Source organism: Aeromonas sp. S41-2 (assembly GCF_027705845.1).
Lineage (GTDB): Bacteria > Pseudomonadota > Gammaproteobacteria > Enterobacterales > Aeromonadaceae > Aeromonas > Aeromonas hydrophila.
The window spans coordinates 1-110,700 of sequence record NZ_JAPDCG010000004.1; the positions used below are offsets into that span (position 1 = coordinate 1).

109 protein-coding genes and 1 pseudogene are annotated in these 110,700 nt (G+C 62.0%); 30 read left to right on the top strand and 80 right to left on the bottom strand.

The genetic code is table 11. The annotated features are described in order from the left end of the window. Positions 1-479: 479 nt before the first annotated feature. The 3 genes from OKC44_RS10675 to OKC44_RS10685 form a co-directional block, all read right to left on the bottom strand. On the bottom strand, positions 480-1,541 hold the full coding sequence (locus OKC44_RS10675) for an NAD(P)H-dependent flavin oxidoreductase (RefSeq protein WP_270812756.1): 1,062 nt from the start codon (positions 1,539-1,541) through the stop codon (positions 480-482). After that, complete coding sequence (locus tag OKC44_RS10680) at positions 1,538-1,822, bottom strand: hypothetical protein (RefSeq protein WP_010635070.1); 285 nt, start codon at positions 1,820-1,822, stop codon at positions 1,538-1,540. The genes OKC44_RS10675 and OKC44_RS10680 overlap by 4 nt, the downstream gene beginning before the upstream one ends. 68 nt (positions 1,823-1,890) lie before the next feature. After that, the gene (locus tag OKC44_RS10685) at positions 1,891-2,538 is read right to left on the bottom strand and encodes a ribonuclease T2 family protein (protein WP_270812761.1); all 648 of its coding nucleotides are present in this window, start codon (positions 2,536-2,538) and stop codon (positions 1,891-1,893) included. 230 nt (positions 2,539-2,768) lie between these two features. Here OKC44_RS10685 and OKC44_RS10690 point away from each other — a divergent pair, with 230 nt between their 5' ends. Continuing rightward, positions 2,769-3,329 (top strand): carbonic anhydrase, encoded by a 561-nt coding sequence (locus OKC44_RS10690; protein ID WP_005309014.1) that lies wholly within the window; start codon positions 2,769-2,771, stop codon positions 3,327-3,329. Between the two features lie 145 nt (positions 3,330-3,474). Next, a complete protein-coding gene (locus OKC44_RS10695) occupies positions 3,475-3,768 on the top strand; it encodes a hypothetical protein (protein WP_270812763.1) in 294 nt (97 codons plus the stop codon). Between the two features lie 68 nt (positions 3,769-3,836). Here the strand turns inward: OKC44_RS10695 and OKC44_RS10700 are convergent, their stop codons facing one another. Both OKC44_RS10700 and OKC44_RS10705 read right to left on the bottom strand, forming a co-directional pair. Continuing rightward, positions 3,837-6,887 carry a cytochrome c peroxidase gene (locus OKC44_RS10700; protein WP_270812765.1) on the bottom strand — a complete coding sequence of 1,017 codons (3,051 nt, stop codon included), beginning with the start codon at positions 6,885-6,887 and terminating at the stop codon, positions 3,837-3,839. Positions 6,888-7,081: 194 nt separating this feature from the next. Beyond that, positions 7,082-7,990 (bottom strand): SAM hydrolase/SAM-dependent halogenase family protein, encoded by a 909-nt coding sequence (locus OKC44_RS10705; protein ID WP_039216060.1) that lies wholly within the window; start codon positions 7,988-7,990, stop codon positions 7,082-7,084. A 169-nt stretch (positions 7,991-8,159) separates the two neighbouring features. On the opposite strand from OKC44_RS10705, the gene OKC44_RS10710 reads away from it, so the two are divergent. Further along, the gene (locus OKC44_RS10710; RefSeq protein ID WP_043172097.1) at positions 8,160-8,615 is read left to right on the top strand and encodes a hypothetical protein; all 456 of its coding nucleotides are present in this window, start codon (positions 8,160-8,162) and stop codon (positions 8,613-8,615) included. A 58-nt stretch (positions 8,616-8,673) separates the two neighbouring features. Further along, positions 8,674-8,823 carry a hypothetical protein gene (locus OKC44_RS10715; RefSeq protein WP_270812767.1) on the top strand — a complete coding sequence of 50 codons (150 nt, stop codon included), beginning with the start codon at positions 8,674-8,676 and terminating at the stop codon, positions 8,821-8,823. A gap of 6 nt (positions 8,824-8,829) precedes the next feature. Here OKC44_RS10715 and OKC44_RS10720 read toward each other — a convergent pair whose 3' ends face one another. Beyond that, positions 8,830-10,062: an MFS transporter gene (locus OKC44_RS10720; RefSeq protein WP_270812769.1), complete on the bottom strand. Its 1,233-nt coding sequence runs from the start codon at positions 10,060-10,062 to the stop codon at positions 8,830-8,832. 219 nt (positions 10,063-10,281) lie between these two features. Here OKC44_RS10720 and OKC44_RS10725 point away from each other — a divergent pair, with 219 nt between their 5' ends. The 3 genes from OKC44_RS10725 (at position 10,282) to OKC44_RS10735 (ending at position 13,149) form a co-directional block, all read left to right on the top strand. Continuing rightward, entirely contained in the window at positions 10,282-11,151 is an 870-nt protein-coding gene (locus OKC44_RS10725; RefSeq protein ID WP_017764057.1) for a LysR family transcriptional regulator, read from the top strand. 102 nt (positions 11,152-11,253) lie between these two features. Beyond that, a complete protein-coding gene (locus OKC44_RS10730) occupies positions 11,254-12,504 on the top strand; it encodes a DEAD/DEAH box helicase (RefSeq protein ID WP_270812774.1) in 1,251 nt (416 codons plus the stop codon). A 27-nt stretch (positions 12,505-12,531) separates the two neighbouring features. After that, on the top strand, positions 12,532-13,149 hold the full coding sequence (locus tag OKC44_RS10735) for a uracil-DNA glycosylase (RefSeq protein ID WP_139706635.1): 618 nt from the start codon (positions 12,532-12,534) through the stop codon (positions 13,147-13,149). Between the two features lie 51 nt (positions 13,150-13,200). Here the strand turns inward: OKC44_RS10735 and OKC44_RS10740 are convergent, their stop codons facing one another. From OKC44_RS10740 to cphA (OKC44_RS10755), 4 genes and pseudogenes are all read right to left on the bottom strand, one after another. Continuing rightward, the gene (locus OKC44_RS10740) at positions 13,201-14,493 is read right to left on the bottom strand and encodes a lipopolysaccharide biosynthesis protein (RefSeq protein ID WP_270812776.1); all 1,293 of its coding nucleotides are present in this window, start codon (positions 14,491-14,493) and stop codon (positions 13,201-13,203) included. 162 nt (positions 14,494-14,655) lie between these two features. Continuing rightward, positions 14,656-15,420, bottom strand: a complete 765-nt coding sequence (gene cphA, locus OKC44_RS10745; protein WP_442865719.1) for a CphA family subclass B2 metallo-beta-lactamase — start codon at positions 15,418-15,420, stop codon at positions 14,656-14,658. A gap of 596 nt (positions 15,421-16,016) precedes the next feature. Beyond that, a pseudogene (locus OKC44_RS10750) lies at positions 16,017-16,241 on the bottom strand (hypothetical protein); the annotation flags it as partial. A 164-nt stretch (positions 16,242-16,405) separates the two neighbouring features. Then, complete coding sequence (gene cphA, locus OKC44_RS10755; protein ID WP_270812779.1) at positions 16,406-17,170, bottom strand: CphA family subclass B2 metallo-beta-lactamase; 765 nt, start codon at positions 17,168-17,170, stop codon at positions 16,406-16,408. Between the two features lie 438 nt (positions 17,171-17,608). Here cphA (OKC44_RS10755) and OKC44_RS10760 point away from each other — a divergent pair, with 438 nt between their 5' ends. Then, complete coding sequence (locus OKC44_RS10760) at positions 17,609-18,184, top strand: hypothetical protein (protein ID WP_240036352.1); 576 nt, start codon at positions 17,609-17,611, stop codon at positions 18,182-18,184. Positions 18,185-18,306: 122 nt separating this feature from the next. On the opposite strand, the gene OKC44_RS10765 is transcribed toward OKC44_RS10760, so the two are convergent. Together OKC44_RS10765 and aguA are read right to left on the bottom strand one after the other, a co-directional pair. Continuing rightward, positions 18,307-20,010 carry an amidase gene (locus tag OKC44_RS10765; RefSeq protein WP_270812784.1) on the bottom strand — a complete coding sequence of 568 codons (1,704 nt, stop codon included), beginning with the start codon at positions 20,008-20,010 and terminating at the stop codon, positions 18,307-18,309. A gap of 163 nt (positions 20,011-20,173) precedes the next feature. Beyond that, positions 20,174-21,271 carry an agmatine deiminase gene (gene aguA, locus OKC44_RS10770; protein ID WP_270812786.1) on the bottom strand — a complete coding sequence of 366 codons (1,098 nt, stop codon included), beginning with the start codon at positions 21,269-21,271 and terminating at the stop codon, positions 20,174-20,176. A gap of 153 nt (positions 21,272-21,424) precedes the next feature. On the opposite strand from aguA, the gene OKC44_RS10775 reads away from it, so the two are divergent. Further along, on the top strand, positions 21,425-22,378 hold the full coding sequence (locus tag OKC44_RS10775; RefSeq protein WP_270813195.1) for a LysR family transcriptional regulator: 954 nt from the start codon (positions 21,425-21,427) through the stop codon (positions 22,376-22,378). A 139-nt stretch (positions 22,379-22,517) separates the two neighbouring features. On the opposite strand, the gene OKC44_RS10780 is transcribed toward OKC44_RS10775, so the two are convergent. Beyond that, the gene (locus tag OKC44_RS10780) at positions 22,518-23,084 is read right to left on the bottom strand and encodes a TetR/AcrR family transcriptional regulator (RefSeq protein WP_270812788.1); all 567 of its coding nucleotides are present in this window, start codon (positions 23,082-23,084) and stop codon (positions 22,518-22,520) included. 188 nt (positions 23,085-23,272) lie between these two features. Between OKC44_RS10780 and OKC44_RS10785 the strand changes: the two genes are divergently transcribed. Beyond that, positions 23,273-24,310, top strand: a complete 1,038-nt coding sequence (locus OKC44_RS10785; RefSeq protein WP_043161532.1) for an alkene reductase — start codon at positions 23,273-23,275, stop codon at positions 24,308-24,310. 204 nt (positions 24,311-24,514) lie between these two features. After that, a complete protein-coding gene (locus tag OKC44_RS10790; RefSeq protein ID WP_202003088.1) occupies positions 24,515-25,453 on the top strand; it encodes a bifunctional helix-turn-helix transcriptional regulator/GNAT family N-acetyltransferase in 939 nt (312 codons plus the stop codon). 57 nt (positions 25,454-25,510) lie between these two features. Here the strand turns inward: OKC44_RS10790 and OKC44_RS10795 are convergent, their stop codons facing one another. Beyond that, positions 25,511-25,969, bottom strand: coding sequence for a carboxymuconolactone decarboxylase family protein (locus tag OKC44_RS10795; RefSeq protein WP_011704690.1), 459 nt, complete (start codon positions 25,967-25,969; stop codon positions 25,511-25,513). A 62-nt stretch (positions 25,970-26,031) separates the two neighbouring features. Between OKC44_RS10795 and OKC44_RS10800 the strand changes: the two genes are divergently transcribed. After that, a complete protein-coding gene (locus OKC44_RS10800) occupies positions 26,032-26,526 on the top strand; it encodes a MarR family winged helix-turn-helix transcriptional regulator (protein ID WP_270812791.1) in 495 nt (164 codons plus the stop codon). A gap of 53 nt (positions 26,527-26,579) precedes the next feature. Here the strand turns inward: OKC44_RS10800 and OKC44_RS10805 are convergent, their stop codons facing one another. The 3 genes from OKC44_RS10805 to OKC44_RS10815 all read right to left on the bottom strand — a co-directional run bounded on the left by OKC44_RS10805 (position 26,580) and on the right by OKC44_RS10815 (position 30,793). Beyond that, complete coding sequence (locus OKC44_RS10805; RefSeq protein WP_039214220.1) at positions 26,580-26,918, bottom strand: nuclear transport factor 2 family protein; 339 nt, start codon at positions 26,916-26,918, stop codon at positions 26,580-26,582. A gap of 168 nt (positions 26,919-27,086) precedes the next feature. Continuing rightward, positions 27,087-28,676 carry a peptide chain release factor 3 gene (gene prfC, locus OKC44_RS10810; protein ID WP_152691949.1) on the bottom strand — a complete coding sequence of 530 codons (1,590 nt, stop codon included), beginning with the start codon at positions 28,674-28,676 and terminating at the stop codon, positions 27,087-27,089. Between the two features lie 254 nt (positions 28,677-28,930). After that, positions 28,931-30,793 (bottom strand): diguanylate cyclase, encoded by a 1,863-nt coding sequence (locus OKC44_RS10815; RefSeq protein WP_333563250.1) that lies wholly within the window; start codon positions 30,791-30,793, stop codon positions 28,931-28,933. Between the two features lie 223 nt (positions 30,794-31,016). On the opposite strand from OKC44_RS10815, the gene OKC44_RS10820 reads away from it, so the two are divergent. After that, on the top strand, positions 31,017-32,021 hold the full coding sequence (locus OKC44_RS10820) for a sensor domain-containing diguanylate cyclase (RefSeq protein ID WP_043127922.1): 1,005 nt from the start codon (positions 31,017-31,019) through the stop codon (positions 32,019-32,021). Positions 32,022-32,030: 9 nt separating this feature from the next. On the opposite strand, the gene viaA is transcribed toward OKC44_RS10820, so the two are convergent. Together viaA and OKC44_RS10830 are read right to left on the bottom strand one after the other, a co-directional pair. Then, positions 32,031-33,485 (bottom strand): ATPase RavA stimulator ViaA, encoded by a 1,455-nt coding sequence (gene viaA / locus OKC44_RS10825; protein ID WP_171280135.1) that lies wholly within the window; start codon positions 33,483-33,485, stop codon positions 32,031-32,033. Between the two features lie 52 nt (positions 33,486-33,537). Continuing rightward, the gene (locus tag OKC44_RS10830) at positions 33,538-35,145 is read right to left on the bottom strand and encodes an ATPase RavA domain-containing protein (RefSeq protein WP_049048004.1); all 1,608 of its coding nucleotides are present in this window, start codon (positions 35,143-35,145) and stop codon (positions 33,538-33,540) included. A 238-nt stretch (positions 35,146-35,383) separates the two neighbouring features. On the opposite strand from OKC44_RS10830, the gene OKC44_RS10835 reads away from it, so the two are divergent. Together OKC44_RS10835 and rimI are read left to right on the top strand one after the other, a co-directional pair. Then, entirely contained in the window at positions 35,384-35,863 is a 480-nt protein-coding gene (locus tag OKC44_RS10835) for a DNA polymerase III subunit psi (protein ID WP_270812798.1), read from the top strand. A 50-nt stretch (positions 35,864-35,913) separates the two neighbouring features. Further along, positions 35,914-36,363 (top strand): ribosomal protein S18-alanine N-acetyltransferase, encoded by a 450-nt coding sequence (gene rimI / locus OKC44_RS10840; protein WP_219281110.1) that lies wholly within the window; start codon positions 35,914-35,916, stop codon positions 36,361-36,363. A 23-nt stretch (positions 36,364-36,386) separates the two neighbouring features. Here the strand turns inward: rimI and OKC44_RS10845 are convergent, their stop codons facing one another. Further along, the gene (locus tag OKC44_RS10845; RefSeq protein WP_270812802.1) at positions 36,387-36,932 is read right to left on the bottom strand and encodes a hypothetical protein; all 546 of its coding nucleotides are present in this window, start codon (positions 36,930-36,932) and stop codon (positions 36,387-36,389) included. Between the two features lie 186 nt (positions 36,933-37,118). On the opposite strand from OKC44_RS10845, the gene OKC44_RS10850 reads away from it, so the two are divergent. Next, complete coding sequence (locus OKC44_RS10850) at positions 37,119-38,909, top strand: AMP-dependent synthetase/ligase (protein ID WP_270812804.1); 1,791 nt, start codon at positions 37,119-37,121, stop codon at positions 38,907-38,909. An 82-nt stretch (positions 38,910-38,991) separates the two neighbouring features. Here the strand turns inward: OKC44_RS10850 and OKC44_RS10855 are convergent, their stop codons facing one another. The 5 genes from OKC44_RS10855 to OKC44_RS10875 all read right to left on the bottom strand — a co-directional run bounded on the left by OKC44_RS10855 (position 38,992) and on the right by OKC44_RS10875 (position 46,352). Then, entirely contained in the window at positions 38,992-40,206 is a 1,215-nt protein-coding gene (locus OKC44_RS10855; protein WP_270812805.1) for an aldose 1-epimerase family protein, read from the bottom strand. A gap of 254 nt (positions 40,207-40,460) precedes the next feature. Further along, positions 40,461-42,059, bottom strand: a complete 1,599-nt coding sequence (gshA, locus tag OKC44_RS10860) for a glutamate--cysteine ligase (RefSeq protein ID WP_029301984.1) — start codon at positions 42,057-42,059, stop codon at positions 40,461-40,463. 60 nt (positions 42,060-42,119) lie between these two features. Further along, entirely contained in the window at positions 42,120-44,933 is a 2,814-nt protein-coding gene (locus OKC44_RS10865) for a M16 family metallopeptidase (protein ID WP_270812808.1), read from the bottom strand. 19 nt (positions 44,934-44,952) lie between these two features. Continuing rightward, positions 44,953-45,390 (bottom strand): YqaA family protein, encoded by a 438-nt coding sequence (locus OKC44_RS10870; RefSeq protein WP_029304641.1) that lies wholly within the window; start codon positions 45,388-45,390, stop codon positions 44,953-44,955. Then, the gene (locus OKC44_RS10875) at positions 45,387-46,352 is read right to left on the bottom strand and encodes an NADP-dependent oxidoreductase (protein WP_270812811.1); all 966 of its coding nucleotides are present in this window, start codon (positions 46,350-46,352) and stop codon (positions 45,387-45,389) included. Before OKC44_RS10875 ends, OKC44_RS10870 begins: the two co-directional genes overlap by 4 nt. A gap of 56 nt (positions 46,353-46,408) precedes the next feature. Between OKC44_RS10875 and OKC44_RS10880 the strand changes: the two genes are divergently transcribed. Next, entirely contained in the window at positions 46,409-46,576 is a 168-nt protein-coding gene (locus tag OKC44_RS10880; protein WP_005308905.1) for a hypothetical protein, read from the top strand. A 49-nt stretch (positions 46,577-46,625) separates the two neighbouring features. Here the strand turns inward: OKC44_RS10880 and OKC44_RS10885 are convergent, their stop codons facing one another. Then, the gene (locus tag OKC44_RS10885; protein ID WP_270812814.1) at positions 46,626-47,624 is read right to left on the bottom strand and encodes a Preprotein translocase subunit SecY; all 999 of its coding nucleotides are present in this window, start codon (positions 47,622-47,624) and stop codon (positions 46,626-46,628) included. A 302-nt stretch (positions 47,625-47,926) separates the two neighbouring features. On the opposite strand from OKC44_RS10885, the gene OKC44_RS10890 reads away from it, so the two are divergent. Continuing rightward, complete coding sequence (locus OKC44_RS10890) at positions 47,927-48,238, top strand: hypothetical protein (protein WP_201906148.1); 312 nt, start codon at positions 47,927-47,929, stop codon at positions 48,236-48,238. A 52-nt stretch (positions 48,239-48,290) separates the two neighbouring features. Here OKC44_RS10890 and OKC44_RS10895 read toward each other — a convergent pair whose 3' ends face one another. The 4 genes from OKC44_RS10895 to rpsF all read right to left on the bottom strand — a co-directional run bounded on the left by OKC44_RS10895 (position 48,291) and on the right by rpsF (position 50,278). Further along, complete coding sequence (locus OKC44_RS10895) at positions 48,291-49,031, bottom strand: ferredoxin--NADP reductase (RefSeq protein ID WP_039214232.1); 741 nt, start codon at positions 49,029-49,031, stop codon at positions 48,291-48,293. 100 nt (positions 49,032-49,131) lie between these two features. Beyond that, entirely contained in the window at positions 49,132-49,578 is a 447-nt protein-coding gene (gene rplI, locus OKC44_RS10900; RefSeq protein WP_011704669.1) for a 50S ribosomal protein L9, read from the bottom strand. Between the two features lie 52 nt (positions 49,579-49,630). Next, complete coding sequence (gene rpsR, locus OKC44_RS10905) at positions 49,631-49,861, bottom strand: 30S ribosomal protein S18 (protein ID WP_005308890.1); 231 nt, start codon at positions 49,859-49,861, stop codon at positions 49,631-49,633. Between the two features lie 30 nt (positions 49,862-49,891). Beyond that, positions 49,892-50,278, bottom strand: coding sequence for a 30S ribosomal protein S6 (rpsF, locus tag OKC44_RS10910; RefSeq protein ID WP_005308887.1), 387 nt, complete (start codon positions 50,276-50,278; stop codon positions 49,892-49,894). Positions 50,279-50,515: 237 nt separating this feature from the next. Here rpsF and OKC44_RS10915 point away from each other — a divergent pair, with 237 nt between their 5' ends. Together OKC44_RS10915 and OKC44_RS10920 are read left to right on the top strand one after the other, a co-directional pair. Next, a complete protein-coding gene (locus tag OKC44_RS10915; RefSeq protein WP_016349448.1) occupies positions 50,516-51,739 on the top strand; it encodes an Nramp family divalent metal transporter in 1,224 nt (407 codons plus the stop codon). 65 nt (positions 51,740-51,804) lie between these two features. After that, positions 51,805-52,695, top strand: coding sequence for a hypothetical protein (locus OKC44_RS10920; protein ID WP_270812816.1), 891 nt, complete (start codon positions 51,805-51,807; stop codon positions 52,693-52,695). Positions 52,696-52,728: 33 nt separating this feature from the next. On the opposite strand, the gene OKC44_RS10925 is transcribed toward OKC44_RS10920, so the two are convergent. The 6 genes from OKC44_RS10925 to rnr form a co-directional block, all read right to left on the bottom strand. Further along, on the bottom strand, positions 52,729-53,565 hold the full coding sequence (locus OKC44_RS10925) for a DMT family transporter (protein ID WP_270812818.1): 837 nt from the start codon (positions 53,563-53,565) through the stop codon (positions 52,729-52,731). Positions 53,566-53,685: 120 nt separating this feature from the next. Then, positions 53,686-54,546 (bottom strand): DMT family transporter, encoded by an 861-nt coding sequence (locus OKC44_RS10930; RefSeq protein ID WP_029301975.1) that lies wholly within the window; start codon positions 54,544-54,546, stop codon positions 53,686-53,688. 218 nt (positions 54,547-54,764) lie between these two features. Further along, a complete protein-coding gene (locus tag OKC44_RS10935; RefSeq protein ID WP_044799163.1) occupies positions 54,765-55,214 on the bottom strand; it encodes a GNAT family N-acetyltransferase in 450 nt (149 codons plus the stop codon). A 57-nt stretch (positions 55,215-55,271) separates the two neighbouring features. After that, positions 55,272-55,838, bottom strand: a complete 567-nt coding sequence (locus OKC44_RS10940; protein ID WP_270812820.1) for a Crp/Fnr family transcriptional regulator — start codon at positions 55,836-55,838, stop codon at positions 55,272-55,274. Between the two features lie 10 nt (positions 55,839-55,848). Next, positions 55,849-56,598, bottom strand: coding sequence for a 23S rRNA (guanosine(2251)-2'-O)-methyltransferase RlmB (gene rlmB / locus OKC44_RS10945; RefSeq protein WP_060390398.1), 750 nt, complete (start codon positions 56,596-56,598; stop codon positions 55,849-55,851). Further along, positions 56,595-58,994, bottom strand: coding sequence for a ribonuclease R (rnr, locus tag OKC44_RS10950; protein ID WP_024944558.1), 2,400 nt, complete (start codon positions 58,992-58,994; stop codon positions 56,595-56,597). The genes rlmB and rnr overlap by 4 nt, the downstream gene beginning before the upstream one ends. 134 nt (positions 58,995-59,128) lie before the next feature. On the opposite strand from rnr, the gene OKC44_RS10955 reads away from it, so the two are divergent. Beyond that, positions 59,129-60,151 (top strand): GGDEF domain-containing protein, encoded by a 1,023-nt coding sequence (locus tag OKC44_RS10955; RefSeq protein WP_029304632.1) that lies wholly within the window; start codon positions 59,129-59,131, stop codon positions 60,149-60,151. 62 nt (positions 60,152-60,213) lie between these two features. Here OKC44_RS10955 and luxS read toward each other — a convergent pair whose 3' ends face one another. From luxS to OKC44_RS10995, 8 genes are all read right to left on the bottom strand, one after another. Then, positions 60,214-60,723 (bottom strand): S-ribosylhomocysteine lyase, encoded by a 510-nt coding sequence (gene luxS, locus OKC44_RS10960; protein ID WP_011704660.1) that lies wholly within the window; start codon positions 60,721-60,723, stop codon positions 60,214-60,216. Positions 60,724-60,741: 18 nt separating this feature from the next. Next, positions 60,742-61,335: a transglycosylase SLT domain-containing protein gene (locus OKC44_RS10965; protein ID WP_274382240.1), complete on the bottom strand. Its 594-nt coding sequence runs from the start codon at positions 61,333-61,335 to the stop codon at positions 60,742-60,744. Between the two features lie 61 nt (positions 61,336-61,396). Beyond that, positions 61,397-61,735 carry a nitrogen regulatory protein P-II gene (gene glnB, locus OKC44_RS10970; RefSeq protein WP_005308848.1) on the bottom strand — a complete coding sequence of 113 codons (339 nt, stop codon included), beginning with the start codon at positions 61,733-61,735 and terminating at the stop codon, positions 61,397-61,399. 9 nt (positions 61,736-61,744) lie between these two features. Beyond that, positions 61,745-63,367 (bottom strand): NAD+ synthase, encoded by a 1,623-nt coding sequence (locus OKC44_RS10975; RefSeq protein WP_270812824.1) that lies wholly within the window; start codon positions 63,365-63,367, stop codon positions 61,745-61,747. 73 nt (positions 63,368-63,440) lie between these two features. Further along, positions 63,441-65,540, bottom strand: coding sequence for a type IV pilus modification PilV family protein (locus OKC44_RS10980; protein WP_211067106.1), 2,100 nt, complete (start codon positions 65,538-65,540; stop codon positions 63,441-63,443). Between the two features lie 12 nt (positions 65,541-65,552). Further along, a complete protein-coding gene (locus OKC44_RS10985) occupies positions 65,553-66,650 on the bottom strand; it encodes a PilX N-terminal domain-containing pilus assembly protein (RefSeq protein WP_270812830.1) in 1,098 nt (365 codons plus the stop codon). A 1-nt stretch (position 66,651) separates the two neighbouring features. Beyond that, positions 66,652-67,275 (bottom strand): PilW family protein, encoded by a 624-nt coding sequence (locus OKC44_RS10990; protein WP_270812831.1) that lies wholly within the window; start codon positions 67,273-67,275, stop codon positions 66,652-66,654. Then, positions 67,266-67,802, bottom strand: coding sequence for a GspH/FimT family pseudopilin (locus OKC44_RS10995; protein ID WP_045529158.1), 537 nt, complete (start codon positions 67,800-67,802; stop codon positions 67,266-67,268). The genes OKC44_RS10990 and OKC44_RS10995 overlap by 10 nt, the downstream gene beginning before the upstream one ends. A 94-nt stretch (positions 67,803-67,896) precedes the next feature. On the opposite strand from OKC44_RS10995, the gene OKC44_RS11000 reads away from it, so the two are divergent. After that, a complete protein-coding gene (locus OKC44_RS11000; protein ID WP_016349434.1) occupies positions 67,897-68,283 on the top strand; it encodes a type IV pilin protein in 387 nt (128 codons plus the stop codon). A gap of 4 nt (positions 68,284-68,287) precedes the next feature. On the opposite strand, the gene tppA is transcribed toward OKC44_RS11000, so the two are convergent. The 11 genes from tppA to ribF form a co-directional block, all read right to left on the bottom strand. Further along, complete coding sequence (tppA, locus tag OKC44_RS11005; RefSeq protein ID WP_270812833.1) at positions 68,288-68,689, bottom strand: type IVa pilus pseudopilin TppA; 402 nt, start codon at positions 68,687-68,689, stop codon at positions 68,288-68,290. Positions 68,690-68,697: 8 nt separating this feature from the next. Next, positions 68,698-72,051: a pilus assembly protein gene (locus OKC44_RS11010; RefSeq protein ID WP_270812835.1), complete on the bottom strand. Its 3,354-nt coding sequence runs from the start codon at positions 72,049-72,051 to the stop codon at positions 68,698-68,700. An 11-nt stretch (positions 72,052-72,062) separates the two neighbouring features. After that, the gene (locus tag OKC44_RS11015) at positions 72,063-72,539 is read right to left on the bottom strand and encodes a pilus assembly PilX family protein (RefSeq protein ID WP_118881925.1); all 477 of its coding nucleotides are present in this window, start codon (positions 72,537-72,539) and stop codon (positions 72,063-72,065) included. A 10-nt stretch (positions 72,540-72,549) separates the two neighbouring features. Beyond that, entirely contained in the window at positions 72,550-73,644 is a 1,095-nt protein-coding gene (locus OKC44_RS11020; protein ID WP_118881926.1) for a PilW family protein, read from the bottom strand. Further along, complete coding sequence (gene tppB, locus OKC44_RS11025; protein WP_016349429.1) at positions 73,641-74,054, bottom strand: type IVa pilus pseudopilin TppB; 414 nt, start codon at positions 74,052-74,054, stop codon at positions 73,641-73,643. Before tppB ends, OKC44_RS11020 begins: the two co-directional genes overlap by 4 nt. Further along, positions 74,051-74,554 carry a type IVa pilus pseudopilin TppE gene (gene tppE / locus OKC44_RS11030; RefSeq protein WP_011704647.1) on the bottom strand — a complete coding sequence of 168 codons (504 nt, stop codon included), beginning with the start codon at positions 74,552-74,554 and terminating at the stop codon, positions 74,051-74,053. Before tppE ends, tppB begins: the two co-directional genes overlap by 4 nt. A 261-nt stretch (positions 74,555-74,815) precedes the next feature. Continuing rightward, the gene (ispH, locus tag OKC44_RS11035) at positions 74,816-75,751 is read right to left on the bottom strand and encodes a 4-hydroxy-3-methylbut-2-enyl diphosphate reductase (protein ID WP_101614745.1); all 936 of its coding nucleotides are present in this window, start codon (positions 75,749-75,751) and stop codon (positions 74,816-74,818) included. Further along, positions 75,751-76,203, bottom strand: coding sequence for an FKBP-type peptidyl-prolyl cis-trans isomerase (gene fkpB / locus OKC44_RS11040; RefSeq protein ID WP_219312834.1), 453 nt, complete (start codon positions 76,201-76,203; stop codon positions 75,751-75,753). The genes ispH and fkpB overlap by 1 nt, the downstream gene beginning before the upstream one ends. After that, positions 76,200-76,703, bottom strand: coding sequence for a signal peptidase II (gene lspA / locus OKC44_RS11045; RefSeq protein ID WP_011704644.1), 504 nt, complete (start codon positions 76,701-76,703; stop codon positions 76,200-76,202). The genes fkpB and lspA overlap by 4 nt, the downstream gene beginning before the upstream one ends. Next, entirely contained in the window at positions 76,703-79,564 is a 2,862-nt protein-coding gene (ileS, locus tag OKC44_RS11050) for an isoleucine--tRNA ligase (protein WP_044799149.1), read from the bottom strand. The genes lspA and ileS overlap by 1 nt, the downstream gene beginning before the upstream one ends. Further along, on the bottom strand, positions 79,564-80,538 hold the full coding sequence (gene ribF, locus OKC44_RS11055; RefSeq protein WP_017409028.1) for a bifunctional riboflavin kinase/FAD synthetase: 975 nt from the start codon (positions 80,536-80,538) through the stop codon (positions 79,564-79,566). The genes ileS and ribF overlap by 1 nt, the downstream gene beginning before the upstream one ends. On the opposite strand from ribF, the gene OKC44_RS11060 reads away from it, so the two are divergent. Then, entirely contained in the window at positions 80,443-80,640 is a 198-nt protein-coding gene (locus tag OKC44_RS11060; RefSeq protein WP_162183721.1) for a hypothetical protein, read from the top strand. The two genes, ribF and OKC44_RS11060, sit on opposite strands and share 96 nt — an antisense overlap. 42 nt (positions 80,641-80,682) lie before the next feature. On the opposite strand, the gene murJ is transcribed toward OKC44_RS11060, so the two are convergent. Further along, positions 80,683-82,248: a murein biosynthesis integral membrane protein MurJ gene (gene murJ / locus OKC44_RS11065; protein ID WP_270812840.1), complete on the bottom strand. Its 1,566-nt coding sequence runs from the start codon at positions 82,246-82,248 to the stop codon at positions 80,683-80,685. 191 nt (positions 82,249-82,439) lie between these two features. Between murJ and rpsT the strand changes: the two genes are divergently transcribed. Then, positions 82,440-82,703, top strand: a complete 264-nt coding sequence (rpsT, locus tag OKC44_RS11070; RefSeq protein WP_005308808.1) for a 30S ribosomal protein S20 — start codon at positions 82,440-82,442, stop codon at positions 82,701-82,703. Positions 82,704-82,753: 50 nt separating this feature from the next. On the opposite strand, the gene OKC44_RS11075 is transcribed toward rpsT, so the two are convergent. The 8 genes from OKC44_RS11075 to rppH form a co-directional block, all read right to left on the bottom strand. Continuing rightward, positions 82,754-83,056, bottom strand: a complete 303-nt coding sequence (locus tag OKC44_RS11075; RefSeq protein ID WP_270812844.1) for an ArsR/SmtB family transcription factor — start codon at positions 83,054-83,056, stop codon at positions 82,754-82,756. A 49-nt stretch (positions 83,057-83,105) separates the two neighbouring features. Then, the gene (gene nhaR, locus OKC44_RS11080; protein WP_017409027.1) at positions 83,106-84,038 is read right to left on the bottom strand and encodes a transcriptional activator NhaR; all 933 of its coding nucleotides are present in this window, start codon (positions 84,036-84,038) and stop codon (positions 83,106-83,108) included. Further along, positions 84,025-84,432: a hypothetical protein gene (locus tag OKC44_RS11085; protein ID WP_270812846.1), complete on the bottom strand. Its 408-nt coding sequence runs from the start codon at positions 84,430-84,432 to the stop codon at positions 84,025-84,027. Before OKC44_RS11085 ends, nhaR begins: the two co-directional genes overlap by 14 nt. After that, on the bottom strand, positions 84,429-85,619 hold the full coding sequence (gene nhaA / locus OKC44_RS11090) for a Na+/H+ antiporter NhaA (RefSeq protein ID WP_270812849.1): 1,191 nt from the start codon (positions 85,617-85,619) through the stop codon (positions 84,429-84,431). Before nhaA ends, OKC44_RS11085 begins: the two co-directional genes overlap by 4 nt. A 226-nt stretch (positions 85,620-85,845) precedes the next feature. Then, positions 85,846-86,640: a thymidylate synthase gene (thyA, locus tag OKC44_RS11095; RefSeq protein WP_270812851.1), complete on the bottom strand. Its 795-nt coding sequence runs from the start codon at positions 86,638-86,640 to the stop codon at positions 85,846-85,848. Next, positions 86,640-87,464 (bottom strand): prolipoprotein diacylglyceryl transferase, encoded by an 825-nt coding sequence (lgt, locus tag OKC44_RS11100; RefSeq protein ID WP_045529140.1) that lies wholly within the window; start codon positions 87,462-87,464, stop codon positions 86,640-86,642. The genes thyA and lgt overlap by 1 nt, the downstream gene beginning before the upstream one ends. A gap of 67 nt (positions 87,465-87,531) precedes the next feature. Beyond that, on the bottom strand, positions 87,532-89,811 hold the full coding sequence (gene ptsP / locus OKC44_RS11105; RefSeq protein WP_024944576.1) for a phosphoenolpyruvate--protein phosphotransferase: 2,280 nt from the start codon (positions 89,809-89,811) through the stop codon (positions 87,532-87,534). Positions 89,812-89,825: 14 nt separating this feature from the next. Beyond that, positions 89,826-90,353 (bottom strand): RNA pyrophosphohydrolase, encoded by a 528-nt coding sequence (rppH, locus tag OKC44_RS11110; RefSeq protein ID WP_024944577.1) that lies wholly within the window; start codon positions 90,351-90,353, stop codon positions 89,826-89,828. A gap of 733 nt (positions 90,354-91,086) precedes the next feature. Between rppH and mutH the strand changes: the two genes are divergently transcribed. Together mutH and OKC44_RS11120 are read left to right on the top strand one after the other, a co-directional pair. Continuing rightward, positions 91,087-91,761, top strand: coding sequence for a DNA mismatch repair endonuclease MutH (gene mutH, locus OKC44_RS11115; RefSeq protein WP_016349416.1), 675 nt, complete (start codon positions 91,087-91,089; stop codon positions 91,759-91,761). 82 nt (positions 91,762-91,843) lie between these two features. After that, a complete protein-coding gene (locus OKC44_RS11120; protein WP_270812853.1) occupies positions 91,844-92,173 on the top strand; it encodes an isoamylase early set domain-containing protein in 330 nt (109 codons plus the stop codon). A 103-nt stretch (positions 92,174-92,276) separates the two neighbouring features. Here OKC44_RS11120 and rplS read toward each other — a convergent pair whose 3' ends face one another. The 5 genes from rplS to ffh all read right to left on the bottom strand — a co-directional run bounded on the left by rplS (position 92,277) and on the right by ffh (position 95,796). Next, positions 92,277-92,624, bottom strand: a complete 348-nt coding sequence (rplS, locus tag OKC44_RS11125; RefSeq protein ID WP_005313505.1) for a 50S ribosomal protein L19 — start codon at positions 92,622-92,624, stop codon at positions 92,277-92,279. A 32-nt stretch (positions 92,625-92,656) separates the two neighbouring features. After that, complete coding sequence (gene trmD / locus OKC44_RS11130) at positions 92,657-93,406, bottom strand: tRNA (guanosine(37)-N1)-methyltransferase TrmD (protein WP_011704631.1); 750 nt, start codon at positions 93,404-93,406, stop codon at positions 92,657-92,659. Between the two features lie 34 nt (positions 93,407-93,440). Next, a complete protein-coding gene (gene rimM / locus OKC44_RS11135) occupies positions 93,441-93,962 on the bottom strand; it encodes a ribosome maturation factor RimM (RefSeq protein ID WP_011704630.1) in 522 nt (173 codons plus the stop codon). A 24-nt stretch (positions 93,963-93,986) separates the two neighbouring features. After that, positions 93,987-94,235, bottom strand: coding sequence for a 30S ribosomal protein S16 (gene rpsP / locus OKC44_RS11140; RefSeq protein WP_005341383.1), 249 nt, complete (start codon positions 94,233-94,235; stop codon positions 93,987-93,989). Between the two features lie 184 nt (positions 94,236-94,419). Beyond that, on the bottom strand, positions 94,420-95,796 hold the full coding sequence (gene ffh, locus OKC44_RS11145) for a signal recognition particle protein (RefSeq protein WP_011704629.1): 1,377 nt from the start codon (positions 95,794-95,796) through the stop codon (positions 94,420-94,422). 285 nt (positions 95,797-96,081) lie between these two features. On the opposite strand from ffh, the gene OKC44_RS11150 reads away from it, so the two are divergent. Both OKC44_RS11150 and OKC44_RS11155 read left to right on the top strand, forming a co-directional pair. Further along, on the top strand, positions 96,082-96,873 hold the full coding sequence (locus OKC44_RS11150; protein WP_011704628.1) for a cytochrome C assembly family protein: 792 nt from the start codon (positions 96,082-96,084) through the stop codon (positions 96,871-96,873). 40 nt (positions 96,874-96,913) lie between these two features. Beyond that, positions 96,914-98,194, top strand: a complete 1,281-nt coding sequence (locus OKC44_RS11155; RefSeq protein ID WP_011704627.1) for an HlyC/CorC family transporter — start codon at positions 96,914-96,916, stop codon at positions 98,192-98,194. Positions 98,195-98,227: 33 nt separating this feature from the next. Here the strand turns inward: OKC44_RS11155 and OKC44_RS11160 are convergent, their stop codons facing one another. Then, positions 98,228-98,695: an Rrf2 family transcriptional regulator gene (locus OKC44_RS11160; RefSeq protein WP_270812855.1), complete on the bottom strand. Its 468-nt coding sequence runs from the start codon at positions 98,693-98,695 to the stop codon at positions 98,228-98,230. Between the two features lie 110 nt (positions 98,696-98,805). Between OKC44_RS11160 and hmpA the strand changes: the two genes are divergently transcribed. Beyond that, positions 98,806-99,999: an NO-inducible flavohemoprotein gene (gene hmpA, locus OKC44_RS11165; RefSeq protein ID WP_270812857.1), complete on the top strand. Its 1,194-nt coding sequence runs from the start codon at positions 98,806-98,808 to the stop codon at positions 99,997-99,999. A 102-nt stretch (positions 100,000-100,101) separates the two neighbouring features. Here hmpA and OKC44_RS11170 read toward each other — a convergent pair whose 3' ends face one another. From OKC44_RS11170 to OKC44_RS11195, 6 genes are all read right to left on the bottom strand, one after another. Further along, positions 100,102-100,701, bottom strand: coding sequence for a tetratricopeptide repeat protein (locus OKC44_RS11170; protein WP_029304580.1), 600 nt, complete (start codon positions 100,699-100,701; stop codon positions 100,102-100,104). Between the two features lie 436 nt (positions 100,702-101,137). After that, a complete protein-coding gene (mdh, locus tag OKC44_RS11175; protein WP_005308680.1) occupies positions 101,138-102,073 on the bottom strand; it encodes a malate dehydrogenase in 936 nt (311 codons plus the stop codon). Between the two features lie 221 nt (positions 102,074-102,294). Further along, positions 102,295-102,957, bottom strand: coding sequence for an arginine ABC transporter permease ArtM (artM, locus tag OKC44_RS11180; protein ID WP_270812860.1), 663 nt, complete (start codon positions 102,955-102,957; stop codon positions 102,295-102,297). A gap of 2 nt (positions 102,958-102,959) precedes the next feature. Further along, positions 102,960-103,610 carry an arginine ABC transporter permease ArtQ gene (artQ, locus tag OKC44_RS11185; RefSeq protein WP_011704621.1) on the bottom strand — a complete coding sequence of 217 codons (651 nt, stop codon included), beginning with the start codon at positions 103,608-103,610 and terminating at the stop codon, positions 102,960-102,962. A 3-nt stretch (positions 103,611-103,613) separates the two neighbouring features. Continuing rightward, complete coding sequence (locus tag OKC44_RS11190; RefSeq protein ID WP_011704620.1) at positions 103,614-104,351, bottom strand: transporter substrate-binding domain-containing protein; 738 nt, start codon at positions 104,349-104,351, stop codon at positions 103,614-103,616. Between the two features lie 25 nt (positions 104,352-104,376). After that, positions 104,377-105,117 carry an ATP-binding cassette domain-containing protein gene (locus OKC44_RS11195; protein WP_270812861.1) on the bottom strand — a complete coding sequence of 247 codons (741 nt, stop codon included), beginning with the start codon at positions 105,115-105,117 and terminating at the stop codon, positions 104,377-104,379. 201 nt (positions 105,118-105,318) lie between these two features. On the opposite strand from OKC44_RS11195, the gene argR reads away from it, so the two are divergent. Continuing rightward, a complete protein-coding gene (argR, locus tag OKC44_RS11200; RefSeq protein WP_005308670.1) occupies positions 105,319-105,789 on the top strand; it encodes a transcriptional regulator ArgR in 471 nt (156 codons plus the stop codon). Between the two features lie 86 nt (positions 105,790-105,875). Here argR and OKC44_RS11205 read toward each other — a convergent pair whose 3' ends face one another. The 4 genes from OKC44_RS11205 to OKC44_RS11220 form a co-directional block, all read right to left on the bottom strand. Continuing rightward, positions 105,876-106,781 (bottom strand): Dyp-type peroxidase, encoded by a 906-nt coding sequence (locus tag OKC44_RS11205; protein ID WP_049047978.1) that lies wholly within the window; start codon positions 106,779-106,781, stop codon positions 105,876-105,878. A 103-nt stretch (positions 106,782-106,884) separates the two neighbouring features. Further along, positions 106,885-107,919, bottom strand: a complete 1,035-nt coding sequence (locus OKC44_RS11210) for an ABC transporter ATP-binding protein (protein WP_270812865.1) — start codon at positions 107,917-107,919, stop codon at positions 106,885-106,887. Between the two features lie 84 nt (positions 107,920-108,003). Then, positions 108,004-109,629, bottom strand: coding sequence for an ABC transporter permease (locus OKC44_RS11215; RefSeq protein WP_270812866.1), 1,626 nt, complete (start codon positions 109,627-109,629; stop codon positions 108,004-108,006). 39 nt (positions 109,630-109,668) lie between these two features. Further along, positions 109,669-110,676, bottom strand: a complete 1,008-nt coding sequence (locus OKC44_RS11220) for a Fe(3+) ABC transporter substrate-binding protein (protein ID WP_270812868.1) — start codon at positions 110,674-110,676, stop codon at positions 109,669-109,671. Positions 110,677-110,700 lie beyond the last annotated feature (24 nt).

Below are 110,700 nucleotides of genomic sequence, written 5' to 3' on the forward strand. Positions count from 1 at the left end.
CTGTTAAGGCGGCTCAATGAATTGCTGAATTAACTGCTGCAACTAAAAGTTGCTTTGGTCACTTCATCAGACATTGATATCAAAAATTGTTTTTGATGCTCGATGCTGTGAGTGCCCACACAGATTGCTTGATTCAAATTGTTAAAGAGCGACGCAGCTTTTGGCTGCTGCGGGAGTGGCATTCTACTCAACCGCCTTCTCGAGTCAAGCCTTATTTGCAAAGGCTTTTCGAGGCGACCGACCCGGCTGTTTGCGTTGCCGCTTGCCGTGTCGATGGGGCGCATTATAGAGAGATTGATCACGCTGGCAAGGGGGAAAATGCAATAAAATTGCAAAAAACTGCTCTTTTTTAGTTATTCATATCCAAGCACAGCTTTTATACAAGCTTATCCACAGATAACGAGCAAAACAGGGAGATCCGAGTCTGCTTTTACTCCATTTTCCATCCCCCCGCTTGAGCCAGCGCCCGCGTTGACTTCCTATATAGGCATAACTGCAACCAACCCGGCTTCTTTTACCCAGCGCGAGATCAGCTCGGCAGCCGGCCAGTCACGGCAACCAGAGACATTCTGGCCGGCCCAGAGCGGCGAACACCCAGCATCTCCCCGCTGTTCGGCCGCACTGCGCAGTGCGGCCAGCGCGCCACTGGCATAAGGAAATGCAGGCACATCTTCAGACAGCGGGCCCAGCTCTCGCATCAGGCGATTGACGATGCCGCGAGCCGGGCGACCACTGAACAGGTTGGTCAGCGCCGTGTGTTGCCCTGCCGGCGAGTGCAGTGCCGCCCGGTGCAGGGCCGAAGTCGTGGCCTCATGGCAACAGAGAAAGGCGGTGCCCATCTGTACGGCGCTGGCGCCCAACGCCAGTGCGGCGCGGATACCTGCACCATCGACAATGCCGCCGGCGACGATGACCGGCAGCCTCACCGCCTCTACTATCTGTGGCAACAGGCTAAAGGTGCCCTGCTGCAGGCTGAGATCGTCCTCGAGGAAATGGCCGCGATGGCCACCGGCCTCCAGCCCCTGGGCGATGATGGCATCGGCACCATGGTCGGCGAGCCAGCGGGCTTCAGCGACCGTGGTGGCGCTGGCCAATACCTTGGCCCCGCTGGCCTTCACCCTGGCCAGCAACTCGGGCTCGGGCAGTCCGAAATGAAAACTGACCACGGCCGGTTTGAACTCGGCCACCATGGCGGCATGCTCGGCATTGAACGGTGCCCGGCTGGGAGCCGCCTCGCCGGCCGTGTCGCGCACGCCGTATTCGTCATAGTAGGGCGCCAGCCGCTGCAACCAGCGGGCCTGGGCGGCGGGATCCGGCGCCTCCTGCCGATGGCAGAAGAAGTTGATGTTGAATGGCCCCTCCCCGCTCGCCGCCAGCCGGGTCAGCTCTTCGCGCAAGGTGGCGAGGCTCAGCATGGCCGCAGGCAATGAGCCCAGCGCGCCGGCCCGAGTCACGGCCAGTGCCAGCGCGCTGTCCTGCACACCGGCCATGGGGGCCTGAATGATGGGGTAGCGCAGCCCCAGTTCGGCAAACAGCGTCATGATGTCGCCTCTTGCCGCTCGGGAGTGACGCCACCGACCTGGCTGCGCGCCAGCGCGATGGCCCCATCAATGGCCGCCCGGGCCTGCGGGCTGTTCTGCCAGCAGGTCGAGCCCAGCATGCTGGCCACCAGTTGCACGATATGGCCGGTGTCGGCCGCGGCCAATTGCGCCAGATTGTGGTAGCCAAGCTGTTCAAGCCGCCCGATGACGGTGGGCCCCACCCCTTTCACGCCGAGCAGCAGCGCCCGCTCCTCGCCCGAAAATCCTTGCTTGCTCTTCATTGATCAGACTCCTTTCCCATACCCTCATTGCACATCAGGCCCGCGAGGGGCCTGATGAAGATAAGTGGTCAACGTACGCTGCGCAGCAGGAAGTCCGGCTGACCGCAGGAGCGCAACTCGCGCTTTTGCATCTCGTCGGAACAGGTGACGGCTGCCGTCCCCTCCTTGTTGAGGCAGATATAGACCTCCCGCAGGAAGCGGCCACCGTCGGCGCAGGCCACCGTGATGTTGTCCGGAGCCAGCCAGTCGTTGGCACTGGCCAGATCCGCCTTGAGCTGGAAACGGCTCTTGCGCAGCGGCTCGGCGGGAGACTGATAGGCGGCCGGGATCTTCACTTTCTGGCGCAGGTCGCTGGCCAGCTGATGAAAGCCGCGCTGGCTCAAGCCGGAGCAAGTGCCGTGCTTCTCCCACTCATGGCGATAGAGAAAACGGCTGGGATAGAGGCCGGCAAACTGCTGCTCCATCGCCGGATCCAGCCGCTCGCGGCTACAGCTGCTCGGGTAACCGCGCTGATACTGGGGCCAGAGCCCGTGCAGCACGAATCCCAGCTGGCGGGAACATTGGTCCCGATCGGCCGGCTTGATGGCGCAATGCTCCGGTGACCAGGAGAGCGCCATGGCGTAATAGTCAAATTCACCAGCCTCCCCTTTGGCCTGAACGGCGGAGGAGAACCAGGGGACCAGCAGCATGCCGAGCAGCACAACAATCTTCTTCATCTTGGGTATCCAGGGTTATGCACATAATGTCGAGTAAGCCGTTTCGCCCTCGAGAACGGCCATGCTCCCATATTTTGCCCAGCGGGAACACCCTGCCGGGGCGCCGGCCCATGTCGGGGTCAGACCAGTAAAGGGTTTCCCCTCCCGGCACCGAGGCGTAAGCTGACTCTCCGGCGGGCCCGCACGTCCGGCCTGCTTCCCGTCCGCTTTCCTCTTCAACAGGATGTAACATGATCCGCAAGAATCCCTCCGGCCATCTGCCGGTCATCGACGAGTCAGCCTATATCGACAAGACAGCCATCATCTGTGGCAAGGTGATCATCAAGGAGAACGTGTTTGTCGGCCCCTATGCGGTGATCCGCGCCGACGAGGTGGATGCCAGCGGCGACATGGAGCCCATCGTCATCGGCGCCAACTCCAACATTCAGGACGGGGTCGTCATCCACTCCAAGTCCGGCGCTGCGGTCACCATCGGCGAGTACACCTCCATCGCCCACCGCAGCATAGTCCACGGGCCGTGCGAAGTGGGCAACCGGGTGTTCATCGGCTTCAACAGCGTGCTGTTCAACTGCCACATCGGTGACGGCGCCGTGGTGCGCCACAACTCGGTGGTGGATGGCTGCGATCTGCCGCCGGAGTTCTACGTTCCCTCCACCACCCGCATCAACCAGCAGAGCGATCTGGACCACATCCCGCGGGTGTCGGTGGATGCCGCCGAGTTCTCCGAGGACGTGGCCCACACCAACATCGATCTGGTCAAGGGGTACAAGGCGCTCTCCAACGAGTTCTGAGTCCCGCGGTTGCCAGGATCCACAACGGGCGCCCAGGCGCCCGTTGTCATGACTGTAAAGAGGGTGAAAAGGGAGCGTAAAAGCCGTTGAGCTAGCGGTCCGCCTGGCGTTTGATGGGCCATCTTCCCTGGATGGAGTCATCCCCATGTCACGTTACCCCCTCACGCTCACCCTGCTGCTTGCCAGCCTGTCGACCCTGGCCTGCGAACTGCCAGCCCCGCCAGCCGGTCGTCCCGACGCCCGCCCGCCGGCATTGCCCACCCCCCTCTATCACGCCAGCAAACTGGGCCAGGATCCCCAGGCCACGGCCCAGGCGCTGTTCAAGAACATTCCGCCGGCCGAAGCCGACAAGCGCTATGAGGTGGTGGTAAGCGTCCGCGAGCTGCCGCCCCAGCCCATCCGGCTCCAACCTGCCGCAGCCCCACTCAAGGGGCAGTAAAACCCACAGCAGGACCAGCAACAACAAGGGCGCCGCAGCGCCCTTGTCGAGATCATGACTCGAGTCCCTTAACGTGCCCGCACGCAGGCGACGCCGTGAGCCTCTTGTGGCAGATCCGTGATGAGCTCGCCGCTGCCCGGATCGAGCAGGGGGGCCTCCCCGTCGTCGTTGGGGGCATCGCTGCTCCAGAGCCGGCTGTAGAGCGGCCAGCCCTGCTCCGTCAGCAGTTTCAGCTCCTCACCGCGCTGATGATAGGCGGCAAACAGCGCCGTCAGCTCCCTGGCCGCCGGCAGGCGCCAATCATCGTGGCCACGCGCCACCAGCTGCTGGCAGTAGTCGCGAGCCCGTTCCTGATTCATCACCACATAGTCGTGGGGGAAGGGGTTGTAATCCCCATCTTCATCTCTGGCACTGCCGTCGTAGACCAGCGCCGGCCGGTCCGCTTCCGCGCGAGTCAGGGGACAGACGAAGATCAGCTCGCCCGCCGCCAGCTCGGGATGACGGCAGCCCTGGCTGAAATCAGGCTGGGCATCCACCACCTGCACCGCCAGTTCCAGCATCCGCTCGCTCGTGCTCACCTGCACCCGGGCAGGCCCCACCGCCAGAGCGTGGAGCACCCCATCGCCGTCGACGCTGACCTGCTCCGGCGTCATGCTGCGCCACTGCAAGGGGCCCTGCGCCGGATTGCGCGAGCCATCACTGAGCCGCAGCTCGGCCTGCAGAGCCAGCGCCTGGCCCACTTCCAGCCGGGGCGCTGCCGGCGTCACCTGCAGATCGATCACGATGGCAGGCACCGGCGCCTCGTCAACCACCCCGCTCAATCCGAGCTCGGTAACCGTGGCCGGAGTGCGCCTCGGCTCGGCAGACACGCTGCGCAGAAACTCGCCGATGGCATCCAGCTCGTCGTTGGAGAGACCGAGCGCATGCAGGTGATCGGAGGCTTGCGGGAAGAAGGGATCGTACTGCGCCACCCCGGTCGGGAAGCCCACCCCGCGGCTCCACTTGGTCACCCCGAAGTTGTACATGGCCACCACCCCCTGCACGGAACTGCCGATGCGCTGCGCCAGGATGGGGAAGACCCCGTTGTGCATATAAGGAGCGGTAAACGCCACGTCCCGCAGGCTGGGGGTCTTGAAGCGCCCCATGTCTGCCTTTTGGCGGGTCTGCAAGAAGCGGCCACGGTCTTCCAGATTGCGGCCATAGTAGGCCAGCCCCACGCTCTCGAACCGGTACTGGCTCAGCAACGGCCCGGAGTGGCAGTTCATGCAGCGGCCATCGGTGCGATAGAGATGCATCCCCCACAGCGCCTTGTCGCTCAGGGCCTGCCCGTCCCCTTGAACGAAGCGCTCGAAGTCGCTGTCGCGGCTGATGATGGTGCGCTCGAAGGTGGCGATCGCCTTGGCAATCCGCTCCAGGCTGATCCCCTCGTCACCGAACGCCGTGGCAAAGGCCGCCGGGTAGTCGTGGCTGGCCTGCAGACGCGCCAGCAGTTCGTCGTGATCCAGTGCCATCTCCACCGGGTTCTGGATGGGGTGCAGGGACTGCTCCTCAAGAGAACCGACCCGGCCATCCCAGAACTGGCTGCTGCTGAAGGCACTGTTGAGGATGGAGGGGGCATTGCGGGTCCCCTTCTGCCCCTGGTGGCCCACCGAGACGCTCAGCCCGTCGCTCCACCCTTTTTGCGGATCGTGGCAGCTGGCACAGCTGATGTCTTGCGCCCGGGAGAGCCGCTTGTCGAAGAACAGTTGCTGACCCAGCACCACCTTGGCCCGGCGGTAAGGGTTGTCAGCCGGGAAGGGCACCGCCGGCAGCGGCCCCAGCTCCTGCCACTCGACCCCCTCATCAACTCTGGCCGCCGGCCATTGGGCGGCAGGGCCGGCATATTGGGCGCGCAAGGCGGCCATGTCGGGCATGCTGTCGTCACGGATGACTGAAGGGCGTACCGGATAGGGCGCCAGCGCATACCAGAGCACGCTGCCCTCTCCCTCCTCGAGCCAGCTGCCCGTGGCGGGCTGGTAAAGAGCGGGGTGGCCGGCGCCGTCCTGCAGCCAGATCCGGGTCGGCACAGCCAGGGCAAAGGTGTGGGGGTAGCGCCAACTCTGCTTGTCCGCCGCCAGCAGCCGTTCGAATTCGGCCAGGCCAGGCAGTCGCCAGTCACTGCGTCCGCAGCCGGTTGGCATCACCCCCAGCCCGGCACGGCTGGCCTGCGGCAACGCACTGCTGCCGCTGGCGTGCAGCCAATACTGGCTGCCTTTGACCCCGGCGAGGCTGCGCACATCGTGCAGGCAACGCCAGTCAGCGCCGCTCGTCAGCCGGCCCTGCTCATCAAGACGCATCAGGTCGGCCGTCTCCGGCTCGTCGGGCTGGCTGGGTTGGGCGGGATAGAGCAGCCCCCTCGCCGCCTCGATGGGGCCGCTGTTGCTGCGCCGATACCAGCTGCGCTCCCCCTGATCGGCACGCAGGGCCAGCAGCATCTGCCAGCTGTCCGGATAGTTGAGCTCGGCTCCCGGCTGACGCTGGGCCAGCAACAGGGTTGCATAGTCCTGAATGAGCGGCTGCTGTTGCAGACGGATCTGTGCCAGCTGCCCCCACTCGCCCTGATCGAGGGTGCCGTTCCCATTGCGGTCGGCCAGCAGGAACAGTGCCGTCTCCTCTTCATCCAGTCGCAAGGAAGGTGCGTCAGCGCGCCGGGCCGACAAGGCCGTGGCGCCGAGATCGGCCACCCGGGCCGTCGCGGTGCGCAGAATATAGCTGCCATCGCTCCCCACCAGCTCCAGCGGCTGATCCAGCAACAAACCGGCCGGCAGCGTCATGACCAGGGGACGCTCCTCCCTCACCTCTCCGCTCACCGCGATGCCGGTAGCGGCCTGGCGCAGCAGCAGGGTGGCCCCCTGCCTCAGGCGGGTCGTCACATCGAGCCGCACGGTCAACTCGCTGCGGGTATGGGTCGGTACCGGCTCAATCGGCGGCTCTGTGGGTGGCGTCACCACCGGAGGTTCCACCGGCGGCTCTACCACGGGCGGTGTCACCACCGGCACAGAGGGAACGGGCGCCTGGCTATGGTTGTCATTGCAGGCGGTCAGGATCAGCAGGCTGACCAGTAAGAGGCTGGTTTTCATCGCGCAAAAGGGTGAGTGGTCTGAGGAGTCGGCGATCATCCAGCCAAATGACAATCATTATCAATATCACCTTGCAAATATGTGTTTTGACAACAACCACGCTGTCGCGGGCGCCATGACAAGAGGGCAGGCATCCGTCGATGCCTGCCCTCTTTATCTCCGTGTACCGGTCAACCGGCGACCTCGGCTCGCTATCAGGAGCACTTCTTCAGGCTGATATGCCAGTTGGCGCCGGATTGCACCTGATGCTTGGCGGCGAAGCTGTCCATGTTCAGCGCCACTGACACCTGCAGCAGGCTGTTGAGGTAGACCAGCGGCTGGCCTTCCGGCACATCGCCAAAGCTGCTGACATAGGGGGCCTTGCCCTCGTATTTCAGTGCATCCCCTTCGCTGATCTTGATGCAGGCGTTGTCACCCTTGTTGATCCCCGCCTTGGTCAGCAGGCTGTCGTCGATGTTGGTCCAGACGTTGCCGTACTGCACGTCCAGGATCGGAATGGTGCCCTTGAGGGTACCGTCCTGCTCGGCCACTGCCGGCTGATAGGGGATCTTCACCACCTCGGCAGGCAGTTTCGGGCCCACCTGCTCGTAGCTGATGGCACCGGAGGCGAGCCGGGCGCCGGTGTAGGCGTAGACGTCGCGGCCGTGGAAGGTGTAGGACTTCTCGGAGCCCTTGAGGCGGTTGGTCTTCTCGTCAATCTGGCGCACGGTATCGATGCCGAAGTGTTCGGCCACCAGGGTCAGGGTGCCGTTGTCCGGGCTGACGATGTAGTGGCCACTCTTGGTCTTGAGCACCACCGACTTGCGATCGGTGCCGACCCCCGGATCCACCACGCTGACGAACACTGTCCCCTTGGGCCAGTACTGCAGGGTCTGATAGAGGCGGTAGGAGGCTTCCCAGATGTTGTAGGCCGGGATCTCGTGGGTCAGGTCATAGAGCGGCAGGGTGCGGTCCACCCCGAAGGCGACCCCCTTCATGGCCGAGACTGCGCCATCCTTGAGACCGAAGTCGGTCTGGATCACCAATGCCTCGTTGGCGGTGGCAAGGCTGCTGGCCAGCAACAGGGCGAGCGCAAGTGCGCGGGGGGCGGTACGAATATCCATATCTGAACTCCTGAAGGTAACGACAAGACAACCATCTAGACATCCAGAATGCCATCACTTCTGCATATTGCAAGCCGTATTCCCCGGATGGGGGCACCGAAAGCCCTCGCCAGCAGGTCGCGGCGGGTGTATGGATAGGGCTGAGCCGCGACCGCCACAAGGAGATCCCATGACCCGCAACCAGACCGCCATCCTGCTCAGCCTGGGGGAGCACAGCAGCCAGCTGCAGCTGACCCGGGCCGACGGCACCCGCTTTACCCGCGACTTGGGCTTCGGCCTCGAAGCCATGACGCCGGGCCCGTTTCGCCGGGATCCACCGAGCGCGCTGGAGCTGGAGCAGGCCATCATGGTGGTGGAGGACGTGCTGATGCCACTGGCCGCCGAGGTACCGCCCCATGAGGTGGTGACCCTGCAGGCGCCGCTGCCACTGGCCGAGGTGCTCGGCAGCCGTGAACTGAGCCGGGAGAGCCTGGAGCAGCTGTTCGGCCAGTTTGCCGCCATGGTGGAGGGTGACCCGCTGGCCGCCGCCAACCTCCCCAAGACCCGGCGCTTTGCCGCCGCCCTCTTGATCCTGCGTGAATGGATGCACCATCTGTCGGCCGAGCGGGTGGTGCTGGCCGACTGAATCACACTAGACTGCCCAAGACCCGGCGCTTTGCCGCCGCCCTCTTGAACCTGCGCGAATGGATGCACCCTCTGTCGGCCAAGCGGGTGGTGCTGGCCGACTGAGTCACACTAGCCTGCCCAAGACCCGGCGCTTTGCCGCCGCCCTCTTGATCCTGCGCGAATGGATGCACCATCTGTCGGCCGAGCGAGTAGTGCTGGCCGACTGAGTCACGCTAGCCGGCAGCCGGCTCGAAGCGGGTGCGCCAGGCCGCCCAGGCCAGCCCCAGGCTGATCAGCACGCTGCCGACGGTGAGCAGATCCACCGCCGCCTGCACGCCGGCCCCATCGCTGACCCAGCCCAGCAGCACCGGCACCCAGTTCGCCACATAGGCGATCACGTAGAAGAGCGACACCAGCCGGGCGTGGCTGGCAGCCGGCGCGATGCGGTTGACCAGGGTCGCACTGCCGACGAACACCGCGCCCTGGGCGTAACCGGCCACCAGCAAGCCGAGCACCGCCAGCCACCACGACTGGGCATGCACGGCGCCGGCAAACAGCAGCATGCAGAGCGCCAGCGCCAGGGCGCCGCTTTGCAGGGTGTGACGGGCATCGAGCCGACGTGCCCAGAGCTGGCAGAGGCCGGAGAGCACCATGTAGGCCGCGATGAGATAGCCGAACAGGCCGAGATCCCGCAGCCCCAGCAGCTGGCTCGCCACCTTGGGACCGATGGCCAGCAGGCTGGCCGCCACCGCCCAGGCGGTAAACAGCGCCAGTGCACAAATAAAGAAGGCCGCCCCGGTGGCCTTGAGCCCCTCCCCCAGCGATCCCCTGCCCTGCTGCGTTGCCGCAGCCGGCGTCCCTTGCACGCGGGCGGGCCAGCTCAACGCCACCCCCACCATGGCGCAGGCCGCCAGCCCCATGATGAGCAGGAAGGGCAGTTGGGTCGGATAGAACTCCAGCTGCAACGCCAACCCGCTGAACACCGGGCCGAGCGCCAGCCCGGCGGTGAAGGAGAGGGTCGCGCTGAGGGCGGCCCGCTTGCCGCCATCGCGCGGGCCAAAGCGCAGCAGAGCCACGTTGGCGGCGCCGGTCAGGGCGCCGGTGCCGATCCCGGCCAGCACCCGCGCCAGCAACAGCGACCAGAAGGAGTCCGCGAGGGAGAACAGCAAGGCGCCCCCCAGTACCGCCAGCAGGGCCGGCAGGATCATGGCGCGCAGATCGCTCACCCTGCCCGCCAGATTGCCCACCCCGAACAGGGAGATCAGTACCCCGCCCGCATAGCCGCCATAGATGAGGGTGAGGCTGACATCGCTCAGGGCCAGCACCTGCTGATAGTGGGGATAGAGGGGGGTGGGCACGCTGCTGTTGAGCAGCGCCGACATCAGCGCCAGCGGCAGAAACAGCAGGATGGCGCGATGGGAGGTGGCCGCCGCAGAGGGGGCGGCGGCACAGAGGGATGATGACATGCAAGGCTCCGATGAGGGCGGGCAAGGCCGCTGACGAGAGGCGTCATGATAGCGCCCGCCGCAGCCCCTCGACAGCGACACAAATGCATCAGCCTGCTTCAATAATGCATGTCAGTGACATCTATCTGCATGTCGACAAGGGCACTCTCGCCTTGTGATCCCGCCGGCACTGGCTTCTAATGGGCACGCCCCGCCGGGGCACTTTGAGTGGGAGGCTCGATGATCAACTGGGACGACGCGCGGTTTTTTCTGGCACTGGCACGGCAGGGCACCCTGCGCGGCGCCGCCGGCGTACTGGGGGTCGATCAGGCCACCGTGGGGCGACGCATCACGGCGCTGGAGCAGAACCTCGGCTCCAAGCTCTTTATCCGTACCCCCAAGCTCTATGACCTCAGCCCCCTCGGCGAAGCCATGCTGGCGGATGCCAGCGCCATGGAGCAAGCCATCAAGGCCATCGAACGCAAGGCGAGCGCCGGCGATCAGAGCCTGTGTGGCGAGGTGCGCATCGCCACCACCGACACCCTGGCCCAGGCCTTCGTGCTGCCCGCCCTCACCCTGCTGCGCGAGCGCCACCCCGGCATCCGGCTCAGCCTGCAAACCGCGGTCAGCGTCAGCGACATCGCCTACCGGGAGGCCGATCTCGCCATCCGCGGGCTGCGTCCGGACAACGACGAGCTGGTGATCAAGCGCCTCACCACCATAGAGATGGGGCTCTATGCCTCTCGCGACTATCTGGCCCGCCACGGCACGCCCAAGAGCGGCCACGCTCTCAGCCAGCACGCCCTGCTGCTGTTTGCCAGAGAGCTGGTCTCCCGCCACTGGCACAGCCTGTGCGGGGAGCCGCTGCACGAGCCCAATGTGGTGCTGCAGTGCAACGCCCAGCTGCTGTTGCTGGCGGCGGCCCGTCAGGGGCTCGGCATCGCCCTGCTCTCCACCTTTCTGGCGGACAAGGAGCCGGAACTGGTGCGCGTGCTGCCCACCCTGTGCGATCCGGTCGACATCTGGCTGGTGCTACACCCCGACTTGCAAAAAGCCAGCCGGGTGCGCGCCGTGGTAGACGCGCTGGAGGAGGTGTTTCACTGCCGCTGAGCCGGCGGCGCCTTCTGCCCGTAGCCCCGCATCTGTTACCATGCCGGCCATCAAGACTGTTTCCAGCGCGGCGTGGCCGCGCCCATCCCGACGGGTACCCTTATGTCCATTGCCTCCTTCGCCGATCTGGCGCTATCCCCCCGCTTGCAGCAGACCCTGACCGAGCTTGGCTACGCCGCGCCGACCCTGGTGCAGGTCAGCGCCATCCCGGTCATTCTGGCGGGGCGCGATCTGATGGCGGGCGCCCAGACCGGCACCGGCAAGACCGCCGCCTTCGTGCTGCCGCTGCTGGAGCAGTTGCTGCAAAACCCGACGAACGATGCCCCCCGCCCCATCCGCGCCCTGGTACTGGTGCCGACCCGCGAGCTGGCGGTACAAGTGCATGAGAGCGTCACGCGCTACGCCAAGGGCACCGACCTCACCAGCACGCTGGTCTACGGCGGGGTGAGTATCGCGGCGCAGGTGGAGGCGCTGAAAGCCGGGGTGGATATCCTGATCGCCACCCCGGGCCGGCTGCTCGACCATCTGCGGCAGGGGGCGCTGAGTCTGGCGGCGCTGCGCCATCTGGTGTTTGACGAGGCGGATCGGATGCTCGACATGGGCTTTATGGACGAGATCAAGGCACTGCTGAAACAGATCCCGGCCGATCGCCAGACCTTGCTCTTTTCGGCCACCTGCGATGACAACCTGTTTGCCTTGAGTAAGGTGCTATTGCGTGACCCGGCACTTATCGAAGTAGCCCCGCGCAACACCACGGCGGCCGAGGTGGAGCAGCGGGTCTATACCGTGGACAGCGATCGCAAGCTGGCGCTGGTCGAACACATGCTGAAAGTAAAGGGCTGGGCGCCAGCCCTGATCTTCAGCCGCACCCGCCAGGGGGCCGACAAACTGGCCCAGCAGCTCGGCAAGGCCGGCATCAACGCGCTGGCCTTCCACGGTGACCTGTCACAAGGGGCGCGGGAGAAGGTGCTGCTGGAGTTTCGCGCCGGCACCCTGCAGGCGCTGGTGGCCACCGACGTGGCGGCCCGCGGCCTAGATATCACGGATCTCAACTACGTGATCAATATGGAATTCCCGTTTGTGGCGGAGGATTACGTGCACCGTATCGGTCGCACCGGTCGCGCCGGCAACAACGGGCTCGCCATCACCTTGTTCAGCCCGGAAGATGCGCCGCTGCTGGAGAAGGTGGAGGCGGTGCTCGACACCCGCTTGCCCCAGCAGTGGTTCCCGGGCTTTGAGCCGGATCTGACCCGCTTCGAGCCCGAGCCACGCCGCAGCAGCAAGGCAGCCCAGAAGCAGCGTGCCAGAAAACAGGCTCTGGCTGGAAAGGTCAGTCGCAGTGGGAAACGCTGACATCATCGAATAATCCAGGGGGATGGGATGGACATAGCCAAGATGTTGGCAGATGACGCGGCGATAAAGGCGCGGATGGCACAATTGGAGGAGCCGCACATACGTGCACTCACCCAATTTGTCAGGGATCTGCGAGAAAAGATGGGCGCCGAGGCAGCCATTCCCTACTTTGACCCCTGGGATGCCGGAGTGCAGGCGGAGGTACTTTTTTTACTGGAAGCACCTGGCCCCAAGGCAAAGAATTCCGGCTTTATATCCATGAACAATTCGGATGAAACAGCCAAGAATATCTTTGAAATGACACATGCCATCGATCTAGACCGTCGACGCATTCTGCTCTGGAATACCGTCCCTTGGTATATAGGCTCGGGCCAGCGTATCCGGGCAGCCAACACAAAGGACATACGCCAAGGCATAGATTCACTGGCCCAACTGCTTACACTACTGCCTTGCCTTCAAGCCGTAGTGCTGGTCGGCAAAAAAGCGCAGAAAGTGGAAAAACATATCAGAGCCGTTGCGCCGCAACTCAACATATTTACCAGCCCCCACCCAAGCCCCATGTTTGTGAACAGAAAGCCGGAAAATCGCAGCTTGCTACTCAATGACTGGCAACATGTCCAAAAATCATTAGCCCAGCGCTGTTAATCCCCAAATAAAAAACGCCCGACCGGGCGTTTTTTATTTGCCGGCCGGCGGCTACCCGTTACTGGCCAACACAGGCGGCAGGGCCCGCAGGATGCGCTGCTCGGCCAGGGTGGAGAGCACGAACATCACCAGATAGCCGAGACCCAGCGCCACGATAATGGCCACCACGTTGGTGGTGAAGCGAGCCACCAGGTAGTAGGCCGCCACCAGCGCGACTATGCCCACCGCCCGGATCAGCAGACTCTGGGTAAAGTGGCCGTGGGCCTTGATGTAGGCGAGCTGGTAACCGTTGAGCATCATGAAGATGAAGAAGAGGGAGAAGTGCAGCAGCACCGGCACGGCCCCCAGATAGTCGGCCGGGAACAGCAGCGACACCAGCGGCTTGCCCGCCAGCAGCATCACCAGAAAGAACACCAGGCTGACGATGGCGCTGAGGCGAAAGATCCAGCGGCGGATAAGCCTTATCTGGCGATGATCGCCGCTGCGCAGATTGACTGCCAGTTCAGGCAGCACGAAGCGGTAGATGGGGAAGACGAACAGGGTGGTCATGTAGGTAAAAATAGGGCGCACCACCACCTGAAAATCCCCCAGCTCGTCGAGGCTGAAGTGGCGAATGGTGAGCAGTACCGTGATGTAGATCATCAGGATGCTGGCCCCCGCCTCTAGGGACGCGGTAAAGCTCTTCTTCACATAGCTGCGCATCTCGGGGCCAAGCTCGACCTTGGCCAGCGGCCGGGTGGCGATGGCCCGGCGCCGGTGCAGATACATGTAGCCGGCGATGCCGAGCGAGGAGAAGGTCAGCCCGTAGAAGAGCGAAGGGAGCGCAGCCATCCCGAGCCCAAAGTAGCAGGCCATAAACAACAGACCGTTGGCCAGCGGATCCAGCCAGGTCACCCGGTTGGAGATCCCGTACATCCGGTACATGGCCACCAGATTGGTGAAGTAGACCTTGAGCCCCAGCCCGAAGATGACCCCCACCAGTTGCAGATATTCGGCCCGGATATGGAGCCCGTGCTTGATGTAGGGGATCACCAACCCCCAAGTGAGCAGCACCATGCCGATGAGGAAGTAGCGGAAGATATTGATGATGTCCCGATCGTTTTTGGTCTGGGAGTAGCTCACCACCATGGAGGAGCGAAAGCCGGTCATCAGGATCAAGGAGAGGGAGATCAAATCCACCACGCTGTTGAACAGCGCCAGATCCCCCTTGGCCACCCACTGCGCCAGCCACACCTTGAAGGCGAAGCCGATGACGATGCTGGCCAGCGACGCCCACATGCCGGTGATGAAAGCCTGCTTGAGGCGGCCAAGTGAATCGGGTTGTTCGTCTTGAATTGCGTGCATCACGAAAGGCCCGCTAACTGCGTGAAGAGAGGCCCATCTTATGAAAGGGGGCCGCCCTTGAACAGCCCGAAACAGGGGGCAAGGGCGATCCCCTGCCAGAAACGCCCGACCGGGCGTCTCTTTTAATGCATCCAGCGCATCATCTGGCTGCCGCCGGGCGACTTATGACTGGGGTACTGCCTTGATCAGCGCCTCGTAGTGATCGATAAGCTCTGGCCCGTGCAGCGGCGAGTCGTGACCGCCCACCACCGTCTTGATCGGCAGCTTCATCGCTTTCAGCCGCTCAAGTGTCTGCGGATAGGCCTTCACATCGGCAAAGCTGAGGTTGCCCAGCTTCTCCTTGAGGATGCAGTTGCCATAGAGCACCTGCTGGTCGGGGAAGTAGACAAAGATGCCGTCCGGGGTATGGGCCGGGCCCGCGTAGAAGGCGCGCAGCTTGCCCTCTTGCAGGGTGAAGTCGCCATCGTGCACCACGTTGGGCAGCACCAGCGGCAAGTCCGGGTAATCCGGCAGCCCCTTGCGGGTAAAGGCGACAATCTCGGCCCAGTCGTTCTTCATCAGATCCCGGGTCTGGCGGGTCGACACCACCTTGGCACCGATGGACTTCCAGTAGGCGTTACCGCCAGCCCGGTCGGTGTGGTAGTTGGTGTTGATCACCTCCAGCACCGGCTTGCGGCTGACCCGTTTGATCAGCTTGTGCAGCTCTCGGGCGGTATCCGGCGTCCAGGTCGCCCCCACCACAGTCACCCCCTTGGCCCCGAAATAGACCATGGAGTTCTCTTTGACGTAGTAGTTGTCCTCCACCACATAAACCGGGCCGCTCACCTGCGTCAGCGACATCCCCGCCGCCCGCACGCTGCCACCCCAAAAACTCGCCATCAGCACCACGGCGCCGGCCAATCCGCACTTTATCCAACCTTTCATCATCTTGCTCCCTCGAACCAACCGCCCCCTCGCCACCCCTGTGGCAAGCCGGACCTTTTAAGCAGTGGGCAAAAGATACGGGGGATTTGTGAGGGGAAAATGAGATTGTGTGAAGTCTGAGTGAAGTCAGGGGGAAGTCAGAAAAATCAGGGGGGGTCGGCAGCGAGCCACGACCAATATGGCGATCGACGGTGCGGGAAGTGGAGGGAGGTAAAGGCTCAAAACGAAACGACAACACAGATAGCAGCCCCTCACCCTAGCCCTCTCCCGAGGGAGAGGGGATGGCCTGTGCCAATTCCAAATCCCCACCCGAACCTCGCACGTTAAAGCACAATCAGCGGAGCCTATTTGCCCCCTTCTCCCCTTGCGGGAGAAGGGCTGGGGATGAGGGGGAGGTAACAATATGCCACATCATGTAGGGTCGATTAGCGCAGCGTAATCGTCCGTTTACCGCGAATAGCCTGATAGCAAGAGAAGCAGGAAACCCTGAACATCAGCGTCACCTCAACACCCTTACTTTCGCTGAACATCAGCGTCACCTCAACACCCTTACTTTCGCGATCGTCCGAATACGCTTCGCTATTCGAACCTACGGCCCTCACCACCATGGAGGAGCGAAAGCCGGTCATCAGGATCAAGGAGAGGGAGATCAAATCCACCACGCTGTTGAACAGCGCCAGATCCCCCTTGGCCACCCACTGCGCCAGCCACACCTTGAAGGCGAAGCCGATGACGATGCTGGCCAGCGACGCCCACATGCCGGTGATGAAAGCCTGCTTGAGGCGGCCAAGTGAATCGGGTTGTTCGTCTTGAATTGCGTGCATCACGAAAGGCCCGCTAACTGCGTGAAGAGAGGCCCATCTTATGAAAGGGGGCCGCCCTTGAACAGCCCGAAACAGGGGGGCAAGGGTGTCCCCCTGCCAGCAATGCCCGACCGGGCGCCTTCTTTAGTGTGTCCAGCGCATCCTCCGGCTGCCGCCGCGCCGGCTTATGACTGGGGTACGGCCTTGATCAGCTCCTCGTAGTGACCAATCAGCTCCGGGCCGTGCAGCGGCGAGTCGTGACCACCCACCACCGTCTTGATCGGCAGCTTCATCGCTTTCAGTCGCTCAAGCGTCTGCGGATAGGCCTTCACATCGGCAAAGCTCAGGTTGCCCAGCTTCTCCTTGAGGATGCAGTTGCCATAGAGCACCTGCTCGTCGGGGAAGTAGACAAAGATGCCGTCCGGCGTGTGGGCCGGGCCCGCGTAGAAGGCGCGCAGCTTGCCCTCTTGCAGCGTGAAGTCGCCCTCGTGCACCACGTTGGGCAGCACCAGCGGCAAGTCCGGGTACTCCGGCAACCCCTTGCGGGTAAAGGCGACAATCTCGGCCCAGTCGCTCTTCATCAGATCCCGGGTCTGGCTGGTCGATACCACCTTGGCACCGATGGACTTCCAGTAGGCGTTACCGCCGGCCCGGTCGGTGTGGTAGTTGGTGTTGATCACCTCCAGCACCGGCTTGCGGCTGACCCGTTTGATCAGCTTGTGCAGCTCTCGGGCGGTATCCGGCGTCCAGGTCGCCCCCACCACAGTCACCCCCTTGGCCCCGAAATAGACCATGGAGTTCTCTTTGACGTAGTAGTTGTCCTCCACCACATAAACCGGGCCGCTCACCTGCGTCAGCGACATCCCCGCCGCCCGCACGCTGCCACCCCAAAAACTCGCCATCAGCACCACGGCGCCGGCCAACCCGCACTTCATCCAACCTTTCATCATCTTGCTCCCTCGAACCAACCGGCCCCTCGCCACCCCTGTGACAAGCCGAGCCCATTTATCAGTGGGCAGAAAATACGGGGGATTTGTGAAGGGAAAATGGGCTTGTGTGAAGAGAAGGTGAAGTCTGGGGGAAGTCAGGTGGAATTCAGAAATATCAGGGAAAATCGGCAGCGAACCACGACAAAGATGGCGATTGGCAGTGCGGGGGGTGGAAAGAGGTAAATGGTCAAAACATGCAATCAGCGCCTTGCTGTAGGGACGATTAGCGCAGCGTAATCGTCCGTTTACCGCGATCGTCCGAATACTCTTAACTATTGGGTTCATAACCTTATTTCTGCGAAGTTCAGCACACTCCATGACTTCATACGAGACTCATCAGGCAGTAGACTAAGTCAACTTTGATGGTGCAGCCCTGTTTATCTTAAGTGGAGTATTAATATGTTCAACGGAGTTCGTGTTTTCGATACTGTTTTAGATGGTAAAAATACAAGAGATATGGTTTCAAGAAACTCAGCTGATTTTTGGAAACCATTTTGTAAATCAGCAGGGTGGAACTTTAATTATGAGCGGATCCATTCATTGAACGACCTTAAGTATTTTTTCTCAAAAAAAATCAAAGAGGATATTATTATATTTTCAGGGCATGGTAATGAAAATGGCTTCTATTTTTCAAATGGAGATTGCCTTGATAAAAATACAGATACTTTCATCCCAGAAAAAAACCATGGAAAAGTAATCATATTTTCATCATGCCTAATTGGAAAGAATGAGTGCACTTCCAAAGCGTTAAAAGCATTCTTCTCCGCAGAAGCTCTTTTTTCATATCGGCACCTTATGTCAGATAGATTCTGCTTTTTAAATGAATCCATACTACTCTCTTCTATAGAGCATAAGTTCAACAGAGGTAAAAACAGCTTTACAGAAAATGACTTTTTGGAGTTTCAAGCTCAGACTGATTTTATGAAAAACATGAATGAAAAACATGTAAAACTGCATCCAATGGTTATGTTTTAAACCTTCATACCATCTATTAATAAATTTATTTTAAGATGATAAAAAACACCCACTTGTAATACAGGTGGGTGTTTAAACCGATCATCATCGGACACGTCAGAATATTTAACTCACAACAGCAATCAAACCAACGGTGGTGTCCGTGGCGGCACCTGGCGCTTGCTACCGGTGGACTCGAAGGCCGAGGCAAAGCGCAGCAGCTTGTTGTCGTCATAGGCGCGACCGGCGAAGGTCAGGCCCACCGGCATGCCGATATCGGCCATGACACCCATGGGGACGGTGACGGTCGGCACGCCTAGATGGCGAATGGCGAGGTTGCCGTTGGCAACCCAGATGCCATTGCTCCAGGCGATATCGGCGGAGGCCGGATTCACATCCGCATCAGCCGGGGCGACGTCGGCGACGGTGGGGAACAGCACGGCGTCGAGCTTGAGCCCGTCCATCCAGTCCTCCAAGTCCAGCTTGCGGGTCTTTTCCAGACCGCGCAGGCCGTCTGGCACCGAGGCAATCTCGTCAAAGCGCTTGAGGCCACGCTTGGCCATATTGACGTACTCGTCCATGCCCGCCGCCAGATCGCCCTCGCGGTTCGGCAGGGTGCCCGGATCATGGGGGAAGATCTGGGGGCCATCGACATCCTCAAGCTTATTCAACTTGGGGTCGCCGTTGGCGCGCAGGAAGTCGTCGAACGCCCAGCCGGACAGCTCCCACAGCTCGTCGTTGAGAAACTCCGGGCTCACGATGCCGCGATTGAACACGGTCGGCGCGCCGGGTCTGTCCCCTTCGCAGTTGGAGACCAGCGGGAAGTCCACTTCGATGACTTCCGCACCAGCGGCTTCCAGCGCCTGACGGGCCTGTTCCCACAGGGCGATCACGGCCTCGCGGGTATGGATGCGCTGGCCGGTCGGGCCGCCGATGCCGGGGTGCTCGCTGGTGCCGGCCAGTTCATCCTTGTTGATAAACATGCGCGGCACGCCGAGGCGCTTGCCCTTGAGGGCATCGGCCTTGGCGGCCAGCTCCAGATAGGACGCCGGACGCACTTCGGAAGCCTTGGGGATCTTGACCCAGGGCTGCAAGCGCCACAGATCGCCACGGGGATCGCTATCGTCGGCGACCACCACATCGAGCACTTCCAGCAGATCGGCCATGGTGCGGGCATAAGGCACCACCACATCCATGGTCGGGGTCAGCGGCCAGTTGCCGCGCACCGAGATGACGCCACGGGACGGGGTGTAGGCACACAGGCCGTTGTTGGAGGCCGGGCCACGGCCGCTCGACCAGGTCTCTTCGGCGAGACCAAAGGCGGAGAAGCTGGCGGCGGTGGCAGTACCGGCGCCATTGGAGGAGCCGGAGGCAAACGGCGCGGTCAGGTAGTCGGCGTTGTAGGGGCTCTCAGCACGGCCGTAGACGCCGCGCTGCATGCCGCCATTGGCCATCGGCGGCATATTGGTTTTGCCAAGGCAGATGGCACCGGCGGCGCGCAGCCGCTCAACGGTGAAGGCATCGCGCTGGGCCACCAGATCCTTGAAAGCCGGGCTGCCGGAGGCTGCGGTCAGCCCCTTGACCAGGTAGCTGTCTTTGGCGGTATAAGGGATGCCGTCAAGCGGCCCCAGAGTTTCACCACGGGCGCGGCGCGCATCAGACGCTTGCGCCTCTTTCAGTGCATCGGGATTGGGCACCACCAGGGCGTTGAGGCGGGTTTGTGTCTCGGGGCCGTTGTAGGCCTTGATCCGGGCCAGATAGGCCTTGACCAGTTCGACCGCAGTGGTGCGGCCTGATTCGAGCGCACCGCGCAGCTCGGCAATGGAAACCTCGGTCACTTCGATCATGGGGATCTCCTGTAAAGGGTGACGGTGTGCGATATCGGCTAACGCGGCAATATCGCAGCTAATCGCTTCAGGGTGGTCGCAGCCGCTACAGCTCCCGACCCCCGTATATCAAGAGACAAAACCCCACGATGTGGGGTTTTGTCGAGTTAGTCGAGCCTGCTGCTTATTTCCCAGAAGGGATTTGCTGAGTGATGCAGTGGATATTGCCACCGCCCAGCAGGATCTCGCGGGCCGGCACGCCGACGACTGTGTGATCCGGGAAGATCTCTTCCAGAATGCGCTGGGCTTCGCCGTCGGTAGCGGCATCCAGCAGCGGGTAGACGATGCGATCGTTGGTGATGAGGAAGTTCACGTAGGAACCGGCCAGACGACCTTCTGCCTCGCGCGGCACACCGGTACCGCTCTCGACGCCGGCAGACTCTTCCTGGGTGCAGTAGAGCGGGCCCGGCTGGGGCAGCTTCCACACTTTCAGCTTGCGACCCTTGGCGTCGACCGCTGCTTCCAGCACCTTGAGGGCGGCCACGGAGCGCTCGTACTGGGGATCGTTCTGGTCATCAGTCCAGTGCAGGGCCACTTCACCCGGACGCACGAAGCAGCACATGTTGTCGATGTGGCCGTCGGTCTCGTCCATGTAGACGCCTTCGTCCAGCCAGATAAAGCTCTGCACACCCAGATAGTCGCGCAGGTGAGCTTCGATCTGCGCTTTGCTCAGGTGCGGGTTGCGGTTTTCGTTGAGCAGGCACTCGGCGGTGGTCAGGCAGGTGCCTTCGCCGTCGACGTGGATGGAGCCCCCTTCCAGAATGAGCGGCGCATCGTAACGGGCCATGCCGTGCTGTGCCAGCATCTGGGCCGCCACTTGCTCGTCTTGATCCCACGGGTAGTAGAGACCGCCCTTGTGGCCGCCCCAGGCGTTGAAGCCCCAATCCACCCCACGGCACTCGCCGGCTGCGTTGGTGACGATGGTGGGGCCGCTGTCGCGGGCCCAGCAGTCATCGCTGTTCATCTCGACCAGGGTGACATGGCTGGGCATGATGGCGCGAGCCTGCGCCATAAACTGGGCCGGCACCCCCATAAAGACCGGGGTGGCTTGCCCAATGGCATCCGCCACCTTGGCGAAGGTGGCTTGCGCGAAGCGACCGGCCTCACGCCAGTTGTCCGGGCGAAACGGCCAGATCATCCAGACGGCCTGCTGGTGTGCCCACTCGGCGGGCATGGTGAAGCCGTCAGCGGCCGGCGTGGTGTTCATGGTCTTGATGCTCATCGCAAGGCTCCTTGCATGGATTGAGACCCCGCAGGCGTGAAAACGCGGCGCGGGGATCCTGGAAAAATAACAGTGGTCGCAGTGTAAGAAGTTGCGCTCACATCCATCAAATGAATAGGATGGATTGTCCCATAAGCCTGGCAAATAATCTTGATGAAACTGCACCAGCTCGACCTCAACCTGCTGCTCGCGTTTGACGCCCTGATGGCGCAGGGCAGCGTCACCCGCGCCGCCGAAACGCTCTTTATCAGCCAGCCCGCCATGAGCCATGCGCTCAATCGCCTGCGCACCTTCTTTGGCGATCCGCTGCTGGTGCGCACCCCGCAGGGAATGCTGCCAACCCCGCGCGCCCAGCGGCTGCATCTTGGCGTGCAGCAGGCGCTGCGGCTGCTGGAGCAGCAGCTCTGCGACGAGGAGGTGTTCGAGCCGAGCCAGTCGAAACGCCGCTTCGTGCTCTGCACCACGGATTACGTGGAGTGCGTGCTGATCCCGCCGCTTATCCAGCGCCTCAAACGGCTGGCGCCCGCAGTCACCATCGAGATCCGCATCTTGCGCGACACCCTGCCCGAAGCCGAGCTGGCGAGTGGCGAGATAGACCTGGTGCTCGGCTTTGACGAATACATGCAGGTGCCGGGGTATCTCGGCAAGGAGACCTGGCTCACCGAACCGCTGGCCGGACTGGTGCGCGCCGATCTGCCGATGGCCGCTCCGGCGCTCGCAGAGAGTAGGAATGAGCCGGCGCTGCAGGGCGAGCGCATCAGCTTGGCGCAGTTGATCGAGATGCCCCACGTATTCCACTCGCCCCTTGGCACCTCGGAGGCGAGCCTGGATCGCTATCTGAAGACGCTGGGCTTCAGTCGCACCATCTCGGTCAACAGCCAGAGCTATATGTCCGCCGCCGCCATCGTCAGCCAGAGCGATCATCTGCTGGTGCTGCCCAGCATGGTGGCCGAGCTGCTCGCCAGCCACTGGCCGCTGAAAAGCCTGCCGCTGCCCGAAGACGTGCCCGATTATCACCTCAACTGCGTCTGGCACCCGGTGCATGCGCAACAACCAGCCCTGGTGTGGCTCAAGCATCTGATTAAAGAGCTGGTGAATCCTGAATAACCCGACGGCGTGTGACCTCCCCCTCATCCCCAACCCTTCTCCCGCGAGGGAAGAAGGGAGCAAGCAACTTGGCGGCGTGTGACCTCCCCAGAAACAACCATGGCTCCCGCGGGAGCCATGGTTGTTTCTGGGCGGGGCATTACGCCCGCAGGGCCGTCATCAACTGGGTGACCACGCCGCCCAGCAGGGCGGGCTCGGGGCGGCACTGGGCAAAGGTGACCAGGCCCTGGATGTTGATGAGCAAAAAGGCGGTCAGGGTCGGGATGTCACGCCCGGCCGCCAGCTCGCCGCGCTCGAGGGCCAGGCTCAGCACCGCCGCCAGATCAGCATCCAGCTCGGCATAGATGGCCTTGAGCTTCAGGTGCAGCTCTTCGTCCTGCTCCGCCAGCTCCATCAGGGTGCGGGTCACCAGACAGGTGCCGCAGAGGGCGTCGTTCACCACCTGCTCGAGATAAGCCTGCACCCCCGCCAGCGGGCTCGCGGCGGCGAAGCAGCTGCGCCGCAGGGCGCTCTTCTCCTGCACATAGTGATCGACTGCCGCCAGCAGCAGGCCGCGCTTGTTGCCAAACGCCGCATAGAGGCTGCCCGGATGCAACCCGGTCGCCGCCACCAGCTCCTGCATGGTGGTCTTGGCGTAACCCTTGGCCCGAAATGCCTCCATGGCATTTCGCAAGACGTCGTCCCGGTTGAACTCGGCGCTGCGCATGGTTTCTCCGTTGAAAAAGCGGATTCACCGGCCAGGGGCCGGCGAGGGGAAATAAGAGGGCGGCAAGTTTACCCCAGCGGGACCGCAACACCAACCCATGTTGAATGCTCGTTCAAAAAAGACTTGCACACAAAACAAAAAACGTCTTGAATGCACGTTCAAGAATCACTCCCTCAGGACAGACGATCATGAATACCCTGTTTCAGCCCTATCGCCTCAACGACACCCTCACCCTCGCCAACCGTTTCATGATGGCTCCCCTCACCCGCTGCATGGCAGGACCGGGCCTGGTGCCGACTGAACAGATGGCCGCCTATTACGCGCGCCGCGCCGACATCGGCCTCATCATCTCCGAAGCCACCATCATCCGGCCGGACGGGCAGGGCTACCCCAATACCCCGGGGATCTACAGCGCCGAGCAGATCGCCGGCTGGAAGAAAGTGACCGGCGCCGTGCATGCCAACGGCGGCAAGATCTTTGCCCAACTGTGGCACGTGGGTCGTCTCTCCCACCCCTTCTTCCACCACGCCGAAGTGCTGGCTCCCTCTGCCGTCGCCCATGAGGGCACTGTGCCGCGCATGCGCGAGCTGGTCTATCAGGTGCCGCGCGCCCTGACCGAGAGCGAAATCGCCCAGCTGGTCGAGGATTACGCCCAGGCCGCCGCCAACGCCATCGAAGCGGGCTTTGACGGGGTGGAGATCCACGGTGCCAACGGCTACCTCATCGATCAGTTCCTGCACCATGCCAGCAACCTGCGCACCGACAACTACGGCGGCAGCCCGGAGAATATGAGCCGCTTCGCGCTGGAGGTGGTGGATGCCATCAATGCTCGCATCGGCGCGGATCGGGTGGGCCTGCGCCTCTCCCCCGGCGCCTATGTGCACCTCGAAGGGGATGCGCGGGATCGCGCCGTGTTCGACCACCTGCTGGCCGAGCTGAACCAGCGCAACCTGGCCTATGTGCATCTGGGCATCTTCGATGACAGCCTCACCTTCGACTACCTGGACGGCCGCGCCTCCGACTACCTGCGCGCCCGCTACGACGGTCATCTGGTGGGGGTGGGCAACTACAGCGCCGAGACCGCAGCCGAGGCCATCAAGGCCGACCGCTTCGACCTCGTCGCCATCGGTCGCCCGCTCATCGCCAACCCGGACTACCTCGCCAAGGTGAAACAGGGCGACGCTCTGGTACCCTATGCCGACACCATGCTGGCCGAGCTGGTCTAACGCTCGCCGGCACCTTGCCTGACCAAGGATGGGATCCGCGCCCTCGCGCGGGTTTCCAATGTTTGGGCCCCCTCCCGGGCCCTTTTTTGTGTTCGCTTGTCATGCCCGCCGTTTCCCAACCCTCTCCAGCGCAATAAAAAAGTTGCTAGTAACAACTAGTTGGCTATATTGGTTGTTGATGACAACCAAATAGGAAGCCCTGATATGGATCCCCGCCCCCTGCGCGCCCTGTCGCGCGATCTGGTACGCGAACTCGGCATGCTCTCCCAGCAGTGCGGCGAACTGGCGCTCAGCCCGCTCGAAGCCCATCTGCTGATCGAGCTGGAGAGCGGCCCCGCCACCAACCAGCAACTGGCCGAGCGGTTGCGCATCGACAAGTCCAACGCCAGCCGCCCGCTGGCCCGCCTGGCCGAGCGCGAGCTCATCAGCTGGCACCCCCATCCGTCCGATGGCCGCAGCAAGGAGGCGCGCCTCACCATCGCCGGCCAGGCCCAGCTGCTGGATCTGCATCAGGAGATGGACAGCGCCATGGAGGAGACCCTGGCCCAGCTCACCCTCGCCGAGCGCGAACAGCTGTGGACCGGCCTGCGCCTCTATCGCAGCGCCCTCTCCCGCGCCCGTCGCCAGCAGGGTTACCGCATCCGTCCCATCACAGCCGCCGACAACCCCCATATCGCCGCCGTGATCCGTGCCGTCTCCGCCGAATACGGCCTCACCGCCGACAAGGGTTACGGGGTGGCCGACCCCAATCTGGATCGGCTGCACGAGACCTATCAGGGCGCGCAGAGCCGCTACTGGGTGATCGAGGGGCCGGACGGCACCATTCTCGGCGGGGGCGGTATAGCGCCGCTGGCGGGGGAAGAGGGGCAAGTCTGCGAGCTGCAGAAGATGTACTTCATGCCCTCCCTGCGCGGGCTGGGACTGGGACGCCGGCTGGTGCTGCAGGCACTGGACGAGGCGCGCGCGCTCGGTTACCAGCGCTGCTACCTGGAGACCACCGCCGTGCTGCGCGAGGCCACCGCGCTCTACGAATCCCTGGGCTTCGAGCACCTGCCGGGCCCGCTTGGCTGCACCGGCCACGATGCCTGCGAGATCTGCATGGTGCTGGCGCTTGGCGCCGAGGATGGCCAGCGACCGGCCTGAGTGATCAGCTCAGGATAAAAGGGCAGCAGCGATGCCGCCCTTTTGTTTGGCTGCCGCTCAGAGCTGGGCGGCGGGCGGCACGAAACGCAGCGCCACCCCGAGCCGGTTCCAGCTGTTGATGGTGGCCACCGTCACCGACAGCTGCACTATCTGGGCCTCGCTGAAGTGCTCGCGCAGCTCGCCATAGAGTGCGTCGGGCACACCGTCCGGCGGCAGCCGGGTCAGACTCTCGGTCCAGGCCAGAGCCGCCCGCTCCGGGGCGCTGAACACGGTAGCATCGCGCCAGGCCGCCAGCTGATCCAGCTTGGCCTGCCCCACCCCGCTGCGACGGGCGATGTTCAAGTGATACTGCAGGCAGAAGCTGCAGCCATTGAGCTGGGAAGCGCGTAGCTTCACCAGCTCGCTCAGGCTCTTGTCGAGGCCGGCCTCGTCCACCGCCTTGCCAGCGGCGATCAGGGCGTCGTGAGCCGCCGGCAGCAGCTGGCGAAAGTCGGGGTAATCGATGCGGGTGCTCATTCTGGTGTTCTCCTTGGGCATGATTTAATATCAGGACACGAACAACATATCAGCACCCTAACATGATAAACAAGCCCCCCTTGAGTACAGAGCTGCCCATCCCTCTGCCCGCCCCCGGCGAGGGCAAGCGCGGCGAAGCGGGCCACCTCGGCTATCTGCTGCGCCAGGCCGCGGCCGCCCAGCGCCTGCGCATGGAGCGGGCGCTGGCGGACCTGCCCATCACGGCGCCCCAGTTTACCCTGCTCACCATGCTGCATGCCTACCCCGGCAGCTCCAACGCCGAGCTCGCCCGGCTCACCCTGCTCACTCCCCAAACGGTGAGCCCCATGGTGACCAGCCTAGAGCGCAGCGGCCTGTTGGCCCGCACCCCTCACCTTCAGCATGGCCGCATCCAGCAGCTCAGTCTGAGCTCGGCGGGCGCCGCGCTGCTGGCCGAGGCCAAGGCCAGAGTCGCCCGGCTGGAGCAGGAGCTGGCCGCCCCGCTGGCCGAGGAGGAGTTGCTACTCGTCAAACGCTGGCTGGCGAACCTCGCCAGCGGCATGGAGGGCGAGGCCTGACGCCAGCCGGTGTTTGCAGTCAGGCCAAAGCAGACAAGGGCGCTGGGCGCTTTTCAGGTGGGGAAGTAGAACCAGGCCGTCTTGATCAGGCCCGCCTCCACTTCGAAGACCGCCATGCTCTCCAGCGGCTCGGGGGAGAGGCCATAGATCAACTCGTGATCAAACACCTTGTTGCCGATGACGGTTCTCGACAGCAGCTCGGCCCGGAGCAGCGGGTTATTGAATCTGTGCTCGGCATAGAAGGCTCTGAGCGCCCCCTTACCCACAGTACTCGGGCTCTCCGTCGGCATCCGGTATCCCTTGAACGCCTCGCAGAAGCAGGCCAGGAAGGCCTCGAGATCGTGGGCGTTGTAAGCGTTAAATTGTGCCTCGACGGGCAGTTCGACCGACATGCATCACTCCCTGAATCATGTAACAGCCTCCTTTATAGGGGGCATCGCCCCCCTTGTCGACGGGTGACGGTGGCTCTGCCCCCATCTGCGCCTTGATCGCCATGCAAAAAAAGACCCCGCCTGGGCGGGGTCTTTTTTTATCTTGTCTGCCTAGCGGGCAAGCCCTTATCAGTGCTCGCGGGTCTGGCGGAACTGGACGTCCGGGTGACGCTCCTGAGCCAGGCGCAGGTTGACCATGGTCGGCGCGATGTAGGTGAGGTTGTCACCGCCATCGAGGGCCAGGTTGACCTCGTTCTTGCGCTTGAACTCTTCGAACTTCTTGACGTCGGTCCCTTCCACCCAGCGGGCGGTGGAGACGTTGACCGCCTCGTACAGCGCCTCGACGTTGTATTCGCTCTTCAGACGGGACACCACCACGTCGAACTGCAGCACACCGACCGCACCAACGATGAGATCGTTGCTGATGAGCGGACGGAACACCTGCACCGCGCCCTCTTCGGAGAGCTGCACCAGCCCCTTGAGCAGCTGTTTCTGCTTGAGCGGGTCGCGCAGGCGGATGCGGCGGAACAGTTCCGGCGCGAAGTTCGGGATGCCGGTGAACTTGAGATCTTCACCCTGGGTGAAGGTGTCGCCGATCTGGATGGTGCCGTGGTTGTGCAGACCTATGATGTCACCGGCGAAGGCATCTTCCGCCTGCTCCCGGTCACCGGCCATGAAGGTTACGGCGTCGGAGATGTTCACATCCTTGCCGATACGCACATGGCGCATCTTCATGCCCTTGCTGTAAGTGCCTGACACGATACGCATAAAGGCTATACGGTCGCGGTGTTTCGGATCCATGTTCGCCTGGATCTTGAACACGAAGCCGGAGAATTTCTCCTCAGTCGCTTCCACCTCGCGGCTCTCGGCCTTGCGTGGCATGGGCGACGGTGCCCAGTCGGTCAGACCATCCAGCATGTGGTCGACACCGAAGTTGCCGAGCGCAGTACCGAAGAAGACCGGGGTCATCTCGCCGGCGATGAAGGCATCGTGATCGAACTCGGGAGAGGCGCCCTGCACCAGCTCCAGCTCGCCGCGCAGCTGGGCAGCCAGATCGTCGCCGATGGCGGCATCCAGCTCGGGGTTGTTCAACCCCTTGACCACCCGCTTCTCCTGGATGGTATGGCCCTGACCGCTCTGATACAGATAGGTCTCGTCCTTGTAGAGGTGGTAGACACCCTTGAAGGATTTGCCGCAGCCGATGGGCCAGGTGATGGGGGCGCACATGATGTTGAGCTCGCGCTCCACCTCGTCCATGACCTCCATCGGATCGCGCACTTCACGGTCCAGCTTGTTCATGAAGGTGAGAATGGGAGTGTCGCGCAGCCGGGTCACTTCCATCAGCTTGCGGGTCCGGTCTTCAACACCCTTGGCGGCATCGATGACCATCAGGCAGCAGTCGACCGCCGTCAGGGTACGGTAGGTATCTTCGGAGAAGTCCTCGTGACCCGGGGTGTCGAGCAGGTTGACCAGACAATCGGCATAGGGGAACTGCATCACCGAGGTGGTGATGGAGATACCACGCTGTTTCTCCATCTCCATCCAGTCGGATTTGGCGTGCTGGCCCGAGCCACGGCCCTTGACGGTACCGGCGCGCTGAATGGCCTGTCCGAACAGCAGGACTTTTTCGGTGATGGTGGTTTTACCCGCATCCGGGTGCGAGATGATCGCAAAAGTGCGTCTCTTGGAGACTTCACTCAGAAATTCAGCTGACATAATTCAACGTTCTTCTATTGGGCGGCGGCCTTAAGCCACCGTGGGATAATTCCGGAGTGCCGCATTGACTCACGGTCCGGCATGGATACGCAACGAGCCACACCAAGCTGGCATCAGACCAACCGGTGGAGAGAGGAAGAGGGTTGCGTTACATGGGTCTTCTCACCTGAGCCAAAGCAAAATTGCGCGACATTATACCCGCGCGAGTGAAAAATACCCAGCCCGGCTTTGCAGACGAGCAGGGCGGCCTGCGCCCCCTACTCGGCCCGCATCACCTGGTTGCGGCCCGCCTGCTTGGCCCGGTACATGGCCTCGTCGGCCCGCTGCACCAGATCGCCGAAGCTCTCGTCGAGGGGGCTGTACTGGGCACAGCCGATGCTGACGTGCACCGGCTGCCCCTCCGGCATCCCGTCGATGCGCAGCTGAGCGACCCGATGACGGATCCGCTCCGCCACCTCGACCGCCTCGTCGAGACAGGTGTCGGGCAGCAGCACCAGAAACTCCTCGCCACCGTTGCGCCCCACCCGATCGAGGGAGCGCAGCTGGGCGGCGACGCAGCTGGCCACCTCGGCCAGCACCTTGTCCCCCATGTGGTGGCCCAGGGTGTCGTTGACCTGCTTGAAGTGATCGATGTCGAGCTGCAGCACCGACAAGGCCCGGCCATGCTCTCGCGCCTGCTTGAACCAGGCCTGCCCCTTGGCCTGGATCTGGCGGCGGTTGTGCAGCCCGGTCAGATCGTCGGTCATGGCAAGCCGGCGCATCTTGCGGGAGCGGTTGAACTGATGCAGCGCCAGCATGCCCATCACCAGCAGCAACAGAATGACCACCGCATATTGCCAGTGGCGCCGCTCCTGCAGCTGCTTGAGCTTGGCCTCCTGCAGCAGCTGCTTGGTCTTGAGGGCCTGGTTCTCCAGCTCCTTGCGGGCCAGATCGAACTCGAAGCGCATCTGCAACGAGCGCTGCTCCCTGAGCACCCGCTCCAGAGAGTGCTTGGTCTCGACGTACTTTTTGAGGCTGGCCAGCGCCCCGTTGATCTGGCCCTGCTGCTCCAGGATCCGGGCCCGCACCTCGTAGACCCGCGCCAGGAAGCGCTGGTTCTTCTCCTTGACGAAGATGGGCTCGGCCTGGGCCAGGTAGTAGAGCGCCTTGGTCGGGTTGCTCTGCGCCGCCTCCGCCATCCCCATCACCAGTTGCCAGTGGCCCAGGGTCACGCTGTCTGAGCTCTCGCCACTGCGCAGGATGGCATCCGCCTGCTGCAGCTTGCTCACCGCTTCGGCCACCTTGTTCTGGTTGAGCAGGATGGTGGCTATCTCGATCTGGATCCAGGCCAGCAGCCCCTCCTTCTGCTGGGAGCGGTAGAGCTGCTCGGCCTGGATCATCAACGGCAGGGCCCGTTCATACTCCCCCATCTCGGCATAGAGCAGCCCCTGCTGGGAGCGGATGTCCACCAGCCGCTCCTGATCCCCCAGGGTGCCATAGTCGTGCTCCAGCTCCTTGAAGTAGCCCTCAGCCCGCTCGTAGAGCCCCATCCGCCGGTAGGCGTTGGCGATCTGGGCCAGCACCTCCCGCGCCTTGCCATCCTGCCCCAGCGACTCGAAGCGCTTGTGCGCCTCGATAAGCTCCATCAGCCCCTCCGCCAGCTCCCCCTGATAGGCGTACATGTCGCCGCGAAAGCTGAGGATGTCAGCCTCCTGCAGCCGATCGCCGAGCCGGCGAGCCAGCACCAGCGCCTGCTGGTAATCGGCCTTGGCTTGGTCCATGTTGCCGAGCAGTTGCTGGTGAAAGCCGCGGCAGGTGAGCAGGCCGGTCTCGGTGATCCTGTCCTTGCGGGCCCGGGCGATGGCCAGCTGCTGATCGGCAAAGGCCACCACGGCGCGATACTCGCTGTCCCACTCGGCGGGCATGGCCCAGCACTGCAGGCGCACGATGCGCCCCTGCACGTCGAGGGGATACTCTTCCTTGCTCGCCACCAGCGCGGCGATGCGCAGCCGGAATATGCGGTCTGGCTGGAAGCCCTCTTCCAGCAGCTGCAGCTCGCGGGAGAGCTGGGGTTCGGTCAGCGGGGCCCGGGCCGCCCAGGCGAGGGGCGTGCACAATCCCGTCAGCAGGATCAGGGTCATGATGCGTTTCATGCCGGTTCGGTTTCCCCTCTGGTGGTGCAGCTAGGCAGGTGTGTTCACTATGACCATCATATCCTGCCTTGTTCAAGCACACAGCCACCAGGGAGAAAGAGAGAAAATCAGCCAGATCTGGCGGGCTCTCACACTGACCCCTCGTGCCTCTTTACAGATGGAAAATCAGCATCGACTATAAGCGCCATCCACTACAGGGAAGCGCGGGTTGATGACATACCAGGAGCTGCAGGCGGCCTACGACAAGCTGCTGCAGGAGAACGAACGGCTCAAGCGGGTCGCCGAGGATGCGCGGGAGAAGCTGGAAGCCGCCATGGACGGCACCGGCCTGTGCATCTGGCAGAACCATGTGCCCACCGGCAAGCTCATCATCTTCAACCGCCGCTGGGGCGCCATGCTCGGCTACCAGCCCAAGGAGCTGTCGGCTCACTTCGACGTCTGGCGCGAGCACCTGCACCCGGAAGACAGGGAGCGGGTGCTGCAGGCCTTCTTCGATCACCTGAGCGGCAAGAGCCCGTTTTATCAGGTGATGCACCGGATGATCGCCAAGGATGGCAAGACCACCTGGGTGCTGGACCGGGGCCGGGTGGTGGAGCGGGACGCACAGGGCAATCCCATCCGGGTGATGGGCACCCACATCGACATCACCCACGAGAAGGAGTACGAGCAGCAGCTGGCCCAGCTGGCCCACCGGGATCCCCTCACCGGCCTGCTCAACCGCACCGCGTTGCAGCGCCAGTTCCCGCAGGAGTACCAGGCGATCTGCTTCATCGATCTCGACGACTTCAAGCAGGTCAACGACAACCTGGGCCACCGCGCCGGCGACGAGCTGCTGATCGCCCTCACCCGCCGGCTGCGCGACTGCTGCGAGGAGGGGGTGAAGATAGGCCGGCTCGGCGGCGACGAATTCGTGCTGCTGCTGCCCTGGACCAGCGACGATCCCCGCACCAGCCACCTGGCCCGCCAGTGCATCAACGCCATCTCCACCCCGTTCGAGCTGCCCAACGGCGACGCCTCGGTAGGATTGAGCATGGGGATTGCGGCGATCCGGCCGCAGGATGATTTCAGCACGGCGCTGGCCCGCGCCGATCAGGCCATGTATCGGGTCAAGCGCAGCGGCAAGCGGGGCTTCTACGTCTCCCAGCCGAGCGGCCAGCCGCTGCTGGATCAGGAGCAGGTCAACGAACGGGGGCTCGGCCACCAGCCTCGCTGCTGACGGCCAGGCTCAGCTGCGCTGCCAGCGCCGCAGCAGGCGCCCGCGCAGGCCACAATCGAGCAGCCAGCTGTTGTCGAATACCCGCAACAGCGCCGGCTTGGCGTGGCGGGACATGGCCACCGCGTGAAAGCGGGTCTGCTGCTTGCGCTGGCGGTTCATCCGCTCCAGCAGGCTGTGGGGCAGGCTCTGGGCGATGAAGTCGGAGACCACCAGCACGTCCGCCTTGGCAAAGGCGGGGTCATCCAGCTTGATCAGGGCCTTCTCGAGACAGGGCACCAGATCGGTGCCGCCGTGAAAACTCATGGAGAGGAAGCGCTCCGCCTTGTCGAGCCCGGTGTCGGCGGTGATCTCCAGGGTCGCCACCTCGGTGGAGAAGAGCATCAGGTAGCAGCCCCGCTTCTCGTCCATCGCCACCTTGAGCAGCGCCAGAAACAGCGCCTTGGCACACTCCTCCGGGTATCCCCCCATGGAGCCCGAAGTGTCGATGCAGACGATGAAGGGCCCCCGCTGCTGCAGTTGCCGCCCACCGAGTTCCGGGGTGCGCAGCATGATGCGCTGGCGCGGCAGGGTGCCGCGCGACTGGTAGCTCAGCAGGCGCCGCTCCAGATAGCGGCGGTAGAACTCCAGCTCCAGTTCCGGCAGCGCCAGCATCACCGCCTCGCTCGGCAACAGTCGCATCAGATCGCTGGCCGGGTGAATGCCCACCAGATCGTCCGGCACGTCGTCGGTCTGCACCTCCTCCAGCTCGTGCACCTGCACCGGCGGCACCGGCGAGTCGTTGGCCCGGTTGTCCTGCTGGCTGCGTCCCAGCAGGTTGGCGATCTCCGCCAGCAACGGCTCGCGCTGCAGCATGCGGGCGTACTGCTTGACCAGCACCAGGCTGCGCTTGTGCCAGCTGCCCTGCGCCAGGTCCCACAACCCGCCGGCAGAGATCTGGTTGGGGTCCAGCGCATCGGCCAGGGTACGGCTCGCCAGCAGCTGATCTTCGATCTCCTGGCGCTGCTTCTCCCGCTCCGCCTCGGCGATCTGCTGCTGCAACTGCAGCAGGCTGCCCACCAGGCTGGTACGCCACTTCTCGATCAGCAGCTGGCGCTGGCTGTCGGTGGGGTGGGCCATCAGCTGGCGCACCAGGCTGCGCGCCTCGCCGGCGAAGGGACTGTACTGCTCCAGCCCGTCCAGCAGGGCTGGCAGGCGTCCCATCAGCTCGGCCAGCGGCAACCCCTTGTGGGCCTGATAGAGGCGATACTCCTGCTCCAGCGCCACCGGCACCGGCTTGTGGCGCATCTCCTCCCCCAGCTGTTCGCTCCAGCGGCGGATCCGCTTTTGCAACAATCTGCCCTGCAGCGGGGAGCGCTTGATGAACTCGGAGATCTTGGGAGTGGAGGCCAGCAACAGCGCCATCTCGCCCGCCAGCTCCCCCTCGCCGATGAGCAGCCCCAGATCCATCATGCCGATCTCAAGCATGGCGACCTCCGCCGACCAGGCTCACCACAGTCCCTTTCGCGCTCGCCATGGCTCAGGCGTCCAGCTGCGGCAGCCGGTCGTGCCAGTGGCTGAGGTCGGCGCGCAGCTGGTCCAGATCCCGGTTCAACACGAAGAAGCTGTCCTCCACCTGCTGCAGCCAGTGGCGACCGATGAAGAGGTGCTGCTGATGGCGCTCGAACAGGTTGCGCTGGCGCTTGAGCTCCTGCGCCAGCACGCCAGCTTCTGCCAGCAGCCCGGTCAAGGCGGCCTGCCAGGGGGCGATCACCACCTCGGGGATGGGGTTGCGCTCCACCAGCACCAGGGGAATTTGCTGGCGCTGCAAGTCCAGCACGTGCAGGCGCAGTTCGTCGTCCAGCACCAGCTCGTAGTGACCCTCCTTGGGGTTGCCGAGCGGCCAGCCCACCAGCGCCTCGCCGGTGGGATGCCAGTGGGAGAGCAGGGTGCGGTCGAACACCAGCGTCTCCACCAGCCGCTCCGGATCGTCGCCATCCAGCGCCGCCGGGGTGAGCAGGTGGAAGTGCGCCAGCTTGCCGAACGGGCGGGCGTTGGCCAGCGGGATCTGGATGCCGCGGGCGCGGCGCCCGAACCACTGCTGGCGCTTTCTGGCCTTGCAGCACAGGCGCTGGGCCACGCTCTGTTTGAGCAGCTTGAACTGCTCCCGCAGCCCCATCAGTTGACGGGTCATGGCCAGCTGCTGATAGCCGTAGAGACGGGAGAACTCGGTCATCATCTCCAGCAGGGCGGTGCGCGAGGCCTCGTCATGCCAGAGACAATCCTTGAACAGCAGCAGATCGAGCGGGGCCACCTCGTCGCGGCCGTTGAAAAAGGCGCTCGCCTTGATGAGCCTGACGGCCTTCTTCCAGCGCCGATCCGACACATAGCAGCTGTGGGCCAGCTGGCTGTCGAGCTGCTGACGCAGCTGATAGATGAGCTCGAAGCAATCGTCCGGCAACCGGATCCGGTCGATCTGCTCCTGCCACTCCAGGTACTCCTCGCCGTGGATCTGCACCGAGGGCGGCAGATTCTGGTGAGATTGGCCGTCGCTGGCCAGCATGGCCTGGAAGTTGGCCTTCTCCTGCACCCGGTCCATCCAGATCCGCACCAGCATGCGGTCGTAGAGCGCCTCCAGCCCGCTGTCGGGGGCCGGCAGCTCGTTGGAGGCGGTCACCAGCAGCCGCATGGGGATGGGGTGCTGGCTGTCGCCGTTGCGAAACTGCCGCTCGTTGATGGCGGTGAGCAGGGTGTTGAGGATGGCGGGGCCCGCCTTCCAGATCTCGTCGAGGAACACCACCTCGGCCTCCGGCAGGTAGCCGGCGGTGAGCCGCAGATACTTGCCATCCTCCTTCAGCGCCTGAATGGAGAGGGGGCCGAACACCTCCTCCGGCGTGCTGAAGCGGGTCATCAGGTATTCGAAGTGGCGGGCATCGAAGAAGGCCAGCTTGAGACGCCGCGCGATCAGGCTCTTGGCGATGCCGGGCGGGCCCAGCAGAAACACGCTCTCGCCGCACAGGGCCGCCAGCAGACCGAGCCGCAGGGCATCCTGGCGCTCGTAGAGCCCCTCGCCGAGGGCCGACAGCAGGCGTGGCAGGCGCTCGTGAATGGGGGCGAGACGAAGATTCTGTGATGCTAAAGGTGGCATAGGCACACTTCCGATACTGGGGTTGTCTGGAACCGGCACACCCGCGACGCGATCGAAGGTTCCCTGTCCTGCTTGTTGGATTGTCGGGAGGCCGCCTGTGGCTCGCTCCAGCCGGTTGCCGAGCGCCGGGCCGCCTCACCTGGCTAAAACATACCGCAAAAGATGCAGCAAAACGCGTTCGAGTGTACCCTGCGCAGAGCTTTTTTCATCAATGCAGATCAAGACTGAGTCATCGTCCATGCAAGATCCAGTGCAGCTGACCACGGCGCGGGAGCCCGCCCCCGCACAACCTGACCAGGCATCCGGTCGCCTGCGGCAACACCTGCTGGCCCGGATGGGCATTCCGAGCTGGCAACTGCGCCGGCCAGCCCTGCTGGCGGGCCATCAGGTTGCGCCCGCGCCGGCCAATGAGATCCCGGCAAGCGAGCAGGAGGCTCCCCCCGCCTCGGCCGCGCCCAGCGAGCCGCCAAGCGGCAAGCTCTGGATCCTGGCGAGCCGGCTGCCCGCCCCCGGCCTGCTGGCGGATCTCTGCCAGCTGCTCGGCATCGGCAGCGACGAGGTCAGCCTGCTGAGCAGCCTGCCCGTCGGCCACACCCCGCCCCTGCTCTGGCTGGAGGCGGCCGATCCCGCCTGGCCAGAGGCCCTGATCTGCCCGCTCGCGCCCACCCCTGCCCAGAAACGGGCGCTATGGCAGCAGCTCAAGGGGCGCCTCGGCTGAGTGCCGTGCCCCACCCTCTCTTCGTTCAGCCGCCCCGACCCGGAGCCACCATGGTGCAATTTCGTCCCCTGCTCGAGACCGACTTCGAGCTCATCTACCCCATCGAACAGGCTGCCCACAAGGAGCCCTGGAGCCAGGCCAACCTGCTCTCCTGCTTCGGGCCCCGCTACCTCAACGGCCTGTTGCTGGTCGACGGCCAGCCGGCCGGTTTCTACATCTCGGATCTGGTGGCGGGCGACAGCTCGCTGATGAACATCTGCGTGCACCCCGACTTTCAGGGCAAGGGGCTGGGGCGGGCGCTGCTCAGGGAGTACCTCACCCGCAGCAAGGCCAGCAAGGCCGAGGCCTGGTTCCTCGAGGTGCGGGCCGGCAACAGCACCGCCATCAGCCTCTACGAAAGCGAAGGGTTTGCCGAGTACTGCCGGCGCGCCGACTACTACGGCACCGGCCAGGATCGGGAAGATGCCGTGCTGATGTCCCGCCTGTTCGACTTCGGCTAAGCCGCCGCGCTACATCTGCAGCACTACAGCAGCGGCGAGTTATCGAGCGCCGGATCCTGCAGACTCTGAGTGGTGTGCAGCACCGCCTCGAACCCGGCGGCGGAGAGCGGCATGAAGAAGCCCCGCTGCCAGGTCACCCCGGGCATCCAGATCTGCTGGATATCCACCACTATCTTGATGGGCTTGAGCGGCTCGCCCGGCTGCTGCACATAGATGCCGGGCGGGGTCGCCACCTGCGGGAAGCGGCGCAGTATGTGCTCGCTGCCATCCCCCGCATCCGGGTTGAGGCGCACCTTCACCAGCCGGGCCAGCACCGGCGCCATCTCCGCTGACTGCCACAGGCTGGTCTCCAGCAGCTTGCAGCGCCGGCATTTGGCGCGCTCGATCACGTAGAGCAGCGGATAGCCCTTGTCCAGGGCCAGCTGCTGCGCCTGCGCGTAGCCCTCGGCGCCGCTCAGCCAGAGGTTGCCCTCCTCGCTCCCCGTGCCTCCCAGCGTAAACCAGAGCCCGCCGGCCCCCGCCAATAACAGCAATACCCCGGTCACCACCCCCTTGATGCCGACACTCATTGTTCACCCTCCCTGAATGGCTCCGCATGTCTGCCCCCATCATGCCTCAAGCTCACCCTAATTGACGACTTTGTGATCCAAGACAAATGGCGAACACTTGTAAGCTGTAATCTTAGAGTTTAAACTCCAGCGCGATTTTTCAGTGCCCCTTAGGGCGTACAACTGTTACTTGAGGATGTCTGACTGATGCCGAAACACCACCTGGTTCGACTGATGCGGGAGCGTATCGCCCGGCTTGGCAACAAGGCCGCCCTGCGCGTACAACAGGATGGCCAGTGGCGTGCCATCGGCTGGCGTACTCTGGGACAGGCCATGGACTACTGTGCCCAGGCGCTGATCCGCGCCGGCCACCAGCCCACCGAGATGGTCGGCATCTATGCCCGCAACATGCCGGAGTGGACCCAGGCCGATCTCGGCATCCTGGCCGCCCGCGGCGTCAGCGTCCCCATCTACCCCACCAGCACGCTCGATCAGCTGCGCTACATCGTCAAAGACGCCGGCATCAAGGTGCTGTTCGTCGGCGAACAGCCTCAGTACGACCAGGCGCTGCAACTGATTGAAAGCGGCGAGATCCGCCAGCTGGTCACCCTCGACGGCAGCGTCAACCTGCGCGGCTGCCCGCAGGCGAGCCACTTCCAGACGTTTCTGGCCTCCGGCAATCACCAGCCCAGCGAGCAGGTGCTGCGCGAGCGCGAGAGCCAGTACCGGATGGACGACCTGCTGACCCTGATCTACACCTCGGGCACCACCGGCGAGCCCAAGGGGGTCATGCTCGATTTCGCCAACATCGCCGCCTGCTTCGAGATGCACAACAGCCGCCTCGATCTGAACGAGCAGGATGTGTCGCTCTGCATGCTGCCGCTCAGCCACGTGTTCGAGCGGGCCTGGAGCTACTACGTGCTCTATTGCGGCGCCGAGAACGTCTACATCCGCGATCCGCAGAAGGTGATGGATGTCATCGGCGAGGTGCAGCCGACCGTGATGTGCGCCGTGCCGCGCCTCTACGAGAAGGCCTACGCCATGATCCAGGCCAAGGTTGCGCAGGCGCCGCGCCTGCGCCAGGCCCTGTTCGGCTGGGCCACCAAAGTGGGCAAGCAGATGGTCGCCACCCGCCAGGCGGGCAAAACCGCCTCGCCGCTGCTTTACGGCCAGCTCTGGCTCGCCGAGCGACTGGTATTTCGCAAGCTGCGCGCCCGCTTCGGCGGCCGCACCCGTTTCCTGCCGGTGGCTGGTGCCCGCCTCGCCGACGAGGTGAACTTCTTCTTCCAGGCCATGGGGCTCAACCTCAAGTACGGCTACGGCATGACCGAAACCACCGCCACCGTCTGCTGCTACGAAGACAGCCAGTTCAAGCTGGGCTCCATCGGCACGGCGCTCTGCGGCATCGAGGTAAAGCTGGGTGAGAACAACGAACTGCTGGTGCGCTCCCCCACCGTGATGCGCGGCTACTACAACAAGCCGGAAGCGACCGCCGAGGTGATGACCGAGGATGGTTTCCTGCGTACCGGCGATGCTGGCGAACTCGACAGCGAAGGCAACATCTACTTCACCGAGCGCCTCAAGGAGCTGATGAAGACTTCCAACGGCAAGTATGTGGCCCCGCAACTGGTGGAAGGCACCATCGGCAAGGATCGCTTCATCGAGCAGATCGCCATCGTCGCCGATGCCCGCCACTTCGTATCGGCGCTGATCGTGCCCTGCTTCGAGTCGCTGGAAGAGTACGCCCGCTCCATCAACCTGCAGTACCAGTGCAAGACCGAGCTGCTGCGCCACTCCAAGGTGGTGGAGTTCTTCGAGGCGCGCATTCAGGATTTGCAAAAAGAGCTGGCCAAGTTCGAGCAGGTGAAGAAGTTCACCCTGCTGCCGAGCGCCTTCTCCATGGAGCTGGGAGAACTGACCCCGACCATGAAGCTGCGCCGCAAGATCATCGAGTCCAAGTACCAGAGCGAAATCGAGGCCATGTATAACCATGTCTGAGTACAACCACGTCTAAGGCCGCTCGGATTTCCGGAAATAAAAAAGCCGCTTCAAGAGCGGCTTTTTGCTGTTTGTCCGTCACTTACGGCAGCTTGACCAGGGGTTGCTCGCGCAGTTCGGTGGGCCGACCAGCCTGGATCTGCTCCACTCTGGCCAGAGCCTGCTTCACCTCGCCGGCATTCTGCAGCAGGCGGTAGGTCAGATCGAAGGTCTTGGTCTCCCCCGGCTGAATTTTGGGGACCAGCCCCAGCGGACGCTGGTACTTGGTGCTGTAGGCATAGCTGGTGCCGGGCTCGATACCCGTCACATAACCCTGGGCCCGGGTATCGGTATTCTTCCACAGGGTCAGCACGGGCAACTGGTGCGTGTTGTAGCCCACCGCCACCCCGGCGCTGCCCGCCCGATTGTTCAGCACCGCCAGGGTATTGCCCTCGGCGTCGCTGTAGGGCACCAGGTTGAACACCATCTCATCGAAGCCCTTGGTCGGCCCCAGATAGGTTTGCCAGCTCTTGAGCCCTCCCTTGGCGTAGTCGTTGAACGGGGAGATCTGCTTCACCGGGGTGCTGACGCGCGCGCCCTCCTCCAAGATGGGGGCCCCGAAGTTGCCGTGGTAGATGATCTGGTACTCGTTCTCGTAGTCGGCGTGGTTGGTCAGCTTGTCCTGCAGGGCAAACTCCACCTGACCGGGCACCACGCTGAGCTGGGTCCAGGTGACCAGCTCGCTCATCTTGAAGGTGCGCTCATCCACCCGGCCCAGCACGTGAATGGCATAGGGTGGCTCCTCGTCGATGGTCACGCTGACCACAGACGCCGGTATGTTCTGCACCCGGCCATGCAGACTCTTGAGGCGGCCGTCGTCATCCACTCCCGGGTGACCGGTCCACTCATAGCCACAGCGCACCAACATCTCGTTGAAGCCATCGAGCCAGCCGAGCCCGGCGCGGCTCTCCAGATCGATGAAGGCCGGATTGACCACCTCCTTGACCGGCGAATCCCAGCCGAGGCGCAGATCGGCGGCTCTGACCTCCTTGATCCCCATGCCGCGGGTCGGGATCAGGGTTATCTTCATCACCCCGTTGTCGACAATCAGCAGGTCCACCCCCTCCTGACGGCCGCCATGCAGCCGTTTCTTCTCGATGCTGAACGGTGCCGGACTCTTGATCCCCAGCTTGTCGCTGGTGATTTTCCAGTCCCCCACATCCAGCCCCTGCTGGGAGTCGGTCAGCAGGAATTCGGCAGCCTGGCCCGAGCTGGCGCCCAGCGCGAACAGTACGGCAATGGAAAGTCTCTTCAACATGGATTTATCCTCGTGTCTCTTGTTTTTGCTTAAGCTGAATCGTTTCAGTGATCGAGAAATTAGGCGGCAAGCCCATCAGACTCAAGCTGCAAAAGAGGAAAATGTGAGCCGATTGACAATAAAACCGCCCATCGCGCTGCTGAAGTGAAGGCTGACTCACAGTTATTTTCGGGCCCGTGACGACCAAGCGCCCACTGGAGACCGCCCATAAAAAAGCCGCTCCGAAGAGCGGCTTGCAGCAGAAGTGGATCCCGTCAGGCCGGGGTCTTGCTGGTCCCGAAGTAGTCGGCCAGGAAGTCGTCGAACGACAGGCTGTCGCTGCGCTCGCGTTCCCGCTGCTTGGCCAGCGAGTCGCGGGCCTCGCCGGCAAAGTAGGCCTCGTCCCAGTACTGCAGCTCACCGGCCAGCATCTCTTCCCGGTAGCGGTTGGCCAGCTCGTCGCCGAAGCAGCCGTTGTCCTGGCCGCTCTCCAGCAACTGCTTGAGCAGGCGGGCGGAGTAGGTGAGCTCGGGGTTGAGCAGCTTCTCGCGGTGCATCGCCAGGGTCTCGCGGTAGCGATTGCGACCGCAGCAGCGATCCAGCAGCGCGGCGACCTCGGCCAGCTCGTCGAACAGCTTGAGGCCGTACTCCTTCAGGCCGATGGCATGACCCTGCTCGTCCTCCAGCTCGAGACCGGGACGACGCCCCTCCAGCACCACCTTGGTCTGGTTGCGGCGATTGCGGGCAATCTCCTCGTCGCCCAGCACCGGGGACGGGCGCAGCAGGCACCAGACCAGGAACAGGTCGAAGAAGCGGATCTGATCCACCTCGATACCGTACGGGGTGAAGGGGTTCACGTCCACGGTGCGCAGCTCGATGTACTCGATGCCGCGCTGCTCCAGCGCATCCGACGGCTTCTCGCCGCTGCGCGGGGTGCGCTTGGGCCGGATCGGGGCGTACAGCTCGTTCTCCAGCTGCAGCACGTTGTCGTTAAGCTGACGGTATTCGCCGTTCACCTTGACGCCGATCTTGGCGAAGTCGGGATCATGGGTGTTGATGGCGCGACGCAGGCTGCTCACATAGGCCGGCAGGCTGTCGTGGCTGATCTTGAGCCCCGCCTGGGCACTGTTGGTGTAGCCCAGATCCGACAACCGCAGCGCGGTGGCGTAGGGCAGGTAGAGGGTGCCCTTGCCGGTCTTCTGGAACGGCAGATTGCTCTTGCGCCCTTTGAGGAAGGAGTCGCAGATGGCCGGCGAGGCACCGAACAGATAGGGCACCAGCCAGCCGAAGCGGTAGACGTTGCGGATCAGCCCCATGTACTTGTCGGAGATGAAGCGCTGGCTGCAGCATCCCTCGCACACCAGCTCCTGCCACTCGCACCAGAAGCTGTCCGGCATGGAGAAGTTGAAGTGCACCCCGGCGATCACCTGCATCAGGCTGCCGTAGCGGTTCTTCAACCCCTGCCGGTAGAGGGTCTTCATCCGGCCGATATTGGAGCTGCCGTACTGGGCCAGCCGGATGTTCTCCTCGTCGCCGACGAAGCAGGGCATGGAGAGCGGCCAGATCCGCTCATCACCGAGATGGTGGATGGTGTGACGGTGGATGTCGCCAAGCTGTTCCATCAGGCTGTCGATGGAGTCGGTGGCCGGCGTGATGAACTCCAGCAGGCTCTCCGAGTAATCGGTGGTGATGTTGGCATGGGTCAGCGCCGAGCCCAGACTGCGGGGGTGATCGGTCTGGGCCAGGGTTCCTTCCGGGGTGATGCGCAGACATTCACGTTCGATCCCGCGCCGGATCCCCTTGAGGGCGGTCAGCCGTTCCGGCGAACCCAGGGCGGTCAACAACTCGGTGAGTGACAAGCTTGTCGTAGTCATATTCACGGCTCATGTGTGGCCGCCCCACAGGGGGGCGGCACTCTTTATTATGTAGCGCCCTCAGGGCAGCTGCAGCGGATAGATGGGAAGATGAAGCTCCTTCAAGGGTTTTTCAAGCTTTTGCTTGTCCCCCACCACCACAATCACCATCTCGGCCGGGTCAAGCCAGCGTGCCGCACTGGCCTTGAGCGTCTCGGCCGACACCGTCTTGATCAGGTTGTTCTGGGCCTGCACATAGTCCGGTTTCAGGTCGTACATGATCATCTGCAGCAGGAAGCCCGCCTTCTGGCCCAGGGTCTCGTAGGAGAGCGCATCCTGCTGGGAGACGGCGCTGCGCATATAGGCCAGCTCCACCGGAGTCGGCCCGTTCTTGCGGTAGTTGTCCATCTCCTTGAGGAACTGGCGGATGGCATCCACGGTCGCATCGGCCCGCACGTTGGCACCGGTGGCGAAGGTACCCGCCTCCCGGTTGGCGGAGAAGCCCGAGCTGGCACCATAGGTGTAGCCCTTGTCTTCGCGCAGGTTGAGGTTGATGCGGCTGTTGAAGTTGCCGCCCAGGTTGAAGTTCATCAGCCCGGCGGTGAAGTAGTCACCCGTGGTATCGAACGGCATGGCGCGGCGGCCGATGCGGATCACCGACTGGGGCGCCCCCGGCTTGTCCACCAGATAGATGCCCGGCTTGGCCTGCTCGCCCGCCGGCTTGAGGCTGCCCAGAGAGGGCTCGGCCCCCTTCCACTGGGTCAGGAAGGCGAGTTGATCCTCCACCTGGGCCTGGGTCACGTCACCCACCACCACCACCTTGGCGTTGGTCGGGTTGTAGTAGTTCTGATAGAAGCGCTTCACGTCCGCCAGGGTCAGTTTCTCGACGTCGGCCAGCACGCCGTCACCCGGCTGACCGAGGCGGTTCTGCTTGCCGTAGACCAGCTCGCGGAATGCCTGACCGGCCAGCCACTCCGGCTGCTGCTCGCTCTGCTTCATGCCCTGCAGCATCTGCGCCTTGACCCGCTCGAAGTCGGCTTCGCGCATGCCGGGCCGCTCGAACACCTCGCGCACCAGCGCCAGGGTCTGCGGCAGCTTGTCGGTCAAACTGCTGATGGTGACCAGATTGTTGTACTGGGCGCTGGAGACGCTGACGCTGGAGCCGAGCTTTTGCAGCTCGTCACTGAGCTGGGCCTCGGTCAGGCGCACCGAGCCCTGCCCCATCATGCTGGCGGTGAGGCTGGCCAGCCCCAGTTCGCCCTTGCCCTCGGCACGCATGCCGCCCGGCAGGGCGACCATGATGGAGACCGCGGGGATCTCGTCGCTCTGGGTGCCGATGATCTCGATCCCCTTGTCGAGCTTGCCGTGCCAGATGGCCGGCACCTTGACGCTCACCGCATCGGCCGCCTTGGGCTGCACGCTGCGATCAAAGTCGTCTTTCACCGGTCGCTCGGCCAGCACCTGATCATGCTTGCTGTAATCCGGCAGCTCGCGTTTGGCCGGGGTGAAGTTGGGTTTGGCGGCCTGCCAGTCGCTCTTGCCCTTGGGCACCACGCTCAGTACCACCGCCGGCTTGTTCAGGATGAACTTGTCGTAGGCAATCTTGACCTGCTCCGGGGTCACCTTGCCGATGGCATCCAGGCTCTTGAACACATAGTTGGGATCCTGGGCGAACACCTGGCCCATGGCGAGCTGGCTCACCTTGCCGGAGACGCTGTCCAGACCCCAGATGGCCGAAGCGCGATAGCTGTTGATCGCCTTCTCCAGATCCTCCGGCTTGAGGCCGCGACCGGCGAACTCGCCGATCACCTTGTCCACCTCGCTCTTGAGGGTCTTCAGGCTGCCGTCCACCGCCGGGTTGGGATAGGCGTAGACGGTCAGGGTACAGGCCAGCTCCTCGCAGTAGTGGGAGGCGCCCGCATCAATCGCCTTGCCACTCTTGACCAGCGACTGGTAGAGCATGGAGCTGGCGCTGCCGCCCAGCACATCGGCAAACATGTCGAGCGCCGGCTCCTGCGGATCGCCGAGCGACACGGTCGGGTAGCTGATGTAGAGCAGCGGCAGGTGCACCTTGTCCTCAAGCGTCACGTAACGGGTTTCGGGCAGGGTGACAGGCTGGGGGGTCGGCTCGGCCACGTCCGGGCCGCGCGGGATGGAGCCGAAGTACTGCTCAATCCAGGCCAGCGCCTGCTTGGTGTCGAAGTCACCGCCCAGGGTCAGGGTGGCGTTGTTGGGGCCGTACCAGCGCAGGAAGAACTGCTTGAGGTCGTTGACGTCTACCCGGTCGAGATCCTCCACATAACCGATAGGCTGCCACGAGTATGGGTGGGTGCGCGGGTAGAGCGCCTCGCCCACCTTCTCGCTCACCAGACCATAGGGCTGGTTGTCGATGCGCTGGGCCCGCTCGTTCTTGACGGTGGCGCGCTGGATCTCGAACTTCTTCTGACTCACCGCATCGAGCAAGAAGCCCATGCGGTCGGCCTCCAGCCACAGCACCTTCTCCAGCTGGTTGGCCGGCACGGTCTCGTAGTAGTTGGTGCGGTCCTTGTTGGTGGTGCCGTTCATGTCACCGCCAGCTTCGTTGATGATCCGCATGTGCTCCTGATCCCCCACATGCTTGGAGCCCTGGAACATCATGTGCTCGAAGAAGTGGGCGAAACCGGACTTGCCCACCTGCTCGCGGGCCGAGCCCACGTGGTAGGTGACGTCCAGGTGCACCAGGGGATCGGATTTGTCGGGCGCCAGAATGACAGTCAGGCCGTTGTCCAGCTTGTACATCTGGTAGGGAATGCCGAGCTTGCCCTCTTCCTTGACCTGTTCCGACACCAGGGTGGGTGCCGCCAGCACGGGCAGGGAGAAGCCCAGAAGCATGCTTAATGGAATGAGTTTGTTCACGGTTACCTCGTGAGTGAAGCTAGAAGATCTGCCTGGCCAGCAGAAAGACCAGGGCATAACGCAACAATTTGCCGAGCCCGATGAGAATGAGAGAGCGCCAGAAGGAGAGACGCAGCCAACCGGCCAGCAGACAGAGACCATCGCCGATCACCGGCGTCCAGGCCAGCAGCAGACACCAGTGGCCATGTTGTTTGAGCCAGCCGAGGGCTTTTTGTTCCCCACGGCCTTGAAAATCTTCCGGTTTTTTCTTGAAGGTGGCGAGCCAGCCGAGCCACCAGGTGGTCATGGAGCCGAGGGTGTTTCCCAGCGTCGCCCACAGCAGCAGGCTGGCCATGCTCCACTCCCCCTTGGTCGCCATGGCCCCCAGCAGCACTTCCGAGCTGCCGGGCAGCAGGGTGGCGGAGGTGAAGGCGCTCAGAAACAGCCAGCCGAGCCCCAGCTCGGTGATGCCGTTCATTCGGCCAGAGCGTCCGCGGCGGGCATGCGCAGCAACAGCTTGCCACGCACGTGGCCCTGCTCGATGGCCTGATGGGCCAGCGCCCCCTCGGCCAGGGCATACTCCCCGGCGACCGTGACCTGAACCTCGCCCTGACGCAGCAGGGTCAGCATCTGGCTCAGCTGCTGGCGGTCGGGGTGTACCAGCATGCCGAGCACCTCGATGGCGCTGCCGGCCGCGGCATCCTTGATCTGCTGGGCGCTGATGGTGGGCACCGTCACCAGCCGGCCACCGGGCTTGACGCAGGCGAGCGCCGCCTTGCCACTCTCGCCCCCCACCAGATCCAGCACCAGATCGACCTGACCCACCTGGGCGACCCAGTCTGCGTCATGGTAATCCACCATCCGACTGGCCCCCAGCCCGTGCAGGAAGCTGTGGTTGTCGCGACTCGCCGTCGCCACTACCTCAGCGCCATAGGCGCTGGCAAACTGCACCGCCAGGTGGCCGACACCGCCGGCACCGGCCAGGATCAGCACCCGTTGCCCCGCCTTGAGGGCGCCGTGTTCAAACAGCCCCTGCCAGGCGGTGAGACCCGCCAGCGGCAGCGCCGCCCCCTGTCTGAGGCCAATCTGCTCCAGCCTGACCAGCTCCTCCTCGCGTGCCACCACGGACTCGCCGTAGCCACCGGCCGTGAGGGGAAAGCCCACCATGCCGCACACTCGATCCCCCTCGGCCAGCGCGGTGACGCCGGGGCCTATCTTCTCCACCACCCCGGCCACGTCATAGCCCGGCGTCCAGGGCAGCTTGTCCTTGTTCTGGGCCGCCGCCCAGCCGAGGCCGGCCCGGGTCTTGGCATCGATGGGGTTGACCCCCGCAAAGCAGATGCGCACCCGCACTTCGCCGTCGGCTGGCACCTTGTCCAGGGAAGGGTTGAGCCGAAGTACCGAGGGGTCACCGAATGCGGTAATCTGTAGCTGCGTCATTGCACAATCCATCCTGTTGATTGATCAAGGGTCAACAGAATAACAGCGAGGACACCATGGCTCGAATGTTTCTTATTCCTCTGTTGCTGGCCCTGGGGTGGTGGGCGTTTCTGCTCTACTTCCGCATCCCGCTCAAACAGGGGGCCAAGGGCTTTTACTGGATCATCGGCATCGGCGGCGGGCTGGCCGCCTTCCTCAGCCTGATGATGGTGCTGACCCACTAGCACAGCCCCCGCACGGCAATAAAAAGGCCACCCTGCGGTGGCCTGATGATCAACTCCCCTGCGAGCTGAGATGGTAGTGGCGGTTGCTGCCCTGCCCCAGCACCCCCTGGGTCAGCAGATGCTGGAACACCCGATCCACCTCCTCCAGCGACAGCGACAGCGCCTCTGCGACCCGCCGCTTGCTGCACTTGAGCTCGCCGCTCTCCAGCGCGCTGCGCACCTGAGCCACCACCTCCGGCTCGGGTTCCGGTCTGGCCACCACGGCGGGCACCATGGCCGCCGCTTCCGCCTGGCGGGCCAGGGTCTGCTCCCTGGCCTGCTGCCACAGCCAGCTGCGGCGAAAGCGGTTCTCCTCGCCGATCAAGCTGACGAAGAAGGCGCCAAACACGTCGAGCAGCACGGAGAGGAAGCAGACCAGCAGAAACTGCACCTGGCTGATGCTCATGCCCACCCCGTCCGCCAGGCTGCTCATCAGCCCCAGCATGGAGGATTGCTCGTTGATGGGCTTGGCGTCGCGCTCCTGGCGCAGCTCATCCTGGCGCAGCCTGAGCTTGGTGTTGGCCTGCTGCAACCCGCTGACGCCGCTGGAGATGCGCGCCATCTCGATGTACTTGCGGGCCGCCTCCTCGTTGAGCTGGATCTGCCGCTCTATGCTGGCGATCTGCTCGTCGAAGCGGGCGATCTCCCGCTCATGGCGCGCCTGCTGATTAAGGATGGTGTTGGTGGCGCTGTTGATGCCGCCGATGCTGCCACCGATGGAGATGGCGGCCAGCACGCTGTAAAACAGCAGCGACCAGAAGGCCCCGCTCAGCTCACGCCGCGCCTTGCACTCGCCGTACTCGTACCAGACGTAGAACTTGCCCAGCTCGAAGATGATGGCCAGGCCGCCGAACAGCCACTTCATCAGGGGATTCTCGTCGATGGAGAGAAACAGCAGCAGGGAGAAGACGATGGAGGCCAGAATGGCCAGCCCGGTAAAACTGTACACCGTGGTCAAGGCGAACCACCCCTTGGGGTAGCGCAGCACGGTAGAAGCCTGTGTAGTCATGATGAAGGGGGTGCGATATGCAGGAAAAGTTGGCTGCCGATTATAGTCAGCCGAGCCACAGAATGAAGGCTAATCATTTGAATTGACTCAGATACCTTCACAAACGGACAGGCTGCGACCAGATTGGGCAAATTGTCGGCGCTTCCCCGTTGTCCTCCGCTGCAAACCCCGCTAGCCTGATCGCCTGCCCACCCGCGGCAAGCCGGCATGACATGCCCGCCAACTGATGTCGTGCCCGGTTCCGGCCCGGTTAAGGCGTCAGCTTCTACACTGAGACCAATCCTTCCGCACTCGAGGTCATCATGCACAAATCCATACTGCTGCTCTCCCTGCTGCTCGTCCAAGGCGTGGCCATGGCGGCGCCCCCCTCCAAGAACAACGATGGCGTCAAACTCTCCACCGACGACATCAAGCTGGACATCAACTGGGATCAAAAAGAGTACGACTGGTGGCAAAACAACTGCCTGGATCTCGGCATCGGCGACAGCCGCATCCAGCTCAACTGCGACAAGATGGACGGCAAATACCGGGACCACTACAACCGCAGCATCCACAGCGGCAACAACCCGGGCCAGGGCCACAACAAGCAGAAAGGCAACGGCAAGAAGAATTGATCGTCATCCCCGTCACCCTGACACAGGGGCCGAGGCCCCTGTGTCCATTTCTCTACCAGTAGTTCTCCGCACTGATGTTGCCGGGCGCCCGCCGCAGGTTCTTGGCCAGTCCCAATGACAGCAGGGTCTGCTGGGTCTCCTTCACCATGGCCGGGTTGCCGCAGATCAGCACCTGACTCAGCTCGGGGGCAAACTCCAGCCCGACCCGCGCCTGCAGCCGACCGTCGGCGATGGCGGCCGGGATCCGCCCCGCCATCGCCTCGGGCCATTCCTCCCGGCTGACGAAAGGCACATAGCGAAAACGCTCGCCGTGGCGGGTGGCAAAACCCGCGATAAGCTCCCGGTAGCTCAGCTCTTCCCCCTTGCGCACCCCGTGCACCAGCACCAGATTCTCGAAACGGGCGAAGGCTTCCCCGTCGGCCAGCATGGAGAGAAAGGGGCCGATGGCGGTGCCGGTGGAGAGCAGCCAGAGATCGCGCCCGGCCGGTATCTCGTCCAGGGTCAGAAAACCGGTCGCCAGGGATTGCACCAGCAGGCTGTCGCCCGCTTGCAGGGAACCGAGGGACGGAGTCAGTTCCCCATCGGGGATCTCGACGAAATAGAACTCGTGATAAGGTGCTGACGGAGGATTGACGAAGGAGTAGGCCCGCTGGACGCGGCGATCGCCCTGCTCGAGGGCCAGTTTGGTGAATTGCCCCGCCTTGTAGGGGGCCAGCTCGGCCGCCACACGCAGGGAGAACAGGGTGGGCGTCCACTCGATACGCTCAAGGACGCGACCTTCGACCCAGGCCATAGGGATCTCCTCCAGAAGAACGGATCCTTACTCTAACCCTGGGCCTGAAAATAAAAAACCCGCGCAAGTGCGCGGGTTTTTCTGCAAAAGCGAATCGCTATTACAGGGCAACAACCTGGATCTGTACGGTTGCTTTGACGTCAGCGTGCAGCTGAACAACAACTTCGTAGTCACCGGTGTTACGCAGAACGTTGCCCATGCGGACTTCGCTCTTGGCAACGGCTACGCCGGCAGCAGTGATGGCTTCAGCCACGTCACGGGTACCGATGGAACCGAACAGCTTGCCTTCGTCGCCAGACTTGGAGGCGATAACAACGGCAGCCAGTTCACCCAGCTTGGCAGCGCGCTCTTCAGCGGCAGCTTTACCGGCAGCCAGTTTGGCTTCCAGTTCAGCACGGCGAGCATCGAAGGTCTCGATGTTGGCCTTGGTAGCCATAACAGCTTTGCCTTGCGGGATCAGGTAGTTACGGGCATAACCAGCTTTCACGGAAACTTGGTCACCCAGACCGCCCAGTTTGGCGATTTTGTCGAGCAGGATAACTTGCATTACCTTTCCTCTATAAATTTCGTTGAGTTAGGCTTAAGCGCCGGACCGATTCTTACTTGTTGTGCAGATCGGTGTACGGCAGCAGAGCCAGGTAACGAGCACGCTTGATGGCGCGTGCCAGCTGACGCTGATACTTGGCGCGGGTACCGGTGATACGGCTCGGTACGATCTTGCCAGATTCAGTGATGTAGTTTTTCAGAGTAACGATATCTTTGTAGTCGATCTCGGTAACGTTCTCGGCGGTGAAGCGGCAGAACTTACGACGACGGAAATAACGTGCCATGGCCTTTATCCTCTAGTCAGTGATCCAGAATTACTCTTCGGAAGCAGCTTCAGTAGCTTCTTCGCGGCGCTCGTCGTCACGACGGGTGAAGCGCTCTTCCTTGGCCTTGGCCATCGGAGAAACTTCAGTCACGGCGTGCTTGGTGCGCATGATCATGTTGCGGATAACGGCATCGTTGAAGCGGAAGTTGGTTTCCAGCTCATCGATAACGGCTTGCTCTGCTTCTACGTTCATCAGAACGTAGTGGGCTTTGTGCAGTTTGTCGATCGGGTAAGCCAGCTGACGACGGCCCCAATCTTCCAGGCGATGAATGGTACCACCGGAGGTGGTGATGGCGCCGGTGTAACGCTCGATCATGCCAGGTACTTGCTCGCTCTGGTCCGGATGAACCATGAAGACGATTTCGTAATGACGCATTTTAGCTCCTTACGGATTAATTCAGCCTCCGCCCAGGTGCAGCCAGACCTCGGAGGCAAGGAACATAATGGTGTTTAGACGCTGCTTTTCTAGGGCGGCGTATTGTACAAAATCCCATCCCCCACTGCAACCAGCCGCCACCGATGTTTTTATCTATGGGAACAATACAAAACTTCAATTGATAATAATTATCATTTAGATCTATTCTATCTCCATGCACTTATGGAGGCTGATACCATGCAACCCGCGCTGACCACGGCCATCCCGGCCCGCAAATTCAAACTGACCCTGCTCGGGCCAGCCTTTATCGCCGCCATCGGCTACATAGATCCGGGCAACTTCGCCACCAACATTCAGGCCGGTTCCACCTTCGGCTACCAGCTGCTGTGGGTAGTGGTATGGGCCAATCTGATGGCCATGCTGGTGCAGACCCTCTCGGCCAAACTTGGCATCGTCACCGGCAAGAACCTGGCAGAACACATTCGCGACCGGCTGCCCAAGCCGGCGGTCTGGGCCTACTGGGTACAGGCGGAGATCATCGCCATGGCCACCGATCTGGCCGAATTCATCGGGGCGGCCGTGGGCTTCAAGCTGCTGCTCGGGGTCACCCTGCTGGAAGGGGCCGGCATCACCGCCGTGGTCACCTGGGGCATTTTGATGCTGCAGTCCCGCGGCCAGAAACCGCTGGAGTTCGTGGTGGGTGGCCTGTTGCTGTTCGTGGCGGCGGCCTACATCGTCGAGCTGGTGTTTTCCCGCCCCCATCTACCGAGCCTGCTGGAGGGCGCCCTCTTCCCCGGCCTGCCCAACAGCGACGCCGTCTATCTGGCGGCCGGCGTGCTCGGTGCCACCGTGATGCCCCACGTCATCTACCTGCACTCGGCACTGACCCAGCACACCCAGGATCAGGGCTCGGTCCCCCAGCGGCTGCACACCACCCGGGTCGACGTGGCCATCGCCATGACCATCGCCGGCTTCGTCAACCTGGCCATGATGGCCATGGCGGCGGCCGCCTTCCACAGCTCCGGCAACCAGCAGGTAGCCGAGCTGGAGTCGGCCTACCAGACCCTGACCCCGCTGCTGGGCCAGGCGGCGGCCACCCTGTTCGGCCTCTCGCTGGTCGCCTCCGGCATCAGCTCTACCGTGGTGGGCACGCTGGCCGGCCAAGTGGTGATGCAGGGCTTCGTGCGCTTCACCATCCCGCTCTGGCTGCGCCGCGCCATCACCATGGCTCCCGCCTTCGTGGTGATCGCCATGGGCCTCAACACCACCGAGATCCTGGTGCTGAGCCAGGTGGTGCTGAGCTTCGGCATCGCGCTGGCGCTTATCCCGCTGCTGATATTGACCGGCGATCGCGCCCTGATGGGGGAGTATCGCAACCACCCGGTGACCCAGGCGGTCGGCCGCCTCATCGTCGCCCTGGTGATCGGGCTCAACGCCTACCTGCTGGTCGCCATGATCTAGCCCACCATCCCCTCCCAAGGCCGGCTCGTTAACCTAGGTTAATGAGCCGGCCTGCGCTTTGGCGTATGCTGGCGGCTCTCTTCCTCTTCGATTTGCGGGAGCCATCCATGCCACATACCCGAGCCAGCTTCGTGCTGGGCCACCATCAGGAGCAGGCCAGCGTGCTCTTCTGCCAGAGCGGCGACACCAGCCTGCTGGTCACCGACCTCACCCCCTTTCATCCCCAGAGCCACCTCTGGCCCGATCAGCCGGGTGACGTAGGTACCGTGCATTGGGAGGGCGGCGACACGACCGTCGGCCCCTGCCGCATGGGGACCATCAGTCCGGATGGGGAGCTGTTCGTCGACCAGGCGATCCCGGTCAAGCGGGGTGCAGAAGGGTGGCGCTTCGTGGTGGTGCACCCGCTGGCCGGTCACTGTGCGCTGCCAGTGGGCAGCCAGGTGACACTGCGGGTGGATGCCGAGACCCGCCACGCCCTGAGCCTGGGCCACAGCGGCTGCCATCTGGCGGCACTGGCGCTCAACCAAGCGCTGATGCCTTACTGGCGCAAAGAGGTCAGCGAGCGGGACGCGCTGGATCAGCCGGACTTCGATCGCCTCGCCATCCAGACCTCGCGGGTCGAGCCTATGGGTTCGCGCGAGCAGTACCGGATCGGCAAGAGCCTGCGCAAGAAGGGAGTCAACAGCGAGGCACTGCTGGCAGATCTGGCGCAGATTGAAGTGCAGGTCAACCGCCAGTTGGCCGACTGGGTAGCAAGCGGGGCTGACATTCGCCGCAGCCGGGCCGGCGAGGCGATCATCGACTCCCGTTACTGGCACTGCTCGCTGGAAGGCCGGGAGGTCACCATCCCCTGTGGCGGCACTCATGTGGGCAGCCTGGCCGAACTGGGGCAGGTTCAGGTGCAACTGGCCACCTGTGAGGAGGGGTTCACCCTCACTACCCGGGTCACTCCCTGACCGGCCGGCCCGGATGCCTTAAGCAGCCTCCCCCTAGCCGAGGCGGATCAGCAGGATGCCGCCCAGGATCACCAGGGCGGCCAGCAACCGGACCCGCCCCAGCGTCTCCCCCAGCCAACCCCAGGAGAGCAGCACCGCAAACAGCACGCTGCTCTCGCGCAAGGCCGCCACCAGGCCGATGGGCGCCTTGGTCATGGCCCAGATAACGATACCGTAAGCCAACAGCGACAGGGCGCCCCCGATGGCGCCGCTGCGCCACGCCGCAGGCCCCAGCTCGCGCCAGGCGGTGCGACTCTGCCAGCGCATCAGCAGCGGCATCATCAGCGCGGTGAGGGCGAACAGCCAGAGAGTGTAACGTATCGGCTCACCGGCCGAGCGGGCTCCCGCCCCATCGGACAGGGTGTAGGAGGCGGTAAACAGTGCCGTGATGAGCACCGCCTGCAGCGCGGCCGGCGCCAGCCGCAGACCACCTCGCCATGCCATCAGCAGCACGCCGCTCACCAGCACCACGGCCCCCGTCACCGCCACCATTCCCGGCACTTCGCCCAGCAGCAGGGCCCCGAACAGCAGGGTCACCAGAGGGGCACTACCCCGGGCCAGTGGATAGATCTGGCCGAACTCACCCAGCCGGTAGGCTCGACCGAGAAAAAGACAGTAGCCGCAGTGCAGCAGGATGGAGAGCGCCAGCCAGGGATATTCGACCGCCACCGGCCAGCCCACCAAGGGCAGCAAGGGAGCGGCAAACAGGCCGGAGCAGAGGGAGACCAGCAAGACGCTGACGCGCCCCTCGGCCTGGCGCTTGGCCAGCGCATTCCAGAGCGCATGCAGCAGGGCGGCCAACAGGATGGCAGCAAAGATGGTAGGGGTCACGACAGGGTTCCGATAGCAACAGGCCGCCCAGCATAACCGGTTTGCCCGGTCATGACAGAGAGCGGCCTCATAAGATGCCTGCTTTTCTCACCCACCGGCCTGCTGCCGATGGGCATGTCATCAGCGCAATCGACGCTGCCAGTGAATGGCCAGCAGGATGAAGCTCACCCCGACCCAGAGGTTCCACGCCGGGATCTCGCCAAACAGCCAGACCCCCAGCAGCACCACGAACATCAGGCCCGAGTACTCGGTCGCCGCGATGCGGTTGGCCTCAACCTGGCGATAGGCGTAGAAGCAGCTGGCATGATAGAGCAGTTGCATGACGCCGCTGCCGCCGATCAGCACCAGCAGTCGCCAGTCCACCGGCTGCCATTGATGTACTGCCAGCCCGGCGGTCAACGGCAGGGCCAGCAGATTGGCCCAGAACAGGGTCGCCACCACCGAGATCCCGGCTGGCAGCTTGCGCCCCGTAATGTTGAACAGCGCCAGGGTGAAGGCGGTAACCAGGGCGCCCAGCCCGGCCAGATGGAAATCCCCCGGTCGCAGCACGAACACCACCCCGAGCAGCCCCATGCCTCCCAGCAACCAGACACGGGAATTGATCTTCTCCTTGAGCAGCCAGGCCGCCAGCGGCAGCGTCAGCAACGGGGAGACGTAGAAGATGGCGTTGGCCGTGGCCAGCGGCAGCTGGGTCAGGGCCAGCATCATGCCGCCACCGCCAAGCAGGCAGAGGTGGCCGCGCAGCAGGTGCCATTTCCAGGCACCCAGCCCCCAGGCCGAGCGCGGTACCCGCAGCATGAAGGGCAGCAGCACTAGCAGGGTCAGCAGCTGGCGCAGGAACATGTATTGGAAGGGGCTGAAGCCGGGGCCGATCAGCTTGACCAGCACGTCGGAGAAGGCCTGGGCCAGATTGCCCAGCACCAGGGTGATGATGGCGAAGGTTTGCAGGTCCAGTGCGAACCGCTTGCGCAACAACTCCATCAGCGACAGCCGCTCGAGTGGCGAACGCTAATAAAATGGCTCAACGGCTCAATCGCTGAATCTTGTTCTGAATTAATGGGGTAAAAGACCATTTTTAAAACCTATCCATCAACTGTTGCCGATTAATCACTCAGAGGGTACCCACTAACATGGCGCCGAGCACCCGTTTTCTTTACTACCTCAAGACATAATAATTTCATTGTTATGCTTAAAAGGTATTAAGAGGAGCTCATGCCGATGTGGGGAATGTCATCTTCCAGATAGGGTTCACCCACGGCAGTAAAGCCGTGACGACCGTAGAAACCTTGCAGGTGTGCCTGGGCCCCGAGATAGATGCTGACCCCGGGCCAGAGCCGGATACACTCCTGCAACGCCTGCTGCATCAGCCGATGGCCCAGGCCATCGCCTCTCGCCTCGGGCGCCGTCACCACCCGACCGATCACCACCTGCTGCGCCTTGGCCACGCCGGGCGCCATCAGCCTGGCATAGGCCACCAGTGCCCCATCCTGCCAGCCGAGCAGGTGCAGCACGTCGGGACGCTTGTCGACGCCGTCCATATCGAGAAAGACGCAAGTCTGCTCCACCACGAATACCCGGGATCTCAGGGTGAGCAGTTCATAGAGTTCGTTGACGTCGAGTTGTTCAAAAGACTTGAGAGACCAGTTCATGGGGGTTCCTTGCTCATGATGAGAAGGGCAGCATAGCCAGCCGCACGCCAGCCGGCATTAACCTTTGTTAAGATCCTTCAGCCGTTTGCGAATGCGGCTCAGGCTGATGGGGGTGATGCCCAGATAAGCAGCGATCTGGTGATCGGGCACCCTGGCCTCCAGCGCGGGGAAACTGCGCAGAAAGTGCTGATAGCGAGCCTGCGGACTCTCGGTCAAAAGCAGCAGCTCCTTCTCCTCCTTGATGCGCAGCTGCACCGCCAGCAGATGCTGATACCAGGCGGGCCAGCAGGAGAGAGTGCGCAGGTCGGCCAGATTGAACAACAAGAGCTGACAGGGCTCCAGCGCCTCCACGCTGTAGCGGGCCGGCTCGCCACTGAGCAAGTGGTGGAAATCGAGGAACTCGTCACCCTCCCAGTAGAACTCCTTGATGTACTCGCGGCCATCCGCCAGCACCACCTTGGCCCGCAGCAGTCCCTGCTCCACCATGACCAGCAGATCGGGTCGATCGCCGGCATGCCAGAGGCAGGCACGGGGGGTCAGGGTCAGCGGCCGGGCAAAAGAGAGGAGGCGCGCGGCCTCCTGCTCATCTGTGACCCGATCCCGGCAAAACGGGGGTCTGTCCATTCAGCTCGCCTCAGGCACGACGCTGGCGCACGGCTTCAAACAGGCAGACACCGGTCGCTACCGAGACGTTGAGGCTGGATACAGCCCCTGCCATCGGGATGCTCACCAGCTCGTCGCAATGCTCGCGGGTCAGCCGGCGCATACCCTTGCCCTCTGCGCCCATCACCAGCGCCATCGGGCCGGTCAGCTTGGCCTGGAACACGTCGTGATCCGCCTCGCCAGCAGTACCGACGATCCAGACGCCACGCTCCTGCAGCTCGCGCAGGCTGCGGGCCAGGTTGGTAACCTGAATGAGCGGCACAACTTCGGCGGCGCCACAGGCGACCTTGCGTACCACCGAGGTCAGGCCAGTGGCCTTGTCGCGCGGCACGATCACCGCATGGACGCCGGCCGCATCGGCGCTGCGCAGGCAGGCGCCGAGGTTGTGCGGATCGGTCACCCCGTCCAGCACCAACAGGAAGGGCTGAGTCTGTTGCTCGGCCAACTTGTCCAGCAGGCTAGCCAGGTCGTGCTCGGCGAGCTTGGGCGCCTCTTTCACCCGGGCCATGATGCCCTGGTGATTGTTGCCCTCCGCCTTGTCGTCGAGCGTCTTGCGGTTCACGCTCTGCACCTTGAGGCCGAGCGCATCCAGCTCGGCCAGCAAGGGTTGCAGCCGGTCGTCATCCCGGCCCTTCAGAGCCCATACCTCGATGAAACGCTCCGGGGTGCGCTCCAGCAGCGCGGATACAGCGTGAATGCCGTAGATCAGTTCAGTACTCATTTAGTGCTCTTGGCCTTGTCGCGAGCTTTTTTGCTCGGTCGTCTGTTGCTGGGTTTGGCACGGCCGCCCTTGGCGGATTTGCCGTGGTCCTTGCCCTCTTTCTCTTTGCGTTTTTCGTGGCGTTCGGCGCTCTTGGCCTTCTCTTTCTTGATCTCGGCCTGCTTGCGCGCCATCTCTTTGGCGTTCTTGCCGGTTGCCTTGAGGGGCTCTTCCACCATCACGAAGTCGATCTTGCGATCGTCCAGATTCACGCCCATCACCTTGACCCGCACCTTGTCACCCAGACGGTAGCGGCGGCGGAAGTTCTCGCCGATCAGTTGCTGGTGCAGCGGGTCAAACTGGTAGTAGTCGTTGGTGAGGGTGCTGACATGCACCAGACCGTCGATGTGGATCTCGGCCAGACGCACGAAGAAGCCAAAGCCGGTGACGCTAGCGATGACGCCGTCAAACTCGTCACCCACGTGATCCAGCATGTACTCGCACTTGAGCCAGTCGGCCACATCGCGGGTGGCGTCGTCGGCACGGCGCTCGGTCATGGAGCAGTGCTCGCCCATCGGGTCCACTTCTTCCAGCTGGTAGTGGTAGCCACCGCTCGGAGTCCACTTGTGGCGCAGGTTGGCCTGCTGCTCCTTGGCGGTCTGATACTTGATCGCGCGGTGCAGGATGAGGTCGGGGTAGCGACGGATCGGCGAGGTGAAGTGAGCGTAGGACTTCAGCGCCAGACCAAAGTGACCGATGTTGTCGGCCTGATAGATGGCCTGACGCATGGAGCGCAGCAGCATGGTGGAGAGCAGCTCAGCATCCGGGCGCCCTTCGAACTTGGCGGCCAGGTCGGCGAAATCTTTCGGCTCGGGCTCCAGACCCCCCTTGAGCTCCAGACCCAGTTCGGCCAGGAAGTCACGGAAACCGGTCAGACGCTCTTCGCCCGGACGGTCGTGCACCCGGAACAGGGCGGCGGCCTCGTTCTTCTCGATGTAGCGGGCCGCGGCTACGTTCGCCTGGATCATGCACTCTTCGATGATCTTGTGGGCGTCGTTGCGCACCAGCGGCACGATGCGATCGATCTTGCGCTGGGCGTTGAAGATGAAGCGGGTCTCTTCGCTCTCGAACTCCACCGCACCGCGCTGATGGCGGGCATGCTTGAGCGCCTTGTAGAGGTTGTTGAGCTCTTCGATGTGACCCACCAGCGGCTCGTACTGCTGACGCAGCTTAGGATCCCCTTCCAGGATCGCCGCCACCTTGGTGTAAGTCATGCGGGCATGGGAGTTCATCACCGCTTCGTAGAACTTGTAGCCGGACATGCGGCCGGCGGCGGAGATGGTCATCTCGCACACCATGCAGAGGCGGTCAACCTGCGGGTTGAGCGAGCAGAGGCCGTTGGAGAGCACCTCCGGCAGCATGGGCACCACGAATTCGGGGAAGTAGACCGAGTTGCCGCGCTGGTAGGCTTCGGTGTCGAGGGCCGTGCCCGGCTTCACGTAGGCGGAAACGTCGGCAATGGCAACCCACAGGCGCCAGCCGCCACCACGCTTGGCTTCACAGAAGACGGCGTCGTCGAAGTCACGGGCATCTTCCCCGTCGATGGTCACCAACGGCAGGGCGCGCAGGTCGATGCGGCCCTCTTTGGCTTTCTCCGGCACCTGCTCGCCCAGACCGGCAACCTCTTTGGTCACCTCTTCCGGCCAGGTATGCGGAATGCCGTGGGTACGCAGGGCGATCTCGATCTCCATGCCGGGCGCCATGTTTTCACCCAGCACTTCCAAGACGGTGCCGACCGCATTGAAGCGGGCGGTGGCGCGCTGATTGATGCGCACGACCACGACCTGGCTCTGGCGAGCGCCCTTGTTCTCCCCTTCCGGGATGATGATGTCCTGGCCGATGCGGCTGTCATCCGGCACCACGAAGCCGACGCCGTTCTCGACGAAGTAGCGGCCGACGATGTCCGCTTCACGGGACTTGAGCAGGCGTACCAGACGCGCCTCCTGGCGCCCCTTGCGGTCGATCTCGGTAGGCTGCACCAGGGCGTAGTCGCCGTGCATCAGGCGCTGCATCTCGCGGTTGTTCAGGAACAGATCCGGGCCACCACCCTCGGGGCGCAGAAAACCGAAGCCATCTTTGTGGCCGAGCACGTAGCCTTTCACCAGATTCAGGCGATCCGGCAGGGCGTAACACTGGTTGCGAGTGAATACCAGCTGACCATCACGCTCCATGGCGCGCAGACGACGGCGCAGGGCTTCCAGCGGCTCTTCTTCGGTCAGCTTGAGGACCTTTGCCAGCTCTTCACGGGACATGGGCTTTTCATGGCCCTTGATGAGGTCGAGGATCATCTCGCGACTGGCGATGGGGTTCTCGTATTTTTCGGCCTCGCGTTCGAGGAAAGGATCTTTTTGAGACATAAGCAGGCCTTAGGGTAGGTGGTAACGGTGCCATTATATCGGAGGGGGGGGCGAATGGCATCCATCGACTGCCTTTTGGCCAATCTCTCTGTCATACTATGCACAGTTTGCAGGCATGATGAGACATGGAACTCATGAGCAAGGACTCGTTCGCCCAATCCGCCGCCTATCTCAAGCAGGCGGTTCCCCTGATGATCAAGTATCAAATCCCCACCACGCCGGATAATTACACCCTTTGGTATAACTACGTGGCGGCCAGCATGCCCGAGCTCAATCAGGCCATCGATCAGGCCATCAAGCTGCAGGGAACCTGCTCTCTCACCACCTGTGAACGCCTCTATCACCAGCACCTCGCCGCGCAAGATGAGCAGCAGATGGAAACCATGAAGCTCAACCTGGCCGCCATGGCCAACGAGCTTGGTCACACCATGCAGGATGCCCTCTCCGACACCGGCATGTTTCAGGACATGCTCGACAAGAGCTTCGATCGGCTGAGCCTCATCGACGACGAGGGGCTGAGCCTGGAAGACACCATGGGGATCCTGCGGGATCTGGTGCGCGAGTCGCGGGATGTGCGTATGTCCACCATGCACTTTCGCAACCAGCTCAGCAGCGCCGAGAAGGAAATCAAGGAGCTGCGCGAGGCGCTCAACGAGACCCGCAAACTGGCCAACGAGGATGCTCTCACCAGCCTGCTCAACCGACGCGCCTTCGATCTGGAGATAGAAAGCCTGATCCGCAGCAAGCAGCCCTTCTCCCTGATCCTGTCGGACATAGACCGCTTCAAGAACTTCAACGACGAATATGGCCATCTGCTTGGGGACCAGGTGCTGCGCGCCTTCAGCAAGCGGCTGCGGGAAACCTGCAAGGAGGGCGTCACCGCCTACCGCCTCGGCGGCGAGGAGTTTGCCCTGCTGGTCCCCATGCGCAGTCTGGCGCTGAGCCGCCAGATGGCGGAGAGCCTGCGCCGGGCCATCGAGAAGATGTCGATCCTGGATCGCAAGTCGGGCCGGCGTATCGACCACATCACGGCTTCGTTCGGGGTCGGTGAATACAGCGGTCAGGAGACGGGCGACAGCCTGGTCGAGCGCACCGACAAGCTGCTCTACAAGGCCAAGGAGCTGGGTCGCAACCGGGTGATGCCGCTGCCATCCTGATTCTGCCAGCACGCAAAAAGGCCGGTCAATGACCGGCCTTTTTCATGTTTGCCATCCCGGGATCAGAGGCTTTTCAGCTTCTCTTCCGGCAGGGCCAGCTCGTCATTGCGGTTGACGCCGATGCCGCGCTCCAGCACGTGGCGGGCGATGGCATGGGCCTCTTCCAGTGAGTGCATGCTGTAGGTACCGCACTGGTATTCGTTCAGCTCGGGGATCTTGCCCTGCTCCTGCACGGTCAGCACGTCGCTCATGGCGGCCTGCCAGGCGGCACCAACCCGGGCTTCGTCCGGCGCACCGATCAGGCTCATGTAGAAGCCGGTCCGGCAGCCCATGGGGGAGATGTCGATGATCTCCACCCCGTTGCCGTTCAGGTGGTCACGCATGAAGCCGGCAAACAGGTGCTCGAGGGTGTGAATGCCGCGCTCGGAGAGGATCTCCTGGTTCGGCACGCAGAAACGCAGGTCGAACACGGTAATGGTGTCCTTGTTCGGGGTCTGCATGGTCTTGGCCACACGCACCGCCGGCGCAGCCATGCGGGTGTGGTCAACGGTAAAACTGTCCAATAACGGCATTTCTGACTCCTGATTTGGTTACCAGAACCAGCCCCCGCTGGAGAGCTGATCCTTGCATTGTCGATACTGGGCGCCGTAGCGCTGGGCGCGGGCCTCCACCTTGCGGGATGTCTTCATCAGCCATCCCTTGCTGCGGTAGCTGCCACGCCGATAGCCACCCCACCCTTCGTGATAGTTGAGATACTGGCCATACGCATCCCACTTGGAGGTGCCGTTCAGCCGCTGGGCCTTGTGAGTGTACCAGCCCATGAAGTCGATGGCGTCGGCAAAGTCGTCGCGATCACTCCAGCCGTTGCCGGTTTCCCGCTGGTAATCAGCCCAGGTTTCATCTTTGACCTGGGCATAGCCGTAGGCGGAACTGGCCCGCCCGGTCGGGATGAAGAGGAAATACTGCATCGGCGGCTGGGCATCGTGCACGAAGGAGGACTCCTGATACATCATGGCCATCACCACCTGGATCGGGGTTCCCCACTTCTCGTTCATCTTGAGCGCCGCCTTGTGCCAGTCCGGTTTCTCCCGAAAGATCTGGCACAGGTTTTCCGGCTGGGCCGGCGGCCGGGTACTGCAGGCGGTCAGACCGGCCAGCAGGCCGGCCACCGCAACGAGGCGCATCCAGGACATCAGCGGGATCGAGTCTCCATTCGTTGGCTCATCACGAGGCTCTGCCATCTCATCAGATGGCGTCTTCGTTCTCTTCGCCGGTACGGATACGAATGACGCGCTCCACCTCACAGACGAAGATCTTGCCGTCACCAATCTTGCCGGTGCGGGCGGTGTTCTGGATCGCTTCCAGGCAGGCATCGAGATCCTCGTCCTGCACCACCAGTTCCACCTTTACCTTGGGCAGGAAGTCGACCATGTACTCGGCGCCGCGATAGAGCTCGGTGTGGCCTTTCTGACGGCCGAAGCCCTTGACCTCGGACACTGTCATGCCGTTGATGCCGATCTCGGCCAGGGCCTCGCGCACATCGTCCAGCTTGAACGGTTTGATGATGGCTTCAATCTTCTTCATGGTGACTCCTTACCAGTTCTGTTTGCCAAACCCGGACGTGATGGGGTAACGGCGATCCTTACCAAAGTTGCGGGCCGTGATGCGGGGCCCGACCGCCGCCTGACGGCGCTTGTATTCGTTGAGATCCACCAGCCGGATCACCTTGCGCACCACCGCCTCTTCGAAGCCCTCCGCCACCATGTCGGCCACAGAGGCATCTTCTTCCACGTAGCGCTTGAGGATGGCATCCAGGATGTCATAGGGGGGCAGGCTGTCCTGATCCACCTGGTCCGGCGCCAATTCTGCCGAAGGGGGACGGTCGATGACCCGCTGCGGGATCACATAATCGACGGAATTGCGGTATTCGCACAGCTTGAAAACCAGCGTCTTGGGCACATCTTTCAGCACATCGAAGCCGCCGGCCATGTCGCCGTACAGGGTGGCATAGCCGACCGCCATCTCGCTCTTGTTGCCGGTGGTCAGCACGATGCGACGACGCTTGTTGGAGAGCGCCATCAACAGCACGCCGCGGCAGCGGGCCTGCAGGTTCTCTTCGGTAGTGTCGCGGGCAGTCCCTTCAAACAATGGTGCCAGCTGGGCCATAAAGCCCTCGAACATAGGCTCGATGGAGATGATGTTGAACTCCACCCCCATCCGCTCGGCCTGCTCCTTGGCATCTTCCACACTCATCTGGGCGGTGTAGCGGAACGGCATCATCACCGCCTGCACCTTGTCGGCGCCGATGGCATCGGCCGCGATGGCCAGGGTCAGTGCCGAGTCGATGCCGCCGGAGAGGCCCAGCACGGCGCCGTGGAACCCGTTTTTGGTGACGTAGTCGCGCACCGCCAGCACCAGTGCCTGATAGGTCTCAGCCAACGGCTCCAGCGGCGCAGCCGGTTCCCGCTCTTTCACCGGTTGACCATCGGCAAAACGCACCAGCGCCAGCTCTTCGGCAAACGGTGCCAGTTTATGGGTCAGCTCGCCCTGGCTGTTGAACACCTTGGAGCAGCCGTCGAAGATCAGCTCGTCCTGACCACATACCTGATTGAGGTAGACCAACGGCAGACCGGTCTGATCGCAGCGCTCGGCCATCAGCTCGCGGCGGATCCAGGGTTTTTCCTGATCATAGGGTGAGGCATTGATGGTGAGCAGCAGCTCGGCTCCCGCCGCCTTGGCGGCCAGCGCAGGGCCCGGCTGCCAGAGGTCTTCACAGATGAGCAGCCCCAGCTGATGACCACGGAAGGGGACCACGCAGGTCTCGGTTGCCGCGGTGAAGTAACGCTTCTCGTCGAATACTCCGTAGTTGGGCAGATCCTGCTTGAAGTAGCGTGCGACCAGCTTGCCTTGCTCGTAGAGGGAGGCGGCGTTGTAGAGTGCCTCCCCGTCGCGCCAGGGGTGACCCACCAGAATGGCGCCAGCCCCCTGCCATGCCGCGATGCGGGCCAGGGCGGCCTCCACCCGGATCATCAGATCGGCGCGCAGCAGCAGATCTTCCGGCGGATAGCCGGTCAGGGCCAGTTCGGAGCAGACCAGCAGATCGGCGCCTTGCCGATCGGCCTCGGCGGCTGCCGCCAGCACCTTGTCACAGTTATCTTCGATGGCGCCTACCGTCAGATTCAACTGGGCAAGCATCAGAGAGAGGGCTTTTGCCATGGCGATGCATCTTGAATTCGAAAATGATGGGGAATGATAAAGAAAAGGCGCTGGCTGTGCCAGCGCCCAAGGCTCAAGGGGTGCAAGTCAGGCTGGTCGCGTTGGTCACTCCGTTGTCCACCAGCAGTGAACAGGGGCCGCTCAACACCTGATTGTTGGACTGTTGCGTCATCTGCACGCTGAAGGAGGGTGGCTGCAACATATAGGTGGTGCTGCCCTGGTTGGAATAGGCAAGGTTGATGGCCAGCGTCGAGTTCGCCGGGGCTGTACACAGATAAGCTGCAGGCTGGTTGTTGGCCTGCGGATAGTCGATGCGGCAGGTCGCCCCGGAGTTGGGAGTCGTGATGCTTAGCCTGTTGAACGTATTCTTGCTGCACGCTACCGGTGGGGGATTCTTGCCACCCGTCCCTCGGGTCAGACACTGGATCCAGCCACTGACACTGACGGTCGGTACCGTCTGCGATCCCGTATCCACCTTGACCAGCATGTCCGCCGTCTGCGCCAGCGACTGGTCCCGTGGCGAGATGAGCGAAGCCGTGATGCCGGAATTCCCCTGATAGGCAGTGACACGCACGGTGACGCTCTGCAGCACCTGGTTGCTGTCCTTGGTCGATTTCTTCGCCGTCATGTAGCCGCGGCTGTAACTGCCGAAATAGTAGTTGTTGAGATCCACCACCGTTTTGACCGTCTCGTTGGTGACGGCGGCATAGTCGGTGGCATTGCCCGTCAGCAAGTTCTGCGGGGCCATGGCCCACTCCGCCAGCATGGTCAGGTTGATGTCCTGAAACGGCACCTTGGTCAGATAGTCCACCGCACTGGTATCAATCCCCACCAGATAGACAGGGTCGAGCACATCCACATAAATGCCACGGGCGATGAGCTGCGCCGTACCCGTGTTGACGGTGATCCCGGTCGTGGTATCGCCCCCAGCTTCCGCGTTGGTAGCCAGCCAGGCTGAAAAATCGGTGATGGTCGGCAAGGTGGCGGAGGCCCCCTGGGTCCAGTTCAGGGTCGACTTCTGCCAGTCGATGTAGGTCTTGACCACATACTTGATGTATTTCTGATAACTGGCCTGGTTCGCTGGTTTGGCCAGGAAATCGGCCGTGGTCACCACGACCTTGACCAGGTTCCAGTCAGGCAGCGGGCGATAATAGCCATCCAGCCGGACGAAACGGCAGGCATCCACGTACTTGCCGCTGTTCGCCGTGCTGAGGCTGCTGCTGTAGCGTACCCGGCTGGTGTTGAGCGGAGCATAGAAGTTGGTGAAGCTGGAACCACTGCCATCGAAGTGATCCTTGCAGCAGCTGGTACAGAGCGCGGGCTGGCCATTGACGCTGCTGTCGAGCGTCCCCGTGGTCTTGGTCTGCAGCGAGCCTGATTTCCAATAGAGCTGGTTGCTGGCTGAACTGTAGGCCTGACCCGGCAGGTAGGCGCTCAGGCTGGAGCCATAACTGCAAGAACAGGAGACGGATGCCATGTCCTGCAGCACCTGCTGGGTGTTGCCACCCGCTGCGGGTTTGTAAGTCACCGTCTCGAACTGGACCAGCTTGCCCACCAGACCATCTTTGGACGTGACGGTCGGCAGTGGCTTGCTGGTCTCCTGCTTGTTGCCATCCCCCAGTTCCACCGAGATGACGTCCGGCGCCACCCCGGGGGTGTAGTTGACCTTGGGGCCCTGCCTCGCCGTATTCAAACCGCCATCCAGCTGATCGGAGCTCAAGGATTCGATGGGCGAAACATTGCCGGCCAGTTGCAGCGCCTGAGCCTGCCCTTCACTGTCCGTCCACCCGACGTTGACCGTGATCGCCTTACGGCCCGGGTAACTCAGGCGATAGCCCGCCGGTGCCACGTTCTGCCAGGTTGAGCCATTCAGATACTGATTGGTCACCGTCCATCCCACCGAGTAGGCCTCACCCGACAGAGTCACGGCCGCACTGGCCGAGGCTATCTGGTTGTAGGCCGTCAGCGGCGCGGTTGCACTCACCACCCCATTGAAATTGCGAAACTCATCCAGCTTGGACTCCGCCAGTCGCATCGCCGTCTCATAACGCCGGCCATCCTGCGAAACCGTCAGCGCCGACTTGGACATGGCGACCAGGCCGACAATACCCACTCCCAGCACCACCAGCGTGATCAGGATCTCCAGCAGGCCAAATCCTTTTTGCCCTTTCATCTCCATATCCCCTTACCAGTCTCGCCAGCTGCCGGGCACCTGATTGACGATCTGGAATGCGGCTCCATTCGAGATGCTGCTCAGGACATCGGCATCATACTTGGCATCGTAGGTACCGTTGGCGTTGCCCAGTTGATAGTTGGAGACCATGGCGCCATGCACGATGGCCCCACCGGTCAGCTTCACGTCCGTCCCGGCGGCAGCGGGGTTGGATGAGTAGGCAAATACCAAGCCATACAGCACCGTATTGCCGTTGACCGCCAGATTGCCATTGCGCACGATGAGAATCACAGGCGCCGTTGCGGAGCCGACATTGGAGGAGGGCTTGCAATCCCCATCCACAATGATGAGTCCAGTTGAGGCAGGACCAAGCGAGCTGCAGTCTGTCAGCTTCTGGGTCGCCCTTGCCTCCAGATTGGCCCAGCCGTTGGCATCATCCTTTTCATTGAACAGATACCAGACCAGGTCGGTCGGGAAGGCAGTATCGTTGTCCTTGATATCCGGCTGCTTGTCCCCCTTCTGACTGATGTTGGCCGAACAGCCGCCGTCGTAGTCCCCCTGATGACAGGTCTGCCCGGTCCCCGTTATCAGGTCGACATTGCCGCTGGTCCAGACCGACAGTGGTACCCCCAGCCCGCCACCATTGGGATTGGCCACTATGGTGAAGTTGCCGCCAACCGCCATGCCGCCGGCCACGGTCAGAGGCGCGGCAGGAGAACCGGCCAGTACGCTGAAACGTACGACCTTGGTTTCGACTGCCGCCTGGGCCTGACTGTTGCTGAGAGTCGCCTGGGAACGAACCCTTATCGGCGTCACGACCACCGACCCCACCGTGATGGCAGTATCGTCAGAAGATGACAGGGTATAGCTGCCCGTGGTCAAGGTAGTCGTGGCCCCGCTGGTACGCCAGGTAGGGTCCAGCGTCAACCGTCCCAGTCCATCGGCCAAACCCACTTCCGCCATTGCCATGGCCTGACGATAAAGCACCTCGTTGAGGGTCACTCGCCGATCGGCCACCAGCATCTTGCCAACCAGCAGTGAAATGCCCAGCAGGACCAGCACCAGCAACAAAGTGATGGTGAAGGTGGTAAAACCGGCTTGTCGGCTCATGTCAGTACCCATCATTGCGCAGTTTGATATCCCGCTGCAGATTCAGCGTCAGTGCCGGTGTGGCCTTGAATCGCCCGCTCACCATCAATTGCAGCGCCCTCGCCCCGCTGACCTGACTGCTTGGCAGGAGCCTGAACGTCATGGCGGTGATTTCTACGGTGTCGTCGCTGGAAATCAGACTGCCATTGCCACAGGTAGTAGTCCCGGTCCCCTGTTTGATCCCCTTGTCAGCACTGCTGTAGCTGTAAACCAGGGTGTCATCGCTGCTCAGTACCCCGTTTTCATCGTTGTCATAGCGCACCCTGATACAGGTATACAGGCCGGAGCCCGTCGCGGTTTCACTCATCAGGTCCGTGGTAGTATCAAAATAGAAGCTGGATCGGCTGCCAGAAGGGGCGGCAAGAAACTGGGTGGCGTTGGCATCATACCCGGCTCGCTGGATGTCTCGAGCCATCATGTCCGTCAGCAACTGAACTTCCTGATTCAGGCGGCTGGTCTGCATGGCGGTGTAATTGGCCTTGAGAATGGTGGCAAACAGCGAAATGACGGCGGCCACCAGCAGCAAGCCCGCCACCATGGCCACCATCAGCTCGACCAGGTTGAAACCCCGTACTTTCAGTTGCATGCCACCTCCCCCGCCAGGTTGCTGACGGCACAGGTACGTACCCGCCCAAGGTTGTTGGTGACCACTTTCATACTAGCGGCCGAGGAGCTCACCGTGATGCTGCCGCTTGGCAGGGTACCGCGCCGGGGGGAGAAGCTGATGGGACGTATCTGGCTTGAGGACTCCGTGTAGGTGCCCGTCAGAATGATCCCGGGAAATTCACTGGCATCAGCGCCTTTGCGCCCCTCGATGCTGGAACAGGTGTCGCTGCAACTGGCACAACTGCCATCGATGCTGATGCGATAGCACCAGCTGTCGGTACCGCTGTTGAACAGGATCATTTGCAAATTGCTGTTGCGTTTGAGCGCTTCGGACTTGAGCAGCATCATGTCGGTGTAGACCGCCTGGGTGGCCGCCTTGACCATCTGATCCTGGCGCAGGGATTGATAACTGGGGATGGCCACGGTCAGCAACAGGGCGACCAAGGACAGGGCAACCATCAGCTCTATCAGGGTAAAACCGGCGGATCTGCCCTTTCTGCCTTCCATCAGCTCAAAACTCCTTTCTTTTTGCACGTGCCAGTAGGGTCTACTGTCAGTACTATCCTATAGTATCAACCTGTTTCACGAAGCATGCCGCCCCATGAGAATCAAACAGTCCGGAATCACCTTGCTTGAACTGATCGTCGTGGTCGCCATCGTCGCCATCATAGCGTCTGTCGCCTATCCCAGCTTCACCGATGGCTTGCGCAAATCCCGCCGGGCCGAAGCGCTCAAGGGCTTGCTCAGCATGCAGCTGAAACAGGAAGAGTTCCGGGTTTCCAATACCAGTTACAGCGCCACCCCCTCCCAGGTAGGCAACCCCACCAGCAGCTACTATGACTTCTCCATTTCAGGTGCCACCGCCACCGGCTATACCCTGATCGCCACCAGCAAGGGGGCACAGGTAGGCGACAAGAGTGGCAGCACCGCCTGCGATACCCTGACCCTCAACAAGGCCGACACCAAGACTCCCGCTGCCTGCTGGTGACAGACTACCAGCACTCGGCCGCCGTCATGCTGGCCATCGACACCCCCTGCTGTCCACCCTGGTCAAGGGTCAGCAGGCCGCAAGGATCGCCGTTCATCACCCCGGTCGGGATCGCCGTCAGGGTATAGCTGGCGCCGCTGGCATTGAGCGCCAGATTGTAATAGGCAGTCCCGCCATCCCTGGGCAAGGTAGCCAGCCCGGCGGAGGCCAGGTTGCCACCATCATAGTTGCCGTCGGCGGTAAACTGTCGCTCCATGTATTGCGCCGCCTCCAGCAGTGCGGCCTTGGCCTCTACCCGCTTGGCAGAGGCCATGTAGCTGTTGTAACTGGGATAGGCGATCACGGTCAGAATGGCCATCACGGCTACCGCAATCATCAGCTCCATCAGGGAAAATCCACGCACCATCTCCACCTCTACTCCAGTTGCAACCAGGACTGGCGACCACCCAGATCACCCGCCCCCTCTTCCAGCGTGACCGATATGTTGCCGCTGGAGCCACTGATGTACTTGCGCTCCATGTCGGCATCTTCCACCACGCTCGGCGTCGTGGTGAGCTCGTCAAACTGCTTGCCGCTGACCGGCACCTTGATGTCGTTGCCGCCACTGTCCTTGATCCCCACATAGTCGTCATCGTTGACGGCACCATCGCCATTGACGTCGAACACCGAGTAGGTCAAACGCGCCCCCGAAACGGGATCCAGCTCCATCAACCAGGAGCGCCCACCGAAGTCACAGGCGTCCGCCGAGGGGATCAGGGTGTTGAAGATCAGCCGCTTGTTGCGATAAAGCATCTCTGACACGGCTCGCTCCCCCACCCCCTTGCTCAACGCAGGGGATTTGAGCACCAGATACCACCCTTTCTGGCTGGTGTAGTTGACCGCCGCGTTGGACACCAACCTGACGTTGAACTTGATGGTGGTGCCATTGGCGGAGTACTCGTGGGTAATGCTCTGCTGCAACAGCTGGCTGCTTAGCACGCTAGCCCCCGTATCCCAGATGCCGTAGACGGCTTCCAGCCTGGGGGTCGCCGGCAGCAACTTGTCGTCATTGGTGAAATAGCTGCCCGTTCCCATCAGCACCATGATGCCCCCCTTGGGATGACGGATGGCCAGCGGGCGCATGGTAACGGGTTGACGCGTGCTGGCGGAGCAGGTTCCGTTGCACGCCTGAAACAGCGGTTTTGGTTTGTTGCCGGTCTTGAAGGCACTCCCCCACTGGGCGCTGTTGTTGTCGGTCAGATCGAATTTCCACAGATTGCCTTGCAGGTCACCGGCATAGACATAGTCCGCCACCCGGTCGCCATCCTCGTCTACCGGCAAGGGGGATGAGAGACCATTGGGTTCGCTAGTCGAGCCCACCTGGGTATCTATCTCCTTGATCACCGCACCGGTCGCCAGATCCAGCACGAACAGGCGCGCCGTTTGGCTGGTGCTGTTGTAACCGTTGGCCACCAGCGCCACCCATTTGTTGCTGGACTTGACCCGAACCAGGGTCGGCGCCGCCAGCGCCACGCCCATCTCGGCATTGGTAAACTCCCACAACATCTTGTCGGCGGTGAAGTTGTCCGGCGCCGTCACGTCGATGGCAAACACGGCCTTGCCACCGGCACCGGTCGATCCCAGCAGCACGGTTTTCCAGCTGCTGCCAAGATAGGCATCACCCACTTTGGCCGTGCCATCGACATAGTAACGATGGCTGTAATCCGGCTTGGTCAGCAAGCTCAGATCCCCCAACAGGCTGGCAGGGATGTAGGCCAGGGTCTCCACCCCGTTGGCGACCCTGAAACCGTGCAGCATGCCGTCATTGGCCCCCACGTAGAGCATGGGAGTACGGCTGCGAATAGCCGTCGAGCCGAGGAAACTCAGATAACCGTCGCGTTCCGCCTGGGTCAGGCCGGTGGCGCTGCCGTAGCCATAATCCCGGCTGCCGACATAGACGGGATCCGAGTTGATGATGTCCCCCAGCAGATCGCTGCGGCTGCGAAACAGACCGCCATTGCTCTGCTCGCGACTGCGATCGCCGCGCAAGTAGGCAACCCGGTTTTCCCCCTGGCTGTCGCCGGCAAGGTTGAACAGAGCACGGTTGGTGGCATTGAGAGCAGCCCAGGTGAAGGGAATGCCGACCCCGTTTTGTCGAGTAAAGATGCTGCGGGAGGTGTGTGCCGGGATCAGGGTTGCTGCATCCCAGGCCATGTTGCCTAGCGACCCATCGCTGTTGAGGGGAATGGAGATGAGTTGCCCCGACCAGTCGCCGCTGTTATAGCGGGCCTGGTAGATGTGGGTATTGCTGTCCAGCCGGGTTGCGTTGGCGGTCACCGAGCTGGCGGAGCTGTTGCGGGCCGCGATCTGGGCCAGGGTGCTGCTCAGGGCTGCGGCAAAGATGTCGGGGTCGCCCGCGCTGAAAAAGCTGCCCTTGCTGTTGAGTGCCGCGTGCCACAGGTCATCGATCTTGTACTCCGGAATGTAGGTCGCGTTCTTGTACTCCTTGTCATCCGGATCATGGGGATTGGGCCAGCTGTTCGGGATGCCGTTGGCCGGATTGAGCGACCCGTTGACCCCGAGTCCAACGGTAAAGTTGACCAGATGCTGCCAGTTGGCGGGATCCGCCGTGCTGGTCGGCACCTTGTCGGCCAGATCGGCACGCAGGTCGGTTTTCCAGTATTTGTAGGCCACGTCGGCCAGGGTATTGCTGTAACCATCCTTGTCCAGATCCCCCACCGAGGGGGTATCCCCGTTCCAGTAGCCATCGGTCATCAGGATGTTGTAGCTCTGCCGGCAGGTGAGGTGAGGCAAGGTGCTGCCGGCACTGGCCGCCCAGGGGCCGTTGTTGTCGGTGCGGGAGAAGTACTCCCCCACATCTTTCAGGCTAGTGCGCAGCGGCGTGCCGGCGGCCGGAATATCGCGGCTGTAGAGGTCGCTGAAAAAGGCGCTGCGATCGGTGCCGGAAAAAGGCGCCACCCCGCGGATCACGCTGCCGCTGGCATTGATGGTGGCAAACCCCACCCGCAAGGCCTGCCCTTGGCTTGCAAAAGCACGGCCGACCCCGGCACGAGCAGCCAGGATCCGGGAGCGGTAGTAGGTGTACCAGTTGGCGAAGTTCTGGATCTCCTCGTCATAGGTACAAACGGGGGCACTCTTGCAATCGCTGCGATTGGGGCGCCCGCCATAGGTACTGCCGGACTTTATCTCCACCCGGGTATAGCTGCCCACCTTCTTCACGTCGCCACTGCCCTTGTAGGCAAAGTAGACAGCAGGCCAGAAGGTTTCATCGTCGTTGTAGTCAGTGGAGGAGAACCCGGTGTAGTAACGCAGGGACTTGGAGCGGTTGTTCTTGGTCAGATCACGACAGCCGGCGGCGGTATTGAAGGGGTTGTGCGGTGCACAGCTGATGCTGGCATTCGCCATCAGGGTACCATCCGCCTTGGCCCAGGGCCGATAGCTCTGCTGCGGGTTGTAGTAGAGTTTGTTGTTGTTGCTTGAGCGGGTATAGGCGTTGCGGTCGTTGTTGCTGGTGAAGGTCACGGTCCGGTTGTCATAATCCTCGCTGCCATAGACGTTGTCGGCTCTGGGATAGACGTAGCGGGCGCTGTTTTCGATCAACCCCTCCGGCATCAACTCGAAGTGCATCGAGCCTGAGTCATCGAGACTGAACATGATGTTGGGTTCGGCCCGGGTACCCAGATAGAGGGGAACCTGGGCGATGTCGAGGGCCGCCTGCACCTGGGAGCAGAGCAGCAGGGCCGAGAGTCCGTAGCCAGATGCACGCATGGGTTGTTCTCCTAGCGGCTGTAGGTCGATTGCAACAGCACCCGGCTCTCGTCCGAGAGTCCGAATCCTCTTGCCGTGATGCGATAAAGGCGGCGCTCGCTGATGGGCTCGTCAACCGCCAGACTCTCGTTGCTGCCCTGGGTATAGGGCAACCGCTCGATGAAATATTCGGGGGCCCGTCCGGTCAGGCCGATATTGGCATAGGTGCGCCAGGCCGTGGAGGGAGAGGCAGGATCCACCGCCACGCTGACGAACTCATAGAGGCCGGCACTGTTGTCGTAGGGGCCTGAGCTACCCGCCTCCAGATAGCGCTCGGCAGCACGCAGTGCCGCCTCCGCCGCCTGCAGCGCCTGCTGTGACTCCTTCTGGTTGCCCGCCATCTTCTCCTGCAGCAGGGCGCTCTGCATGCTGGCCATTGCCAGCAGGCTCACCACAGCAAGAAAAATCAGGCTGATCACCAACGCCATTCCCCCTTGTCGAGCCATCATGCCTCCCTCCTCATGGCAGCCGGTTACGCAGGGCGACCGTGGTTTCGGCCACCCAGTACCAGTGATTGTCGACAGCCTGGAAGGTGGCGCCAGCAAAGCTGATGGCCTGCGGATCCGATACCACATTACCCTGACCGCTGCGCATCAGCAGTTGAACACCGATCCCCAGCACGTTGTCCCAGTTCGGGTTGCTGGCGGCACTCACATAGCGATCCGCCGCCCGATCCCGGTTCTGATCCTCGCCGAAGGTCAGCTGAACATCGGTGACCCCGTCCACCAGCAGCATGCCGGCAGCCAGACCGCTCTTGCGATAAAGGGCATAGGGCGCGTTGGCAGAGGGCCGGGCAATGTAATAGATCCGGGTCTCCATCCGGCTCAATACCGAGCCGGCACCGAAGCGCTCCTCGACCGGGCTGCTGGCGCCGCCCCAGGAGCTGACGGCATTGCCCGGGGTGTATTTGTTGTCGTTGGAGTGGCCGATGTTGACCTCGCTGCCGCCCCCCACCACCTGGGTCTGGGTGATCTGGAAGATCCGCGCCTTCTGACAGTCGGACACCATGACGATGTCCCCCTCGCACAAGTCGCTGTAGCCCTGCTTGCCGGTACCGCAGTAGTTGGCCTTGCTGGAGAGTTGCTGCACGAACAGCTGGGCGGCGCTGTTGTTGCGAGTGACCGGCACCCCGGCGCCGGTCGGCCCCTGCACCAGCAGCACGTCGGTTCCCGGTTTGGGTTTGGGCTCGGCAGCGGTAAACAGGGCCGACAACGCAGTGGGCAGCGTCGCAGTGACATTGTCATAGCCACGCAGATAGACGGTGAAGTTGTAGGGCAGTGCCGTACCACCGTTAAGGGTGTTGGTGATGTTGACCCCTTGCTTGCTGAGGCAACCCTGGTAGCCCACCATCCGCAGCTCCTGCTGCAGCAGGTTGACGGCAAACCGGCTGTCCTCCTGAACCCGGGCGATGGCCTCGCCGGTCAGATAGGTTTTGTGGTTGCCAAGCAGCACCTGAATGATCACCCCGACCGTCAGCAGTGACAGCAGCAGGGCGATCATCACCTCCACCAGACCGACACCGGCCTGACGCAACAAGGTACGCCGCCCGCTCACAGATCCGTCCTCAGGGTCATGCTGCGCAGCGCAGGCTCGGTGGCCAGCCGGCTGGCATCCCACTGGATGGTGATGGTCGCCTGCCCGGCGCTGACGGCAATGGCCCCGTCACCGCCCGGCAGGCCGGTCAGCGCCTGTTTCCAGTACTGCACATCCTGTATCGCCATCGAGCTGCCGGAGACAGCCTCTCCCAATCCGACGTTGTATTGACCGAGCAGGGCCGCGCTGCGATTGGCCCGCATCATGTCGGTGATCATGTAGCCGAACTGGGTCGCTTCAGTGCGGGTGAGCGCCGATTGATTGCTCTTGAGCGCCTGCAACTGCAGGGTTGCCATGCCGAGAATGCCGATCGACAGCACCAGCACGGCAATCATGATCTCAAGCAGAGATACCCCCTGATGTCGTTTCATATGCAGCTGGTCTCCACGATGGATGGGCGTCCGGCCGGGGTGATCGTGATGTCGCGCGATGCCTCTTGGGCACACTCCGGCGGCTGCAGAGAGAACACCAGCGCCACCTGCTGACGTCCGTCGAGAAAGCCATTGCCACTGAAGCGGACCAGCGACGTATTGCTGACCAGGGTGCCGGCGCCCATGTCGGGAAAGAGCCGCAGCAGTTCGCCGTTGTCGAGGGTGCCGTTGCCATTGCGGTCGACCCAGATCTGCCAGCCCGATTCCCAGTGGTTCTGGGTCAGGTTGCTGGCGGTTGCGGAGAGCGTGACTGCGGTATTGCGGCGAATGGCTTCGGATCGGGCGAGATTGATGGCGGCCACGAAGTTGTTGGCCTGGCTGGTCAGCGTCATGTTGCGCAATATCGCGCTAAAGGAGGGAACTCCCAACGTCAGCAGGATAGAGATGAGCGCAACGGTGACCATCAGCTCGATGAGGCTAAAACCTGAACGCAAAAACATCCTGTTTCGCTCTGATTTTGTCGGGGAGGCTCGTTCGCATATCCATGTGCCATCAAGCCAGATGAGAAGATCATCAGCAGTCTAGACCGCAGACCTTCGCTTGCAATTCAATCTACTCAGATCTTGGACATACATCATCAAATTTCGCTGCAATCTCGCCACAAACCGGGCAACAAGAGTCATAAGAATCGCCCATGAAAAAGCCACCTCACAGGAGGTGGCTCAGGCACTCATGACACTATCCCGCACGGGATGGCTGACTCAAAGGATGCGCAGCTCCGGCGGCACCTCAAACACCACGTTCTCTTCACGACCGGGATGCTCGGCCACCACCTTGCCGCCCAGCTCGCGCAGGCGCGTGATGACTGACTGCACCAGCACCTCGGGGGCGGAAGCACCGGCGGTGACGCCGATCGCCTCTACTCCCGCCAGCCAGTCAGCCTCGATCATGGAGGCGTCGTCGATGAGGTAGGCTTTGGCCCCCACCTTCTCGGCCAGCTCCCGCAAGCGGTTGGAGTTGGAGGAGTTGCGCGACCCCACCACCAGCATGGCGTCCACCAGCCCCGCCATCTCCCGCACCGCGTCCTGGCGGTTCTGGGTGGCGTAGCAGATGTCGTCCTTGCGCGGCCCCTGAATGTTGGGGAAGTGCTTGCGCAGCGCATCGATCACGTCCGAGGTCTCGTCCACGCTGAGGGTGGTCTGGGTGACGAAGCAGAGGTCGTCCGGGTTCTTCACCTTGAGCTTGGCCACGTCTTCCGGCGTCTCCACCAGATACATGCCCCCCTCGCGATTCTCGTACTGCCCCATGGTGCCGATCACCTCGGGGTGACCGGCATGACCGATGAGCACGGCCTCGGAGCCCTTGCGACTGGCGCGATGGACCTCCATGTGCACCTTGGTCACCAGCGGGCAAGTGGCATCGAACACCTTGAGGGCACGGGACTTGGCCATCTCGCGCACCGCTTTGGAGACGCCGTGGGCGGAGAAGATGACGATGCTGTCGTCCGGCACCTCATCCAGCTCTTCGACGAAGACGGCGCCCGCCTCCTTGAGCTTGTTCACCACGTAGCGGTTGTGCACCACCTCGTGACGGACATAGATGGGGGCGCCGAACTTCTCCAGCGCGCTCTCGACGATGCTGATCGCCCGGTCGACACCGGCACAGAAACCACGGGGATTGGCCAGAAGAATATTCATCAGTGAACCGCTTCCTCGTCATCAACCCCCAGGATCTCCACCTCGAACGTGACGGTGTGACCAGCCAGGGGATGGTTGAAATCGACCGTCACCGACATGCCTGCCACCGCCCGGATGATACCCGGCAGCTCGCTGCCGTTGGGCTGGTCGAACAGGATGATGGTGCCGACCTTGGGCTCTACATCGGCACCGAACTTGGCGCGGTCCAGATGGTAGATGTTGTCGGGATTGGAGAGGCCGAAGGCCTCTTCCGGCGCCAGCGTGAAGCTCCTGCTCTCCCCTTCGCGCAGCCCCAGCAGGCACTGCTCGAAACTGGAGGTCAGGCTGCCATCGCCCATCCGCAGGCGGGCAGGCTTGCCTTGCAGCGCCGTGCTGTCGGCCACCGAGCCATCTTCCAGCTTGATGGCGAAGTGGAACAGCACGCTGCTGTCTGCCGCAATCGGCTGGCTCATGGCGTCACGTCCTTCTTCTTCTCACTGCGAAAACCGTCCAGCACTATCATGGCGGCCCCGATAAAGATGAAGCTGTCCGCCAGGTTGAACGCCGGCCAGTGGGCGCGCTGCCAGTAGAAATCGAGGAAGTCGACCACGTGACCCAGCACCAGCCGGTCGAACACGTTGCCGAGCGCCCCGCCGATGATCAGCGAGTAGGCGATGCCGCTCCAGCGCTGAGCGACGGACTGCTTGCGCAGCCAGTGGATCAGCAAGCCGCAGATGGCAAACGCCAGCACCGCGAAGAACCAGCGCTGCCAGCCGCCCTGATCGGCCAGGAAGCTGAAAGCAGCCCCCTTGTTGTAGACATGGACCAGGTTGAAGAAGGGGGTGATCTCCACCCCCGGGTAGCCAAATGGCAGCAACTTGACCACGGCGAGCTTGCTCGCCTGGTCCAGTACAAAGGCCAGCACTGCCAGCCACAGCCAACGCAGGCCGCTTTTATGGTGAGTCATGTTCATCAGGCAAATTGACGAGTTTCGCCGTCACCCTCGACGTTGGTGACGCAGCGGCCACAGATCTCTTCGTGGCCAGCGATGGTGCCCACGTCTTCCACATGGTGCCAGCAGCGGTCGCACTTGGCGGCGGCAGACTGGGCCACACTCAGCCACAGGTCATCGCGCTCGGTCGCCACGGCGTCTGCCGGAGCGGCATCGACGCTGACAACCTTGGCCTTGGAGGTGAGCAGCACGAAGCGCAGCTCATCGGCCAGGGCGTTCAGACGCGCAGCCAGTGCCGGCTTGGCAAACAGAGTCAGCTCGGCCTGCAGGGAGCCACCGATACGCTTCTCGCCACGAGCCACTTCCAGCGCCTTGTTCACTTCACCGCGAACGGTGAGGATCTCGGCCCAGAAATCGTCGTTGAGGGTTTCACCCGCTTCCAGCCCGAACAGGCCGTCATACCACTCCTCGGTGAACACGAACTCACCGCGCTCACCCGGCAGCAGCGCCCAGATCTCGTCGGCGGTGAAGCTCATGATCGGCGCCATCCAGCGCACCATGGCTTCGGCGATGTGATAGAGGGCGGTCTGGCAGGAGCGACGGGCCAGGCTGTCAGCCTTGGCGGTGTACTGACGGTCCTTGATGACGTCCAGGTAGAAGGAGCCCATCTCGATGGAGCAAAACTGCATCAGCTTCTGGGTCACACCGTGGAAGTTGTACTCGTCGAACGCCGCCATGATCTCGGCCTGTACCGCTTTGGCACGACCCACGGCCCAGCGATCCACCACCACCATGTCGGCAGGCGCCACCATGTCGGTCGCCGGATTGAAGCCGTTCAGGTTGGCCAAGAGGAAACGGGCGGTGTTGCGGATGCGGCGATAGGCATCGGCAGAGCGCTTAAGGATCTCGTCGGAGACGGTCATCTCGCCGGTGTAGTCGGTGCTGGCGACCCACAGACGCAGGATGTCGGCACCCAGCTTGTTCATCACGTCTTGCGGGCTCACCACGTTGCCGATGGACTTGGACATCTTGCGACCCTGGCCATCCACGGTGAAGCCGTGAGTCAGCACCTGGTTGTAGGGAGCCTTGTCTTTCATCGCCACGCCGATCATCAGGGAGGACATGAACCAGCCGCGATGCTGGTCAGAGCCTTCCAGATACATGTCGGCCGGGTTGCCGTTGAACTCGGGACGGGCGTCGACCACGGAGGAGTGGGTCGAACCGGAGTCAAACCAGACGTCCAGGGTGTCAGGCACCTTGTCGTACAGGTCGGCGTCGCTGCCCAGCAGCTCGGCCTTGTCCAGATCCCACCAGGCCTGGATGCCGGACTGCTCGACCCGCTTGGCCACTTCGTGCATCAGGCGCACGGATTCAGGGTGCAGCTCCTGGGTCTCCTTGTGGACGAACAGGGAGATGGGCACGCCCCAGGTACGCTGACGCGAGATACACCAGTCAGGACGGTTCTCGACCATCGCCTGGATGCGGTTTTTACCCCAGGCAGGCACCCAGCCGCTCTGGCCGTGTTGTTTGATGCCGTCTTGCTCGATGCGCTCGATCTCTTCCAGCGCGCGCTTGCGCAGACCCTTCTGCTCCATGCTGATGAACCACTGCGGGGTGGCACGGAAGATAATCGGGGTCTTGTGACGCCAGCAGTGCGGGTAGGAGTGGTTGAACACCTTGTGGTGCAGCAGGGCGCCGCGCTCGGTCAGCACCTCGACCACGGAGGCGTTGGCCTTGAACACGTGCTGGCCGGCAAACAGTTCGGTATCCGGCAGGTACACGCCGTTGCTGCCAACCGGGTTGGCGACTTCCAGACCGTACTTCTGACCGACCACGAAGTCTTCCTGACCGTGGCCTGGGGCGGTGTGTACGGCACCGGTACCGGCATCCAGGGTGACGTGGTCACCCAGCACCACCGGCACGTCGAAGCTGTAGAAGGGGTGGTTGAAGCGCAGCAGCTCGAGCGCAGCGCCCTTGGCGTAGCCCAGGTTATGGAACTGCTCGATACCGGCGCGATCCATCACGTCCTTGACCAGCTCGGCAGCCAGGATCAGACGCTCGGGATGCTCGCCTTCCACCTGCACCAGCGCATAGTCCAGATCGGCGTGCATGGCGATGCCGCGGTTGGCGGGCAGAGTCCACGGAGTGGTGGTCCAGATCACCGCAGAGATCGGGCCCTTGCCGGTATGGCCTTCGGCGCAGTCAAACTTGGCGGCAACACCCGCTTCGTCGACAGCCTTGAAGCGCACGTCGATGGAGGGGGAGTTCTTGTCGTAGTACTCCACCTCGGCTTCGGCCAGGGCGGAGCCACAGTCGGTACACCAGTGCACCGGCTTGGAGCCTTTGTGCAGGTGACCGTTTTCAACGATCTTGGCCATGGAGCGGATGATGTTGGCTTCGGTGCCAAAGTCCATGGTCAGGTAGGGGTGTTCCCAGTCACCCAGCACGCCCAGTCGGATGAAGTCGGTCTTCTGCGCTTCGATCTGGGTCTTGGCGTATTTGCGGCACTCGGCGCGGAACTCGGCGGCGGAGACCTTCTCGCCCGGCTTGCCGACCATGCCTTCTACTTTCAGTTCGATGGGCAGACCGTGGCAATCCCAGCCCGGCACGTAGGGGGAGTCGAAACCGGAGAGGCCCTTGGACTTGATGATGATGTCTTTGAGGATCTTGTTGACCGAGTGACCGATGTGAATGCTGCCGTTCGCATAGGGGGGGCCATCGTGCAGAATGAACGAAGGCTTGCCCGCTTTGGCGCGGCGAATGGCGCCGTAAAGATCCTGATCGTACCAACGTTTCAGCATGTTGGGTTCGCGCTTGGCCAGATCGCCACGCATCGGAAACTCGGTTTCCGGAAGATTCAGGGTGTGTTTATAGTCGCTCATCAGTCCTGGGTTCCCTTCTTTTCTAAAAGAGTGCTGGGTAAATGGAGTAGTGGCAGCCCGAACCAGGCTCGGGCCGCCAGGGCATCTCGTTCGATCTGCTCTTTCAAGGCGGTGAAAGAGGCAAACTTCTGCTCTTCGCGCAGCTTGTGGCGAAGCAGCACCTTGACCTGTTGACCATATAGGTCGCCAGAAAAATCAAATAGATGTACTTCCAATCTGGCTTGTGTACCGCTCAAGGTCGGCCGTACACCCACATTGGCGACACCGGGGAAGGTCTTGCCGGAACATAACACTTCCACCGCGAACACGCCACCGACCGGGATCACCTGGCGCTTGAGGGCCAGATTGGCGGTGGGAAAACCTATGGTGCGGCCCAGCTTGTCGCCGTGGGCCACCCGGCCGCTGATGGTATAGGGGCGGCCGAGCATCAGCTCCACCTCCGCCATGCGGCCGGCCGCGAGGGCCTCGCGCACCAGCGTGCTGCTGACCCGCTGACGGGACAACTGGAAGCTCTGGGTGCTGATCACCTCGAAACCGAAGCGCCGACCGGCCTCTTCCAGCAGGTGGAAGTCCCCTTCCCGTCCCTTGCCGAAACGAAAATCGTCGCCCACCACCAGATAGTGCACGCCGAGTTTCTCCACCAGCAGTTGCTCGATGAAGGTGGTGGCGGACTGCTCGGCGAAGCGATGGTTGAAGCGCACGCAGAGCATGCGATCGATCTGCATCCCCTTGAGCGCTTCATACTTCTCCCGCAGGCGGCTGAGGCGGGCCGGCGCCGCAGCCCCGGCAAACAGCTCCAGCGGCTGCGGTTCAAACAGCATGACGCAGGCCGGCAGGCCCAGCTGGGCTGCTTTTTCCTGCAGGCGAGACAGCACGGCATGATGACCCTGATGAACCCCATCAAAGTTGCCAATGGTCAATACACACCCCCGGTGACGGGGCTTGATATTGTGAATACCGCGGATAAGCTCCATCAATGCCTTGTGCGTCGCTGCTATGAAAATCGCCGGATTATATATCAGGCGGCACTCTGGGTCAGCCCTGTTGCTGACCCGATTTCAGCCATCCCGCCCTGATTGCTGGCTCAGGCGGGACTTCAATCGCCATGGCGCGCCGACTCAGTCATCCCGCCCCGCTCTCAGATCTTTTGGCCGAATGCCCAGCGTCAGCAGGACACCGGCATAGATGGCGCCCCCCAGCACCAGCAGCATGGTCAGCTGCATGCTCGCCTTGCTCATGTGCCAGGCGCCCCATTGGGCCAGATCCGGCGAGAGGTAGAGGAGCACGCCCCCCATCAGCAGACTTGCGGTCAGCAGCTTGAGGCAGAATACCCCGGTGTGGCGGGAGGGCCGGTAGACGTTCTGCTGATGGAGCCCCTTGAACAGCAGGGCCGCGTTCAGCGTGCCCGAGCAGGCAGTCGACAGCGCCAGCCCCACGTAACCGAGCGGATAGATGAAGATGAGGTTGCAGGCCATGTTGGCCGCCATCGACATCATCCCGATCCGTACCGGAGTGCGGGTATCCTGGCGGGCGTAGTAGCCGGGGGCCAGCACCTTGATCAGCATCAGCGACAGCAGGCCCGTGGTGGATGCCAGCAGGCTGGCGCTGGACATGCTCACCTCGTGCAAGCCGAACTCACCGCGCATGAACAGCACCCGCAGAATGGGTTCGCGCAGCACGGCGATACCCACCATGGCGGGCAGACCGAGCAGCATCACCATCCGTACCCCCCAGTCCATGGTGCGGGAGAAGTCGGCCGGATCGGCATCCACGTGTTTTTTGGCCAGCGCCGGCAGGATGACGGTGCTGATGGCGACACCGAACATGCCGAGCGGGAACTCCAGCAGTCGGTCCGAGTAGTAGAGATAGCTGATGGCGCCAGTCGCTAGGAACGAGGCGAGCATAGTGTTGACCAGCAGGTTGATCTGACTGACCGACACTCCGAACAGCGCCGGGATCATCAGGGTGCGGATTTTCACCACCCCCGGATGGTGCCAACCCCACTTGGGCCACACCAGCATGTTGATCTGGCGCAGGAACGGGAACTGGAACAGGAACTGCACCAGACCGCCGAGGAACACACCGATGGCCAGCGCCAGTTCGGGGTCGTCGAGCCAGGGCGAGATCCACCAGGCGGCGGCGATCATGGTGATGTTGAGAAAGATCGGTGTGAAGGAGGAGACCCCGAAGCGGCCGAAGGTATTGAGGATGGCCCCCGCCATGGCGGTAAAGGTGATGAACCAGAGATAGGGGAAGGTGATCTTGAGCATCAGGCTCGCCATCTCGAACTTCTCGGCCGCCGGCCCGCCGTGCAACCAGTCCCAGAACCAGCCCCAGCCAAACAGGGCGGTCAGCACCCCGGAGCCCAGCACCCCGAGCAGGGTGACCACGGTGACGATCCCCCCGAGGGTGCCCGCTACTGCGGCCAGCAACTCGCGCACCTCGCTCTCGTCGCCCTTTTTCTTGTACTCCGTCATCACGGGAACAAAGGCCTGGTTGAAAGCACCTTCAGCGAACAGACGACGCAGAAAGTTGGGAATGCGGTTGGCAAAGAAGAAGACGTCTGCGGCCACCCCGGCACCGAGCAGATTTGCGATGACCACATCGCGCACCAAGCCCATCACGCGGGACGCCAACGTCATTCCGGACACTATCATGCCGGATTTGATCAATTTCTTACTCAAGACGAGGCCTCTGGAACTGTCGAAAAGAAAAGAATGCTGTTAGAATCGGCCGACAGTTTAACCGTCTCCCATCTGACACACCACCGGGGGGCGGTGTTTATTTGCACAAATCATTTGACAATATGTGGTTGAGAAGGCATATTTCCGGGCCTTTTCAATACACTCGCTAAGACAGTTTTAGGAGTTTTACCTTGGCTAACATCAAATCTGCTAAGAAGCGCGCTCTTCAGTCAGAGAAACGTCGTCAGCACAACGCCAGCCGTCGTTCCATGACCCGTACCTACCTGAAGAAAGTCATCGCTGCCATCGCCTCCGGCGACAAGGCTGCCGCGACTGCCGCTTTCGCTGTTGCTCAGCCGATCATGGATCGTATGGCGACCAAAGGCCTGATCCACAAGAACAAAGCTGCTCGTCACAAGAGCCGCCTGTCTGCCCAGATCAAAGCTATGGCTTAATTCAGCATCTGCTGAACAAAGCTAAAAAAACCGGCCTTCGTGCCGGTTTTTTATTTCTGTTCGCTGCAGTACAACTTGTGCAGCAATCCTATCATCTCGCGCACCTCGTGGCTGCGCAGCGAATAGTAGATCGTCTGGGCCTCCTTGCGCGTCTCCACCAGTTCATCCCGCCGCAACACAGCCAGATGCTGTGACAACGCCGACTGGCTCAAACCCAGCCGCTCGTTGAGCTCGCCCACCGACAGCTCCCGCTCCAGCAGCTGACACAGGATAAACAAGCGCCGCTCGTTGGCCAGCGCCTTGAGCAGAGCGACCGCCCGGCTTGCATTTGCCTCCATCTCTTCCAGTTGCATCTCATTCCCTCTCGTTCGAGGCAAGAATCATACTCTGTGGCCCGTCGATTTAAAATGACAGGGTTGCCGGTTGAATCGTGGTGAAATCCTCCTGACCGGCAAACAGAAAGGAGAAATCGCTCTCGCATACCCGTTTTACCGCCGGATGCTGGATCATCCGTTCGGCGAAGATGACGTAGTACTCCTCCATCAGATCCTGGGTCTCCCCCAGCAGCATCACCTCCTCCCCTTCCAGGATCTCCTCCCGATAGATGGTGGGAGCCATGAAGATGCCCTGATTGAAGAAGCCGAACGCCTTCATCAGGGCCGCATCGTCAAACTCGCCGAGGATGCTGGGCGATACGCCCTGCTGTTCGAACCACTGGGTCAGCTGGCGACCCATGGCGGTGCGCCGACCCGGGATAAGCAGCTTGCGCTCCTCCAGACAGGCGGGAAAAGGGAGCGATGGCAGTGGCGCCTTGCAGAAGAAGCTGACCCCGCAACCACCGAGCCGTTTGGAGAGCAGGCCGGCGTGCTGGCTGGAGTCCACCGGGCAGTCGGAGAGGATCATGTCGAGCTTGTGTTCACTCAGCTGTTCCAGCAGCAACTCGTGGGTCGATTCGAAGCAGCGCAGGTGGATGGAACCGTCGTTGGGGATGACGGAGAGCAGTACCCGGCTGGCAAGGCGTTTGGAGAGCGCATCGGCGATGCCGACGTCGAACAGGATCTGGCTCTCCTTGCGGTAGTTGACGATATCCAGCATCTCGTAGGAGAGGCTGAACATCTTGTCGGCATAGCGAAACACCAGCTGACCCAGCTCGGTCGCCTCGAGGGAACGCCCTTTGCGCATCAGCAGCTTGCCGCCCAGGCGCTGCTCCAGCAGCTTGATCTGGCCGGTGACGGTCTGCGGCGTCAAGAAGAGGGCTTCCGCCGCTTGCGTGACGGAGCCCTTCTTCTGAGTCATCCAAAAATAGTAGAGATGGTTGTAATTAAGGTGTGACATCCGATGGGGTTCCCGCGCTGCGCGGACTCCGGTAGCAACTGAGTTCAGCCGCCAGAATGTCATACATGTCGCTGATCGAGTCAACCTTGTTCGCGTCGAACTGCGCCTGCAGATGGGCCTTGAGGCGGGCCGGATCCGGCATCCGCTCCCCGCAGTAACGCTTGTTGGACTGTTTGACCCGCTCGCCGGCCCGGCTGCTCAGCGCCCGCTCGGCGAAGGTCTCGCCAAACTGGGCCTTGGCCTGCTTGTCCCCCAGCATCAGGGCGCTGTCGACCACCCCGTTGAGGTAGGCCGAGCAGCCGGCCGAGGCCGCATCCTGCTGGCAATCCCGCAGACTGCCGGCCCAGGCCGTCTGGCTCAGCGCCAGCAAGGCCAGCCATCCTAGTCTTTTCATAGCCCCTCCGTGCTTTGGTCGGCCTCCCGGTTCGGGAGCGCCATGCGCAGGGCGAGATAACCGACGATCGCCGCCAGGGTCGATCCCACCAGGATCCCGAGGCGCGAATAGCTGCCGTAATCCAATCCGCCGTGCTCGAAGGCCAGCGAGGCGATGAACATCGACATGGTAAAGCCGATGCCACACAGGATGCTGACCGCGAAGATCTGTTTGAAATTGACCCCGTTGGGCAATTGGGCAATGCCGAGCTTCACCGCCAGCCAGCTGATGGTGAACACCCCGAGCGGCTTGCCGATGAACAGCCCCAGCATGATGCCGAGCGGCACCGGGCTCAGCAGGGCGGAAAGACCGATCCCCTCCAGCGACACCCCGGCATTGGCAAAGGCGAACAGCGGCAGGATCAGGTAGGCACTCCAGGGGTGCAGGGCATGCTCCAGCTGCTTGAGCGGCGAGGCATAGCGCTTGCCGTTGAGCGGGATCATGAAGCCCACGATGACCCCGGCCAGGGTCGCATGGACGCCCGATTTCAGCACCGCCACCCAGAGCACCAGCCCCACCAGCATGTAGAGGCTGATCCGATCCTCGCCGCGGCGGTTCATCCACAGCAGGGTCAGGATCGCCAGGATGCCGATCGCCAGCGCCGTCAGCGACAGCTGCTGGGTGTAGAACAGCGCGATGATGATGATAACGCCCAGGTCATCCATGATGGCCAACGCCAGCAGGAACACCTTGAGGCTCACCGGTACCCGCTTGCCCAGCAGCGCCATCACCCCGAGGGCGAAGGCAATGTCGGTGGCGGCGGGAATGGCCCAGCCGGCGCGCGCCACTTCGTCCGAGTAGTTGAAGAAGGCATAGATGAGCGCGGGCGCCAGCATGCCGCCCACCGCGGCGATGGCCGGGAAGGTGGCCTGCACCCGGGAAGAGAGGGCCCCTTCCAGCATCTCGCGCTTCACCTCGAGGCCGACCAGCAGGAAGAAGACGGCCATGAAGCCATCGTTGATCCAGAGCAGCAGCGGCTTGTTGATGTCGAGGGCGGCGATGCGCACCTGCACCTGGGTATCGAGGAAGGCCTGATAGCCGCCGGCCAGGCCGCTGTTGGCCAGGATCATCGCCAGCATGGCCGCCATGATCAGAATTATTCCGGAGGCGGCCTCCAGCTTGAGGAACTTTTTGATTACGTCGCTCATGGTTAAATTATCCACAGTATTACTTTGTTTTGAGTCTATATCCCATAACAATTAATGGAAAATCGTTTCTTACTGCGAAATACAACGAGAAAACCGAAGGCAAAATCAAACATGTCTGCTATAAGCAGGTTTTCTCTCACACGGATGTCACTCGAAGCTCAGTCATCAGAGTGAATACTCCGTGGTTTTTATGCATAAAAAAGGCGCCTCATGGGCGCCTTTCACATCAGATGGCGACGGGCGCCTTGATGCCGGGATGGGGGTCGTAACCCTCTATCTCGAAATCCTCGAACCTGTAATCGAAGATGGAGTCCGGCTTGCGCTTGATCACCAGAGTCGGCAGCGGGCGCGGCTCGCGAGAGAGCTGCAGCGCGGTCTGCTCCATGTGGTTGGAGTAGAGGTGCACGTCACCACCGGTCCAGACGAAGTCGCCCACTTCCAGATCACACTGCTGGGCCATCATGTGGGTCAGCAGAGCGTAGCTGGCGATGTTGAACGGCAGGCCGAGGAACACGTCACAGCTGCGCTGGTAGAGCTGGCAGGAGAGCTTGCCGTCGGCCACATAGAACTGGAAGAAGGCGTGGCAGGGCGCCAGCGCCATCTTGTCCAGCTCGCCCACGTTCCAGGCGGAGACGATGATGCGGCGCGAATCCGGATTGTGCTTGATGTCGTCCACCGCCTTCTGGATCTGATCGATGACAGACCCGTCAGCCGCCGGCCAGGAGCGCCACTGGGCGCCATACACCGGCCCCAGATCACCGTTCTCGTCGGCCCACTCGTCCCAGATGCTGACGCCGTGCTCTTTCAGGTAGGCGGTGTTGGTATCGCCATTGAGGAACCACAGCAGCTCGTGAATGATGGAGCGCAGGTGGCACTTCTTGGTGGTGACCAGCGGAAAGCCTTCCGCCAGATTGAAGCGCATCTGATGGCCGAACAGGGAGACGGTGCCGGTACCGGTACGGTCGGATTTGGCGGTCCCTTCATCGAGGATCTTCTGCATCAGGTCGAGATAGGCTCGCATTACTTTGCCTCCTTGACGCTGTTACCGAACAGCTGCGGCCGCTTGTAGGCAACCCAGATCATCAGGGCACCGATGACGATCATCGGGGTGGAGAGGATCTGGCCCATGCTGATCTCCTGGAAGTAGAGACCGAGCTGGCTGTCCGGCTGGCGCACGAACTCCACCAGGAAGCGGAACAGGCCGTAGAACAGCAGGAACATGCCAGAGATGGCGCCCCGGGGCGGGTTCTTGCGCCAGAACAGGTTGAGGATGATGAACAGTACCACCCCTTCCAGCGCGAACTGATAGAGCTGGGACGGATGGCGCGGCTCGGGACCCGCCTCCGGGAAGATGATGGCCCAGGGCACATCGGTGACCCGGCCCCACAGCTCGCCGTTGAGGAAGTTGCCGATGCGACCGACCCCGAGGCCGAACGGAATGAGCGGTGCCACGAAGTCAGCCACGGTGAAGAAGTGGCGATTGGTCTTGTGGGCAAACCAGACCATGGCGGTAATGACCCCGATCAGGCCGCCGTGGAACGACATGCCACCGGTCCAGATCTTGAACAGGTAGAGGGGATCGGCCAGGAACATGTCGAAGTTGTAGAACAGCACGTAACCGACCCGGCCACCCAGGATCACCCCGAGGAAGCCGTAAAACAGCAGGTCCGAGACCTCGTTGCGAGTCCAGCCACTGTTCGGCGCATCCGCGCGGCGCCCCGCCAGCCACATTGCAAAGGCGAAACCAAACAGGTACATGAGACCATACCAGCGTACCGATAGTGGTCCCAAACTGAATGCTACGGGATCAATCTGCGAGAAAACCCAATATCCATCGTGCTGCATATGCGGCCCCAGTCATAAGAAAAGCCGCATTTTCCGATCATTCGTCAGCAGGGACAAGGCATGATTATCAATCAGTCTGTTTCGTTTTGTGACCGGCGCGCAGCAAACCGCCCAGGCCGTGCTCTTCCAGATAGCGGGCAAACAGGCCGCGCAGCACGTGCGGGTTGTCGTGCTTGAGGCCATCCGTCAGCAGTACAGTCAGTTCGCTCAGGGTGGACTGGCGCAGCACGTACTTGATGCGGGCGATGTTGTGCGTGTTCATGCTGAAGCGGCGATAGCCCATGGCCAGCAGCAGCAGCACCCCGACCGGATCACCGGCCAGCTCGCCACACACAGACACCGGCTTCTGATAACGATGGGAGGCATCGACCAGCAGTTGCAGGGCGCGGATCACCGCCGGATGGAAGGCATCGTAGATGTTGGCGACCCTGGCGTTGTTGCGATCCACCGCCAGCAGGTACTGGGTCAGATCGTTGCTGCCCACCGACCAGAAATCGATGAGCGGTGCCATTTCGGGCAGGATGTAGAGGGCGGAAGGCACCTCGATCATCACCCCCAGGCTCGGGTAGCGGATCACCGCCTCACGGCTGGCCGCCTCTTCCGACACTTCTCGCCAGGCCTGATCCAGCAGGCGGCGGGAAGCCTTGATTTCGCTGACGCTGCTGATCATTGGCAGCATGATGGCCAGATTGTCCAGCCCTTCGCTGGCACGCAGCATCGCCTTGAGCTGCACCAGGAACAGTTCGGGGTGATCCAGGGTGAGCCGGATCCCCCGCCAGCCAAGGAAGGGATTTTCCTCGACGATGGGGAAATAGGGCAGCTGCTTGTCGCCGCCCACATCCAGGGTCCGCATGCAGACCGGCCGGTTGCGATAGGTCTCCAGAATGCCGCGATAACGGGCGGTCTGCTCCCACTCGGAGGGGAAGCTGTCCTGCAGCATGAAGGGAATTTCGGTGCGATAGAGGCCGACCCCGTCTGCCAGCTGATTGAGGGATATTTCGGTGTCGGCACTGAGCCCGGCGTTCAGCAGCAGGGAGACAGGCACGCCGTCGGCCGTCTCGGAGGGCTGGTTGTCGACGCTGCGCACCAGGGTATCGAGTGCCCGCTCCTCGCTCAGCAGCTGGCGGTATTCGGTCAGGATCACCTGATTGGGTTCGATGAAGAGATCGCCGCTGTAGCCATCGACCACCAGCATGCGACCGCCGATGTCGCCGAGCGGCAGATCCACCCCCATGATGGCCGCCACCCCCATGGCGCGAGCCAGAATGGCGGCGTGGGAGTTGGTGCCCCCCTTGAGCGACACCACCCCGGTCAGAAACTCGCGGGGAACTTCGGCCAGGATGGTGGCGGTCACCTCGTCGGCGACCAGCACCACCGGCTCGCCGATGGCGATATGCTCTGGCTCGTTTTGCACCAGCCGGCTGATGAGCCGCTGGGCGATGTCCTTCACATCGGTGGAGCGCTCCTGCAGGTAGGGATCCTTCATCCCCTTGAACTGATCGATCAACCGGTCACTGATGAGCTTGACCGCCGAGACGGCCGTCCAGTGTTCCTTGCTCACCTTGTTGCGAATGGGCTTGATGTAACCCGGATCGTTCAGCAGATGCAGGTAAATGTCGAAGATGGCGACCGAGTCCTGGCTGTAGCTCTCGCGAAACCGCAGTGCCAGGCTCTCCAGATCGTGGCGCACCTCTTCCACCGCCACATTCAGCCGCTCCAGCTGTCTGGCGTGATCCTCATCCTTGCGCGGGGTGATGGAGTTGAGCTCCTTGCGCGGCCGCCACACCCAGGCCTTGGCCATAGCGATGCCGCTGGCACCGGCAATGCCGCGCAGCGGCTTGCTCCAGTCGGTCTTCTGCAGCCAGCCCTTGGCCTGCGCCTGGGCAATCCGGGCCGCCAGCTGGGCAGCCAGGGTCACCATGAAGGACTCTTCCCCCTCATCGAAGAGGCGGCTCTCCTTCTGCTGCACCACCAGAATGCCCACCACCTGACGCTGATGCATGATGGGGGCGCCGAGGAAGGAGCGAAATGCCTCTTCGGCCACATCGGGCAGGAACTTGAAGCTGGGATGGGAGGGGGCATCGGCCAGGTTGATCAGCTCTTCCCGCTGACCCACCAGACCGACGATGCCCTGCTCGAACGGCAGGGTGGCCTTGCCCACCGCCGACTCGGCCAGACCATCGGTCGCGGCCAGCCGGTAGCGGCGCATCTCGGGTTCTGAGACATAAACGGAACAGCAGTCCACCATCATGGCCAGCCGGGTCTGGCTGACCAGTGCCTGCAAGGCCAGCTCGAGGGTATTGGCCTCGGCCATGCTTTCGACGATGCGTCTGAGTTCCGTTAACAACTAATCTGTGCTCCTTAACGGGGGCGATTGCGCCGCCCATCCTTCTTGTTGACCTGAATAGCCGGCACCGGCATCGCCAGCGGGGCAAACTCCTTCATTACCCGTCGATAGACTTCCCGCTTGAAGGAGACGACCTGACGGACCGGATACCAGAAGCTGACCCAACGCCAGTCATCAAACTCGGGATGACCATGACAGCCGAACTGGATCCTGGACTCCCTGCCCGGATCCAGCTGCAGCAAGAACCATTTTTGTTTTTGGCCAATACAGACCGGTGAACTGTCCCAACGAACGAGGCGTTTGGGCAAGCGGTACTTCAGCCAGTTGCGACTGGTGGCCATGATGGTCACATCTTCGGGCTTGAGGCCTATCTCCTCATACAGCTCACGATACATGGCCTGCTCCGGCGTCTCACCATCATCAACCCCTCCCTGCGGAAACTGCCAGGAGTGCTGCCCATAGCGCTTAGCCCACAATACTTGTCCGTCACGGTTACAGATCACGATTCCGACATTGGGACGAAACCCGTCGCCATCTATCACGTGATCACCTTATAAAGGCTGAATCTATAAGGGGATTGTTCCACATTCACCTCGTGGCAGCAAACAGGGACTGCGATCCCCCACTCATGAATAACTTTCAATTTCAAGCCGACTTATAAACAAATCCAAGGATCAACTGGACCAAGTTGCCCACCCAGACTGTGCATAAGCCTGTGAGCAAGCAGGTATATACAGTAGTTTCATTTATCTGATCCAAACCAGGCGACAGCATACCCCATGTTGATAAAAACAGAATATGTATTTAAATACATGACGTTAAACAATCAATGCTGGATCAAGATCCATGTCTTTCACGGCCGGCGATCCGGGATCTCGATTGTGAACAAGTTCGACTGTTCAAAGATCCACCACGGCTATTTTATCCACAGGAGTGGCACACTATCTGCGCTGGAATCGCCGTTGAAATTGGTGCTGCTTCACATTTTTTTGTAACAATGAGCCAACTATTAGCACTTGCCGGCAGTTATCCAAGATTTCTGTGGATAACTGTGTGCAACAGCGCGAGCAAACCCTTGGACAACTATTTTGAGCCTGGATCCTGCTGGTCAATGACCGAGGACATAGAGACAAATTCTTTTAAAATCATTATGATAAGTACTTACTCACAAAACAGCCCCCCCTGTGCATACCCCTGCCAGGATCGGTTATAAAAACAGCGATCCTCAGCGAGGATCAGAGTTGCTAGAATAATTCCCCTTTGCAGGAGTGACCCATGCCCACCAACCCCCAGTCAGAGCAGGAATTGCTGGCCCGCGCCTATGCCATGGCGGGCTTCACGCTGGCCCAGCTGGCCGCCACGGCCGGCATCGCCGTACCGGCGGATCTGCGTCGTGACAAGGGTTGGGTTGGTCAGCTGATCGAGTGGCAGCTGGGGGCCAGCGCCGGCAGCAAGCCTGAACAGGACTTCCCGGATCTGGGCATCGAACTCAAGACGATCCCCATCGATCCTCAGGGCAAACCGCTGGAGACGACCTTCGTCTGCGTGGCACCGCTGATCGGTGTCAGCGGCCAGCAGTGGGAACAGTCCAATGTGCGCAACAAGCTCTCCCGCGTGCTCTGGATCCCGGTGGAGGGCAGCCGCGAGATCCCCATCGGTGAGCGCCGGATCGGTATGCCGCTGTTGTGGAGTCCGAATGAAGAGGAGGAGCGGCTGCTGCGCCAGGACTGGGAAGAGCTGATGGACATGATAGTGCTGGGAGAGGTGGAGCAGATCAGCGCCCGCCACGGCCAGGTGCTGCAACTGCGTCCCAAGGCGGCCAACAACAAGGCTCTGACCCGGGCCATCGGCCGCAACGGCCAGCCGATCATGACCCTGCCGCGCGGCTTTTACCTCAAGATAGGCTTTACCCACGGGCTGCTGCAGCGCCACTTTGCCCTGCCCGCTTGATCTCGGTTATCAACATCCTTGTCATAAAGTGATATAAAAATAGCCAGCAGCTATTTCTTCGCAATCAGGACAAGGAGGCGTCATGCCGATCAACAAGCAATTTCTCAAGTCCCGCCCCGAGGTCAAGGTGACCTTTGCCGTGGAAAAAGAGGCCGTAGGAGAGGCCGAGCAGGTGCTGTTGCTGGGGGAGTTCAGCCAGTGGCAACCCATCGAGCTCAAGCGGATGAAGAGCGGTGAGTTCAAGACCACCCTCAATCTGCCGACCGACGGTCCCGCTCATTTCGAGTATTGCTACCAGCTGGTGCAACCCAATGGGGAGACCCACTACGACAACGACTGGGCGGCGGATGACTACGTGCCCGGTCCCTTCGGACGCGACAACTCGGTGGTGCGGGTCAGCCAGCCAGGTTGAGCCGGCACACCCGGAAGCGGATACAAAAAAGGCTCGCCATTGGCGAGCCTTTTCACTACCTGTCGAGCTTTTCGCCGACATACCGACACCAATTCGAATCGAATTAGTTGAGCTTCTCTTTGATACGAGCAGCTTTGCCGGACAGGTTGCGCAGGTAGTACAGTTTGGCGCGGCGAACATCACCACGACGCTTCAGTTCTACACTGTGGATCAGCGGAGAGTGAGTCTGGAATACACGCTCAACACCTTCGCCGTTGGAGATCTTGCGAACGGTGAAAGCAGAGTGCAGACCGCGGTTACGCTTGGCAATAACGATGCCTTCGAAAGCCTGCAGACGCTCTTTACCACCTTCTTTAACACGAACTTGAACACGTACGGTGTCGCCCTGGGCAAAAGCCGGGATGTCGGTACGCAGTTGCTCTTGTTCAAGCTGCTGAATAATCTTGCTCATTGTCTTTCCTTACCTAGGATAAACTGAAAACTCTACTTAACGCTGTCACGCACTTCGCGGACATACTCGGCAAGAAGTGATTCTTGCTCGTCAGTCAGAGCTAGGTTGTTAATAAGTTCCGGCCTTCTCTGCCAGGTTCGTCCGAGCGATTGCTTGAGCCGCCAGCGCCGAATCACTTCGTGATTGCCGCTTGTCAGCGCCTCTGGCACCGCCAATCCATCCAACAACTCCGGCCGAGTGTAGTGGGGATGATCCAGCAGGCCATCCGTGAAGGAGTCCTGCTCGGCACTGGCCTGATCGCCCAAAACCCCAGGGACCAGACGCGAAACCGCATCGATCAGGGTCATGGCAGGCAACTCGCCACCACTTAACACGTAATCCCCGATAGACCACTCTTCGTCGACTTCGGTTTGTATCACGCGTTCATCGATACCTTCGTATCGACCGGCGACCAGAATCAGTTTCTGATTCGTCGCCAACTCGGTCACGCCCGCTTGAGTCAGCTTGCGTCCCTGAGGAGAGAGATAGATGACTTTCGCCCCGTCTCCCGCCGCTTGCTTGGCTGCATGAATCGCGTCACGCAGCGGCTGAACCATCATTAACATGCCGGGCCCACCACCATAAGGACGATCATCGACCGTACGGTGTTTGTCGTGGGTAAAGTCCCGGGGGTTCCAGCACTCAATCTGCAGCAGGCCACTCTTGACGGCCCGACCCGTTACCCCGTGCTCGGTAATGGCTCGGAACATTTCAGGGAAGAGGCTAATCACCCCAATCCACATAAGAAACCTCCGGCACCCGTGTTAGCGCGGGAAACTAGAAACCAGGATCCCAATCAACTTCGATTGTTCGAGCAGTCAGATCAATGTTCTTGATCACCTGCTCTTCCAGGAACGGAATCAACCGCTCCTTCGCACCAAAGGCATCTTTTACATTGGCCTCAACCACCAACACATCGTTGGAGCCGGTTTCCATCAATTCGGTCACCTTGCCCAGGTCGTATCCTTTGGTGGTCACTACCGAGCAACCAATCAGGTCACGCCAGTAGAACTCGCCCTCAGGCAACGCAGGCAACAGATCGGCGGCTACGCCAATCTCGACATTGGTCAATGCCAGGGCATCCTCGCGCACGTCGATACCATCGAGTTTGCAGATCAGACCCTTGTTGTGACGCTTCCAGGATGAAACCTGAATTTCACGCCACACCCCGTTCTGATTGATCAGCCAGGGGTTGTAATCGAAAATCGCTTCGGCAACATCGGTGAAGGAGTTCACTTTAAGCCAGCCCTTGATGCCGTAAACGGTACCCAGGGTGCCCAGAACTACAGGTTTTTCCACCTTAACTCCTTACCGTTTGGCTGATTAAGCAGCTTTGGCAGCGTCTTTGATCAGCTTGGCAACGCGGTCAGAAACAGCGGCACCAGTACCAACCCAATGCTCGATGCGAGCCAGGTCCAGGTTCAGCTTTTCAGCGTTACCAGAAGCAACCGGGTTGAAGAAACCAACACGCTCGATGAAACGACCGTCACGGGCGTTACGGCTGTCAGCAACTACTACCTGGTAGAACGGACGCTTTTTCGCGCCACCACGTTGTAAACGAATGGTTACCATATCGTCCTCATTAACATCTAATGAACAAGGCCCGCAAACACGCGGACCCTAGCTTAAAATAAGCCGCGTAATTCTACTTGGATTCGTAATAATTGCAACCAAGCCAGCCATTTTTTGCACAAGCGGCCTCATGAAAAGGGCCCACCCATGGTGAGCCCCTGACGCGTGCATGACGACCCGGCAATCAGAAGGGGCCGCGGCCACCACCGAATCCCGGCGGCAGCATGTTCTTCATCTGCCCCATCATCTTGCGCATGCCACCCTTGCCGGACATCTTCTTCATCATCCGCTGCATCTCGGTGAACTGCTTGAGCAGCTTGTTCACGTCCTGCACCTGCATACCCGAGCCCGCGGCGATACGACGCTTGCGAGAGCCCTTGATGAGGTCGGGATGGGCACGCTCTTTCGGCGTCATGGAGCTGATGATGGCCTCCATCCGCACGGTGAGCTTGTCATCCATCTGATCCTTGATGTTGTCCGGCAGGCCGGACATGCCCGGCAGCTTGTCGAGCATACCCATCATGCCGCCCATGTTGCGCATCTGGGCCAGCTGCTCGCGGAAATCTTCCAGATCGAAGCCCTTGCCGCTCTTGACCTTGCTGGCCAGCTTGGCCGCCTTCTCTTTATCGACGTTGCGCTCCACCTCTTCGATGAGGGAGAGCACGTCGCCCATGCCGAGGATGCGGGAAGCCAGACGATCCGGGTGGAACGGCTCCAGCGCATCGGTCTTCTCGCCCATACCGATGAACTTGACCGGTTTGCCGGTGATGTGACGCACCGACAGGGCGGCACCACCGCGGGCATCGCCGTCCGCCTTGGTGAGGATAACGCCGGTGAGAGGCAGCGCCTCGTTGAAGGCCTTGGCGGTGTTGGCGGCATCCTGACCGGTCATGGCATCCACCACGAACAGGGTCTCGACCGGCTTGATGGTGGCGTGGAGATGCTTGATCTCGTCCATCATGTCGCTGTCGACGTGCAGGCGGCCGGCGGTATCGACGATCACCACGTCATAGAACTTCTTGCGCGCCTGATCGATGGCCGCATTGGCGATGTCGACCGGCTTCTGGCTGGCATCGCTCGGGAAGAAGTCCACGCCGATGTCATTGGCCAGGGTTTCCAGCTGTTTGATCGCCGCCGGACGATAGACGTCGGCACTGACTACCAGCACCTTTTTCTTGCTGCGCTCTTTGAGCAGCTTGGCCAGCTTGCCGACCGTGGTGGTTTTACCGGCCCCCTGCAGACCCGCCATCAGGATGATGGCCGGTGGCTGGGCTGCCAGGTTGAGCTGCTCGTTGGCCTCCCCCATCACGGAGACCAGTTCGCCATGCACAATCTTGATGAAGGCCTGGCCCGGGCTCAGCGACTTGGCCACTTCCTGGCCAACCGCCCGCTCCTTGACACGAGCCACGAAGTCACGCACCACCGGCAGGGCGACGTCCGCCTCGAGCAGCGCCATGCGAACTTCGCGCAAGGTCTCTTTGATGTTCTCTTCGGTCAGACGACCGCGGCCGCTGACATTGCGCAGGGTGCGCGAGAGTCGTTCAGTCAAATTCTCAAACATGACGCATTCCGGTTCTTGGCGTAACAAATGGGGGCATTATACCTCAGCCGGCGCAATGAGGACGATTATTCGCCGCACACGACGGTGACCTGCCCTCAAAAGGGCAGGCACAATGAACCCAGGCTGGTATGTCGGCCGGTGCCGGCGCGCCTTCTGGTGCGCGCCGCTGCGGCAGACTGCTGCCTATATATGGGCGGATCGGCGGCAGCACAACTGGCGAGCACATCTTGTGCAAGGTATACTGCCCTTCCTATTCCCAATCGCTTGCTCGACAACGACCCGGTTATGATCGTGATCTCTGTTCTGGCCCTGGCGTTCTATCTGCTGGCCATCATCGCCTCTCTGCACCTGCTGCTCAGTGCCAAACCAGTGGGACAAGCCCCCCTGTTTGCCTGCATCGGACTGGCCCTGATCGCCCATGGCACCGCCGTGGCCGGCGAAGTGCTGGTGACTCACTCCGGCCAGAATCTGAGCATGCTCAACGTAGCCTCGCTGGTCAGTCTCATCATCAGCTGCTTCATGACCTGCGTCACCCGCCGCTTCAACGGCTGGATCCTGCTGCCGGTGGTCTACAGCTTCTCGGCCCTGCTGCTGGCCGCCAGCGCCCTCATTCCCGGCCGCTACATCACCCATCTGGAGGCCCATCCCCAGCTGCTGCTGCACATCGGTCTTGCGCTGATGGCCTACTCGGTGTTGATGATCGCCTGCCTGTTTGCGCTGCAGCTCGCCTGCCTGGACCGGCAGCTGAAATCGCGCAAGATCAGCCAGCTGCCCGCCATGCCACCCCTGATGACGGTGGAGAAGCGACTGTTCCAGCTCATCTCGGCGGGTCTGTTCCTGCTGACCCTCTCCATTGCCTCCGGCCTGTTCTTCCTCGAAGACATGTTCGCCCAGGGCAAATCCCACAAGGCCATCCTCTCGATCCTGGCCTGGTGCGTCTACGTGCTGCTGCTGTGGGGCCACCATACCCGTGGCTGGCGCGGTCGCAAGGTCATCACCCTGAGCCTGATCGGCAGCTTCATTCTGACCCTGGCCTATTTTGGCAGCCGCTTCGTCAAAGAAGTCTTGTTGAGCTGACCGCTACCCTTTTTATCACCCACTCCCACAGGAGCCCTTCTTGGACAGTATCTCAACGAGTACATTGCTGATTGTTCTCGTTATCTTGATCCTCTTGTCTGCTTTTTTCTCCAGTTCCGAAACCGGCATGATGTCCCTCAACCGCTACAAGTTGCGGCATCTGGCCCAAACCAAACACAAGGCTGCCCGCCGGGTAGAAAAGCTGCTCTCTCGCCCGGATCGCCTGCTGGGGCTGATTCTGATCGGCAACAACCTGGTCAACATCCTCGCCTCGGCCATCGCCACCATCGTCTGCATCCGCGTCTTCGGCGATCTCGGGGTGGCCATCGCCACCTTCGGCCTGACCCTGATCGTGCTGGTGTTTGGTGAAGTGACCCCCAAGACCCTGGCGGCCATGTTCCCGGAGAAGATTGCCTACCCGGCCTCCTGGGTGCTCAAGGGGCTGATGGTGCCGCTCTCGCCGCTGGTCTGGCTGATCAACGGCATCACCAGCGGCCTGCTCAAGCTGCTGCGGCTCAACCCCAGCAAGGATGACGCCCTCAATACCGAGGAGCTGCGTACCATCGTCAACGAGGCCGGCAGCCTCATCCCCCAGCGCCATCAGGAGATGCTGCTCAGCATTCTGGATCTGGACAAGATGACGGTGGAGCACATCATGGTGCCGCGCAGCGAGATCTACGCCATCGACATCAACGATGACTGGAAAACCATACTGCGCCAGCTGGCCCACTGCGCCCACACCAAGATCCTGCTTTATCGCGACAACATAGACGACGTGGTGGGCTTTCTGCACGCCCGCGACGCACTGAGGCTGATGGCCAGGGATCAGTTCAACAAGTCGAGCCTGCTGCGAGAGGTGGACGAGATCTACTTCATCCCGGAGGGAACGCCGCTCAACGTGCAGCTGGCCAAGTTCCAGCGCAACAAGGAGCGGATCGGCCTCATCGTTGACGAGTACGGCGACATTCAGGGACTGATCACCCTGGACGACATTCTGGAAGAGATAGTGGGCGACTTCACCACCTCCATGACCCCCGCTCCCAGCGACGAGATCCACCCCCAGCCGGACGGCTCCTTCCTGGTGGAGGGCTCCGCCAGCATCCGCGAGCTGAACAAGGAGATGAGCTGGCAACTGCCCATCGACGGGCCGAGAACGCTCAATGGTGCCATCCTGGAATACCTGGAGGAGATCCCCCAGCCCAACATCAGTCTGCGGCTGGCCGGTTACCCCATCGAGATCCTGGAAGTGGAGAACAACATGGTGAAGATGGCGCGAATAATGCCTGATTTATACCGTAACGAGTCTGGTTTTGAAGATTGAAAAAAGGCTGCCACTGGCAGCCTTTTTGCTTGCTCACTCGCTCTCTTCATCCGGCTCCAGCACCAGAGTCGGAATCAATTCGCCAAATACCTTCTGCAACTCGTCGCGATTGGCCAGCAGGTCTTGCAGGGTATAGCTGTCCATCACCGCCAGAAAGGCGTTCATCGCCTCTTTCAGGGCATTCTTCAGCAGACAGACCGAGACGATGTGGCAGGCTGGCGAGCCGCAATCTATCCCGTCCAGATTCCCTTCCAGCGCCCGGATCACCTGACCGATGTTGATGGTCTCCGGCGCGCAGGCCATGCGGATCCCGCCATTCTTGCCGCGCTGGGACTGCAGATAGCCCAGTTTCACCAGCTGGTTCACCACCTTCACCATGTGATTGCGGGAGACGTCATACAAGGCGGAGACCTTGGCCACGCTCGACAATTCGCCCTCCGGCAGGGTCGCCAGATAGAGCAGGGCTCTCAATCCAAAATCGGTATAGCTAGTTAGTCTCATAGTGCCTGTGGCGCATCGCGCGGAAATTGATTATTGATTCAGATCAAATAAACATCTAGGATGCAGCTTATTAAGTGACATTTTAGATGTTCAATTAGCAAGGACCCCCTATGTTAGACCAAGCCACCATCGCCGTCATCAAAAGCACCATCCCTTTGCTCGAATCGGCGGGCCCCGCGCTCACCCAGCACTTCTACCAGCGCATGTTCAGCCATAACCCGGAACTCAAGGACATTTTCAACCTGGCGCACCAGCGCAGCGGCGGTCAGCCGCTGGCGTTGTTCAATGCGGTGGCGGCCTATGCCAAGAACATCGACAACCTGGGGGCACTGGCCGGGGCCGTGGAGCGTATCGCTCACAAGCACACGGGTTTCCTGATCCAGCCAGAACAATATCACATTGTAGGTAGTCATCTCTTGGCCACGCTCAAAGAATTGGGTGGAAGTGCGGTCACCGACGAGGTGCTGGATGCCTGGGGCAAGGCGTATGGCGTGCTCGCCAGCATCTTCATCGGCCGCGAGAGCGAGATTTATCAGGAGAAGGCGAGCCAGGCAGGTGGCTGGCAGGGTTCCCGCCCCTTCCTGATCAAGGAGAAGCGGGTCGAGAGCGAGCTCATCACCTCCTTCCTGCTGGTGCCGGTGGATGGCAAGCCGGTACTGGACTTCAAGCCGGGCCAGTACCTCAGCATCAAGCTGATCCACCCCGAGCTGGAATATCAGGAGATCCGCCAGTACTCCCTCTCCGATGCGCCCAACGGCCAGCACTACCGCATCAGCGTCAAGCGCGAGCCGCAGGGCCAGGTTTCCAACCTGCTGCACGATCATCTGCAAGCGGGTGACAAGATTGAGGTCATGCCCCCCACCGGCGACTTCTACCTGAAAGCCGATGGCCAGACCCCGGTGGTGCTGCTCTCGGCCGGTGTGGGTATCACGCCGATGATGAGTATGCTCAACCAGCTGCTGGCGAACGGCCATCAGGCTGACATCACCTGGCTGCACGCCTGTGAACAGGGTGCCGTACATGCTTTCAGGGAAGATATTCAGCAAAAGTCCCGCCAAAACGCCAACCTGCTGAGCCGGGTCTGGTATCGGGAGCCCCAGGCCAGTGATGTCCAGGGCGAAGGGTACGACTTTGCCGGTACCATGGATCTGACTGCAGTGAAGGATCGCATCACGCCGCAGGCCCACTACTACTTCTGCGGTCCCGTCGGCTTCATGCAGGCAGTCAAGCAGCAGCTGATCGCGGTGGGCATTCCGGCCGGCCAGCTCCATTACGAAGTTTTTGGTCCCCACCAAGATCTGTAAGGCGGGCTAATCACTATAACCAGATGAGGGGCCAGCCTGTCACGGCACGGCGGCCGGCGCCTCCCGGCCCACGGATGCAGATCCGTGGGTCATTTTTTTGGCTCAGTGCATCGCCTTGGCACGAGCGATGGCGTTGGCCGGCATCCGGTTGCCGAGCCGGCTCAGCAGGCTGGTCGCCTTCTGGTGCAGCACCTTGTCGCCGATCACCGTGCTGTGCAACCAGTGGTAGGCCTCTTCATAGTCGAGCGGGCTGCCCATTCCCTGCAGCAGCATCTCCACCCACTCGATTTGTGCCCGCTGGAAGCCCAGGCTGGCGGCCTCCCGCATCAGGGTCTCGGCCTTGAGCAGATCCTTTTGCACTAGCGTGCCTTTCCAGTAGTAACGGCCCAGTTGTTCCAGTGCCGGCGCTAACCCCTGATTGGCCGCCTCCCACATGAATTTGACCCCCAGCTCCGCGTTGGGCTTGATGCAGACCCCCCAGGCCAGCATGTCCCCCCACAGAAACTGATAGGCAGGCACCTTCATCACCTCGGCCCGCACCTCGATATCCTGGGTAAGCTGGCACCTGTCCTGCTTCACCTGCTGCAGGTGACGCCCCTGCTCAATCCAGTTGAGCAGCTCGTCCTGGCGATAGAGCGGCACCGCCTGCAGCGTGCCGCTGTCCACATTCAGGCCGCTGCTGCTGCTCGGGGTACTGGTCATGGGGCGGCTCTTGGGTGAGCGCCCGCTATCCGTGGCGGCAGGTGCGGGAATGGGGGCCGCTGCCGGCGCATCGGCCGTCGCCGGGCTGGCCGATGGCGCAGCCGTGGTATCCGCAGCCGCCGGCACAGCGGCTGCAGCAGATGGGACCGCAGCCTCCGGCTGCGCCGGCGTACTGGCCGCTGCGGAGGCGGCCACGGCCCCGCTCGTCGCGGCGGCGGCAGAGGCGGAAGGCTCGGCCCCCTGCGCTTGGCTCGTCAGCAATGGGGGCGTCAGCAAACAGAGAAGGCCGACAAGGGTAATGGGTTTCATCATAAGGATCTCCTGCAGCACCCTGTTATCGGCAGCCGGTGACATCCCCTTAGGCCGGCACCGCCTGCATCCGTCACCATAACGACAAAGGGGAGCCGAAGCTCCCCTTGCTGTCCATCCGGACGCCTTACTTGACGAAGTCGACACCCAGCTGGATATCGGCTTTCAGAGTGGCCAGCATGCCATCCATCGCCTCTTGTTCGAAGGCGCTCAGCTTGCCGTAGTCCAGCACGGTTTCGACACCGTTCTTGCCAAGCAGGATGGGCTGCGCGAAGAAGGTGGCGTGTTTGCCGTCGCCTTCCACGTAGGCGCACTCGATGACGTTGGCTTCACCCTGCAGGCCCTTGATGAGCGACAGGCCGAAACGGCAGGCAGCCTGGCCCATGGAGAGGGTAGCGGAACCGCCACCGGCCTTGGCTTCCACCACTTCGGTACCGGCGTTCTGGATACGCTTGGTCATGGCGGCCACTTCGTCGGCGGTGAAGCTGGCACCTTCGATCTGGGAGAGCAGCGGCAGAATGGTCACGCCACTGTGGCCACCGATCACGTTGACGCGCACCTTGTCGACGTTCAGACCCTTGGCCTCGGCCACGAAGGTCTCGGCACGGATCACGTCCAGGGTGGTGACGCCAAACAGGCGACGCTTGTCATAGACACCGGCTTTCTTCAGCACTTCGGCGGCGATGGCGACCGTGGTGTTGACCGGGTTGGTGATGATGCCGATCAGCGCTTTCGGGCAGGAGGCGGCGCACTTTTCCACCAGATTCTTGACGATGCCGGCGTTGATGTTGAACAGGTCGGAACGATCCATGCCGGGCTTGCGAGCCACGCCGGCGGAGATCAGCACGACATCGGCGCCGACCAGAGCCGGGCTCGGATCTTCACCGCAGAAACCTTTTACTTTCACGTCAGTCGGGATATGGCTCAGATCGACCGCCACGCCCGGGGTCACCGGAGCGATGTCATACAGGCTCAATTCGGAACCAGCAGGCAGACGGTTTTTCAACAGCAGAGCGAGGGCTTGGCCGATGCCACCGGCGGCACCCAGAACGGCAACTTTCATGATCAACTCCATGTTTAAGCGTAGGTTTAAGGTTGTTTCTTGTTGTGCGCCCAACCTTAAAGGATCCCCCCCTAAAAAACAATCTGATAACAGTTGTAATCACAGGTTCTGTGAGCCAATAAACAGGCGGCGAATAAAAATGGGGGAAAATGCAAAAAATTGGAGGGGAAGCACAGATTTCCTGCACTTCCCCTCACCATTAATAGGTAGATCTACCGACTTCAGCCCTGGAAGGCCAACGCCCTGCGTTCACACCAACGAAAACCAATTGTTAACAATCCGTTCATGGTCAGGTAGAGGGCACCGGCCACGGTGAACACCGCCAGGGTGTCATAAGTCTGGGCATTGAGGCGCTGGGCCAGCCCCATCACATCCATGATGGTGATGGTACTGGCGAGCGAACTCCCCTTGAGCACCAGGATCACCTCGTTGGAGTAGGCGGGCACCAGCCGCCGGGCGGCGTGACGCACCTTCATCCACAAAGTCTGACCGGCGGAGAAACCGAGTGCGCGGCAAGCCTCTACCTCACCGGCCGGGATGGCATCGAGCGCCCCCTTGAACAGCCGGGTGGAGTAGGCCGCAGTATTGAAGCCGAGCGCCAGCACGGCGCAGAACCAGGGCTGCTTGAGCAGCGGCCAGAGCGGCCCCTCTTTGAGCCAGGCAAACTGGCCCGGCCCGTAGTAGATGAGGAAGATCTGGATCAGCAGCGGCGTGCCGGTGAAGATCAACACCCACAGCTGCACCAGCTGGGTCGCCACCGGAATGCGGTGCTCCAGCACCCAGGTCATGGCAGCCGCCATCAGCACGCCGAGCAGCAGGCTGAATGCCGTGAGTTGCAGGGTAATCGCCAGGCCACCCAGCAGGGTCATCAGGTAATCCTGCATGATCAGCCTCCGTAACGGCGGGTGTAACGGGACGCCTGCTTCAAGCCAAACTCACTCACCAGGCTGATGGCCAGGTAGATGAGGGCCGCCGCGGCATACCAGGTGAAGGGTTGATAGGTGCTGGCCGAGGCCATCTGGGCCTGGCGCATCATCTCGTTCACCCCGATGAGGGAGACCAGTGCGGTGTCCTTGAGCAGCACCAGCCACTGGTTGCCGAGCCCCGGCAGGGCGTGCCGCCACGCCTGCGGCAGCACGATGCGAAAGAAGATGTGACGCTTGCCAAGGCCGAGCGCCAGTGCCGCCAGCCGCTGCCCGGCGGGCACCGCATTGAGGGCGGCCCGCAGGGTCTGGGTGGCGTAGCTGGCGAACAGCAGGGAGAGCGCCAGCACGCCGCAGGCGAACGGGCTGAACTCCACGTACTCGCCGGTGATGAGGAACAGCACCTGGGTCGAGCCGAAGTAGATGAACAGCACCACCAGCAGCTCGGGCAAGCCGCGGATCAGCGTGGTCAGGGTGGCCACCGGCCACACCAGAGCACGCTGCTTGCTCAGTTCGGCGGCGCTGAACGCCAGCGCCAGCACCATGCCCCCGACCAGGGATGCCAAGGCCAGCCCGAGGGTCATCCAGGCTGCATCCAACAACAGGCTCAACATGGCTTAGTGCGCGAAATATTTGTCGTAGATCTTCTGATAGGTGCCGTTGGCCTTGATGTCGGCCAGCCCCTTGTTCAGCTGAGTCAGCAGCTCCTGATTACCCTTGGCCACCGCGATGCCAAAACCGGTACCGAAGTACTTGGCGTCAGTCACCGGCGTGCCGATCACGGCATACTCCTTGTGCTGCTTGAGCCAGTCGGCGGCGACCGCGGTATCGGCAAACACGCCGTCGGTGCGGCCGTTCATCATGTCGAGGAAGGCGCTCTGATAGCTGGCGTAAGGCACGGTCAGCAGACCCTTGCTCACCCAGTTGTCCACCAGATAGGACTGATGGGAAGTGCCATTCTGCACGCCGACGGTCTTGTCCACCAGCTCTTCCGGCCCCTTGAAGGCGCCCTTCTTGGTCACGAACACGGCGGAGTTCTGGTAATAGATGTCGGAGAAATCGACCTGGGCGGCACGCTCCGGGGTCACGTCCATGGCGGCGATGGCGGCGTCATAACGACGGAATTTCAGGCTGGGGATCAGGCTGTCGAAAGCCTGGTTGTGGAAGCTGCACTCCAGCTTGGCCTGTTCACAGATGGCGCGGGCCAGATCGATGTCGAAGCCCTGGAACTCGTTCTTGTCGTCCAGGTATTCGAACGGCGCGTAGGTGGCCTCGGTGGCGAACTTGATCTCCTTGGCCAGCACCGAGGTGCTCAGCAGGCCCATGGCGGCGACCAGCAACAGACTCTTTTTCATGACAGCTTCCTTATCGATTTGAATATCAATGCATCAAGAATTCGGCAAACCGGCTGGTTTGCGGGGCTTGGAAAATGGCGGCGGAGCCGGCTTCGATGATCCGCCCCTTCTCCAGATAGATCACCTGGCTGGCCACCTTGCGGGCGAACTCCACCTCGTGGGTCACCACCACCTGGGTGATGCCGGTCTGGCCCAGGTTGCGGATGATCTCCGCCACTTCCTTGGTGATCTCGGGGTCGAGTGCCGCCGTCGGCTCGTCAAACAGCAGCACCTGGGGGTCCATCATCAGGGTACGGGCGATGGCCACCCGCTGCTGCTGACCGCCGGACAGCCGCGCCGGCCAGGCGTCGCGCTTGTCGGCCAGTTGCAGCTGAGCCAGCAGATAGCCCCCCTTCTCTATGGCCGCCGCCTTGCTCATGCCGAGCAGCTTGACGGGGGCCTCGATGAGGTTCTCCATCACGGTGAGATGGGGCCACAGATTGTACTGCTGGAACACCATGCCCACCTTGCGCCGCAACGCCTGGGTCTGGCGGTTGAACTCGGCGGTGGAGAGGCTGGACGGGAAAGAAAATTCACTTTCACCGATGCGCAGAACACCGGCATCCGGGGTGTCCAGCAGGTTCATCATGCGCAGCAGAGAACTCTTGCCGGCACCGCTCGGGCCCAGCAGCACCAAGGTTTCACCGGGAGTGGTCCGAAAGCTGACCTGTTGCAGTACCGGCACCTTGTGCCAGGATTTTTCGATACCGATTAATTCAATACCCATACAGCCCAATTGAATAAGTTTTCAAAATTTCGTCCTGATTCTAACGCTGGCATGGGTGGATGCAAGCTATATTTGAATCAATATGCAGAACAAGCGCCGCTTCCTTGCAAAAATAGGCATATGAATGCAAAATGGGCACGCTGTTCATATCTGCCGCCTGAGCGTGACAGGCAGCCAAACCTCCTCATTCGTGAGTCCAAGATGAAGCATAACGACAAGCAAGAAAAACTGGCCAAGGCCTTTAAAGCCTTGCTGAAAGAAGAACGATTTGGCTCCCAGGCAGAGATAGTGACTGCCCTGCAAGAGATGGGCTTCGAAAACATCAACCAGTCCAAGGTATCGCGCATGCTGAGCCGCTTCGGCGCCGTTCGCACCCGCAATGCCAAGATGGAGATGGTCTACTGCCTGCCGGTGGAACTGGGCGTGCCCACCACCTCCAGCCCGCTCAAGAACCTGGTGCTGGATGTCGATCACAACGGTGCCCTGGTGGTGATCCACACCAGCCCGGGTGCGGCCCAGCTGATCGCCCGCCTGCTCGACTCCCTCGGCAAGGCCGAAGGGATCCTCGGCACCATCGCCGGTGATGACACCATCTTCATCACCCCGACCAGCGACACCGACATCGAAGAGCTCTACCTCTCCGCCCTCGAGCTGTTCGAACAGACGCCGTAATGGTTGCCGCCGCGTCATCGCGGTCCCGCCAAAACGCAAAATCCCGGCCAAGGCCGGGATTTTTGTTATCTGCGGGTGGGCGAGCCTTATTTACCCTGCGCCACCAGAAAATCTTCTGAAGGGGCGAAGAAGGCTGCGCCGGTCACCGCTTTGGTGAAGCGCAGCAGGTGATCGAAGTGACTGCCCTCCCCCTTGTACATGCTGGCCAGCATGGCGTTGAAGTGCTGCGGGGTGCGACAGCAGGAGATGAAGTAGAGCCCCTGCTCACGCATGGTGCCCCAGGGCATGCTCTGGCGCAGGATCTCCATGGATTCCCCCTTCGGCGTCTTGAGGTTGACCCGCTTGATGTGGGCGGTCAGCGGCTTGTCGGCCGACTCGTACTCGATATTGTCGACCTTGGTGCGACCTATGATGTCTTCCTGCTCCTTCAACGCCAGCTTCTCCCAGTCGCTCATGGCGTGGACCCAGCGCTGCACGTGGATGTAGGAGCCGCCGGCAAACTCGCCGCCGTCCAGCAGCGCCACTTCGGCGCGGTGCTCATCCTGCGGATTCTCGGTGCCGTCGACGAAACCGGTCAGATCGCGGCAGTCGAGGTTACGGAAACCGCGCACCTCTTCCGCCAGCTCCACCAGCCCGGCCAGCAGAGCCATCACGCGCTGACCGGCGTGATGCAGCACATCCACCCGATCGGCACGCAGTTGCACGAACAGATCGAACGGGGTGTTGGGGGCCTCCTGGCCGTTGGCGGATTGTGCCATAAAACCGCGGAACTGGGGTGGCCGGGCGGCAGGATAGAGGCCATCCCAGGCATCGGCACCGACGGCGACCAGACCGCTGAATCCGGCAGCGGGGAAATCAGCGGCCACCGCCTCCCACAGGGCCGGCAACCTGGCCAGACGGGCCACCAGCTCGGCGGCGTCACCGGTGCGGTTGAACATCAGATAGAGGGCGTGCAGATTGGGCTCGGCACAGATCCCGGCTTGGGCTTTCATATATCTCTCCCCTGAACAGACATTGGCGATATGGGCGGTTAGCGTTGCGCGATTATAAACCAGCGCGGTTCCAGTTCATTGATTTCACGACGATATCATGCGTTCAGGGTAAAGGGTCAAACAACACCAGCGCGTGGGGCGTCACCCTGACCCGCGCCCGCGCGCCTTCCAGCGGCTCACCGATGCTCGCCTCCAGCCGCAGCTCTCCGCTCTCGAACAGCACCCGGCAGTGGTGGCCGAGGAACTGCTGCTCCACCACCTTGAGCTCGCCATCTGCGGCACTCTCCAGCAGCAGCTGCTGGGGCCTGAGCATCAGTTGCAGCAGCTCACCCACTGCCCGGCCATGAGGCTCGCTGCCGCAGATGACCCCGAGCGCCGTGCGCACGCAGTGGCTGTCCGCCACCTCCGCCGCCAGGTAATTGACCCCGCCGAGAAACTCCGCCACGAAGCGGTTCTGCGGGCGGCGATAGAGCTGCTCCGGCTGATCCACCTGCTCGATGTGACCCGCCCGAAACAGCGCCAGTCGATCGGCGAAGGCAAAGGCCTCTTCCTTGCTGTGGCTGACGAAGATGGCGCCGATCCCCTGCTGCTTGAGCAGGACGCGGATCTCGAGGATCAACTTCATCCGCACCTGGGTGTCGATGTTGGAGAAGGGCTCGTCCAGCAGCATCAGCCGCGGCTTGCACACCAGCGCTCGGGCGATGGCTACCCGCTGCTGCTGACCACCGGAGAGCTGGTGCGGATAGCGATCCCCCAACCCCTGCAGATTGACCAGCGCCAGCGCCTCATCCACCTGCTGCTGGCGAGCCCGGCGATCGAGTCTGGTCAGGCCGAAGCCGACGTTGTCGGCCACCGTCAGGTGGGGAAAGAGGGCGTAATCCTGGAAGATCATGCCGATGTTGCGCGCCTCGGGCGGCACGCTGGCACCGGGCCCGTCGAGCAGGGTATCGCCGAGGCGGATCGTGCCCTCCGCCAGCGGCAACAGGCCGGCGATGGCCTTGAGCAGCGTGGTCTTGCCGCAGCCGCTCGCCCCCAGCAGGCAGACAATCTCGTTGTCGGCCACCGTCAGGGAGAGCTGCTCCAGCACATTGCGGCCGTTGTAACGGCAACTGACATTTTCAACCTGCAAACAGGACAAGGCTGACTTCCTCTCATTTCTGGCGGTGTGCGGCCTTTCGGCTCAGCACACTGCATGCAATTTCATTGGCCGACGTGGGCGAACTCAGTGCCCCGCCCCATCCAGGTTGCGGTTGACCCAGATCAGCGGCAACAGCCCCACCAGCACGATGACGATGGCACCGAGCGCGCCGCGCTCCAACATCTCGTCCGACACGAACTGGTAGACGTGGGTCGCCAGGGTATCGAAGTTGAACGGCCGCAGCAGCAGGGCGGCAGGCAGCTCCTTCATGGATTCGATGAACACCAGCATGGCACCGGCAAACAGGCCGCGCCGTACCAGCGGCAGGTGCACCCGCCGCAGCATGGCGCCATCCCCCTGCCCCAGGGAGCGGGCCGCCATATCGAGGCTGGGGGAGATCTTGCCCATGCTGCTCTCCACCGAGCCGATGGCGATGGCCACGAAGCGCACCAGATAGCCGAACACGATGGCGGTGATGGTGCCGGTCAGCAGCAGCCCCGGCCCCTGGCGCCCCAGCCACTCGGCCAGATCGTTGATGGCAAAATCGAGGGCGGTGAGCGGCACCAGCACCCCGATGGCCAGCACGGTACCCGGCATGGCGTAACCCATGGCGGCGATGCGCAGCGGCAGCAGGCTCTTGACTCCGCCATCGAGGCGACGACAGAAGCCAAGCAACAGGGCGATGCCCATGGCCAGCAGGGCGGTCAGCGCCGAGATAGCCAAGCTGTTGCCGGCGAAGCGGACAAACTCCGGCGTCCACGACAATTCGAAGTAGCGCACGCCGTAGTCCAGCAGGATGACGAACGGCAGGCCGAAGCCGGCCAGCACCAGCCCCCAGCACCAGAGCCCGGCCAGAGCGCGGCGAATCCCCTTGAGCGGGTAGCGCAGCGGCTGCTCATGACCCATCGACTTCTGGAACACCTGCTGCCGGCTGCGCGAGCGGCGCTCCAGCGCGATCAGCAGCACCACCGCCAGCAGCATCAGGCAGGAGAGTTTGGCGGCAGTGGCCAGACTGCCATAGCCGAGCCAGGTGTCGTAGACCGCCGTGGTCAGGGTATTGATGGCAAAGAAGTGGACGGTGGCAAAATCGGCCAACGTCTCCATCGCCACCAGCGACACAGCGACCATGATGGCCGGGCGTGCCAGCGGCAGGCTGAGGCGGCGAAAGCTCTGCCAGGGGGAGCAACCGAGCAGGCGGCTGGAGTGAATGAGGCTGACCGACTGTTCCAGAAAGGAGGCGCGGGTCAGCAGATAGACGTACGGGAACAGCACCAGTGCCAGCACCCAGGCAGCGCCGCCGAGGGAGCGGATGGCCGGGAACCAGTAGTCGGCCGGCCCGCTCCAGCCAAACAGCTGCCGCAGTCCCGCCTGCAGCGGGCCCGAGTAGTCGAGCAGGTCGGTGTAGACGTAGGCGACGATATAGGAGGGCATGGCCATCGGCAGCATCAGTGCCCACTGCAGGGCGCGTCGCCCCGGCACCTGACACATGGCCACCAGCCAGGCGGTGGGTACGCCGAACAGCAGGCTGAGCAGCACCACGCCGACCACCAGCCCCAGGGTATTGGCCAGATAGTCGAACAGCACGGTATCGGCGAGGTGGCCAAACAGATCTCCGTCGGCCGACAAGGCGGAGAAGACCAGAGCGAGCACCGGCAAAGCCAGCAGCAGGGCGCTGGCCCAGCTGCCGGTAATCCATCCAAAATTTTTCATGAGACCACAGAGGTTGATGGGGCCCTTGGCCCCATCTGATTACAAGTCGAACTTCACTTCATCCAGCAACTGCAAGGCGTCCTTGCGGTGCTTGGCATAATCGCTGACCGGTAGCGCATCAGACTTGAAACTGCCCCAGGACTTGACCATGGCGGAAGGCTCGACCCCGGCCTTGACCGGATACTCGGCGTTCACGTCCGCATACATGTGCTGGGCGGTGTCGCCGGCCAGAAACTCCATCAGCTTCTGGGCCTCGGCCTTGTTCTTGGCGTACTTGGTCATGGCCACGCCGCTCACGTTGACGTGGGCGCCGCGGTCAGCCTGGTTCGGGAAGTTGATGTAGACGGCATCCGCCCAGGCTTTCTGCGCCGGATCCTTCAACATGGCCCCCAGGTAGTAGCTGTTGCCGAGCGACAGATCACAGATACCATCCTTGATCGCCTTGACCTGATCCCGGTCGTTGCCCTGCGGCTTGCGCGCCAGGTTGGCCTTGACCCCTTCCAGCCAGCTCTTGGTCTCGGCCATGCCGTGATGAGCGATCATGGAGGAGACCAGCGCCACATTGTACTCATGCTTGCCGCTGCGGGTGCAGATTTTTCCTTTGAATTCAGGCTTGGCCAGATCTTCGTAGCTGATGGTGGCGAGCTTGCCGAGGCGATCCTTGCTGGAATAGATGGCACGCACCCGGGTGGTCAGCGCGAACCAGCGGTTGTCCGGGTCGCGATAGATGGCGGGGATGTTCTCCTGCAGGATCTTGCTGTCCACCGGCTGCACCAGCCCCTTGTCCACCAGATCGGTCAGCCGGCTGATGTCGACGGTCAGCATCAGATCCGCCGGGGAGAGCTTGCCTTCCCGCTCCAGACGCTCGTTCAGCCCCTCTTTGGCGAACACCACGTTGACCTTGATGCCCGATTCCTTCTCGAACTGCTGGATGATGGGCTTGATCAGCTCATCCTGCCGGTTGGAGTAGACATTCACCTCCCCTGCCGCCAATGCCGACTGAGCCGCCAACGCAGAGAAAGCCAGTGCCAACATCTTCATTTTCATCATCCATTCCTTGAGTTGCTATAT

What these genes read in the sequence shown, in the direction of transcription:
- OKC44_RS10675 (WP_270812756.1), bottom strand. Translation starts at nt 1,541, where the DNA reads ATGACGCTGTTTGCCGAACTGGGGCTGCGCTACCCCATCATTCAGGCC.
- OKC44_RS10680 (WP_010635070.1), bottom strand. Translation starts at nt 1,822, where the DNA reads ATGAAGAGCAAGCAAGGATTTTCGGGCGAGGAGCGGGCGCTGCTGCTC.
- OKC44_RS10685 (WP_270812761.1), bottom strand. Translation starts at nt 2,538, where the DNA reads ATGAAGAAGATTGTTGTGCTGCTCGGCATGCTGCTGGTCCCCTGGTTC.
- OKC44_RS10690 (WP_005309014.1), top strand. Translation starts at nt 2,769, where the DNA reads ATGATCCGCAAGAATCCCTCCGGCCATCTGCCGGTCATCGACGAGTCA.
- OKC44_RS10695 (WP_270812763.1), top strand. Translation starts at nt 3,475, where the DNA reads ATGTCACGTTACCCCCTCACGCTCACCCTGCTGCTTGCCAGCCTGTCG.
- OKC44_RS10700 (WP_270812765.1), bottom strand. Translation starts at nt 6,887, where the DNA reads ATGAAAACCAGCCTCTTACTGGTCAGCCTGCTGATCCTGACCGCCTGC.
- OKC44_RS10705 (WP_039216060.1), bottom strand. Translation starts at nt 7,990, where the DNA reads ATGGATATTCGTACCGCCCCCCGCGCACTTGCGCTCGCCCTGTTGCTG.
- OKC44_RS10710 (WP_043172097.1), top strand. Translation starts at nt 8,160, where the DNA reads ATGACCCGCAACCAGACCGCCATCCTGCTCAGCCTGGGGGAGCACAGC.
- OKC44_RS10715 (WP_270812767.1), top strand. Translation starts at nt 8,674, where the DNA reads ATGGATGCACCCTCTGTCGGCCAAGCGGGTGGTGCTGGCCGACTGAGT.
- OKC44_RS10720 (WP_270812769.1), bottom strand. Translation starts at nt 10,062, where the DNA reads ATGTCATCATCCCTCTGTGCCGCCGCCCCCTCTGCGGCGGCCACCTCC.
- OKC44_RS10725 (WP_017764057.1), top strand. Translation starts at nt 10,282, where the DNA reads ATGATCAACTGGGACGACGCGCGGTTTTTTCTGGCACTGGCACGGCAG.
- OKC44_RS10730 (WP_270812774.1), top strand. Translation starts at nt 11,254, where the DNA reads ATGTCCATTGCCTCCTTCGCCGATCTGGCGCTATCCCCCCGCTTGCAG.
- OKC44_RS10735 (WP_139706635.1), top strand. Translation starts at nt 12,532, where the DNA reads ATGGACATAGCCAAGATGTTGGCAGATGACGCGGCGATAAAGGCGCGG.
- OKC44_RS10740 (WP_270812776.1), bottom strand. Translation starts at nt 14,493, where the DNA reads ATGCACGCAATTCAAGACGAACAACCCGATTCACTTGGCCGCCTCAAG.
- cphA (WP_442865719.1), bottom strand. Translation starts at nt 15,420, where the DNA reads ATGATGAAAGGTTGGATAAAGTGCGGATTGGCCGGCGCCGTGGTGCTG.
- cphA (WP_270812779.1), bottom strand. Translation starts at nt 17,170, where the DNA reads ATGATGAAAGGTTGGATGAAGTGCGGGTTGGCCGGCGCCGTGGTGCTG.
- OKC44_RS10760 (WP_240036352.1), top strand. Translation starts at nt 17,609, where the DNA reads ATGTTCAACGGAGTTCGTGTTTTCGATACTGTTTTAGATGGTAAAAAT.
- OKC44_RS10765 (WP_270812784.1), bottom strand. Translation starts at nt 20,010, where the DNA reads ATGATCGAAGTGACCGAGGTTTCCATTGCCGAGCTGCGCGGTGCGCTC.
- aguA (WP_270812786.1), bottom strand. Translation starts at nt 21,271, where the DNA reads ATGAGCATCAAGACCATGAACACCACGCCGGCCGCTGACGGCTTCACC.
- OKC44_RS10775 (WP_270813195.1), top strand. Translation starts at nt 21,425, where the DNA reads ATGAAACTGCACCAGCTCGACCTCAACCTGCTGCTCGCGTTTGACGCC.
- OKC44_RS10780 (WP_270812788.1), bottom strand. Translation starts at nt 23,084, where the DNA reads ATGCGCAGCGCCGAGTTCAACCGGGACGACGTCTTGCGAAATGCCATG.
- OKC44_RS10785 (WP_043161532.1), top strand. Translation starts at nt 23,273, where the DNA reads ATGAATACCCTGTTTCAGCCCTATCGCCTCAACGACACCCTCACCCTC.
- OKC44_RS10790 (WP_202003088.1), top strand. Translation starts at nt 24,515, where the DNA reads ATGGATCCCCGCCCCCTGCGCGCCCTGTCGCGCGATCTGGTACGCGAA.
- OKC44_RS10795 (WP_011704690.1), bottom strand. Translation starts at nt 25,969, where the DNA reads ATGAGCACCCGCATCGATTACCCCGACTTTCGCCAGCTGCTGCCGGCG.
- OKC44_RS10800 (WP_270812791.1), top strand. Translation starts at nt 26,032, where the DNA reads ATGATAAACAAGCCCCCCTTGAGTACAGAGCTGCCCATCCCTCTGCCC.
- OKC44_RS10805 (WP_039214220.1), bottom strand. Translation starts at nt 26,918, where the DNA reads ATGTCGGTCGAACTGCCCGTCGAGGCACAATTTAACGCTTACAACGCC.
- OKC44_RS10815 (WP_333563250.1), bottom strand. Translation starts at nt 30,793, where the DNA reads ATGACCCTGATCCTGCTGACGGGATTGTGCACGCCCCTCGCCTGGGCG.
- OKC44_RS10820 (WP_043127922.1), top strand. Translation starts at nt 31,017, where the DNA reads ATGACATACCAGGAGCTGCAGGCGGCCTACGACAAGCTGCTGCAGGAG.
- viaA (WP_171280135.1), bottom strand. Translation starts at nt 33,485, where the DNA reads ATGCTTGAGATCGGCATGATGGATCTGGGGCTGCTCATCGGCGAGGGG.
- OKC44_RS10830 (WP_049048004.1), bottom strand. Translation starts at nt 35,145, where the DNA reads ATGCCACCTTTAGCATCACAGAATCTTCGTCTCGCCCCCATTCACGAG.
- OKC44_RS10835 (WP_270812798.1), top strand. Translation starts at nt 35,384, where the DNA reads ATGCAAGATCCAGTGCAGCTGACCACGGCGCGGGAGCCCGCCCCCGCA.
- rimI (WP_219281110.1), top strand. Translation starts at nt 35,914, where the DNA reads ATGGTGCAATTTCGTCCCCTGCTCGAGACCGACTTCGAGCTCATCTAC.
- OKC44_RS10845 (WP_270812802.1), bottom strand. Translation starts at nt 36,932, where the DNA reads ATGAGTGTCGGCATCAAGGGGGTGGTGACCGGGGTATTGCTGTTATTG.
- OKC44_RS10850 (WP_270812804.1), top strand. Translation starts at nt 37,119, where the DNA reads ATGCCGAAACACCACCTGGTTCGACTGATGCGGGAGCGTATCGCCCGG.
- OKC44_RS10855 (WP_270812805.1), bottom strand. Translation starts at nt 40,206, where the DNA reads ATGTTGAAGAGACTTTCCATTGCCGTACTGTTCGCGCTGGGCGCCAGC.
- gshA (WP_029301984.1), bottom strand. Translation starts at nt 42,059, where the DNA reads ATGACTACGACAAGCTTGTCACTCACCGAGTTGTTGACCGCCCTGGGT.
- OKC44_RS10870 (WP_029304641.1), bottom strand. Translation starts at nt 45,390, where the DNA reads ATGAACGGCATCACCGAGCTGGGGCTCGGCTGGCTGTTTCTGAGCGCC.
- OKC44_RS10875 (WP_270812811.1), bottom strand. Translation starts at nt 46,352, where the DNA reads ATGACGCAGCTACAGATTACCGCATTCGGTGACCCCTCGGTACTTCGG.
- OKC44_RS10880 (WP_005308905.1), top strand. Translation starts at nt 46,409, where the DNA reads ATGGCTCGAATGTTTCTTATTCCTCTGTTGCTGGCCCTGGGGTGGTGG.
- OKC44_RS10885 (WP_270812814.1), bottom strand. Translation starts at nt 47,624, where the DNA reads ATGACTACACAGGCTTCTACCGTGCTGCGCTACCCCAAGGGGTGGTTC.
- OKC44_RS10890 (WP_201906148.1), top strand. Translation starts at nt 47,927, where the DNA reads ATGCACAAATCCATACTGCTGCTCTCCCTGCTGCTCGTCCAAGGCGTG.
- OKC44_RS10895 (WP_039214232.1), bottom strand. Translation starts at nt 49,031, where the DNA reads ATGGCCTGGGTCGAAGGTCGCGTCCTTGAGCGTATCGAGTGGACGCCC.
- rplI (WP_011704669.1), bottom strand. Translation starts at nt 49,578, where the DNA reads ATGCAAGTTATCCTGCTCGACAAAATCGCCAAACTGGGCGGTCTGGGT.
- rpsR (WP_005308890.1), bottom strand. Translation starts at nt 49,861, where the DNA reads ATGGCACGTTATTTCCGTCGTCGTAAGTTCTGCCGCTTCACCGCCGAG.
- rpsF (WP_005308887.1), bottom strand. Translation starts at nt 50,278, where the DNA reads ATGCGTCATTACGAAATCGTCTTCATGGTTCATCCGGACCAGAGCGAG.
- OKC44_RS10915 (WP_016349448.1), top strand. Translation starts at nt 50,516, where the DNA reads ATGCAACCCGCGCTGACCACGGCCATCCCGGCCCGCAAATTCAAACTG.
- OKC44_RS10920 (WP_270812816.1), top strand. Translation starts at nt 51,805, where the DNA reads ATGCTGGCGGCTCTCTTCCTCTTCGATTTGCGGGAGCCATCCATGCCA.
- OKC44_RS10930 (WP_029301975.1), bottom strand. Translation starts at nt 54,546, where the DNA reads ATGGAGTTGTTGCGCAAGCGGTTCGCACTGGACCTGCAAACCTTCGCC.
- OKC44_RS10935 (WP_044799163.1), bottom strand. Translation starts at nt 55,214, where the DNA reads ATGAACTGGTCTCTCAAGTCTTTTGAACAACTCGACGTCAACGAACTC.
- OKC44_RS10940 (WP_270812820.1), bottom strand. Translation starts at nt 55,838, where the DNA reads ATGGACAGACCCCCGTTTTGCCGGGATCGGGTCACAGATGAGCAGGAG.
- rlmB (WP_060390398.1), bottom strand. Translation starts at nt 56,598, where the DNA reads ATGAGTACTGAACTGATCTACGGCATTCACGCTGTATCCGCGCTGCTG.
- rnr (WP_024944558.1), bottom strand. Translation starts at nt 58,994, where the DNA reads ATGTCTCAAAAAGATCCTTTCCTCGAACGCGAGGCCGAAAAATACGAG.
- OKC44_RS10955 (WP_029304632.1), top strand. Translation starts at nt 59,129, where the DNA reads ATGAGCAAGGACTCGTTCGCCCAATCCGCCGCCTATCTCAAGCAGGCG.
- luxS (WP_011704660.1), bottom strand. Translation starts at nt 60,723, where the DNA reads ATGCCGTTATTGGACAGTTTTACCGTTGACCACACCCGCATGGCTGCG.
- OKC44_RS10965 (WP_274382240.1), bottom strand. Translation starts at nt 61,335, where the DNA reads ATGCGCCTCGTTGCGGTGGCCGGCCTGCTGGCCGGTCTGACCGCCTGC.
- glnB (WP_005308848.1), bottom strand. Translation starts at nt 61,735, where the DNA reads ATGAAGAAGATTGAAGCCATCATCAAACCGTTCAAGCTGGACGATGTG.
- OKC44_RS10975 (WP_270812824.1), bottom strand. Translation starts at nt 63,367, where the DNA reads ATGGCAAAAGCCCTCTCTCTGATGCTTGCCCAGTTGAATCTGACGGTA.
- OKC44_RS10980 (WP_211067106.1), bottom strand. Translation starts at nt 65,540, where the DNA reads ATGAAAGGGCAAAAAGGATTTGGCCTGCTGGAGATCCTGATCACGCTG.
- OKC44_RS10985 (WP_270812830.1), bottom strand. Translation starts at nt 66,650, where the DNA reads ATGAGCCGACAAGCCGGTTTTACCACCTTCACCATCACTTTGTTGCTG.
- OKC44_RS10990 (WP_270812831.1), bottom strand. Translation starts at nt 67,275, where the DNA reads ATGCAACTGAAAGTACGGGGTTTCAACCTGGTCGAGCTGATGGTGGCC.
- OKC44_RS10995 (WP_045529158.1), bottom strand. Translation starts at nt 67,802, where the DNA reads ATGGAAGGCAGAAAGGGCAGATCCGCCGGTTTTACCCTGATAGAGCTG.
- OKC44_RS11000 (WP_016349434.1), top strand. Translation starts at nt 67,897, where the DNA reads ATGAGAATCAAACAGTCCGGAATCACCTTGCTTGAACTGATCGTCGTG.
- tppA (WP_270812833.1), bottom strand. Translation starts at nt 68,689, where the DNA reads ATGGTGCGTGGATTTTCCCTGATGGAGCTGATGATTGCGGTAGCCGTG.
- OKC44_RS11010 (WP_270812835.1), bottom strand. Translation starts at nt 72,051, where the DNA reads ATGCGTGCATCTGGCTACGGACTCTCGGCCCTGCTGCTCTGCTCCCAG.
- OKC44_RS11015 (WP_118881925.1), bottom strand. Translation starts at nt 72,539, where the DNA reads ATGATGGCTCGACAAGGGGGAATGGCGTTGGTGATCAGCCTGATTTTT.
- tppB (WP_016349429.1), bottom strand. Translation starts at nt 74,054, where the DNA reads ATGAAACGACATCAGGGGGTATCTCTGCTTGAGATCATGATTGCCGTG.
- tppE (WP_011704647.1), bottom strand. Translation starts at nt 74,554, where the DNA reads ATGTTTTTGCGTTCAGGTTTTAGCCTCATCGAGCTGATGGTCACCGTT.
- ispH (WP_101614745.1), bottom strand. Translation starts at nt 75,751, where the DNA reads ATGAATATTCTTCTGGCCAATCCCCGTGGTTTCTGTGCCGGTGTCGAC.
- fkpB (WP_219312834.1), bottom strand. Translation starts at nt 76,203, where the DNA reads ATGAGCCAGCCGATTGCGGCAGACAGCAGCGTGCTGTTCCACTTCGCC.
- lspA (WP_011704644.1), bottom strand. Translation starts at nt 76,703, where the DNA reads ATGAACATGACTCACCATAAAAGCGGCCTGCGTTGGCTGTGGCTGGCA.
- ileS (WP_044799149.1), bottom strand. Translation starts at nt 79,564, where the DNA reads ATGAGCGACTATAAACACACCCTGAATCTTCCGGAAACCGAGTTTCCG.
- OKC44_RS11060 (WP_162183721.1), top strand. Translation starts at nt 80,443, where the DNA reads ATGATGACCCTGATGAACCCCATCAAAGTTGCCAATGGTCAATACACA.
- ribF (WP_017409028.1), bottom strand. Translation starts at nt 80,538, where the DNA reads ATGGAGCTTATCCGCGGTATTCACAATATCAAGCCCCGTCACCGGGGG.
- OKC44_RS11075 (WP_270812844.1), bottom strand. Translation starts at nt 83,056, where the DNA reads ATGCAACTGGAAGAGATGGAGGCAAATGCAAGCCGGGCGGTCGCTCTG.
- nhaR (WP_017409027.1), bottom strand. Translation starts at nt 84,038, where the DNA reads ATGTCACACCTTAATTACAACCATCTCTACTATTTTTGGATGACTCAG.
- OKC44_RS11085 (WP_270812846.1), bottom strand. Translation starts at nt 84,432, where the DNA reads ATGAAAAGACTAGGATGGCTGGCCTTGCTGGCGCTGAGCCAGACGGCC.
- nhaA (WP_270812849.1), bottom strand. Translation starts at nt 85,619, where the DNA reads ATGAGCGACGTAATCAAAAAGTTCCTCAAGCTGGAGGCCGCCTCCGGA.
- thyA (WP_270812851.1), bottom strand. Translation starts at nt 86,640, where the DNA reads ATGCGAGCCTATCTCGACCTGATGCAGAAGATCCTCGATGAAGGGACC.
- lgt (WP_045529140.1), bottom strand. Translation starts at nt 87,464, where the DNA reads ATGCAGCACGATGGATATTGGGTTTTCTCGCAGATTGATCCCGTAGCA.
- mutH (WP_016349416.1), top strand. Translation starts at nt 91,087, where the DNA reads ATGCCCACCAACCCCCAGTCAGAGCAGGAATTGCTGGCCCGCGCCTAT.
- OKC44_RS11120 (WP_270812853.1), top strand. Translation starts at nt 91,844, where the DNA reads ATGCCGATCAACAAGCAATTTCTCAAGTCCCGCCCCGAGGTCAAGGTG.
- rplS (WP_005313505.1), bottom strand. Translation starts at nt 92,624, where the DNA reads ATGAGCAAGATTATTCAGCAGCTTGAACAAGAGCAACTGCGTACCGAC.
- trmD (WP_011704631.1), bottom strand. Translation starts at nt 93,406, where the DNA reads ATGTGGATTGGGGTGATTAGCCTCTTCCCTGAAATGTTCCGAGCCATT.
- rpsP (WP_005341383.1), bottom strand. Translation starts at nt 94,235, where the DNA reads ATGGTAACCATTCGTTTACAACGTGGTGGCGCGAAAAAGCGTCCGTTC.
- ffh (WP_011704629.1), bottom strand. Translation starts at nt 95,796, where the DNA reads ATGTTTGAGAATTTGACTGAACGACTCTCGCGCACCCTGCGCAATGTC.
- OKC44_RS11150 (WP_011704628.1), top strand. Translation starts at nt 96,082, where the DNA reads ATGATCGTGATCTCTGTTCTGGCCCTGGCGTTCTATCTGCTGGCCATC.
- OKC44_RS11160 (WP_270812855.1), bottom strand. Translation starts at nt 98,695, where the DNA reads ATGAGACTAACTAGCTATACCGATTTTGGATTGAGAGCCCTGCTCTAT.
- hmpA (WP_270812857.1), top strand. Translation starts at nt 98,806, where the DNA reads ATGTTAGACCAAGCCACCATCGCCGTCATCAAAAGCACCATCCCTTTG.
- OKC44_RS11170 (WP_029304580.1), bottom strand. Translation starts at nt 100,701, where the DNA reads ATGACCAGTACCCCGAGCAGCAGCAGCGGCCTGAATGTGGACAGCGGC.
- mdh (WP_005308680.1), bottom strand. Translation starts at nt 102,073, where the DNA reads ATGAAAGTTGCCGTTCTGGGTGCCGCCGGTGGCATCGGCCAAGCCCTC.
- artM (WP_270812860.1), bottom strand. Translation starts at nt 102,957, where the DNA reads ATGCAGGATTACCTGATGACCCTGCTGGGTGGCCTGGCGATTACCCTG.
- artQ (WP_011704621.1), bottom strand. Translation starts at nt 103,610, where the DNA reads ATGTTGAGCCTGTTGTTGGATGCAGCCTGGATGACCCTCGGGCTGGCC.
- OKC44_RS11190 (WP_011704620.1), bottom strand. Translation starts at nt 104,351, where the DNA reads ATGAAAAAGAGTCTGTTGCTGGTCGCCGCCATGGGCCTGCTGAGCACC.
- OKC44_RS11195 (WP_270812861.1), bottom strand. Translation starts at nt 105,117, where the DNA reads ATGGGTATTGAATTAATCGGTATCGAAAAATCCTGGCACAAGGTGCCG.
- argR (WP_005308670.1), top strand. Translation starts at nt 105,319, where the DNA reads ATGAAGCATAACGACAAGCAAGAAAAACTGGCCAAGGCCTTTAAAGCC.
- OKC44_RS11205 (WP_049047978.1), bottom strand. Translation starts at nt 106,781, where the DNA reads ATGAAAGCCCAAGCCGGGATCTGTGCCGAGCCCAATCTGCACGCCCTC.
- OKC44_RS11215 (WP_270812866.1), bottom strand. Translation starts at nt 109,629, where the DNA reads ATGAAAAATTTTGGATGGATTACCGGCAGCTGGGCCAGCGCCCTGCTG.
- OKC44_RS11220 (WP_270812868.1), bottom strand. Translation starts at nt 110,676, where the DNA reads ATGAAAATGAAGATGTTGGCACTGGCTTTCTCTGCGTTGGCGGCTCAG.